This is a genomic window from Massilia rhizosphaerae (assembly GCF_016093545.1).
Taxonomy (GTDB): domain Bacteria; phylum Pseudomonadota; class Gammaproteobacteria; order Burkholderiales; family Burkholderiaceae_D; genus Telluria; species Telluria rhizosphaerae.
In genome coordinates, this window is the sequence record NZ_JADKYX010000016.1 from 57,672 (window position 1) to 171,021 (window position 113,350).

Here is a 113,350-nt window from a genome sequence, read left to right on the forward strand (position 1 = left end):
AGGCCGACGGACGGCCGCACCCCATCCTGATCGACGAGATGCCATTTGACGCCCGCGGCGCCGTCGGCCCAGTCCGCGCTCGCCGTGTGCGCGCCCGTGGCCGGATCGCTCACGTGCGCGATCGTGCGGCCGGCCGTTTCCACCCGCAGCTCCAGCGCGTCGGACAGGCCGATGCGCAGCAACGTTGGGGTCGTGAGCGTGCGCACGTGGGCTTCGGCGTCACGTTGGCGATCCCACTGCAGGCCAGTCTCGAGCTGGACGCGGCCGTTGCCGACGACCTGGCTCGAGTTGGCGACGTTGGGACGGTCGGGGTTGATGATGTCGTCGTCCGCGTGGGCGGCCGGCAGCGCCAGGATGCCCGCCAGCAGGCAGGCAGGCAAGGGTGGACGCGGGAATGGATGGGTACAAATGCATCGTGGACGGGCTTCGAAAAAGCGAGTGCCGATTGTATGCCGGGGTGGCTACCCATCGACGCATGCCCGGCCCTTCCTGTCCGGATTGTAATCGAACCGGATGATGCGGCCCGGCAATGTGGCGCGGTAAATACGGATCGAGCACGATGCTCTCACGAGCGTGCACTATTTTGGTACATTGGCATTGTTGCCGTATAGCATTTCGCGGCTTCGCACGCATTGCCCGACCGCGCGATGCCCCCCCACGAAAGAACGCGACCATGCGTACCAATCTCCCCGTCACGAATCGCGAAGTGCGCCTCGCGGATGGCAAGACCATCGTTTCCACCACCGATCTCAAGGGCCGCATCACCTACGCGAATCCGTATTTCGTCGAGATCAGCGGCTTCACGCTCGACGAACTGGTCGGCGCGCCGCAGAACATCGTGCGCCACCCCGACATGCCATCGGAAGCGTTCGCCGACCTGTGGCGCACGATCCGGGCGGGCGAGCCCTGGACCGCCCTCGTCAAGAACCGCTGCAAGAATGGCGATTTCTATTGGGTCAGGGCGAACGTCACGCCCATGTTCGAACGAGGCGAAGCGGTCGGCTACCTGTCGGTCCGCACCAAGCCGGCGGCGGAGGAAGTCGCCGCCGCCGAGGCGCTGTACGCGCGCCTGCGCGGCGCCGACGGCGGCCTGCGGCTGGCCAGGGGCAAGCCGGCCCGCACGGGCTGGCGCGGCAGGCTGGACGGCTGGATGCGGTTCGGCCTGGGCGCGCGCACGTCCCTCATGTGCGGTGCGCTGCTCGCGGTAGCGGCGCTCCAGGCGGCGGACGCCGGCGGCGGCTGGCGTATGCTGCTCGCGGCGGTGCCCGCCGTGGTGGCCGTCCTGATGTGGCTGACCGTGCGGCACGGCATCCTGGCGCCCCTGCGGCGCGCAACGCGATTGGGCATGCGGTTGGCCGGCGGCGACCTGACGGCGCAACGCGAGGCCGCGGCGGACGACGAAGTGGGCGCCCTGCTCGCGGCATTGACCCAGGTGGGCATCAACCTGCAGAGCGTCATCGGCGATATCCGCGCCAATTTCGAACAGATGCAACTGGCGACGTCCGAAATCGCACGGGGCAATATGGACCTGTCCGGACGCACGGAAAGCCAGGCATCGAGCCTGGAGCAGACCGCGGCGAGCATGGAGGAATTGTCGCGCAGCGTCGCCGACAATTCGCAGGCGCTGACGCGGGCCGGTGCGTTGTCCGGCCATGCGGCGCAGGCGACGGAACGGGGCAGCGCGTCCGTGGACCAGATGCTGGCCTCGATGGATGCCGTCACCGCCTCGTCGCGCCAGGTGCTCGACATCGTCGGCATCATCGAGACGATCGCGTTCCAGACCAATATCCTGGCCCTCAACGCGGCCGTCGAAGCGGCGCGCGCAGGCGAGCAAGGACGCGGCTTCGCGGTCGTCGCGAGCGAGGTGCGTAACCTGGCCGGCCGTTGCAGCGCCTCCGCCAAGGACGTCGCGCAACTCGTGCAGGCCTCGATCGGCAACGTGGATGCCGGCGTCCGGACGAGCCAGGCGGTGGGAGAACAGGTGCGCGAGATCGCGGCCGCCATCGGCGACGTCAAGCAGGTGATGGACGGGATTTCGGTCGCGGCGGGCGAGCAGGCGCACGGCATCGCCCAGGTGAATGCCGCGGTGGCGCACCTGGACGGCCTGACGCAGCAGAACGCGGCCCTGGTCGAGGAAGCCGCGGCGGCGACGGCCAGCGTGGTCGACCAGGCCGGCGCCATCGCCGACGCCCTGGCCATGTTCAAGGTGGCCGGCGCCGCCCGGCCGGGGGCGCGCCATGCGGCCCCGTCCCGCGCGGAGCGGGGCCGGACCGGTGCGCGGAAAGAACTGCTTACTGGTTCTGCAGGAAGGTCTTGAGCTTGTCCGAGCGCGACGGCTGGCGCAGCTTGCTCATCGCCTTCGCTTCGATCTGGCGGATGCGCTCGCGGGTCACGTCGAACTGCTTGCCCACTTCTTCCAGCGTGTGGTCGTTCGACATCTCGACGCCGTAGCGCATGCGCAGGACCTTCGCTTCGCGCGGGGTCAGCGAATCCAGCACTTCCTTGATCACGTTCCGCATCGACGCGTGCAGCGCGGCGTCCAGCGGCGCCAGGGTCGCGTTGTCCTCGATGAAGTCGCCCAGTTGCGAATCGCCGTCCTCGCCCATCGGGGTTTCCATCGAGATCGGCTCCTTCGCGATCTTCATGATCTCGCGGACCTTCGATTCCGGCATCTCCATCTTCGTCGCCAGGGTCGCCATGTCCGGCTCGGTGCCCGTTTCCTGCATGATCTGGCGCGAGATGCGGTTCATCTTGTTGATCGTCTCGATCATGTGCACCGGCACGCGGATCGTGCGCGCCATGTCGGCGATCGAACGCGTGATCGCCTGGCGGATCCACCACGTCGCGTACGTCGAGAATTTATAGCCGCGGCGGTACTCGAACTTGTCGACGGCCTTCAACAGGCCGATGTTGCCTTCCTGGATCAGGTCGAGGAATTGCAGGCCGCGGTTGATGTACTTCTTCGCGATCGAGATCACGAGACGCAGGTTGGCCACCGTCATTTCGCGCTTGGCCGTGCGGGCGCGCTTTTCGCCGGCCGCCATCTGGCGGTTGATCGTGCGCAGGTCCGCCAGCGGCAGCGCCACGCGCGCCTGCAGGTCGATCATGCGCTGCTGCAGTTCCAGGATCGCCGGCGCATTGCGTTTCAACACGGCGCTGTACGGGTAGGCGCAGTCGACTTCGCGCTGCACCCACTCGAGGTCCGTCTCGTTGCCCGGGAAGACCTTGATGAAGTGGGCGCGCGGCATGCCGCAGCGGTTCACGCAGATGTCGAGCACGGCGCGCTCGATGGCGCGCACTTCGTCCATCTGGTGGCGCAACGTGTCGCACAGCTTTTCCACGACCTTCGCGGTGAAGCGGATGCCCAGCAGTTCCGACGAGATCACTTCCTGCGCCGCCGTGTACGCGGGCGAGCCGTAGCCCTGCGTCTTGAACGCGTGGCCCATCTTGTCGAACTGCTTTTCGATGGTGGCGAATTTGTCCAGCGCGCCCTTCTTCAGCGCGGCCAGCTGCTCGGCCGAGTAGCCGGCGGCGGCGCTGCCGCCGGTACCGCCGTCGTCCTCTTCTTCCTCGACGTCGTCCTCGTCGTCTTCGTCGTCCTCGTCGGCGGCGCCGGCGACGGGCGCGGCCGCGCCGCCTTCGTTCGGGTCGATCAGGCCGTCCACGACGTCATCGATCTTGAGTTCGTCCGCGGCGATCTTGTGCGACAGCGCGATGATCTCGGAAATCGTCACCGGGCAGGCGGAGATCGCCTGCACCATGTCCTTCAGGCCGTCCTCGATGCGCTTGGCGATGGCGATCTCGCCCTCGCGCGTCAGCAGCGACACGGCGCCCATCTCGCGCATGTACATGCGGACCGGATCGGTCGTGCGGCCGAAGTCGGAGTCGACGGTCGACAGCGCCGTCGCGGCGGCCGCTTCCACCTCGTCCTCGGAGGTCGGCGTGACGACGGCGTCCGACAGCAGCATCATTTCCGCTTCCGGCGCGCGCTCGTAGACGGCGATGCCCATGTCGTTGAACGTCGCGATGATGCCTTCGATCGCTTCCGGATCGATGATGTTTTCCGGCAGGTGGTCGTTGATCTCCGCATGGGTCAGGTAGCCGCGCTCCTTCCCCATGTTGATCAGGTTCTTCAGCTGCTGGCGGCGCTTTTCCAGTTCCTCGGCCGAGAAACCTTCCGCGGCGCCGAACAGGGCGGCGCCGCCCTTGGCCTTACGCTCGCGCAGTTTCGATGCGGCCTTGAGTTCGGCGCGCTCGACGGCGTTCAGCGCCGCGATCTCGTCGTTCTCCGGCACGAATTCGCTCGGCTTGCGGCCGCGGCGGCCCGGCACCTTCACTTGCGGCAGCAGGTAGCCGGACGTGTCGATCGCGGCCAGCGTAGCGGCATCGGTCGTCGTGCTGACGGTGCCGGTGGGCTGGGCGGGCGCCGTCGCGGTCGACGGCTCGATGCGGCGCGCGGTGCGGGCGCGCACGACGCGCACGGCCGGCGCCGTCTCGGCGGCCGGCGCGGCCGCTGCCGCGGGCGCGGCCGGGGCGGTTTCCTGGGCCGGCGTGGCGGCGTCGGCCTTCAGCGCGGCCAGGCGCGACGCGCGCTTCTTGACGATCACGGGCGGCGCGGCCGGCGCGGCCGGGGTCGCGTCGTCGGCTTCGTCCGTTGCCATGGCGGCGACGGGCGCGACAACCGGTTCGGCGGCGGGCTCCGGCGCGGACTGCACGTCCGCCGCGACGGCTTCCGCCTGCGCGGCGGCGTCGAGTTGTTCCGGCTGCGCCTGGGACGCCTGCCCGGCCTGGACGGCCTTCAGCGACGCGAGGCGCGAACGGGTCTTCACCACCGTCACCTTGGCTGCCGCTTCCGTTTCGAGGAAATAGGAGGTCGCGGTCTTCGGCACTGCCAGCTGGGCCGTGCTTTTTGCCGGCGCTTTCTTCGCTGTCAGTGTCAGGGTCTTGGCGGTGTTTTTCATATAACTTTCTCCAGTCGAGGCGTGGCGCGCGCCTGCGAAGTCAATAACCCACCTGGCCCGCTGTGCGGACCCCGGAGGGACGGATGATGGGGATGGCCTAACCTTAGGGCGGAAGCCTGGAAATCAAGCACCCCTGCCGCTGCGGCCCGTCGGCGGGCGTCCTGGGCAGCCGCGACGGGCTGCGACGCGCGCGCTCAAGGGGTTCAAGCGGAACGGAATGTGGTTGAAATCGCGGTTTAGCATGTCGGAACGAAAAAAAGCCCGTCAGACAACGGGCTTGAATCTATTTTCCAGGGGAGAAATAGAGGAGACATGAACATTATGCCCCAAGGAAATCTTTAGCGATAATTGAAATATCCGATAAGGGATATCACTCAGACGCATATTTCCTTTTTCAACTTCCAGACCCTGGCTGCGTCGGCGCAAACCGTACGCAAGGAAAGGGGCGGATCATACACGATTTCTCGGCCGCGCGCCGCAGCATATGCATGAAATAACGGTCGAACAGTCAATAAAATGGGCCAATACGCGGCCGAGCGGCACACTTGCGGCGCGGCCATGCTATCCTTCCGCTTCCCGTTCTTACCATGAAGTCAATGAATACGATGAGTCCTGTCGCCGAGCTCCCCGAGGCCACCGAAAACGCCACCCACGCCATTCCCGACGGCCAGAGCGCCAACGGCGCGCCGCAGGCGCCGGCCGCGGGCGCCGACGTCGATAGCGCGGCGGCCCCGTCCCCGCGCGCCCTGCTCAAGCAGATGCAGCAGCAGTTCAAGGCCTTCCGCGACTGCCTGCCGCTGGCGATCGGCATCGACAAGCAGGTGCTGGCCCGCATGCCCGGCCTGAACCGCAAGACCATGCGCGCCGCGCTCGGCATCCACACCGGCTCCATGCGCTACCTGCGCGCGATGGAAAAAGCGACCGTGCGCTACGACCTGGACGGCAACCCGGGCGCCGAAGTGACGGACACCCACCGCCAGCACGCCAAGGAACTCCTGCAGGAGCGCTTCAAGAAGGAAGCCGAGCGCAAGAAGGCCGAGCGCGAAGTGGCCGCGCAGGCGGAAGCCGACCGCAAGCGCCAGGAAAAGCTGCAGCAGCTGGCATCCAAGTTCGCGAAGCGCTGAGCGGCCGCGCCGGATGAGCGAGGCCGACGACGCCCTCCCCCCTTACGAAGGCATCCTGCTTGCCGACGTGCGCCTCGTGCGCACGCGCCAGGATGCGGACGGCGCGCTGGCCGCGCTGCTGGCGTCCGACACCGTCGGCTTCGACACCGAATCCAAGCCCACGTTCCAGAAGGGCGAGCAATCGACGGGGCCGCACCTCGTGCAGCTCGCCACCGACCAGCACGCCTATCTGTTCCAGATCGGCGCCAAGCCCGCACCCGCGGAGAGCGCGGCGGCGGCCGATCCCGGCGTCGACGTCCTGCGCGCCGTGCTGGAATCGGCCGCGATCCTGAAAGTTGGCTTCGGCCTCGGCGACGACCTGCGCCGCCTGCGCGCCAAGCTCGGCATCGAGACGCGCAACGTGCTCGACCTGTCCACGGCCTTGCGCCGCGGCGAGCGCAACGCGCTGGGCGCGAAGACGGCCGTCGCGCGCTTCTTCGGCAAGCGCCTGCAAAAATCGCGCAAGATCACGACGACCAACTGGGCCCTGCCGCGCCTGACCGACAAGCAGATCCTGTACGCGGCGGACGATGCCCACGTCGCCCTGCGCATCTACCGCCACTGGCGCGCGAATCCGCCGCCGCCGCTGCCCCCCAAGCCTGTCGCCGGCGGACCGATGCGGGCGGCGCAACCCAAGCCGCGCCAATAAGATGCGCCGGTCCATCGTGCTCGCGTGCATGCTGGCCCTGGCCGGCTGCTCGCGTCATGAAGGCCCCGTCGACCGCGCCATCGTGTTCAAACCGTGCGCCTCGTGCCACCAGATCGGCCCGAGCGCGCGCGGCGGCTTCGCCCCCCAGCTGAACGGCCTGTTCGGCCGGCGCGCGGGCACGACGGCCGATTTCGCGTATTCCGACGCCATGAAGGCGTCCGGCATCGTGTGGGACGAGCGCACCCTGTCCGCCTTCCTGCGCGATCCGGACAAGACGGTGCCCGGCACGAAGATGCGCTTCTGGGGCATCCACGACGACCGCGACCTGGCCGCGCTGCTGGCCTACCTGCGCAGTTTCCAGGGCGCGCACTGAACGCCATGGCCACCGCCATCCTCCGCCCCGCCCTGCTGCTGGCCGCCCTGCTGCACGCGGCGCCGGGACAAGCCCAGCCGGAGCGCGGCGTGCCGGACACGCTCGAGCGCCGCGTCGCCGCCTGCACGTCCTGCCACGGCAGCCCGTCCGCGCCGGCGCCGGCGCCGGCCGCGGGTCCGCGCTACTTCCCGCACATCGCGGGCAAGCCGGCCGGCTACCTCTTCAACCAGTTGCAGAACTTCCGCGCCGGCCGCCGCCAGTATCCGCTCATGACGTACATGGTCGAGCACCTGTCCGACGACTACCTGCGCGAGATCGCGACGTATTTTGCGGCCCAGCACCTGCCCGCGCTCGTGCTGGACCGGACGACCCTGCCGGCGGACCAGCTGGAACGGGGCCGCCAGCTCGTCACGCGCGGCGACGCGGCAGCGAAGGTGCCCGCGTGCATGGCCTGCCACGGCCAGCGCCTGACGGGCGCCCTGCCCGCGATCCCCGGCCTGCTGGGCCTGCCGCGCGACTACGTCAACGCCCAGCTCGGCGCCTGGCGCAACGGCACCCGCCGCGCGCAGGCGCCGGATTGCATGGCCACCATCGCCGGCCGGCTGTCGCTGGCGGACGTGGCCGCCGTCTCGGCCTGGCTCGCGAGCGAACCGCTGCCGGAAGATACCAGTCCCGCGCCGGACGTCGTCCACCCGATGCCGCTCGCCTGCGGCAGCGAGCGGCAGCAGCCATGAAGCGCATCGTCCTCGGGTCCGCCGTTGCCGCCGCCCTGCTCGCGCTCGCCGGCGCCGTCATCGCGTGGCCGCGCGCCGAATTCATCCCGGCGCGCTCGCCGCAAGCGTGGGCGGCGACGCCCGCCAACATCGCACGCGGCGCCTACCTCGCCCGCGCCGGCGACTGCATGGCCTGCCACACGGCGCGCGCAGGCAGCCCGTTCGCGGGCGGACGCGCGCTCGACACGCCGTTCGGCACGGTCTACGCGCCGAACATCACGCCGGACGCGCAGACGGGCATCGGCGCCTGGACGGCCGACGATTTCTGGCACGCGCTGCACAACGGCATCGCGCCCGGCGGCCGCCTGCTGTATCCGGCGTTCCCGTACCCGAACACGACGAAGATCACGCGCGCCGATGCCGACGCGCTGTACGCCTATCTGCGCAGCGTCGCGCCGGTGCGGCAACCGAATCGCCCGCACGCGCTGCGCTTCCCGTACGACAGCCAGATCGTGCTGGCCGGCTGGCGCCTGCTGTATTTCAAACCGGGCGTGTATGCGCCGCAGCCGGCGAAAAGCGCCGACTGGAACCGCGGCGCCTATCTCGTCGAAGGCCTGGGCCATTGCGGCGCGTGCCACAGCCCGCGCAACGGCCTCGGCGCGACGGGCGCGCGGCTGTCCGGCGGCCACATCCCCATCGTCGGCTGGTATGCGCCCGCGCTGGACGCGGACGCCGAGGCGGGCCTGGGCAACTGGGATGCGGCGCACATCGTGCAATTGCTGCGCACGGGCGTGGCGCCGCGCGGCGCCGTGTTCGGGCCGATGGCGGAAGTAGTCGGAAGAAGCCTGCAATACCTGACGGCGGCGGATGCGGGCGCGATGGCGGTCTACCTGAAATCGCTGCCGGCGGCACCGTCCGCGCGCCATGCAGCCGCCGCGCCGGACGACGTCATGCGGGCCGGCCGCGCGCTGTACGAGCACCACTGCGCGGATTGCCACGGCGCCGACGGCCGCGGCACCAGCGTCGCCGGCCATCCCGCGTACCCGCCGCTGGCGGGCAACGGCGCGCTGACGATGGACGACCCCGTCAACGCCATCCGCATCGTGCTGAACGGCGGCTTCCCGCCGGCCACCGCCGGCAATCCGCGTCCGTTCGGAATGCCGCCCTACAGTCCGCAACTGGACGATGCCCAGGTGGCGGCCGTCGTGACGTATGTGAGGAACAGCTGGGGCAACGCGGCGCCGGCGGTAGCGCCACCGGAAGTCAACCGGTGGCGCGCGGTGCCGCTGGATTGATCAACCGCGGCGGCGGCGTGCGATGAGCAGGGCCGGCAATGCCAGGGCGAGCAACGCCAGCGAACCCGGTTCCGGCACGGTGCCGGCGTTCACGGGCGCGGCGTCGCGGACCATCGCGCTGCCGAAGCTGGCCCAGTCGATGCCGCCGTTATAAAAATTCATGTTGTAGGAACCATTGGCCACGGAAAAGCCGACGGCCTGGGCCGGATTCGACGTGTCCGGTACGAAGTTCGGGCGGACGTAGCTGGCGCCGTCTGCAAACACGTTCAGGAATTGCAGGGACAGCGCCGAGTTGACTTCACCGCTGGTGGTCAGGCCGACGGGAACGTCGAACCAGTCGCCCAGCAGCTGGGCCGCTTCCGCGCGGGTCGCGAGGCGCCAGCCGGCCGCGTCGTCGATCAGGTTGAGGCCGTCGAACTGGGTGCAGCCGGCCGGCACGGCGGCGCCCGCATCCTGGACCATGCTGCAGGTCGACCGCGTCATGGTGGCGCTGAAATCCATCCACTCCAGGTGGGCCGACTGGTCGACGACGCTGGTGCCGCGGTCGTCGAACGTGTGGCCGGACACGTTGAGGATGGCCGCCTGGGCCGTCACCGACGCGCACATCAACAGGCCCGACACGAGTTTCGCATATTTATTCATTATCATTCCCCCTGGTTTTGGTTTGGGTGCCGTCGCAGACGGCGGTCCATTACCATATAGCAATGAGTGTGCCAATGCAGAAACATAGATACATATCAATGACTTAGCGTATTTACCGGTGTATGCGCGCGGCGCGGTGTAAAAAAATCCGACACCGCTCCTTGCAGCCGCACACGGGCGAGGCATCGCGACCGGCTCTGTCATACTGGCGTCCCCAACACGAGGAGTCCGACATGCCGCTGTATCGAGTCTGGTATCGCAACAACGAGGAGCCGCTGGAATTCGCCACGCCCGGCCGCAGCAGCGAAGAGGAGATCCTCGAGCGCGTGCTCGCGCACGAACGTATCGAACGGAAAGAACCGTCGGCCGTGCGCGAACTCATCGCCGGGCACGGGCTGGCGCCCGTGCGCTACACGGAAGACGAAAGCGAGATGAATACGATAGCCTAGCGGCGCGGCCGCTCACACCATCTCGGCAAACCCGATCCGGTCCGTCGTCGCGGCGCGGGCATCGTCGACGCCGACCTTGTGCGCGGCCAGCAGGGCTTCCAGCACGCTGTTCATCGTGTGGCAGCCGGGGCCGCGTCCCGCGTTCATGTGCGCGCGGATGGCGCCCAGGTCGCCCTCTTCGATCATCGCGGCCACCGCCGGGCTGATCGTCAGGCATTCCGTGGCCAGGTGGTAGCGGTTGCCCTGCTTGGACGGCAGCAGCGCCTGGCACAGGACGCCGCGCAGCGCGTGCGCGAGGGCCTGGCCCTGCGCTTCCGAATTGCCCAGCAGGCGCAGCATCTTTTGCAGGCCCAGTTCCGTCGAGCGCGCATGCAGGGTCGCCAGCACGAGCGGGCCGGATTCGGCCAGCGCCAGCGCTTCCTGCGCCGTCTGGGCGTCGCGGATCTCGCCGATGACGATCACGTCCGGCCGCTCGCGCAGCGCGTCCAGCGCGCCGAGGTAATAGCTTTCGACGTCGCCGTCCACGCCCACCTCGCGCTGCGTGATGATGCATTTGCGCTGCGGGATCAGGGTCTCGACGGGGTCTTCGATGGTGATGATGTGGCCCGAGCGCTGCTTGTTGATCTCGTCCAGCATCGATGCGATCGTGGTCGACTTGCCCTGGCACGTGTCGCCGATGATCAGCACGAGGCCGCTCGTCAGGGTCGCGAATTCGCACTCGTCCGCGTGCAGGCCGAGGGTGGCCAGCGCCAGCGGTTCCTTCGGGAAGCGGCGGATCACGCAGCCGAGCCGCTTCTTGCCCTGGAAGCTGAAGCAGTTGGCGCGGATGCGCGCCGTGTGCAGGTCGATCGAGCGGTCGAACGCGCGGTCGGTGATGCGCTCGGCCCAGTTCGGCTCGATGACGTCGAAGAATTCTTCCAGCTCTTCCTTCGTGATCGGCGAATCCGTCACGGCCACGAGGCCTTTCGGCTGGCGCAGCATCAACGGACTGTTCTGGTGGATGATGATGTCGGAAAACACCAGCTTCGAATTCAGCAGGTGCAGGATCTGCTCGACCAGGGTCCCGAACACCGGGTGGTCTTCGTTTTCGATATACGACAGGGTGGGAATCTGCGAGGACTGGTGGTGTTCCATCATTCGGCGGCCTGGTGATGTCAAACGGGCTCGGATGAGCGATCCTTTCATTATAAAACCGGCATCCCGCGAAAATTCCAGTTGGAAAGTTATTTTTTCCGACACCAAGCTTCCGGCGTGCCTTGGCCGCCACAGCACGTGGCCGCCCGCACGATTGTTAGCGCATGACATTTTCGTGTTAGCATTTTCCCATACCAATAACAGGAGACTACGATGCGCAACCTTCCGTTCCAACTGGCCCCGCTGGCACTGGCCGCCCTGTGCGTCGCGGCGCCGGCGTCGGCCCAGCAGGCGCCCTGGCTCGACACGCACCTGGCGCCGGCAAAGCGCGCGGCGGACCTCGTCGCGCGCATGACGCTCGAGGAAAAAGCGGCCCAGCTGGGCAATGACGCGCCCGCGATCCCGCGCCTGAACATCCCGAAATACAACTGGTGGAACGAAGGCCTGCACGGCGTCGCGCGGGCCGGCTACGCGACCGTGTTCCCGCAAGCCGTCGGCATGGCGGCCACGTGGGACGAAGCGCTCATGCACGAAGTGGGCGACGTCATCGCGACGGAATTCCGCGCCAAGTACCTGCAGACGCACGCGCCGGACGGCGGCACCGACTGGTATCGCGGCCTCACCGTGTGGTCGCCGAACATCAACATCTTCCGCGATCCGCGCTGGGGCCGCGGCCAGGAAACCTACGGCGAAGACCCGTACCTGACGTCGCGCATCGCCGTCAACTTCATCCGCGGCCTGCAGGGCGACGACCCGGTCGCGTTCAAGACGATCGCCACCGCGAAGCACTTCGCCGTGCACAGCGGGCCGGAATCGAACCGCCACCGCGAAGACATCCACCCGTCGCCGCACGACCTCGAGGACACCTATCTGCCGGCATTCCGCGCCGCCGTCACGGAAGGCAAGGTCGCCTCCGTCATGTGCGCGTACAACGCCGTCAACGGCATCCCGGCATGCGCCAACGACGACCTGCTGGAGCGGCACCTGCGCCGCGACTGGGGTTTCCAGGGCTTCGTCGTGTCGGACTGCGGCGCCGCCGCCAACATCTACCGCGCCGACAGCCTGCATTACACCAAGACGCCCGAGCAGGCCGTGGCCGCCGCGTTCACGGCCGGCATGGACCTGATCTGCGGCGACTACCGCAACAAGATGACGACGGAGGCCGGCCCCATCGCGGCCGCGGTACGCCACGGCAAACTCAAGGAAGCCGTCATCGACCGTGCCCTCGTGCGCCTGTTCGAATACCGCATCCGCCTGGGCCTGCTCGATCCGACCCCGCCGCAGGCGTACGCGGCCATCCGCCCGACCGACAACGACACCCCCGCCCACCGCGCCGTCGCCCTGAAGACGGCCCAGGAAGCCATGGTGCTGCTGAAGAACGACGGCCTGCTGCCGTTGAAAAAGGCGCCGAAGACCATCGCCGTCATCGGCCCGAACGCGGACAGCGAGGATGCGCTGGTCGGCAACTACAACGGCCAGCCGTCGCATCCGGTGACCGTGCTGGCGGGCATCCGCGCCCGCTTCCCGGATGCCAAGGTGCTGTACGCGCCGGGCACGGGCCTCGTCGGCCCCGCCGAACCGCCCGTGCCGGACGCGAGCCTGTGCGCCGACGCCGCCTGCCATACGCTTGGCCTCAAGGCCGAGCATTTCGACGGCGCCGACCTGGCGGGCACGGCGCACGAGGCCCTCGAACCCAACGCCCGCGCCGCCTGGCAGGACGGCGGCCACAACGCGTCCACCCGCTGGACCGGCTTCCTGAAAGCGCCGCACACGGGCGACTACGGCCTGCGCTACCTGAGCAATGCCGGCTACCGCATCTGGATCGACGGCAAGCTCGTCGTCGACGCGTGGGACGTGGCCGACTCGCCGTCGATCGCGGCCGGCAAGGCGACCCTGCAGGCGGGCCGCGCGTATCCGATCCGGATCGAGGCCGTGCAACGCGGCGCGCGCGGCGACCAGAAGCTCGTGTGGAGCACGCCCGCCGACGCCGGCCAGGAAGCCGTCGACCTGGCCCGCGGCGCCGACCTCGTCGTCTATGTCGCGGGCCTGTCCGCCAACCTGGAAGGCGAGGAACTGAAACTGCAGGTGCCGGGCTTCATGGGCGGCGACCGCACGAGCCTCGACCTGCCGGCGCCGCAGGAACGCCTGCTGGAGCGGGTCGTGGCGGCCGGCAAGCCGACGGTGCTCGTGCTGATGAACGGCAGCGCGCTGTCCGTCAACTGGGCGGACAAGCACGTGCCGGCGATCGTCGAGGCCTGGTATCCCGGCGGCGAAGGCGGCAATGCCGTCGCGGGCCTGATCGCGGGCGACTACAGCCCGGCCGGCCGCCTGCCCGTCACGTTCTACCGCGGCGTGGACGAGCTGCCCGCGTTCGGCGACTACAGCATGACCGGGCGCACCTACCGCTATTTCAAGGGCCAGGTGCTGTATCCGTTCGGCCACGGCCTGTCGTACACCACGTTCCGCTACGGCCTGCCCACCCTGTCGGCGCCGTCGATCGCGGCCGGCAGCCAGGTCGACGTCGACGTCGAGGTGGCCAACACGGGCAAGCGCGACGGCGACGAGGTCGTCCAGCTGTACGTGGCCAAGCCGGGCGATACCGCCAACCCGACCTTGGCCGGATTCCGCCGCGTGCACCTGAAGGCCGGCGAGCGCACCCACGTCAAGCTGGCGCTCGACGCGCGCGCGCTGTCGCAGGTGGACGCGGCCGGCGCGCGCAAGGTCGTGCCGGGCGCGTACACGATCTACCTGGGCGGCGGCCAGCCGGGCCATGCGCAGACCGTCAAGGCGGCGCTCGCGGTGACGGGCGCGCCGGCCGGCCTGCCCGAATAAGCGCGGTCCGGCGCCGGCGTGCATGCGGTTCAATCCGCCGCCATGCATTCCGGCCCGGATTTCGTGCGGTCCGTCGCAAACCGGTACCGGCCGCGCCGTCTCCCGCTTACGATGACGTCATCGACACCATCCACGCACACAGGGAGAACCATCATGATCGACAAGACGACCCGCCGCCTCCTCATCGCCGCCTGCGCCCTCGCCTGCGCGGCCGCCGCGCCGCAGGCCACGGCCGGCGACTGGAGCTGGGGCAAGAGCGAGACCGTCCAGGGCAGCGGCCGGATCCAGCACCAGGCGCGCGACGTCGCCCATTTCGACGGCGTCGCGATGTCCCTGCCGGGCAATGTCGAGATCAAGAGCGGCAGCGGCCGCGAAGGCCTCACCATCGACGCGGACGACAACGTGCTGCCGCTGATCGAGACGGTCGTCGAGGACGGCACCCTGAAGATCCGCGCCAAGCGCAACACGAACCTGCGCACGCACAACCTGAAAGTCGTCGTGCAGGCGCGCAGCGTCGACCGCCTCGTGCTGGGCGGCTCGGGAAATATCGATGCCGACGTCGTGCGCGGCGGCCGCGTCAAGTTCGACGTGGGCGGCTCCGGTTCCATCAAGGTGCGCCGCATGGAGGGCGAATCCGTCAACGTCGCCCTCGGCGGCAGCGGCGACCTGAAAGTCGAGGACGGCACGGCGCGCAGCACGTCGGTGTCGATCGGCGGCTCCGGCACCGTCGACATGGCCCACGTAAAGACCGACAACGCCAGCGTCACCGTGGCGGGTTCCGGAAACGTGACGTTATGGGTGCGCGACAGCCTGGGCCTGACAGTGGCCGGCTCCGGCGACGTCAATTACTACGGCGATCCAAAGGTGAGCCGGTCGGTGGTCGGTTCGGGCAATGTGCGCCGCCTGGGCGCGGCGCCGCGCTGAGCAAACGCTCGGTGGGCACGGAGTGCCCACCCTACGGCATCGTAACGGGACGGCGCATCCCCATTGTCCACCCTCACAATATCGTAGGGTGGGCGCCCCGCGCCCACCATTGCGTATCCGCGCCCCGTCACAGATCCCAGCGCACCTCGGCCACCGCGGTGCGCTGCGCATACGGGTGAAACGCCCAGTACTTGCAATCGCCCAGGTTGTCCACGCCCACCGCCGCGCTCCACCGGCGGTCGAAGCGATAGCGCAGCCGCGTATCGATCACGAGATAGTCCGACACCCCCATGTACGCATTGCCGTTCGGGTCGCTGTTGTCCAGCGTGGAATACTGGCGGCCGCTGTAGCGGGCGCCCGCCGTGGCCGTCCACCGGTCGTTCGCCTTCCACGTCGCCAGCATGGTCGCGCGCCAGCGCGGCACGCGCGGCTGCCATTTGCCGACGCTGGCCGGAAAGCCCGCGTTGTCCGTGATGATGGACGCGGCATACGTCAGGCTGGCCGTCAGGCCGAGCCCACTCACCCCGACATCGTCCGCCTGCGCCGACACCTCGGCCCCGTTGGTGCGGATGCGTCCCACGTTCTGCACCGTGTTCACGGTCGTGCCGCCGGCAACGAGCAGCGGCTGTGAATACAATGCGTCGCGCGTCGTTTCGCGGAACAGCGTGGCGCGCAGCACGCCCCGGTCGCCCGAGGTCTCGGCCGACAACTCGCCCGTCCACGACGTCTCCGCCTTCAGGTGCGGATCGCTGTGGACGATGGCGTTATCGACGATGGCGCCCTGGAACAGCTCGGCCGCCGTCGGATCGCGCACGGCGCGGCCCGCCGACGCCTTCAACGTCCAGTCCCGGCTCGCGCGCCACGCCAGCGCGGCCTTCGGCGACCATGCGGTCTCGCTGCGGCCGGGGAACGGCAGCGGCGCCGCCAGCACCGCGTTCGACAACGCGCCGCCATACGCGCGCCACCGCTCGAAGCGGGCGCCGAGCGTCGCACGCCAGGCGTCGGCGATGCGCCAGCCGTCCTGCGCGTACAAGCTTGCCAGCCACGTGTTGCCGTTGAAGACCGAGACCTGGCGGCCGTCGGCCGCATGCAGCCAGTCCGTCCCGGTCCCGAACGCGCGGGTGCGCAGGCGGGCGTGGTCCGACTGCAGCCCGAATTCGACCGTGTGGCCCGCCAGCACGCCGGCATCGGGCCGCCAGACGCCTTTCAGCGCCAGCGTGTTCCAGCCGCTGCCGTGCATGTCCGTGACTTGGCCGGCGCCGTTCGTGTCCGCATCGGGCACGCGCACCGTCGGCGTGCGCACGAGGTCGCGCGTGTAGTCGTACAGGCTGGCGGCGATCTCCCAGTCGAACGTGGCGCGGCCGTGCCGCTTCAGCGACAGCCCTTGCATCGCGTGCGCCTGCGCGGCGCGGCTGGGCGCGAAGTCGGACGGCTTGATGTCGTACGCGCGGCCGCCGATGTTCACGCGCGGCGCCAGGTAGACCGGGTTGCCGGCCGCGTCGCGCAGGTACGATTCGGACGCGCGCGCCGCATCGTTGCGCCACCAGCCGAACGTGTAGCTGGCGCGCAGCACGGGCGTGACGTCCCACGCGAGCTTGAACTTGGCATGGTCCTGCACCGTGTGCGTGCGGTTCGTGGCGCCGAGCAGCCACCAGTCCTTGCCCGACGGATTGCGGCCGGCCACCGCCCCCGTCACCGGGACACCGCCGCCGTCCGGCACGCCGCTGGCCACCAGCTTGTTGGCGAACGCGATCGGCTGCGCGTCGCCGTCGAGGCGGGATACATCGATCCACCACGACCACGCGCCGTTGCGGTCGCCCAGCGACGCGCTGCCTTGCCGGCCGCCGTAGCGGTCGCCGGTCCGGTACAACCGGAAACCCTGCGCATAGCCGGACAGCTTGACGTGGGCTTCGCGCTTCGTCGGTATGCGCGTCTGGAAGTCGACGACGGCGCCGACCGAGTTGCCCGGATACGCGGCCGCGAACGGGCCGTACAGCACGTCGACGCGCTCGATCTCCTCCGGCGCGACGAGGCCCCAGCGCGGCGTGTACGCGGCGCCGTTGCCGAGCAGGTTGGACAAGAGGATGCCGTCCGCGTACACGAGCGAGCGCGCGCTGTTGCCCGTGCCGGACGCGCGGCTCGCGAGCACGGCGTGGTCGTAGTCGCCCGCGTAGCGCTTGCGCACGTTCAGGCTGGGCAGGTATTTCAGCGCATCCTCGCTGTCGACCGCGTTGATCCGTTCCTCGACCCGGGCGCCCGTGATGCCTTCGATCGTCGTGGGGATCTGCACGGGCAGCGAGGTCGGGCGGCCGCCCGTCACGATCACGGTGGCCGCGGGCGTATCGTCCGCGTGGGCGTGCGCAGCCAGGCACGCCATTGCGGCCAGCGCAAGGCGATGATGTTTGAATCGCATGCGCACCTCAGTGATGGTGCGGCGGCATCGCGGCGGGCACGACCTCCAGCACGGGCGCGGGCGTCTTCGATCCGGGGACCGCGTCGACCCAGTCGACGCGGCCCTTCTCGCACTGCTGGCCGACCTTGAACGCGTAGCGGCCCGGTGCGTCCGGCAGCTTGGCCTGGACCGTGAATTCGTCGTAATAGGCGTCGGGCAGCGGCCCGCCGCGCCAGGTGATCTCGCGCACGGCGCGCGTGACCGTCTTGCCGTGCGCTTGCAGCGGCGTCGCGAGCTTGCCCTCGACGAGGTCCAGTGTCCAACCCGGCTTGGGCATGGGCTTCGCCGTCACGCCCTCGGGCAAGGACACGGTGATGGCGGTGGTGGCGCTGCCGTCGCAGCCGTGGCCGACCTTGAACACGAGCGTTTGATAGGCGCCGGCCGGCGCGCTGGCCGGGGCGACGGTGATATGGGCGTGCGCCAGCGGCGCCGCGCACAAGGCGGCGATCCAGATTGCTTTCATGGTGCGCTCCCGTCAGTGCGCGGCGGTATAGGTCAGCGGCTTGACCGGCACCTGCACGGTGACGTTCTCGCGCTTTTTATCGGCCCCGGCGAAGGTCAAGGTCAGCGGCACCTGCTCGCCTTCCTTGAGCTGTTGCTTCAGGTCGAACAGCATGACGTGGTAGCCGCCGGACGACAGGTTGACGGTCTGGCCGGCCGGCAGGTCGATGCCGTCGACTTTCTGCATGCGCATGGTCTGGCCGTCCATGGCCATCTGGTGCACTTCGGCGCGGCCCGCGACGGGCGTCTGGACGTCGACGAGGCGCGTGGCTTTGGCCGAACGCAGCTGCATGAAGGCGCCGGCCGTCTTCTGGGCCGGCACGGTGGCGCGGATCCACGGGTCGCTCACGGTCACTTGGGCGAACGCGGCGGTCGAAACGAGGCTGGCAGCGGCCAGCATGAGGAATTTACGATACATGACTTCACCTGACAAAAAATGATGGAAAAAAAGAAGGTCAGGCAAAGGCGGGAGGACCGCGCGGGACGGCCGCCAGCCAGACGGCCAGCGGACGGGGCGCATGGTGGAACAGGAAAGGTCGGGGCTCCGTGCCGAACGCGAACACCAGGGGCGCGTGCACGGGCGGCGGCAGGCCGTGGCTGCCCGCGTGGGCGACGCAGTAGCCGCAATCGCCCTTCAGGACCCCGCCGCCGTGCTCGTCCTGCATGAGCAGCGCGGCCGCGGCGGCGAACGGTGCGCCGCCGTCGACGCTGCAGACGTCGACCGGGATCGCCGGCCTGCTCGCGGCCAGTGCGTGCGAGACCGCCGGCGCGAGCGCGTTCAGCAGCACGGCAAACAGTGCCAGCCACACGCAACGCAGGCGTCTTGTCGAACGAATGAGCATCCCGCGATTATAGCCCCGTGTGCACGGCATGGCGCACACGGAGCTTGGACAAATCGTCCAGCCGATCAGCGCTCGGCCAGCAGGACTTCGCGCTCGACCTGCACGGTCTGCTGTCCGTCCGTCAGCCACACCTGGCCGTCCTGGATCGTGCATTGCAGCTGCATCGAGCGCTGGACCATCTGCTCGAGCTGGGCGCTCGTTTCCGCCGGAATGTTGATGATGGAGATTTTCTTCGTGCGTTCGAGCTTGCTGGCCAGGCCCTTGAACCAGATGTTGCTGGTGGCGCTGTAGCTGTACACGACCACGTGCTCGGCGCGGCCGGCTGCCTTCATGAGGCGGCGTTCGTCGGGCTGGCCGACCTCGATCCAGAGGTCGATGGCGCCCGTAAGATCCTTGAGCCACAGGGCGGGCTCCTCGACGTCGAACAAATCCTTGCCGTAGGTAAGCTGAGGGTCGGCGTGCAGGGCGAAGGCGAGCAGGCGGATCATCACCCGCTCGTCCGTTTCCGAAGGATGCCGCGCGATCGTGAGCGCGTGCTCCTGGTAATAGTTGCGGTCCATGTCCGCAATGCTCAGGTCTGCCTTGTAAATCGTCGCTTTCAGGGCCATGCTTAAGTTGTTGCCTATGTTTTATGGTTCAGTTGAACACGACAGTCTTGTCGCCGTTCAGCAGGATGCGGTGTTCCACGAACCACCTGACCGCGCGGGCCAGCACGACGCTCTCGACGTCGCGGCCGATGGCCGTCAGCTGCTCCACGCTCATGGCGTGGTCGACGCGCTCGACGTCCTGCTCGATGATCGGGCCCTCGTCCAGGTCGCCCGTGACGAAGTGCGCGGTGGCGCCGATCAGCTTGACGCCGCGCCGGTGCGCCTGCGCATACGGCCGCGCGCCCTTGAAGCTGGGCAGGAACGAATGGTGGATGTTGATCGCCCTGCCCTTCAAGGCCTCGCACAGCCCCGGCGACAGGATCTGCATGTAGCGCGCCAGCACGACCAGGTCGATGCGGTGGGTGTCGAGCAGATCGATGATGCGCGCCTCCTGGGCGAGCTTGGCCGATTCGCTGGCACCGGCCTCGAGCGGCAAGTGGTGGAACGGGATATTGTAACTGGCCGCGAGCTGATAAAAGTCCATGTGGTTCGACACGATGGCCGGAATCTCCACGGGCAGCAGGCCGCTGCGGTAGCGGAACAGCAGGTCGTTCAGGCAATGGCCGATCTTCGACACCATGATCAGCACGCGCGGTTTGCGCTTGGCGTCGTGCAGCGCGCCGTCCGCGCCCAGGTCGGCGCACAGTGACGCATAGCCCGCGCGCAGCAGTTCGTCGGACATCGCGTCGTCTTCCAGCGCGAAGTGCACGCGCATGAAGAACAGCTTCGATTCCGCGTCGCCATACTGGGCCGAGTCGATGATGTTGCAGCCATGTTCGGCCAGGAAACCCGAGACGCGCAACACGATGCCGCGGTGATCCAGGCAGGACAAGGTCAGGATATATTCTGGATACATTGCTAAATACTTCAGAATGGTTGAGGTTGACTGAACCCGGCCATTGTCGCATGGATTGATAAGGAGACCAGCATGACCCAGGCTACCCCCATGAACCGCCAGTTCCGCCTCGCCGCTCGCCCCGTCGGCCTACCCAAGCCCACCGACTGGCAATTGACCGAGGAGCCGCTCGCCCCGCTGCAGGACGGCGAGGTGCGCGTGCGCGTGCTGTACGTGTCGCTCGACCCGGCCATGCGCGGCTGGATGAACGAGGGCAAATCCTATATCCGGCCCGTCGCCATCGGCGAAGTGATGCGCGCGGGCGGCGTGGGCGTCGTCCTGGCGTCGAATTCGCCGCACGTGGCCGTGGGCGACCATCTCGCCGGCACCTTCGGCGTACAGGAATACTGGACCGGGCCCGTCGACGCCAGGGCGGCCGCGGCCATGAAGATCGATCCCACCCTCGCCCCGCTGCCGGCCTGGCTGAACGTCCTGGGCATGCCGGGCATGACGGCGTATTTCGGCCTCACCGACATCGGCCGGCCGCAAGCCGGGGAAACGGTCGTCGTGTCGGCGGCCGCGGGCGCCGTGGGCGCGACGGTGGGCCAGGTGGCGAAGCAGCTGGGATGCCGCGTCGTCGGCATCGCGGGCGGACCGGACAAATGCCGCTACGTCGTCGACGAACTGGGGTTCGACGCGTGCATCGACTACAAGGCGGGCGACGTCGCGGCAGGTCTCAAGGAACATTGCCCGCAAGGCGTGGACGTCTATTTCGACAACGTGGGCGGCGACATCCTCGACGCCGTGCTGGCCCGCATCAACCTCAAGGCGCGCATCGTGATCTGCGGCGCCATCTCGCAGTACAACAACACGACGCCGGTGCGCGGACCGGCAAACTACCTGGCGCTGCTCGTGAACCGGGCACGCATGGAGGGCATGGTGGTCTTCGATTACGCGCCGCGCTATCCGGAAGGCGTGCAACGCCTCGGCGCCTGGCTGCGCGCAGGCGCCATCACGAGCCGCGAACACGTCGTCGACGGCCTCGAGCGTTTCCCCGAGGCCTTGACGATGCTGTTCGAGGGGAAGAACTTCGGCAAGCTGGTGCTCAAGGTGGGCGCCGACATCCATTGAATCCAACGCATGCCGCCGGAACCATTTCACGCCCTGCCTCTCTAATCTCACGAGCGCATCCATGGACGCTCGCTTTGATTGTTCAGGCACAAGGAGATCGATATGGCGACAAGCAAGGATGGCGGCAACAAGGGCGCTGCCGACTCCGGCGGCAGCGAGCAGAAAAGCCAGCCGGCCAAACGCGGTTTCGCTGCGATGGACCAGAACCAGCAGCGTCAAATCGCCAGCAAGGGCGGCCAGGCCGCCCACCAGAAGGGCACGGCGCACGAATTCGATTCGGAGGAAGCGCGCCGGGCGGGCCAGAAAGGCGGGGAAGTGGTCAGCCGCAACCGCGCCCACATGGCCGATATCGGACGCAAAGGCGGGGAAAGCCGGCAATCCGCCAACCGCGCCGCCGCAGCCGCAAAATCCGGCAACCAGGCGGGCAACCAGGCGGGCAACCGCCAGGGCGGCAAGGAGTCATGACGTCCGGGGATCCGGTCCACGCCCTGACGGGTCCCCTTCTCGAAGCGCGCAAGCGCCGACCGCGCCGCCGTGCCGGGCGCGGTCGCCCGCCCCCTCATCAATCGGGGACGTTCCCAATCGCTGACGCCAGGACATGGACGTGCTACAGTGCCGCCCTTATGTCCACCGTCTCCCACCTGAAATACCTGGGCGCCTATCCCGCGCACGTGCTGTCCCAGGTCGAGCGCCTGATCGCCGACGGCCGCCTGGCCGACCACCTGCGCCGGCGCTATCCCGACGCGCACGACATCCGCACCGATAAAGCCTTGTACGGCTATGTGCAGGATTTGAAAGATGAATACTTGCGCAACGCCGAGCCCGTCGCAAAGGTCGCCTACGACAGCAAGATCGGCATCGTCCAGCAGGCGCTCGGGCTGCACACGGCGATTTCGCGCGTGCAGGGCAACCGCCTGAAGGCCAAGCACGAGATCCGCATCGGCACCGTGTTCCGCGATGCGCCGCCCGCCTTCCTGCGCATGATCGCCGTGCACGAACTGGCGCACCTGAAGGAAAAAGACCACGACAAGGCCTTCTATAAACTGTGCTGCTGGATGGAGCCGGACTATCACCAGCTCGAATTCGACGTGCGCCTCTACCTCACCCAGCTGGACCTGGGTGGTGGCCGAATCTGGGGCGTTCCCTCGTTGCCGTAACGCAACAGGATGCTGAACAAACACGGGCCGGGGCCAAAACCAGTCGACTTTCCTGAAAGCACGGATTACAGTCGAGTACCGCGCCCTCCGGCGCCCGTGCCTGCCCACCCCCGCAGGCCGATGTGAATTTACGGCCGTCCTGGTCCCGCCGCGCTACCCGCCGGTCCAGCCGGCCCATCCGTCGACACACATGCCGCAACCACGCCCAGCCTACTTCCTGTTCCTGTCCCTGCTCGGTCTTGCCTTCGGCGGCACCGCCCGCGCGCAGGACGAGTCCGCACGGTCGCCCGACTGGCGCATCTCCGGCTTCGGCACGCTGGGCTTCGCGCGCGCCAGCGAACGCGAGGCGGACTACACGTCGTCCGTCTTCAAGGCCAGCGGCACCGGCCACACGCGCCGCTGGAGCAGCGACGTCGACACCCGCCTCGGCGTCCAGCTCGACGCCACGCTCGCGCGGCGCTGGTCGGCCGTGCTGCAGGTCGTGAGCGAACAGGGCCTGGACAACACCTACCGGCCGCGCGTCGAATGGGCCAACATCAAATACCAGGCGACGCCCGAACTGGCGCTGCGCGCCGGCCGCATCACGCTGCCCGTGTTCCTGATGGCGGACTATCGCAAGGTCGGCTATGCCTATCCGTGGGTGCGGCCGCCCGTCGAGGGCTATGACCTGCTGCCGGTGACCAGCAGCGACGGCGTCGACGCCACCCTGCGCTGGAGCGCGGGCCCCGTGCGCAACGCGTCGCAGGTCTTCTACGGCCACAGCGCCGTGCCCCTGATCGACGGCCTGCACGTATACGGGCGCGGCGGCGTCGGCATCTCGAACACGAGCGACTGGGGCGCGCTCAGCGTGCGCGCCAACGCGATCAGCGCCGAGATCTCGAGCAACATCGGCGCCGACCTGTTCGCGGCCTACGACGCGTTCGGCCCGGCCGGCCAGGCCCTGACCCGGCGTTATGCGCTGGACCACAAGCGCATGATGCTGGCGAATATCGGCGTGAACTACGATCCCGGCACCTGGTTCGTGATGGCCGAGGCGGGACGCACGGTCGGCCACTCCTTCCTGGGCGCGACGCGCTCCGTCTACGTCAGCGCGGGCTGGCGCTGGCAAGCGCTCACGCCGTACGCGACGTGGGCGCGGGTGCGGGCCGAGGGGGCGACGCACGATCCGGGCCTGCCGCCGCAAGCCTTGCCGGGCACGCTGGCGCCAACGGCGGTCATGCTGAACGCCGGGCTGAACGCCCTGCTCGCGACGATCCCGCAGCAGACGTCGGTGGCGGCCGGCCTGCGCTGGGACCTGCGCACGAACATGGCGCTCAAGGTGCAGTACGACCGCGTCACGCCGCACGACGGCTCGCGCGGCACCTTCATCAACACGACGCCGCGCTTCACCTCCGAGCGCACGAGCCACGTGGCCAGTGTCGCCCTCGACTTCGTGTACTAGCATGGCGACGCTCACGTATTCCCGCATCGTGGGGTCCGCCCTGCTGCTGGCCGGCCTCGCCGGCGTATCGGCGCGGGCGGCCGACCTCGTCGTGATCGTCTCGGCGCGCAACCCGGTGACCGCGCTGCGCGCCGAGCAGGTGGCCGCGATCTTCCTCGGCCAGTCGGTACGCTTCCCCGACGGCACCGAGGCGGTGCCGTACGACCTGCGCCTGGGCGCGCCGATCCGCGACGAATTCTACGCGCGCGTGACGAACAAGACGCCCGCCCTGCTCAAGGCGCACTGGTCGAAGCTGGTGTTCACGGGCCGTGGCCAGCCGCCCGCCGAACTGCCGGACAGCGCGGCGGTGCGGCGCAAGGTGGCCAATGATCCGGAAGCGATCGGCTATATCGAACGGGGCGCGCTCGACGGCAGCGTGCACGCCGTCCTCGTGGTGCAATGATGCGGCCGGCGTCCGCGTCATCCGGTGCCCGCAAGCGTCCGCGCTGGCTCGCGCGCGCGCTCGACACGCATATCGCGCTGCCGCTGTTCGCCCTGCTGCCGCTGGTCGCCATCTGGGCCGTTTGCTTCCACTTCATCGAGACCGAACGGCGTGCGTCCGTCGCCGCCGCGCACGATTCCGTGCGCGAGCAGCTCGACACGTACGAGGCGCAGGTCGCGCGCAACCTGAACGCCATCGACCAGACGCTCAAGGTCATCAAGTACGCGGTCGAACAGAACGGCGAGCGCGGCGCGCTCCCGGCACTGCGCGCCCAGGGCCTGCTGCCGCCCGGCCTCGTGTTCGAGGTCTGCATCGCCGACCGCGACGGCCGCATCGTCGACAGCAACCCGGCGATGGCGCCCGCAGACGTGTCGCACGCCCCCTATTTCACCGTGCAGGCGAACGGCGACGGCAACGCGGTATTCGTCAGCCAGACGTCCGGCGACGCGATCCGGCCCGACCCGCACCTGCACTTCACGCGCCGCATCGTCGACGCCGCCGGCCGTTTCGCCGGCGTGGCCATCGTCGAAGCCGATCCCGCCTATTTCACCAGTTCCTACGAACATTCGCGCGCGGGTGAACTCGGCCTGCTGGCGCTCGTCGGCAGCGACGGCGTCGCGCGCGCCGTGCGCATCGGCGACGCCGTGTCTTGGGGCCAGCCGTTCGCGCTCGACGGCCTGAAAGAGGAAGCCGGCGCGCCGCTGGCGCTGGGCGCCGACGGCGTCGAGCGCTACGCCGGCGCGCGCCGCGTGACGGGCTTTCCGCTCACGGTCGCCGTCGGCCTGGCGGCGCGCGAACAGATGGCCCAGTACGAACAGCACTACGGCACCTACCTGGTGGGCGCGACGGCCGCCAGCTCGCTGCTGATCGCCGTCGTGGCGATGATCAGCGCGTGGTCGTGGCAGGTGGCCAAGGCGCGCCGGCGCGAGCGCCAGGCCCAGCAAACCTATGCGGCGGCGTCGGAAGCGAGCCCGGACGCCTTCTTCCTGCTGCGCGCCGTGACCGGCGCGGACGGCGTCATCGCCGACTTCCTGGTCGAGGGCTCCAACAGCCGCGCGGAGCTGTTCACAGGCATCGCCAACGAGGCGCTGCGCGGCCAGCTGCTGGGCGACGTGCTGCCCTACTATCGCGCGAACGGCATGTACGAGCACCTCGTGCAGGTGGTCACCGAACAGCGCGTCGTCGAGGCGGAGTGGCAGGCGACCTCCGGTCCGACCGCGGGCCGCTGGCTGCAGCGCCAGATCGTGCCCGTCGACGGCGGCGCCGTGGCGATGGTGCGCGACATCACGGAGCGCAAGGTGGCCGAGGACCGCATCCGCCACATGGCGCACCACGACGAGTTGACGGGCCTGCCGAACCGCAGCCTGATCCGCGACCGCCTCGAGCAGGCCGTGCGCAACGCCCAACGCAACGGCGGCCACCTGGCCCTCGCCTTCGTCGACCTGGACGGCTTCAAGCTCGTCAACGACGGCCTGGGCCACAACGCGGGCGACGAATTGCTCATGGTCGTGGGACGCCGCATGCAGGCCTGCCTGCGCGGGAGCGACACGCTGGGCCGCCTGGGCGGCGACGAATTCGTGATCCTGCTGCCGGACGCCGGCGAGTGCCCGCTGGCGCTCACGCCCGTGCTGGAAAAAATCCGCCAGGCCGTGACGGAGCCCGTGCAGATCTGCGACCAGTCCGTGCGCATCAGCTGCAGCATGGGCGTCGTCGTCTACCCGCGCGACGGCGCCGACCCGAAGACGCTCATGATGAACGCGGACGCCGCGATGTACCGCGCCAAGGACCTTGGCAGCAACAACTTCCAGTTCTACACGCGCGAGATGAACGCCAGCGTCGAGGAAAAGCTCGTGCTGCTGGAAGGCCTGCGCATGGCGCTGGACGCCACCCTGGCCGAGGATGTCCCCGACGCGCAGGACGCGCCGCCGGCCGCCGGGGCGCCGGCCGCCGGTACGCCGGCCGGCCGTTTCCACCTGCTGTACCAGCCCAAGGTCGACCTGCGCACGGGCCGCATGTTCGGCGTCGAGGCGCTGATCCGCTGGCGCCATCCGGAGCATGGCGTCGTGCCGCCGGTGCGCTTCATCGGGCTCGCGGAGGAATCGGGCCTCATCGTCGGCCTCGGCGAATGGGTCGTGCGCACCGCGTGCCGCCAGGCGCAGTTGTGGCGCGCGGCGGGGCTGGACCCGCTCACGGTGTCCGTCAACGTGTCGGCCCGCCAGTTCGAGGAAAAACGCCTGGTCGAACGCATCGCCGGCGCCCTGGGCGACAGCGGCCTGCCGCCCAGCGCGCTGGACCTGGAGGTGACGGAAAGCCTCCTGATGCGCGACCTGAACCAGGCCGTGGAACGCATGCGCGCGCTGAAGGAGATGGGCGTGACGCTGTCGATCGACGATTTCGGCACCGGCTATTCGAGCCTGTCCGCGTTGAAGTCGTTCCCGATCTCGACGCTCAAGATCGACAAGTCGTTCGTGCGCGACCTGGCCTCCAGCTCCGACGACCAGGCGATCGCGCTGGCCGTGATCTCGCTGGGCCACCGTCTGCATCTGCGCGTGATCGCGGAAGGCGTGGAGACGGCCGAACAGCGCGACTTCCTGCGCGCGCACGACTGCGACGAGATGCAGGGCTATCTGTTCAGCCCACCGGTGCCGGCCGAGCGCATCACGGAACTCCTGCAGGCGCAGCAGCGTCAGCCGCGCGGCGTCGCCCAACTGGCGTCGTAAGCCGTGATCGCCCCCTCCCGGCTTGCGCGCATGCTGTTCGGCGCGGACCGCAAGCTGCATCGCATGCTGCAGTACTGGGCCGGCACGGCCATCATGTACACCACCGTCGTCGGCCTGATGTTCGGCCCGGCGGCGCTCGCGGGACAGGCCCAGGCCCGCGCCATCTGCATCTACGTCGGCGCGGGCGTCGCCGTGTTCTACCCGCTGGTGCGCGTCGGCGCCCGCATCGGGCTCGCGCCGAACCTGCTGGCGGGGCTGCAGGCCGTCTTCAGCATCAGCTGCCACGTCTGGGGCTACTCGATCGCAGGGCCGATGCGCGGCGTGACGCTGATCGGATTGCCGGTGATCGTCGTGTTCTGCATCTTCGCCATGCGCCCGCGCCAGACCCTGATGCTCACCGCCTTCAACCTGGCCGTCATGGGCGGCACCATGGGGTGGCTTGCGGTGCACGATCCGCTGCATTTCCCGCCCGCGGCCGAAGCGGTGAATTTCGGGTTCGTCGCGGTCGGCTCGCTGGCGGTCACGCTGCTGACCGGCGAGATGAGCAAGCTGCGCGCGCGGCTGAAGCGCCAAAAGGACGAACTGCTGGCGGCGCTCGACACGATTCGCCTGCTTGCCACCATCGACGAGCTGACCGCGCTGACCAACCGCCGCCACATGAACGAGCTGCTGGCGCAGGAAGAGCGCCGCCGCGCGGCGTGCGGCAGCGCCGCGTGCATCGCCCTGCTCGACATCGACTTCTTCAAGCGGATCAACGACAGCCTGGGCCATGCCGCGGGCGACGACGTGCTGCGCGACTTCGCCCGGGCGACACGCGCCGAGCTGCGCGACGGCGACACGCTGGCGCGCTGGGGCGGCGAGGAATTCCTGCTGCTCCTGCCGAATACGGCATCCGGCGAAGCCCGCATGGTGCTCGAGCGCATGCGCGCGCGCGTGGCCGCGCTGGCGCCCTGCGACGGCCTGGACCACCGCGTCAGCTTCTCGGCCGGCCTGACCGCCTGGCGCGCCGGCGAGGCCATCGCCGAGGCCGTCAACCGCGCCGACAAGGCCCTGTACACGGCCAAGGCGGAAGGACGCAACCGGTCGATCGAGGCCTAGGCGTGCAGTTCCCTGCGCTGCACGGCCCGCAGCTGCGCGGGGGCCTGGCGGATGCGGGGCGCCGTCGAAGGGGCCTCCGCCAGCTTGAACATGCTGACGAGTTCATCGAGCTTCATCGCCTGGTGCTGCAGGACGTCCGAGGACGCTGCCGCTTCTTCGACCAGGCTGGCGTTCTGTTGCGTGACTTCATCCAATTGCGCCATGGCGATCGTAATTTGCTGCAGGCCCGTGGACTGTTCGTCGTTCGCCACCGTCATCTCGCCCACGATGTCGGCGACGCGCTTGACGCTGGCCACGACCTCCAGCATCGTCTTGCCGGCCTCGTCCACGAGCTGGGTGCCGCTCTCGACCCGCGCAACCGAATCGCCGATCAGGGACTTGATTTCCTTCGCCGCGGCCGCGCTGCGGTGCGCCAGATTGCGCACCTCGCCGGCCACGACCGCGAACCCGCGTCCCTGTTCTCCGGCCCGTGCCGCCTCGACCGCGGCATTCAGCGCGAGGATATTGGTCTGGAACGCGATGCCGTCGATGACGCCGATGATGTCGCCTATCTTCCTGGCCGAGTCGCTGATCGATCCCATGGTCTTGACCACCTCGAACACCACGTCCCCGCCGCGGCTGGCGACACCCGACGCGGAGGACGCCACGCTGCTGACCTGACGGGCATTCGCCGCGTTCTGCTGGACGGTGGCGGTCAGTTCCTCCATCGACGACGCGGTTTCTTCCAGCGTGCCGGCCTGTGCCTCCGTCCGCGCGGACAATTCCAGGTTTCCGGCGGCGATCTCGTGCGACGAGGACGCAATCGCACGCGTCCCCTGCCGCACTTCCGCCACGATGGTTGCCAGACTCAGTTGCATCTTGTGCAGGGCCGACATCATGCTCGAATCGTCGCCCGGACGCAGGTCGACCTGCACGGACAGGTCGCCGGATGCGATCTTGTCGGCAATCGAGGCGGCTTCCGTCGGCTCGCCGCCCACCTGGGCCAGTATGCTGCGGGTCATTGCGACGCCGACCAGCACCAGCACCGCAAAGGCGGCGGCAACAACACCGGACACGATGTACCGCGACTGTTTCGCCTCCCTGCGCGCGGTAACGATGACGTCATTGGCGACGTCCGAATTCAGCGTGATCAATTCGCCGAGTGTTTTCTCGGCAGCCGCGAATAACGGAAGATCCGCCGCCATGCGCTGGTGGTATTCGTCGAACAGCGGCTTGCGTGCGTCATCCGACGCCGCATTCCCGAGCGCGCCGATCAGGGAGCCGAGTTTCTGGTCGTTGTCTTTCCATGCTTTCCATTCGACGAGAAACTGGCCCCACAACTGCTTTTCGCGATCCGTCTGCGGAAGCGGCTCATATATTTTCCAGCCATGCTCGATCCGGCTCCAGATAGTCCGGCGGCTGGTTTCCAATTCGGAAAACTTCGATGACGATTGCGCCCCGGTTTCGTAGGTGAGCGCCGTCAAGTTGGCCGCCTTGATGGCCGTCTGGCCTTCATTGACGATTTCCAGCCCCAGCACCGAAGGCAAGCGAGTTACGCCGATCTCGTCGATGTCGTCGGTCATGTTGAGGATGCTGCGAATGCCGAACAGCCCGACAACCAACAATGCCAACAGCGATGTGCCGATCAGGATCGACATTTTTGTCTGGAGTTTCATGTCATGCCCTCCCCCATTCCAGTTCTCGGCTGGAAGTCAATGTGAACGAAGCCGCGATAAGGGTTGGTCGATGAGCAATGTTATTGTTTTTATCCGAATCGCGGGGCGGGCGCCGAATCCGGAGCCCGCAATTTATCTTCCTCCTTGGAACGAATCGCACGCAAGACGAAATCGACGCGGCAGCCAATTTTCTGCGCGGATCGCGGGACACCGTTGCCCGATGGCAACGCAAGAGAAAAGATGGCAGATCGTGCCGGCGCGCCGGCTTGCGGAACACGCTGACGATGATACGTTTGATACATCGCAACCCTACGCAATTTGCACCCTATACCTTGGGCTCCTGGATCCGCCAACCGCGCCCACTAGCACACGGAAAATTCACCTTGCCCCACCGATATGGTTCGCACATCAGCTAAAGATGTGTCGGCACAAGGGAGGATGAGATGGGAGATATTCTGAAGTTCGCACCCAACACTGGAACGAGTCCCCGCTTCAATGGAAAGGGAAGTGTTATTCGAAATCCGGACATATTACCGATCTTTCTTGGCAGCGCCTGGCCACTCGGTGCTGCCGTAACGTCGAATGACATCATGAAGGCGTTGTACCGCTTAGCAGGCGGCCCATATCTGCAAGGGCTCCAACAATATGGGTATTCGGGTACTGCAACCGTGCGCAACGAAATGATCGACAAGCAGCCGTACACGGTTACCGCTGGAACGCCGGAAAACCAGATCAACGTGATCACCAGTGCGTTGAGATCCTATCTGGAATCGCTGGTCAATGACGACAAGATCGACAACGTCGACGACAACCACGAGCTGATCGTGCTGATCTTTCTCGATCCGAGCACTCAGCAAACCGGCAGGTTCTCGGGGGCCAACACCAAGGAGGAGATATTCGAGTTCTTGGACGACAATATTCGGTTCCAATGGGCGTGGGTGCTGACCGATTCGAACAACCTGGACAGCATCACGCGCACGATGAGCCACGAGCTGGTAGAGTCCATTTCCGATCCGTTCCATAACGGCTGGGAGCAGACGTCGCCCGCGCCAGGGGCAAACGCGGGGCAGATCGGTGACGTGTGCGACGCGTCCGGGGTCGTCAATGGCGTCGCAGTCTCATCCTATTGGTCGGTCGTCGACGACGCGTGTATCGTGCCCACCTCCGGCACGCGGCGGTTCTCCGCAAACTACACTCTGGATAATCCCGAGCCGCACGATGGCCCGAGCCAGCGCGTTTATGTGGATTTCCCCCCGCTATGCGGTGGTGGCCGTTATTACAGTTATGTTGAACGGACATTCCTCAATCGGGTCACGGTCAATTCGATATTCGAGGGCTACGAGCAGCCATCTGTGGAATACAAGATCAACGGGCAGCCGGTATCGTTTTTGGGAGGCACGATAGATGTTGCCGCGACTCGCGACGTACCACAGTTAAAACCGCTGTCCCCGACCACTCCACCCACGACCGAGACTGCCCGCCTGATTACCTCGAAGCTCAGCCCATGGGGTCCCGTCCAGATCGAGGTCGGGCCGGACGAAGGCAACACTTACCTCCACCTCGACCTCACCATCCGCGAGAAATTCGACGACCTCGACAAAGGCGGTGGCTCCACGAAGAAAAGCGCAATCCTGTATATCGACCTGGTGAACCAGAAAATCGTCTGGGAGCCGACGTATTACCTCGCGCTAAAGAACTGCGACATCAATGCCCATCGGACCGACGGCCCGAGCATCGTGTTAGGGCCGCCTCGCCCGGGCGATCCTCCGGGATTACCCGACATCGTTCGAAGGGCCATGGAAGACAACAGCGCCGACCGAGCACATAACCTGATGCATGCCGCGGAGTTGCTCAAAGCTTCCCGGCCGGAAGTCGCGCAAGCGCTGATCGTGCTGGCGCAGGGCGTCAATCAGAACACCATTATTGGCTGAGACGAACTGAAGAAAAGTCTCTGGACTGCCTGGCTAGGCGGCCGGCGCCGCGCCGCGCAGGCGGCGGATCAGCGCGTCCGGATCGGCGTCGCGCATCATCAGTTCGGCGTGCGCGGGACGCACGAAGCCCGCCGCGACGAGGTGGTCGATGAAGGCCGCCAGGCCGTCGTAGAAACCGTTCACGTTGAACAGGCCGATCGGCTTGGCGTGGATGCCCAGCTGGGCCCACGTGACCATCTCGAACAGCTCTTCCAGCGTGCCCATCCCGCCCGGCATGGCGATGAAACCGTCGGCCAGGTCGGACATCATCGCCTTCCGTTCGTGCATGTCCTTCACGACGAACAGCCGCGTGAGGCCGGCGTGGCCGACTTCGCGCTCGACGAGGTGCTTGGGGATCACGCCCGTCGCGTCGCCGCCGAGGCGCAGCACTTCGTCGGCGATCACGCCCATCAGGCCCACCTTGCCGCCGCCGTAGACGAGGCCGATGTTGTGTTCGACGAGGGCGCGCGCCAGGTCGCGCGCGGCGTCGGCATACGCGGGATCGGCGCCCAGCGAGGCACCGCAGTAGACGGCGATGGATTTCATGGGGTCCTTACGGTTGATCCTGGCGCGTTTCCGGCGGCAGCTTGGCGAGGGCGTCGTCGGACAGGCGCTGGAACAGCGCGAGCGTCTCGCCGCGCAGATAGGGGCCGAGCATCGACAGCACCTGGTAGCAGCCGCGCGCCAGCGCGTCGGCGATGGCCTGCTGCTCGCTGTACTTGCGCGGATTGCGCACGTATTCGTACGACAGCCAGTACGTGGCGACGACCACCATGTTCGTGGCCATGCCGCCGATCTGGGCATCGCTCGCCTCGAGCGAGCCTTCGCTGCGCAGCCCGTCGCACAACTGGCGCGCGACCTTGATCTTGTGGGCGAGGATCGCCTTGAAATGCAGTTCCAGCTTGCGGTTGCGCGACAGGAGGTCGTTCAGGTCACGATAGAAGAACCGGTACTTCCAGATCAACTCGAACATGAGGTGCAGGTACAGCCACACGTCTTCCATGTTCGAGCGGCGGCCGGCCGGCACGGTCAGCATGCGCTCGATCTCCGCCTCGAACTGGACGAAGATCGAATTCACGATGTCGTCCTTGTTGCGGAAGTGGTAATACAGGTTCCCCGGCGAGATGTTCATCTCGTCGGCGATCACGGTCGTGGTGATGTTCGGCTCGCCGAATTCGTTGAACAGCCGCAGCGACAGCTCGAGGATGCGTTCGCGGGTTCGGCGCGGGGCTTTCTGTTGCATGGAAACAAATATGGGTGGACTCACCTGCAAGGATATCATCGACCGGACGCCGCGGCCACCGCGGCCGCTCCGTCAGGCCTGCAGTTCGCGCAAGACGCGCAACACCTCGGCCAGCACGCGCGGGTTGCTGCCCAGCGCCACGTGGCCCACGCCGCCGAACGCGACGTTGCGCACGCCCGGCAGTTCGCTCGAATCCTGGGGCGCGACGATATTGTCGTGGTGCGTGTACAGGGAGACGATCCGCACGCGCACGTCCGGCGTTTCACTGGCGGCCAGCGCGCGCAGCCAGGGGCTGTCGCGGCGCATCTGGGCGGCGTTGGCGCCCGGGCCGAAACGCGCCAGGGCCGTGCCGTGGTGCGGCGTGCCGAGCGTGATCAGGCGCGCCACGCGTGCGTGCCCGTAGGCGCGCATCCACGCGCGCGCGGCCAGTCCGCCCATGCTGTGCGCGACGATGGCGATGCGCGCGGCGCCCGTCGCCGCGCATAGCTCGCGCGCGCGCGCCTCGATCAGCGGCGCGTAATCGTCGATGCCGGCGGCGACCGGTTCCAGGTCGATGCTGGCATGGCTGATGCGCGCGCGGTCCAGCAGCGGCTCCAGGTGCGCCCAGTAGCCGCTGTTACAACCGTAGCCGTGCACGAGCAGCACGGGCACGCGCGCGCCGTCCGCATGCACCGTCATGCGCGCGCGGCTGCGCGGCACGTGCCACGACGTCACCAGCATGCTGGCGCAGAACTCCTCGGCCAGCATGCGCAGGCGCGCGGCCGCGCCGATCCGGTACGCGGGCGGCGTCGCGCTGGCGGCCCGCGCCGCCATCACGAAATTGTTCATGTTGATGACGAGGCGGACCAGCGCCACGGCACCGGCGCCGGCCAGAACCGCCGCCCACGCCGGCACGCCGCGGCGCAGCAGCGCCCACGCGACCAGCAGCGCGGCGGCCAGTTGCACGACCAGCACGAGGCGCAGCAGCGTGCGGGCGCTGGCCGGCTTCATGGTTTACGCCTGCGGCCGCGCGGCCGGCCGTCCCGTGAGCGCCTGCGCGAGGTCGCTGGCCAGGCGCGCCGTGATGCCGTAGATCGACAGCTGGGGATTGGCGCCGATCGACGTCGGGAACAGCGAGCCGTCGTGCACGGAGACGTTTACGAGACCCCGGTAGCGGCCGTCCGGCCCCGTCACGCCGGGGTGGTCCGCGCCCGCCATCGCGCAGCCGCCCATCACGTGGGCCGACACGACGCGCGTCAGCTGCGGCGCGAACGGCAGCGCGGCGATGCCCGCCTGCGCGTCACGCCAGCTGGCGTAGCGCGGCGCCCGTTCGTGCGCCACCTGCACGCCGTCGGCGCCGGCCGCGAACTGGATCTCCGCCATCGTCAGCAGCGCGCGGCGGGCGCCGTCCCAGACCGGATCGTTGATCGGGTAATCGAGCACGGGTGCGCCCTCGCCGTTCAAGCCCACCGTGCCGCCCTGCGATTCGGGATGAAAGCCGTCGCGCAGCAGCGCCAGCATGCCCTGCAGATGCGGGAAGCGGCGCATCATCTCCGCGTGCTCGCGGCCGAAGCCCTGCATGGTCGTGGCCAGCAGCACCGGGTGCAGCGGCGGCGCTTCCAGCTTGAAGCCGAGCGGGCCGTCGATGGGCTGCGTGTGCATGAAGTGGTCCGAATAGACGGTCTGCGGCGCGCCCGCGTAACCGTCCACGCGCTGCGGGAACAGCGCGGCCGACACGAGCGTCGGATGCAGGAACGTGCGCTTGCCCAGCTGCCCGCTCGGGTCGGGCGTGTTCGAGCGCAGCAGCAGCGCCGGCGTGTTGATGGCGCCGCCGGCCAGCACGTAGTGGCGGGCGCGCACGCGCAGCACGCGGCCGGTCGCATGCAAGCCGTTGGCGTCGAGCAGCGTGCATTCGAGACCGTCGGCCTTGTCGCCCTTGACCACGAGGCGTTCGGCGCGGGCGCGCGTGACGAGCGTGGCGCCGTGGTCCAGCGCGGACGGGATCGTCGTTACGAGCATCGACTGCTTCGCGTTCGTCGGACAGCCCATGCCGCAATAGCCCAGGTTCCAGCAGCCGTTGACGTTGCGGCGGATGAGGCCCGTCGGGATGCCGAGTTTGGCCGCGCCGCGCCGCAGCACGTCGTTGTTCTCGTTCGGTGCGCCGGGCCAGTCGGACACGTGCAGCCGCGCCTCCATCAGCGCGAACCACGGCGCCAACGTGGCTTCGTCGTAGGTCGCGAGGCCGAAGTGGCGCTGCCAGAACGCGAGCGTCGCGGGCGGCGTGCGGAAGCTCGACGTCCAGTTCACCGTCGTCGAGCCCCCGACCGTGCGGCCTTGCAGGATGTTGATGGCCTTGTCGCGCGTCTTGCGCGCGGCCGATTCCTGGTACAGCGCGGGATAGGCGTCAGCTTCGCGCATGCGGAAATCGCGCGACGATTTCAGGGCGCCCTCTTCGACGACGATGACGGACAGGCCGGACAGCGCGAGGATCTCCGCCGTCACGCCGCCGCCCGCGCCGCTGCCGACGACGACCACGTCGGCGGACAGGTCGCAGTCGGCGGTCTCGCGCGCGCCGTCGATCACTTTCCAGCCGCGCGCCAGGCCGGCCCGGATCGGGTCGGGAATCACGGATTCGTTGCTCACAGCAGCTCCTTCGGCGGTCCCGGATACCCGATCGCGTCCCAGTGCGCGGGCTCGCTGTACCAGGCGCCCAGCACGAGGTCGTGCAGCGCCGCGTAGGCCGTGCGCAGCAAGGCGAGGCGGTGCACCCGCCAGTCCTGCAGGAAGGCCGCGACGTCCGCATCCTGCGCGTCGGCCCAGCCGTGCGCGATGCCCGTCAACAGGCGCCGCGCCGGGGCCAGCGCGAGCAGGCCGAACAGATCCTGCACTTCCTGCTGGGCGGCGAGCGGCAGGCCGAGGATGGTCTGGTCGACGCGCGTGGTGGTCGCGGCGACGGCACGGGCCTTGTCCGCCGGGGCGTCTGGCAATGCGCCGGAGAGAATCGCGGGGACGATGGCATCGAGCGCGGCGCGCGCCTCGCCGTCGAGCACGAAACCGCGCGGCGGCGCCGGATGCGTGACGCGATACCAGCCGCCGCCCGCGGCCAGCAATGCGGCCGACAGCAGGCCGGCCTTGAGGAAGGTTCTGCGGGTTGTCTCCATGCCTACCCTTTTATCAGTATTTCTCAAAGTGTAAGCGAAACACCCCACCCCGCGACCGCCCCAAAATAGAGCACCGCATCTAGCTTAAATTCGGGGTCAGAGCATATTTATTCGACAATTCGGGGTCAGAGCCCTTTTGTGAACAATGTCTCGATGGATAAGCGGCACGTGCCGCTCAGCGGTGCCGGCATGTGCATTCAGGCCACGCGCATCGAGCGTGGATGTCGAAACATGAGGCAAAGAACTTGATCAAAAAAGTGCTCTGACCCCGAATTTGTGCTCTGACCCCGAATTTTTTAGTCGTGGCCGGCGTCGGCGTCGTTGGCCGGGGCGGCTTTCAGCATCTGGCGGGCGATGCCGCGCAGGATGTTGACTTCTTCCGTCTCCAGTTGCGTGCGCGCGAACAGGCGTTTCAGGCGCGGCATCAGCTTTTTCGGGTTGTCGGCGTTCAGGAAGCCGATCGCCACCAGCGCTTCTTCCAGGTGGGCGTACATGCCCTCGATTTGCGCCACGCTCGCGGCCTCGCCGTGGAAGCCGATGCTTTCCTGCGTGCGACTCAGTTGAGGATGATCCCCTTGCGCCGCGACCCGGCACTCGTACGCGAGCACCTGCGCGGCCTGGGACAGGTTCAGCGACGAATAGTCCGGATTGGCCGGGATGTTGATCAGCACATTGCACTGCTCGACGATCTGGTTCGGCAGGCCGAAGCGCTCGTTGCCGAGGATGAGCGCGGGACGCAGGTCCTCCTTCTCCGCCGCATGCGCGGAAAATGCGCGCGGGCTCCACACGGGCGGCGAGAACTCGCGCAGCCGCGCCGACACGGCCGCCGCGAAATTGCAGCCGTCGAGCGCCTCGCCGATCGAGTCGACGACGCGCGCGCCCTGCAGCACGTCGACGGCGCCGCTGGCGAAGGCGACGGCCTCGGGATCGTACAGCGGATCGTTGCAGCGCGGGGCGACGAGCACGAGGTCGGAAAATCCCATCGTCTTCATCGCGCGCGCCACCGAGCCGACGTTGCCGGCGCGGCTCGTTTCCACCAGCACGAAGCGTAGACGTTTGAAAAGAGAAGAGACAGTTTCGGTCGGGTTCATTTAAAATAACGCCATCGCGCGGTGACGAGCGTTGAAATGCGGACAAGAAGTTCGCGATTTTAACGGCTTCGGCACCGCTTTGCTCTTTAATTATTTCTCGCTCAGATCGTTCACGGCGCCCGCGCGCGGTGGGCGTCAGCATTTTTTACGGATAGCTTATGCACCCCATGCTCAACACGGCCATCAAGGCCGCCCGCCGCGCCGCGACCGTCATCAACCGCGCATCCTTCGACCTCGACCGCATCACCGTCAGCGAAAAGAGCCACAACAACTTCGTCACCGACGTCGACCAGGCTTCGGAACAGGCGATCGTCGAAACGCTGCTGAAAGCCTATCCCGACCACGCCATCCTGGGCGAGGAATCCGGCGCCACCGCGAACCTGAACGACGAGAGCGAATTCGTCTGGATCATCGATCCGATCGACGGCACCACCAACTTCCTGCACGGCTACCCCAACTACTGCATCTCGATCGCGCTGCAACAGCGCGGCGTGATCACGCAGGCCGTCATCTATGATCCGGTCCGCAACGACCTGTTCACCGCCACCAAGGGCGCCGGCGCCTACCTGAACGACAAGCGCATCCGCGTGCGCAATCCGGACCGCATCAACAAGGCCCTGATCGGCTCCGGCCACGGCGCGGAACCGCGCGACCTGGCCGAATACCTGCGTATGTACGAAGTTGTCGCCCCGCGCTGCCACGGCCTGCGCTCGAGCGGCTCGGCCGCGCTGGAACTGGCGAATGTGGCGGCCGGCCGCGTCGACGGTTACTTCGAAAAGAACCTCAAGATCTGGGACATCGCCGCCGGTTCGCTGCTCGTGACGGAAGCGGGCGGCATCGTCGGCGAGTTCAGCGGCGAGTCCGAATACCTGAACAAGGGCGACATCATCGCCGCCGGCCCCAAGGTCTTCGCCGGCATGGTCGCCTTGCTGAAACCGTTCGCCTGAGCGGCCACCCGCCGTTTCGCGTAGAATACGCCCCGTGTAAGTCCGGGGAACGCCGCGGGCCTTGCTGGCCGCGCGGCTTTCCCGCCGCAGGCCGCGTTGTCGGCCTGCCAAGATTGCCCCCGGCACCCACGAGGTGCCGCGTCCCCGCTTCCACCGGTCCTGTCAAAAACGACACGGCCGCGCTAAAATTTCCATAGCGAAACATTTTTAATTATAATGTCGCGTGATCGTTGACGTTTCCTGTTCGCGTCTCGGCGGCCCGGCTCCAGTACCGGCCGCCCTGTTGTGTAATCCGATCGGCTGGACTGGCGTTCCACGGCAACACAGGAACGGCGGCCCGATCCCTACCAGATAACTATGTCATTCAATTCTCTCGGTCTGTCCGACGCCATCGTGCGCGCAGTCACTGAAGCGGGCTACACCGCACCGACCCCGATCCAGGCCAAGGCGATTCCGGCCGTGATGCAAGGCGGCGACCTGCTGGCGGGCGCCCAGACGGGCACCGGCAAGACCGCCGGCTTCACGCTGCCCATCCTGCACCGCCTGTCGACCGACAAGGCGGGCTCGCTACTTGCCAATAAATCGTCAAAGCGCGCCATCCGCGCCCTCGTGCTGGCACCCACCCGCGAACTCGCGGCCCAGGTCGAGGAAAACGTACGCACCTATGCCAAGTACACGAACCTGAACTCGGCCGTGATCTTCGGCGGCGTCGGCATCCATCCGCAGATCAAGCTGCTGGCCAATGGCGTGGACATCCTCGTCGCCACGCCGGGCCGCCTGCTCGACCACGTGTCCCAGGGCACGATCAAGCTCGACAAGATCGAGATCCTGATCCTGGACGAAGCCGACCGCATGCTGGACATGGGCTTCATCCACGACATCCGCAAGGTGCTGGCCGTGCTGCCGCCGAAGCGCCAGAACCTGCTGTTCTCGGCCACGTTCTCGGACGAGATCAAGGCCCTGGCCGACCGCCTGCTGGACAACCCCGCGATGATCGAGGTCGCGCCGCGCAACTCGACCGTGGAAGTCATCGCCCAGAAGATCCACCCGGTCGACCGCGACAAGAAACACCCGATGCTGGCCCACCTGATCAAGTCGAACGGCTGGAAACAGGTGCTCGTGTTCACGCGCACCAAGCACGGCGCGAACAAGCTCGTCGAGCAGCTGGGCAAGGACGGCATCGGCGCGATGGCCATCCACGGCAACAAGAGCCAGTCGGCGCGCACCAAGGCGCTGGCCGAGTTCAAGGACGGCAGCCTGACGGCGCTCGTCGCCACCGACATCGCGGCGCGCGGCATCGACATCGACCAGCTGCCGCACGTGGTCAACTACGACTTGCCGAACGTACCGGAAGACTACGTCCACCGCATCGGCCGCACGGGCCGCGCCGGCGCCACGGGCGAAGCCGTGTCGCTCGTCTGCGTGGACGAGCACCAGATGCTGAAGGACATCGAAAAGCTGATCAAGCAGACGCTGCCCCGTCACGTGATTCCGGGCTTCGAGCCGGATCCGACGGCGAAGCCGCAGCCGATCCAGCTGCGCAGCGGCGCGCCGGGCCATCCAGGCCGTGGCCGCCCGGGCGGCAACCGCCCAGCGGGCAATGGCGCGGGCGCGCGCCCGCAAGCTGCTGCGACGCTGGGCCAGCGCAATGGCGGCAACGGCGGCGGTAACGGCGGCGGCGCACGCACCGGCCAGCCCGGCAACCGCAACGGCGGCAATGGCGGCAATGGTGGCGGCCGCGGCCAGGGTCGCGGTCCGCGTCCTGCCGCAGCCCGCTCGGGCGGCGACCGCTGACCCAAATTCGGGGTCAGAGCACTTTTTAAGCGAAATTCGGGGTCAGAGCACAGTCTTGATCAACGTCCGACGCGCAACAATTCGGACGTAATGAAGCTGATTCCCGCCAGTCGGCGCCAGAAACATGCTTCAAAGATCATGTTCGAATAATCGCTCTGACCCCGAATGATTGCGAATTTGGGGTCTGACCCCGAATTGTCGAGCCGGGACGGCGTTCCCGGCTTTTTTGTGGGCGAACGAGATGTTTGCGCACTCAAGTACTTGCGCATCATTAAAAAGAATCCTATACTTGACTAATCAAGTAATAGTCCACTACCTGGAACCGCCATGACCCCGACCGACACCTCCGATACTCCTGATACCCCTGATACCCTCACCACCGAATTCTGCCTGCGCCTCGCGCGCGCCTGGGCGACGCTCGTGCGCCGCCTCGACAGCGCCCTGGGCGGCCACCACGGCGTCAGCTTTGCCGACTACCAGCTGCTGCTGAACCTGCAGCGCGCGCCGGGAGGACGCCTGCGCCGCGTCGACCTGGCCGACAAGCTGGGCCTGACGGCGTCCGGCGTCACGCGTTCGCTGCTGCCGTTGGAAAAGATCGGCCTCGTGACGCGCCAGAGCGACCCGCGCGATGCCCGCGTCGGCTACGCGCTGATCACGCCGACGGGCAGCGAACTCGTGACGAACGCGACGACCGTCGTCGACAACATCAGCCGCGCCATGCTGGGCGGTCCGGCGCGCGCGCAACTGCAGGCGACGTCGGACCTGCTCGCCCACATCGCCGGCATCGGACGCTGACGTTGTCCATGGCGTGCAGGCCAGGCCGCCTCACGCCCGCACACCGACAAGGAGACCCGAACATGAACGGACCACCGACCCGGACCGCGCCCCGCGCCGCCCTGCTGCGCGACCGTAATTTCACCTGGCTGATGAGCGGCGGCGCCATCTCGGCCCTGGGCGACCAGTTCACCCTCATCGCCCTGCCCTGGCTCGTGCTCAAGCTGACGGGCGATCCCGTCCTGCTCGGGATGGCCGTCGCGCTGATGGGCATCCCGCGCGCCATCCTGATCCTGTTCGGCGGCGCGCTCGTCGACCGCCATTCGCCCAAGCGCATCCTGATGCTCACCAAGCACGTCAACACCGTGCTGCTGGCCGTGCTCGCGGCCCTCGTCTACACGGGCCACGCCCACCTGAGCGTCGTGCTCGCGCTGGCGCTGGGGCTGTCGCTCGCATCGGCGTTCGGCATCCCGGCCGGCACATCGATGCTGCCGCATGCCGTCGCGCCGCAGCACCTGCAGGCCGCGAACGGCATGATGATGGCGCTGCGCCAGGTCACGATGCTGGCCGGGCCGCTGCTGGCGGGTCTGTTGTTCGCGCTGGCCGGCGACGGCAGCGGCGGTCCGCGGCACATGCACGGCCTGGCGTTCGCGTTCGCGTTCGACTGCGTCAGCTTTGCCGTGTCGGCGTGGACGCTGGCGCAGGTCGAGTCGCACCCGTTCACGCCGCCGCCGCGGCAACCGGTGCTGCGCGCCGTGGCGGACGGGCTCGCGGCCGTCTGGCGCGACACGCTGATGCGCACCTGCTTCCTCTACTGGGGCCTGTGCGCCTGCGTGATCGGCGGCGTGATGCAGGTCGCGCTGCCGCTGCTCGCCAGCAGCCGGTTGCACGGCGCATCCGCGCTGGGTCTCCTGATGGGCGCGCACGGCGCCGGCGCGTTGCTGGGCATGGCCGCAAGCGGCATCGCCGGGCGCCGCCGCGCGGGCAATCTCGGGATGACCTTGCTGCTGATCGACGGCATCGTCGGCCTGCTGCTCGTGCCGCTGGGGACGATCACCGCCAGCTGGCAGGGCATGCTGATCAACGTCGTCATCGGCGTGCTGGGCGGGTTCGTGCAAATCGCCGTGTTCACGTGGATCCAGCAGCGCGTGCCGCGCGAACTGCTGGGCCGGACGATGAGCCTGTTCATGTTCATCTTCATGGGCCTGGCGCCGCTGGCGGCCGCGCTGGCCGGCTGGATCGCGAGCCGCGTGGCGCTGTCCGCGTTGTTCGGCGGCGCCGGCCTGTGCCTCGCGGGTGCCGCGCTGCTGGCCTGGCTGTTTACGCCGATGCGCGCGCTGCGCGATGTGCCGGCCCGCACGATGGTTTAGCATAGCGGGCTATTCGCCGATTCGACCGCAAAGGATCTCCGCATGCCCCGCTTCGCAGCCAACCTGAGCCTCATGTTCAACGAGGTCGGCTTCCTGGAACGTTTCGGCGCCGCGCGCGCGGCCGGCTTCGACGGCGTCGAATTCCTGTTTCCGTACGCCTTCGACGCGGACCAGATCGCCGGCCGCCTGCAGCGCCACCAGCTGGAACTGGCGCTGCATAATTTTCCGGCGGGCGATTGGGCCGCCGGCGAACGGGGCCTCGCGTGCGACCCGCGCCGCGTCGGCGAATTCCAGGACACCGTCGGGCTGGCGCTGGAATACGCCCTCGACCTGGGCGTGAAGCGGCTGCACTGCCTGGCCGGCAAGCTGCCGCCGAACGTGCCGCACGAGCGCGCGCACGCGGCCTTCGTCGACAACCTGCGCTTCGCCGCCGCCGCGCTGGCCCCGCACGGCATCGACCTGCTGATCGAGCCGATCAACGACCGCGACATCCCCGGCTATTTCCTGACCCGCAGCGCGCAAGCCGCCGCCATCATCGAAGAGGCGGCCGTCCCGAACCTGTTCCTGCAATACGACATCTACCATATGCAGCGCATGGAGGGCGACCTCGCCCACACCCTGCGCGAACGCCTGCCCTTGATCCGCCACATCCAGCTGGCCGACGTGCCGGGCCGGCACGAACCGGGCACCGGCGAGATCAATTTCCCCTTCCTGTTCCGCACATTGGACGCACTCGGCTACGACGGCTGGATCGGCTGCGAATACATCCCGCTGGGCGACACCGTGGCCGGCCTCGGCTGGCTCGACGGGCTTCGCAATTGATCATTGGCAATAACAAAACCCGCCAGGTTTGAAAGAATGGGGGCTTTTCCGGCCGGCCTTTTGCCGTCCAGAAAGGACCCATGGACCTGCGACGCTGCCTCCACGTTTTCGTTCTCGCCGCCAGCCTCATGCTGGGCGGCTGTGCCACTACCGGCCAGGTGAGCCTGGCCGAAGTGCGGCAATTCGCCGACGCCTCGGCCCGCCTGGGCGGCTACGGCGAACTGTCGCGCCGCTACCGCGACACCTACGAGCGCGAACAACCGTATCTGTCGCCCGCCGCCGACCGCATCGCCAAGGAAAACGATGCGCGCCGGCGTGCCGTCTACGACGACTTCGTCAGCATCCAGAAGAGCGTCGTACTGTACATGCAGACGCTCAGCGTACTGGCGGGCGATACGCGCTACGACCTGTCCGACCGCATCGACGACCTCGGCACGGGCCTCAAGGCCAATGCGGAGTCGGGGCTGCAGCGGCGCGAGATCGCCGCCTACACGGGCCTGACGCGCTTGCTGACGCGGGTGATCGCGTCCGGCTACCAGAACCGCAGCGTCGAGACGATGGTGCGCGACGGCGATGCCGACGTGCAAGTCCTGCTGGAAGCGATGATCGCGCTGACGCGGCTGTACGCCAAGACCAACGAGAACGAAAAGAAGACCGTGCTCGGCATCTTCGACGTCGAAATCCCCTTTTCCAACAAGTCGTCGGACCGCATGCTCGTGACCCTGGCCAAGGTCCACTATCTCAACAAGTCGACGGAATACAAGCTGGTCGACAAACGCTACAACCTGGCCCTCCAGGGTTTGACGAAGGTCGCCCTGGGCCACCAGAAACTGCGCGAAAACATCAATAACCTGCACGACGACGAGATACGCAAGTTGCTGGCCGTCTACGCACGCGACCTGACCAACCTGCGCGACGCCCTGTCCGATTGAGCGCACGAGGAGCAATCATGGCAAACGACACGAATTCCCCGCCGAACGGCGACACGACGCCGCCTTCCAGCCCGGCCGAGGCGCTGTCGACGGCGCACCAGGTCGAGGAGCTGGCCGACCAACTGTCGGCATGCGCGGACAGCATCCACGAGCGCATCATGCGCGACATCCGCCGCCACCAGGGCCAGGACGTGCCGGAATCGGAGCAGGCGGCCGCGCGCGCCCTGCTGAGCGCGGAAATGGAGCTGCGCCAGCGCGCCGACCGCCTGTATGCGGAGGCTGCGGCGTGCATCGTGAAATCGTTGGGGCAGCCGCAGCAGCACCTGATGCAGCTGACCGCGGACGCCGCCGACAAGATCCGGCGCATCACGCGCATCGGCGACGGCATCACGCTCGTCGCGCGCCTGCTGGGGCTGGCGGCCGCGGCCAGCACGGGCCAGGTCGTGCCGATCCTCGCCGCCGTCGACGGCCTCAAGGCCCAGCTCGACATCGTCGCCATCGACAACGCCCCCGCCGCTCCGGCCTGAATGCGGCGGTAGGCACCGCCGCCGTTCCGCGCTACACTGGATTGCCGTCGCACGGCATCCAATGACACGCACGAAGGGGGGCTCCATGATCGTCGATCCGCACGTCGAGTCCGGCGCCTTGCCTCGCGCCTCCCCTGCCGTGGATTCGACTTGACCATGGAACCTCTCACGCCCGAGCAGCTTCTGCTCCTCAAGACGACGCTCGAACGCCGCCTCGAGGCCCTGTCCCGCGTCGAGGCCCCGCATCCGGACGCGGGCGACCTGCCCGTGGACGAGGTCGAAACGTCGCCGCTGGACCGCGCCACCGTCCGCCTGCTGAACGACCTGTCGCGCGAAGCGGCCGACCACCACTCGGCCGAGATGCGCCAGCTGCGCCAGGCCCTGGCGCGACTGGAAGACGGGAGTTATGGATTCTGCGAGGAATGCGGCCAGGCGATCGGCGCCTCGCGCCTGCTGGCCCGGCCGGAAGCGCGCCTGTGCATCGATTGCCAGACGCGGGCCGAGCGGCGCCCGTGAAAAGAGCGGACGGCCCGTACGACAGGCCGTCCCGCCCGCACTGCCGGCGCCGCCGCGGAAGACCGGTGCCGGCTCCCCCGAACCAGCCGGACCGGCCAGGCGCCGCGGCGCCGTCGCGCAACATGTGCCGCCCAGCGTGGGCGGCTCAACACATGTGTTGACCGCCGTTGATGGCCAGGTTGGCGCCCGTCATGAAACCGGCGTCTTCCGAAACCAGGTAGGCGACGAGGCCTGCGATCTCGTCCGGTTCGCCCAGGCGGCCTACGGGGATCTGCGGCAGGATCTTGCCGTTCATCACGTCGCTGGGCACGGCCTCGACCATCTTCGTGCGCAGGTAGCCGGGCGAGACGGTGTTCACGGTCACGCCGTGGCGCGCCATTTCCAGCGCCAGCGCCTTCGTGAAGCCGTGCATGCCGGCCTTGGCGGCCGAGTAATTGGTCTGCCCAAAAGCGCCTTGCTGGCCGTTGACGGACGAGATATTGATGATGCGGCCCCAGCGCTGCGCCATCATCGGTTCGATCGCCTGCTTGCTCATGTTGAATACGCTGTCGAGGTCGGCACGCAGGACGGCCTGCCAGTCATCGAGCGCCATCTTGCGCAGGCTGCGGTCGCGCGTGATGCCGGCGTTGTTGACCAGGACGTCGAGCCGGCCCATTTCGGCCAGCAGTTTCTGCATCATCCATTCGCAATCGCCGTAGTCGGTGACGTCGACGCGGTACGTCGTGAAGCGGTATCCTTCGTCCCTCTGGGCGGCCAGCCACGCGTCAGGCGTGCGATTGCCGGGTGAGTAGGTTGCCGCCACGCGGAACCCCTCCGCCTGCAGGCGCCGGCAGATCGCCGTGCCCAGTCCCCCCATCCCTCCAGTCACCAAGGCTACTTTGTTATCGTGCATGGTTTCATCGTCCTGTCATCAACCTGCCGCGCCGGGTGCGCAGCACGAAACACCGAGTCTAGGGCGACGGACAAAGCCGTTCTTGACGAATCGCAAACGGGTAAATATCCGGGCGGGACGCAGTCGTCAGTGGATGATGTCGGGGATGGATGCGGGATCGAAGTCGGCCCAGTCGCCATCCACGATATTGCCCTTGGCCCGTTCGATATGGTGGGCGCCCAGGTCGCGCAGCAGGTCGACGGCGCGCTGTTCCAGGCCGGGGTCGTCGAAGGCGACGGCGACGAGCATGCCGGCCGGGCGGTTTTCCAGCGGCGCGCGGCCGCCCTGTTCGCGCTCGCCCGCGTCCTTCATCTTGGAAAAGCTGAACAGCGAGCCCACGTGGGCGCCGACCAGGCCGCCGACGACGGGGCCCAGCGGTCCGGTGACGGGTGCCGTCATGGCGCCCGCGACGATGCCCACGGCCGCGCCGGCGCCGGCACCCTCGGCCACGCCCGTCGGCGATTCCTTCGCGCCGGGCGAGTGGATATTGTCGCCGCCGATCGGCGTCAGGTCATGCTGGCCGGGCTGGCTGAGGTAGAAGCCGCTGATGCGTTCGCTCGAAAATCCGGCGTCGACCAGGGCGCGGCGCGCCCGCTCGACGTCATCCTGAAGCTGGAAGTGCCCTGCAATGATCGTGGACATGGATGACCTCCTGCGTCGAAAGTACTGCCATCATGCATCCCGCTGGGCTCGCTCTCTGTACGCGAGCGCACGCAGGGGAGCCGCTAGCGCCACTGTCCATAGACCACGCCGTCGTGCTCCGGTTCCGGTTCCGGCTCGGGAAACCAGGCGCGCGGATCCACGCGGTAATACGCCTCGAACTCCGCATAGAGGTCCGGATGGCGCGCCGCCAGCGCGTGCGGCTGCTCGTAGAAGCTTTCCGTGGCCACCGCGAAGAACTCGGCCGGGTTCGTCGCGCCGTAAGGGTCGAGCACGTCGCGCTGGCCCCAGTACGCATCGCGCCGCAGCAGCGCGAAATCGCGCGCCAGCGTCTCCGACCAGCTGCGGTAGCGTTCCGGACTGCCGAGGAAAGGCGCGCCGTTGTTGCTGCCGGATTCGCTGTCGAGCTGGTGGGCGAATTCGTGCAGCACGACGTTGTGCGTGCCTTCGGCCGCGAGGCCCGCGCGGCGCACGTGTTCCCACGACAGCACGACGCGGCCGTCGCCCCACGATTCGCCCAGCAGGTCCTGGCGCGTTTCCGTGACGACGCCGGCCGCATCCTGTTCGCGGCGCGGCACGAGGAAGGCGCCGGGATAGACGAGCACGGCATGCAGGCCCGGGTACACGCGGCTGGGCCGGTTCAGCAGGAGCAGGCAGGCCTGGGCGGCGATCGTCACGCGCATCTCTTCCGTCACCTCGAGTCCCGCGCAGCCGACGAAGGTCTTCTCGTGCAGGAACTGCTTGACGAGGCGCTGCAACTGCGCGCGCAGGTCTTGCGGCATGCCGCGGTATTGCGCGACGTTGCGTTCGATGATGCGCAGCTGGGACGCGGTCAACGGTCGCGCCAGCACGCGGCGCAGGCGCCAGCGCGGGACGAACCAGGCGAGCAGCACGGCGAGCGCCAGCGCGGCGCAGACGAATACGGCTTCCATCGCAGACTCCGGACGGCTGTGTTATTGCGGCGCAGGTGCGGCGGCCGGCGGCGGCGCGAAATAGGCCGCGACCGCGTCCGCGTCACCGATCAGTTTGCCGCCGATGAAGACCTGCGGCCACGTGGCGGCGCCGGAAACGGCGCGCAGCACGCTGGTCGTGATCTTCGCATCCTGCGGGATGTCCGTAAACACGATCCCATTCGCCTTGAGCACGGCCTTGGCGCGCGCGCAGAACGGGCAGCCCGGCTTGGAAAACATCACGACGGGTTCGGGCGGCGCCGCGTCCGGATTGATGTAGCGCAGCATGGTGTCGGCGTCCGACACTTCGAACGGATCGCCCCCCTTGTCCGGCTCGATGAAGATCTTGGCGACGACGCCATCCTTGACGAGCATCGAATAGCGCCACGAGCGCTTGCCGAAGCCGAGGTCGCGCTTGTCGACGAGCAAGCCCATGCCCTCCGCGAAGTCGCCGTTCCCGTCCGGGATCATCGTGATGTTGCCCGCCTCCTGGCCGGCCTGCCACAACTGCATGACGAAGGCGTCGTTGACGGCGATGCAGACGATGTCGTCGACGCCGTTGTCGCGGAAGACGGGCGCCAGCTCGTTGTAGCGCGGCAGGTGTGCCGAGGAACAGGTGGGCGTGAACGCGCCCGGCAAGGCGAATACGACGACGGTCTTGCCTTTGAACAGCTCATCGGTCGTCACGTCGCGCCACTGGTCGTTCGGGCGCGCCTTGAACGTGACCTTGGGCACCGGTTTTCCTTCCAGGGCGTCGGCACTCGGCAGCATGGATTCTCCTCGTTGGGTCAGCGGCCGGGGTGCCGCACCCGGCATATGAGCGCGCTTGCCGCCTTTTCAATTGACGACCTGAAAAAAACAGCGCCACCCGGCCGGTCGGCGGGGTGGCGCTTCGACGGTGACCGCCTCGGGCGGCCACGTCGGTTGACAACGGTGCGCCAGCGCGCTCAGACGCGCTCTTTGGCGACCTGGCTCGGCGGCGGGCCGAACAGTGCGGCGACGAGGGGATCGCGGGTCACCGGGCTGCGGTTGACGCGGATCGCGTAATGGGTGTCGTCGGCCAGGATGTGGAAGTGGCGGCCGGTGCCGGCCATGCTCTGCTCGCGCAGGCCCGGACGCTCCTTGCGCGGGGCGGCGCCTTCGCGCTTGGGCTGGCAGATGGCGCCCAGGAAGGCCTTGACGCGCTCCGGGTCCGGCGAAATGCGGTAGACGGCCTTGCCCAGGTAGGTGGCGGTGCCCTCGATGTAACGAGCCAGTTCGATCACGCCGGCTTCGCGCAGGTCGCGGATGTATTTGCGCGCGCCCGACGGCGAGAACTTGAGGAACCATGCGATTTCATCGGCCAGCATCTCGTGGGTTTGCAGCTCGCCGATCAGCTTTTGCATGTTCTCGATACGGCGCTGCGTGGCCGACGTCGACCGCACCCGCTCGATCGGCGCGAGCGAAATCGGTGCGCGCTCGGTCGGTTGCGGTGGGACGCGTTCGATCAGTGCAGAGTTGCTGGAAGTGTGCACCGCGTTGAGTTCGCCTTGTACCGCATTGTGGTGAGTCGCTGCATGCATATTGGTCTACTCCGTGAAAAGGACTGTGTTCTCGTATGGCCCGGACCGCCGTGTGTCGTGTATGACCACCTGACAACACGCCGGTTCCGCTTAACTGGATACAAGATTGCCTGCCTCATCACGGCTGGTCTGTGCGCCATCCAACATTTCTAAAAATTTCTGGAAGTTATTCATCCTCAAAAGCAAGAGAAACCTGCATCGGTATTGATGAGAGACAAATCCGAAGGACTCAACGGGAACCGGCCGCACAGCGTGAAATCGAAGCGGTATCGATCCTGACCAGGGTACTTCCGACATGACGGACTTGTAATGAAACGGCATAGCCGCGCACGAAGGGCGAAGTTGAACGCAGTAGGCGGCGACTACCGCGCAGTTCGTAACATTCTGAAACAACCCGCAATCATGGCATAAATGACTACGTTGTAAGATCGCCACAACAACCGGCCGTTCGGTGCGCTAACGCACTGACCCCAAAAACGGCCGACTTGTAAGCTTGACATCAACATCACTGTAGGACATGCGATGTCAAGGGCACCGCGACAAACCGTCGCAGGTTTGCCGACGTGCCCTCGAGTACTTTTACAACTTATGGGAGTCACCTGTGAATAATACGAAGAAGATCGCTCTGGCCGCCGCCATCCTGTGCTCCGCCGGAACGGCCCTGGCCCAGGACACCACCGAGGTCATCAATCCGTCGTGGTATATCGCCCCGACCGTGGTCGGCATCAAGCCCGATCACGATTTCCTGACCTCGAAGAAGGACTGGGGCGGCGGCTTACGGTTCGGCAAGGCCGTGCATCCGTTGTGGGATATCCAGTTCGGCGCCACCCAGGCCCGTGTCGACGACAATGGCTACAACTACCGCCAGACCCTCGTCGGCGTCGACGCCCTGTTGATGCTGTCGCGTAAGACCTTCCGTCCGTACCTGCTGGTCGGCGTCGGCGGCGAACGCGACCATGAGAGCAATCCGATCCGTAACGCGTCCGGCTGGTCGCCGTACTACCAGGCCGGCATCGGCTTCCAGGTCAGCATGAACGAACAGTGGTCGCTGCAGGCCGACCTGCGCGACGTGCGCGCCCACCTGCGCGACGACGACAAGTTCGGCTTCTCGCGCGCCAACACCAAGTACGCGACCGTCAGCCTGAACTACGCCTTCAACCCGCCGCCGCGCCCGGCCCCGCCGCCGGCACCGGCGCCGGCGCCCGCACCGGTCGTCGAGACCCCGCCGCCGGCTCCGCCCGCTCCGCCGCCGCCGCCGCCGGCCCGCTTCGAGAAGGTGACCCTGTCGGCCAGCGAACTGTTCGGCTTCGACAAGGCCACCCTCTCGATGCCGCAACCCAAGCTGGACGACATCGCCGCCGCGCTGCAGGCCGATCCGTCGATCACGGACGTGGACATCACCGGCTACACCGACCGCCTGGGCTCGAAGAAGTACAACCAGAAGCTGTCGGAACGCCGCGCCAACGCCGTGCGCGACTACCTGATCAGCAAGGGCGTCGACGGCAACCGCCTGAAAGCCTACGGCAAGGGCGAACAGAACCCGGTCGTCACCGACTGCCACCAGAAGAAGCGCAAGGAGCTGATCGAGTGCCTGGCGCCGAACCGCCGCGTGGAAGTGGAGCCGATCACGATCGAGCGTCGCGTGCAGTAATGGGACGATGCGGGGTTCGCGCCCCGCTGCTCCGGGCGTAGGCCCTCGAACGCGCCTTGACGGGCGCGTTCGTCCTTCTGGAGGTGACACGATGGCAGTACCCAACTGGATTCCGTTCTCCCGCCAGGTCGTCCATGTGATGCGCTGCGCCGTGACCGAATGGCTGAGCCACCGGGCGTCGAGCAAGGGCGCCGCCCTCGCCTTCTACACGCTGTTTTCGCTGGCGCCCATCCTCGTGCTCGTGATCGCGATCGCCGGCTTTTTCTACGGCACCGACGCCGCCCAGGGCCAGTTGCTGGACGAGCTGCGCGGGCTCGTCGGCAAACAGGGCGCGGCGACCATCCAGGCGATCCTGGCCGGCGCCCGCAACAGGGAAAGCGGCAAGCTGGCGACGATGATCGCCACGGGCCTGCTGCTCGTCGGCGCGACGAGCGCGTTCGCCGAACTCAAGGACAGCCTCGACGAAATCTGGGACGTCCCGCCACCGGCGGACGCCACCTGGTGGGATACCGTGCGTACCCGCCTGCTGTCGTTCGGGCTGATCCTCACGCTGGGCCTGCTGCTGATGTTCACGCTCGTCGTGTCGGCCGCGCTGTCCGTGCTGGAAAACTACCTCGGAGGCATGTGGCATTCGGCCACGATCGTCCTCGGCTGGGTGGCGTGGGCCGTCAGCTTCCTCGTCATCGCCGTGATGTTCGGCGCGATCTACAAATTGCTGCCTCGCGTGAAACTGTCGTGGCATGACGTGACCATCGGCGCGCTCGGCACGGCCATCATGTTCACCTTGGGCAAATACCTGATCGGCCTGTACATCGGCAACAGCGGCACGGCGAGCAGCTTCGGCGCGGCCGGCTCGCTGATTGCGCTGCTGCTGTGGGTGTATTACTCGGCGATGATCTTTTTCCTGGGCGCGGAATTCGCCCGCCAGTACGCGCTGCAGATGGGCAGCCTGAAGGACCAGGACGTCCCCGGCGCACCGAAGCCGTCGGCACGGCCGTCGCCCGTGCACTGAACGGCCGTCATTCGCCGAGCAATTCGGCGATGACTTCCATCCCCTCCACGCGCTCGGCCACGACCTTGATCACGACGACGACGGGCACGCCGAGCAGCAAGCCCCACATGCCCCACAGCCAGCCCCAGAACAGCAGGCTGACGAACACGGCGGCCGGATTCATCTTTGCGATCTTGCCCGTCATCCAGGTCGTGACGACCATGCCGACGAGGGTCGCGATCGCCAGCGACGCGCCCGCCACGAGGATCACCATGCGCAGCGATTCGAATTGCAGGAAGGCGACGAGGCCCGTGGCCGACGTGATGAGGAGCGGCCCGAAGTAAGGCATGATGTGCGCGACGCCCGCGAAGATGGCCCACGCGCCGGCGTTTTCCAGGCCGATGGCGCGCAGCGCCGCCCACATCAGCAGGGCCAGCAGCACGTTCGTGACGAGCAGCATGAACATATAGTTCTGGATGGACGTGTTGATGTCCTCGAGGATGTGCACCGTCACCTTTTTTTGCGTCAGCGACGGCCCCGTCAGCTTGACGAGCTTGCGCTTGAACGTGTCGCCCGCCAGCAGCAGGAAGAACACGAGAAACACGACCATCGTGGCCTGCGAGATGAAGCTGGCGAGCCCGACGGACCCGGCCAGCAGCCAGTCCACGACGCGGAAATTGCTGCCGCCGGGCGTCTGCGCGGCCGGCGTCGCGATGCGGCGTGGCGGCGGCGCCCGCTTCGTGCTGCCCGGATTGGCGGCGGCCTGCTCGAGCTCGGCCGCGGCGGCCTGCACCTGCTGGATCGTCGACGGCCCGTCGGAACCGTCCGTGAGGATCCGCGTGACCTTGTGGGTCAGCTTCGGCAGCTCGTCGACGATGTTCAGGAATTCGCCCTGCACCCGCTGCGCCGTCAACGCCATGCCGACGAGGATCAGGGCGGTGACGGCCGTGGCGCCGATGGCGCGCCTGATGTGCCAGCGTTCCAGCCAGCGCACGACGGGACTCAGGGTGTAGGCGATGAAGATGCCGAGCAGGAGCGGCACGAAGAAATTCTTGGCCCACTGCAGGCCGAAGATGAAAGCGACCGTCGCGATCACGCCCAGCGTGACGCCGCGCGCGTTGACGTGAACGGGAAGACGCAGATCGCCGTGGATGGCGCCGAGCTCGTCGCCCGTCGGCGCGCCGGTGGGATTCACGAGGCCGGCATCACGGGCCTCGTCCCCTTCCGCGGCCGCGGCGGCAACCGGAACGATGGGATCAGGTGCCTCGGATGTCGCGGGGCCGGATTGGGCGAGCTGCATGATACCTGCCTGGAAAACAGCCGGTCCCGGGCATCCGCCGGACGGCCTGCCGGCCGGCGGATGCCGCATGGCGCGGCGATCGAACAACCGTCGGGGCGGCCTTCACGCAGGCCGTCCCGATGGCCTTATTTTACGCGGATGTCGTTCTTGACCGACGCCACACCCTTCACGCCACGGGCCACGTCGGCGGCCTTCTCCGCGTCCTGCGGCTGGGCCACGAAGCCCGACAGCTGCACGTCGCCCTTGTAGGTCTCGACATTGATCTCGGTCGCCTTGAGGGTCGGCTCATTGAAGATCGCGGCCTTGACCTTCGCGGTGATGGCGGCGTCGTCGATGTATTCGCCCGTGCTTTCCTTGGTCGGGGTCGACGAGCAGCCGACGACGGTGAAGGCGACGGTGGCGGTGAAGATGGCGGTGGCGATGCGTTTGGTGACGTTCATGGTGAACTCCTCGTGAGTGGTGGTACTGGTTGTGCTCTTGCCGAGCGAAGTGCGGATGGCCCGCTTATTGGTCGAACTGCTTGCCGGACTATTTGCCGAACTCGGTCTTCGCGGCCGAGACGCATTGGTCCTTGGCGTTGCCGGCGAACGCGTCGCATTTCTCCAGCGCGACGCGGTACGCGGCGGCCGCCTTGTCCTCGCGCGCCTCGTTGCGCGCTTCGATGGTTTTCCGGTCGGCCTTCGCGTCCGCCTGCGCGGCGACGAGACGGGCCTTGGCCTGTTCCCGGCACACGTCCTTGTCGTTGCCCGTCAGCCCGTCGCAGCGCGCCTTGTCGAGGTCATAGTTGGCGTCGGCGATGCGCATGCGCGCCCGCGTGTAGGCCTTCAATGTGTCTTCGTACTTCGCCCGCGCTTCCTCCTCGGTACGCACGCGCGCCGCCTTCGCTTCGAGGACGCAGACGTCTTTCGGATTGCCCGTGATGGCGTCGCAGCGGGCGCGCGCCGTCTTGTACTGGGCCGCCGCCGCATCGCGCGCCTGCTGGTAAGCCAGCTTGGCTTCCGGCGTCGCCGCGCGGACATGTCCTGCGGCCCACAACAGGGCCGCGCCCAACAACAGGATGACGTGTGGTGTTCGCATCTCTTCTTCTCCTTGTCGCTACGCTTTTGACGCCTAGATGACGTTTTACTCTGCCGTAACGGCGATTTCTGTTCGCTGACGAACACAGGAAAAAAGATGATGAAGGCGCACGCACGCCCGGCCGCGTGGCGGGGAGGTGGGTGCGTCATCGCACAGACCCGTTACACATGACTGCGTAATCTGGCCCTACATTTTTGCCAGGAGAATAAGTCATGAAAGCTACTCGTACCCTTGCCGCGCTCGTCGCGGCCAGTGCGCTCCTCGGTGGCTGCGCCAGCCAGTCGTCCCAGCCTTCCTACGCCAACAACGGCTACAGCAACGGCTACAGCAACGGCTACGACAATACGGCATCGACGGGCTACGGCACGATCGAATCGATCCAGGTGACCAACGGCGAAGGCCGCACGAGCGGCGCCGGCGCGATCGTCGGCGGCCTCGTCGGCGCACTGGCGGGCAACCAGGTCGGCAGCGGTGGCGGCCGTACCGCGGCCACCGTCGCCGGCGGCGTGGCGGGCGCGGCCATCGGCAACCGCGTGGAAGCGAACCGCAATGGGGAAGCCCAGCAAATGTATTCAGTCAATGTCCGCCTCGACAATGGCGAATACCGCACCATCGTCCAGGACAATGTGTACGACCTGCGGGTGGGCAACCGCGTGCGCATCGTCGACGGTCGCGTGTACCGCTACTGAGCAGCGCGCGCCCGAAAAAAAGCCGGCCCGCGCCGGCTTTTTTTCTTGCTCCTAATGCGGTGCGCCTCACAAAAAAAGACGGCGTCCAATCGAAGATTGCGACGCCGCTCAAGCCCCACCATATTCCTGGAAGCTCGAAAAACCTGCTGCGCGTTGCATTTGCGGTCTGCGATGCTCGCTGTACTCCTCGTACAGCTGCGCTTCTCAACCGCAACTGCGGCCGCTCGCTTACGGTTTTTCGAGGTTCCCTCGTGCGTGCGCCAAGGCATCCGAAAATGCTCCAGTGCATCGATCGGCAGCGATTCACACGCGCGCCGACGCCTTGTCCCTAGTATGCCACTTGCTGCGCGCGTTTGCGCTGCAAATACCAACCGAGCGCGCCCAGGATGACGGCAATGCCCAGTGCCGGTTTGCCGAGCCGGCGCTTGCGGATGAACCCCAGCACGGTCAAGGCATACGGCGCGATCACGGAGATGCTCGTGCCGGTCGGCTTGAGCAGCGCGTCGGCCCGGGTGCGCAGCGCCCAGGTCGCGTGGTCGATGACGGAATGCAGCATCACTTCGGGACGCGCCCCGTGCCGGATCTGGGCGCGCGCGTGGGCGACGCCCGCGCGGTAGAACTCGCCGTCGCGCAGCAGCGCCCGCTTGCGTTCTTCGATCGTCTTGTCCATGGTCGAGATCCTTTCTGCTCACATGAGCATGTCGCGGTCGTTACGCAATTCCTTCATGGTTTCCGGGAACGCCAGCTTGCCCTGCTTGAGCATCGCGAGTCCCTTCATCACGAGGATCAGGGTGATCACGGCGAACACGACGAACATGACCAGCAGGATCTTCCATCCCATTTCTTCCCAGGCCAGGGCCACGATCGTGGCGGTGCCATAGGCCAGCGCGAACCACGTGGCCAGCACGGCCATCGCGAAGATGGCCACGAGTTCGATCACGTGGTTGCGCACTTCCGACAGCTCGAGCGCGGCGAGTTCCAAGCGCGACACCACGAGGCCGAACAGGTTTTTTGCCAGGCCCGTGATCCCACCCAAGAGGCCGGGGCTATGCACGACGGTTTCGTTGTTATCCATGGCTGCCCCCGACCGTGATTATTTGCGGCCCAGAATGACACCCAGCAGCAGGCCGACACCGGCCGCCATGGCCACGGTGCGCCACGGGTTGTCCTTCACATAGACATCGGCCGAATGCGCCAGTTCCTTGCCCTTGACCATGGCTTGATCCTGGTACTTGCCGGCCCTGCCCAGCGCCTGGTCGAGCAGTTCCATGCCCCGTTCGCGCAGTTCGTCGGCCTTGTTGCCCGTGAGGGAAGCGGCCGCGCTCAGCAGCGACTGTGCATCCCGGACGAGTGCCTTCATGTCGCCGGACGTGTCTTTCGCGGCGCCGTTGACGGACGATGCGCTGCCGTTGGCGCGGCTGATGGTATCTAGCATGATGTGCTCCTTGTTATCGGTGGGTCGGTAAAAGTTCAGGCCAGCAGGTCGCGCATGTCGTCGGCGTGCTCTTCCTCGACGGCCAGGATTTCGGTCAGCATGATCTTCGTCGTCGGATCGCTGTCGCCGATGGCCTGGATCATCTGGCGGTACGATTCGATCGCCACGCGCTCGGCGATCAGGTCGGCGCGGATCATGGCCTGCACGTCGTCCGAGTCGTCGTACTCCGCGTGACTGCGCTGGGTCAGCGTGGCCGGGTTGAAGTTCGGCGAGCCGTTCAGCTGCACGATGCGTTCGGCGATGCGGTCGGCGTGGTCCTGCTCCTGCTGCGCGTGCTCGAGGAATTCGGCCTTGATGTGGCCCGTGTTCGGCCCGCAGACCGTGTAGTAGTGGCGCTTGTAGCGCAGCACGCACAGCAGCTCCGTCGCGAGCGCCGCGTTGAGCATGGCGACGACGGCCTCGCGGTCGGCCGCGTAGCCGTCCGTCACGGCGCCGTCCTCGAGATTGGCGGCGGCGCGGCGGATCTCCGCGATGTCGAAGCCGTGCGCCAGGTTGGATGCGTTCTGTTCCATGAATCAGTCCTCGTTTCAGTGGGGTTCAAGCTTCAGCGCTGCGCCGCCCGCGGCGGGATCGTCGCGCCCGCGTTCGACAGCACGATCTCCACGCGGCGGTTCAGCTGGCGGTTGGCGGCCGTGTCGTTCGGTGCGACCGGGAAGGCTTCGCCATAGCCGCGCATGCCGACGCGCGCGCGCGGCACGCCGAGGCTGACCAGGGCCTGGGCCACGGACGCGGCGCGCCGCTCGGACAGGTCCCGGTTGTGGGCCGCGGAGCCCGTGCTGTCGGTAAATCCTTCGACCATCACCGTGCGGTCGGGGTTCTGCAACATGATCTCGGCCAGCTTGCGCACGTTCGCCATGCCGTTCGCGTTCAGTTCCGCGCGGTCGGTGGCGAACAGCACGTCGCCGATCGTCACGACCATGCCGCGGTCCGTCTTCTGCGCGTGCAGGTCGGCGAGCAGCGCTTCCAGGTGCGCCGCGCGGTCGGCCTGCTGGGCGGCCTGCTGCTGTGCCGCGGCGGCCTGGGCCTGCGCATCCTGCGCCTGGGCCTGCGCGTCGGCGGCTTGCGCCTGGGCGGCTTCGGCGTCGCGCTTGGCGCGGTCGGCCTCGGCCGTGCGGGCCTCCAGCTGCACGCGGTCGCGCTCGCGGCCCGCCTTGGCGATCTCGGCTTCGGCCGCCTTCGATTTCGCCATTTCCTGCGCGGTGGCGATGCGCTGCTTGGCGACGTAGGCGAGGCGGTCGATCGTGTCGAGGCTCTCGCGCTGGGCGGCGGCCTGGTTGGCGCGGTCGAGCGCGTCGCCGGCCTGCTTGAATTCGTTCGGCGCGTACGTCGCGACCTGCGGATTGTTGTTGGCCGCGACGAAATCGGCCCGCGCCTCATCCAGCGTGGGCGTCGTGGTCGGAACGGTGCTGCACGCGGCCAGCGCGAGGGCGCCGGCGAATACGATAGCTTTCAGGAAATTCGATGTCATGATCCTTCCTTTCTGCGGTCTGGCGCCTCCTTGTGGGTGGCGCGGTTCTTATCGTCGGATGAGGCGGCGATGCTGCCCTTTAATGCTGGTCGGAATTGGCGCGGTCCACTTCCTGGCGCAGCACGCGCAAGTCTTCGTTGAGCGCGTCGGCCGCGGCCGAGGCCTTGGCCGAATTGGCCTTGCTCTGCGCCAGCTTGGCGTCGGCCTGGGCCTGGATCGCGAGCTCGCGCGCCGTCTTGTAATCCTTCGCGGCCAGTGCCTGGTTGGCGCGCATCATCTTGTCGCGCGCGGCGTTGATCTCGGCCGGCGCCAGCTCGGGCGCACCGGCCGACACGGCGTTCTCGACGGCATTGTGCGAAACCGCGACGGCAGCCGTGGCCGGAGTCTTCTCCGGGCTGGCGCACGCGGCCAGCGAAAGTACTGCGGCGGCTGCGCCGACCCGCATCAGCAGGTTCATCGATTTCGTATCCATCTTGGGACTCCTGTTTTTGAATAGTGTTGGTAACGTTATAACCCTCCAGCCCGCCGAGATCGGTTCGCTGGCGCACATAGACGCCGCCCCGGGCCCTCTACGGCCGGGTCACGGTGCGGCACCGCACATTGACGTGCAGACCTTTACGATAACCTGCATTCAACCTAGGAGGAAGGCCATGACTGCCCAACAGCCCACGCACGGCGCGCACCTGCCGCGCCCGATGAAAATCACGCTCGGCATCGTCGGCGTGCTGGTCGCGATCCCCGTCATCGCCATCGTCATCCTGCTCACGTTCGACTGGAACCGCATCAAGCCCTGGCTCGACGACAAGGTCAGCGACGCCATCGAGCGCCCGTTCGCCATCCGCGGCAACCTCGCGGTGCATTGGGAACAGCCGTCGAAAAGCATACCGAAAGGCCAGCGCACGTGGCGCGACTACATCCCGTGGCCGCACCTGTACGCGGACGACGTCCACGTCGGCAACCCGGCCGGACTGCCCCAGCGCGACATGGCGAGCGTGCGCCGGTTCTCGTTCTCGCTCGATCCGTTCGGCCTGCTGACCCACACCATCCACGTGCCCGTGCTGCGCTTCGACGGCCCGCAGGCCGAACTGCTGCGCACGGACGCCACGCACTACAACTGGGTCTACAAGCCCGAGGAAAAGAAATCGAAGTGGACGCTCGACCTCGAGCGCGTCGTGCTGAACAAGGGCACGATCCGCGTCATCGACGCCGTCACCAAGGCCGACGTCACGGCCGACATCGACACGATCGCGAACGACCCGACCTATGGCATCGCCTGGACCTTGCGCGGCGAGTACAACGGCGCGCCCGTGGGCGGCGGCGGCAAGGCGGGCGCCGTGCTGTCGCTGCGCAACCAGGACGAGCCCTTCCCCGTCCAGGCCGACGTGCATTCGGCCAATACGCGCATCGCCGTCGAAGGAACGGTCACGCGTCCGGCCCACCTGGCCGGCATCGACCTCAAGCTCACCCTGGCGGCGCCGTCGATGGCGCGGCTGTACCCGTTCACGGGCGTGCTGCTGCCGGAAACGCCCGCGTTCTCGACCGACGGCCACCTGACGGGCCAGCTGGGCAAGGGAAACAGCCGCTGGGTCTACGACAAATTCAAGGGCAAGGTCGGCGAGTCCGACATCGCGGGGCACCTCGAATTCACGACGGGCAAGCCGCGCAACAAGCTGACCGGCAACGTCGTCTCGCACCAGCTGCGCTTTGCCGACCTCGGTCCGCTGATCGGCGCCGACTCCAACGCCAGCAAGCGGGCGCGCGGCGTCGCGGCGGTGCAGCCGGAAGGCAAGGCGCTCCCCGTCGAGAAATTCCATACGGAGCGCTGGAAGGTGCTGGACGCCGACGTGCGCTTCACGGCCGACCGCATCGTCAAGGACAAGGACCTGCCGATCAGCAAGCTGCAAAGCCACCTCGTGATGAACGACGGCGTGCTCACGCTGCAGCCTCTCGATTTCGCCATGGCCGGCGGCAACGTCAACTCGAACATCAAGCTCGACGGCAGCAACGCGAACGAGCCGATCAAGGCCACGGCCGACGTGAAGGCCCACGAGATCCATATCAAGGAATTGTTCCCGCAGATCGAAAAGATGCAGGCGACGGTCGGCTCGATCTACGGCGAGGCGAAGCTGACCGCGACGGGCGATTCCGTCGGCGCCATGCTGGCCAACTCGAACGGCGAAGTAAAAGGCCTCATCAGCCAGGGCGTCGTCAGCAAGCTGCTGCTGGAAGAAGCGGGGCTGAACGTCGGCAACGTCATCATCACGAAGCTGTTCGGCGACAAGCAAGTCCAGCTGAACTGCCTCGCCGCCGACCTCGGCGTGAAGGACGGCGTGGCGCAGACCCGCACCTTCGTGCTCGACACGGACGACGCGATCGTCGACATCAACGGCTGGGTCAATATGTCGACCGAGCGGCTGGACCTGCGCATCAAGCCGGAAACGAAGGGGCTGCGCATCTTTACGTTGCGCACGCCGTTCTACGTGCGCGGCACGTTCAAGCATCCGGACCTGTCGCTCGACAAGAAAGTGCTGGCGCTGAAAGGCGGCGCGGCGGCCGCGCTGGCCGTGATCGCGGCACCGGCCGCGGCCCTGCTGCCGCTGATCAACACCGGCCCCGGCAAGGACAGCCCGTGCAACGCCCTGCTGGCCCAGGCGGGCGCGAAACCGGTGGCGCCGCCGCCGGGCAAAAGCGCAAAGCGCTGAGGCCGGCACAGTGTTATTTGTCGTACAGAGCGCTATGCGATCGACATGTAATCTGAAGTCATGGTAAGGCCGGTGGCGTTCCCGGACGAGATCGACGCCGACACAGCGTGAGGGGCGTGAGACCGGTCTGACATGAGCGGCGCCTCGAGTAAGCAACCCACCTAAGGAGATCATCATGAAAACCATCAAGCAGATCATCGTGACCGCATCGCTGGCAACCGTGGCCCTGGGCCTCTCCGGCTGCGCCGGCATGTCGACGCAAGACCGTAACACCGCCATCGGCGCCGGCGCCGGCGCCGTGCTCGGCGGCGCGCTGACGGGCGGCAGCGCGGCCGGCACGGTCGGCGGCGCTGCCGTGGGCGGCGTGATCGGCAACCAGGTCAAGTCGACGCACTGAGCGCGCTTGGCTCGCATCAACGACGCCCCGCATGCCGGGGCGTTTTTTCGGCGTCCGCGACCTGCGCGTCAGACGAGCTCCGGCGCCCCCACGCCCGCCCCGGCCTCGCGCACGATCTCGTAGCAGGTGCACGCCGCGGCGGCCAGGCCTTCCGGATCGAGTATCTCGATATTGCCCCGGCTGTAGTTGATGAGCCCCTGCTGCTGCAACGCGCTGGCGGCCTTGGTGACGCCCACGCGGCGCACGCCCAGCGCGTGGGCGAGGAATTCGTGGGTCAGGTGGAATTTTTCGGATTGCAGGCGGTCGCGCGTGATGAGCAGCGAGCGCGCCAGCCGCGCTTCCAGCACGTGGTAGCGGCTGCACACGGCGATCTGGATGGCCTGGGCCAGCAGCGAATCGGTATAGCGGTACAGCACGCGCTGCAGCGCCGGATTGCGGGCGAATTCGGCGCGCAGGCGGTCGGCCTCGATGCGGCTCGCGCTGCCGGCACGCTGGACGACGGCACGCACCTGGGTCGTGTCATGGCCGAGGGCCACGGTGGCGCCGAGCATGCCTTCGCGCCCGATCAGGCCGACTTCGAGCGTCATGCGGCCTTCGGCCACGGCCATGAGGGAGATCAGGCAATCGTGCGGAAAATAGATGTGGCGGAGGGTGTCGCCGGGTTCGCACAGGACCGCGCCGACGTCCACCCTGACCTGGTCGAGCGCCGGCAGCATCCGGGCCAGTTCCTGCGGCGGCAGCGCGGCCAGCAGCAGGTTGGCGTTGTGCTCGGCGACCAGGGGTGGAGCGGCTGAATTCATCGGACCCTCGCGGTTGGACTTCATCGGTTCACACGGTGGCTGAGGTTCGAAAACGAAACAGCGGTATTTACACCGTCCGGAAACATTTGCAAACAACTTTCGGTCAGCCTAACGGCCACGCCAGGGCAAGTATGTACGGTGACGCACGGAACGTGGTGTTGTTGCCAGGGACAATGGAAACGTACCGGACTCAGGGGCTTGCGGCCCCGCAGCGTCCCCACAGACACCGGAAAGGATAGCCATGGACACCCATCCCAACCCGCCCGCACGGGCCAGGCAACACCCCCTCCTGATCGTCGCCGCCATCGCGGTGATCCTGTTCTGCGCCATCGGCACGGCGGCCATCATGGGCTGGCTGCCGTCGTCGACCGGCGGCAACCGCGGCCACTTGAGCGACGCCGACCGCGCCGCCCTGTCGGCCGGCCTGCAACAGCCGGGCCAGCCGGGCTACGCGGCAGCGCCCGCGCCGCTCGCGAGCCAGCCGCAGCCGGCGCCGGGCGTTGCCCAGCCGTATACGGCGCCGGGCGCCGCGTACGGCGCCAGCGGCAGCCAGGGCTCCACCGCGTCCGGCTACGCCCCTGCCCCGCAGTACGCGCCGGCCGAACCGGTGCCGGCGCACAGGTCGCATCAATCGACCCGGGTCGCGTCGAACGACACGCACAGCAACTGGTGCGGCAATTGCGGCAACATCGAATCGATCCGCCAGATCAAGACGCGCGCCCAGGGCAGCGGCGTGGGCGCGGCCGGCGGCGCCATCCTCGGCGGCCTGCTCGGCAACCAGCTGGGCGGCGGCCACGGGCGGCAACTGGCCACCGTCGCGGGCGCGGTGGGCGGCGCCGTCGTCGGCAACCAGGTCGAGGGCAATATGAAGGCCGACGTCAGCTACGAGATCCGCGTCCGCCTGGACGACGGCAGCCTGCGCACCTTCCACCAGCACAGCGTGCCGCCGTGGCGCACGGGCGACCGCGTGCGCATCGTCAAGGGCGCGCTGCATTCCGCCTGAATCGCAATGCGTTTGTAACGAGACCGGGGCCGCAGCCCCGGTTTTGTTTTGCGCCGCCGCGTGCTATGTTGAATACGGGCGCGGCCGCGCTTCGTTCCCATGCGCAAAGCATGAATGTCATGCTGCGCGCATCGCGCCGCACCTTGTACGATCGCTCACTAAGTTTTCTTTTTCGCAATGTGCGCCAGCGCACGGAGCAGTTTGCCTGCGCACATAAGAATCGGCTTCATACGGCAGAGAACACTCAAGCGAAAGGACGCAAGATGAACAGCCTGGCATGGATCGGCATCATTCTTTGGGGACTTCTGCTGACGGGCTTCGGCCTGGCCAGCGCGGGCGCGGCGCCGCAGGGGGCGGACATGGCGGCCCAGGACGTGTTTTTCCTGATCACGGGCGGGCTGTTGACGTGCCTGATCGGCTTTCTGGGCCTGGTCGGCTTCATGGGGTGGATCCCGGGCCTGCACAAGGAACAAAAAGGCGCGACGTAATGCGCCGTAGAGATGCGCGCTAATGTACGGCATCGTACGGAGTGCAGGGCTTGTTGGTTCGATACTGGAAACGCGGCGCCCCGATTGCCGTCAACCATGAGGACACTATCATGCTCTACACAATTGCCGTCATACTCATCATTCTGTGGCTGCTCGGTCTGGTAACCTCCTACACCGTCGGCGGGTTCATCCATATCCTGCTCGTCGTCGCCGTGATCATGATCCTGGTCCGCCTGATCAGTGGCCGAGGCATATAGCATCATCACCGAGGCACGCACCGGCGTGCCGATCCGCAGTCTTCCGCGGACCTGACCGATCCGTTTCGCGGTCGTGCCCACTGCCACGGGTGCGACTACGAAACGGATATTTTTTGAAGGAGTCCACCATGAAAACAACCCTGATCCGTTCGACCCTGTGCGCCACCGCCTTCGCCGTGGCCGCCACCGGCTGCGCCGACATGAACCAGACCCAGCGCGGCACCGCCACCGGCGCCGGCATCGGCGCGGGCCTGGGCGCAATCCTCGGCGCGTCGACGGGCGGCGGCGGTTCCGGCCGGGCCACGCGCGGCGCGATCCTGGGCGCGGCGGCGGGCGCCGTCGCCGGCAACGTCTGGTCGCGCCACATGGAACAGCAGCGCCAGGCGATGGAACAGGCCACGCGCGGCACGGGCGTCCAGGTGTCGCAGACGGCCGACAACCGCCTCAAGCTCGAGATCCCGAGCGACGTCTCGTTCGACACCAACCGCTCCGACATCAAGCCGAATTTCCGCCCCATCCTCGACCGCTTCGCCCAGACGCTGAACGAGAATCCGGCCACCAACGTGACGATCATCGGCCACACGGACAACACCGGCGGCGACGCGATCAACCAGCCGCTGTCGCTGGACCGCGCCGCCCACACGCGCGACTACCTGGCGGCGCGCGGCGTGAATCCGGCCCGCATCACGGTCGAAGGCCGCGCCGCGCGCGAGCCGATCGCCTCCAACGACGACCCGGCGGGCCGCGCGCGCAACCGCCGCGTCGAGATCTTCGTCAGCGAACCGGCCCGCCAGGGCTGAGTAGCCGGGCGCGCGGGCGCGCGCCGGCGTGGGCGACGCACGGTGTATCCTCGGACAAGGCCAACCACAGGAGATGCCATGTCCAGCGACACCGTGCGCATCGTCCGCGAGGAAATCCTCTCGGACCACTTTCTGCCCCTGAAAAACGTCACCTATGCGCAGCGCCGCCATGACGGCGACCTGCAGGTTCAATCGCACGAGGTCTACGACAACGCGGACGGCGCCGCCGTGCTGCTGTACAACCGCGCGCACCGCTCCGTCGTGCTGACCCGCCAGTTCCGCGTCGGCGCCCGGCTCGCGGGCCACGACGGCTTCCTGCTCGAAGCGGCGGCCGGCATGCTGGACGGCACCGATCCGGCCACGCGCGCGCTGGCCGAGGCGCGCGAGGAAACCGGCTACGACGTCGACCGCGTGCAGAGCGCGCTGCAACTGTACGTCAGCCCGGCCTCGACGACGGAACGCGTCCATTTGTTCGTCGCGGAGTATGATCATGAACGGCGCTGCGGCGACGGCGGCGGCAAGCGCGAGGAAGGCGAAGACATCGAGGTCGTGGAACTGGATTTCGACGACGCCCTCGCCATGATCGAAACGGGCGACATCGTCGACGCCAAGACCGTGCTGCTGCTGATGCACCTGGAGCGCAAGGTGCTGGGGCGGCACGGCGAGGCATCGTGATTCGCCTTCGCTTTCGCCTTTGCCGGTCCGCCGCGACCCTGCTTGAAAAGGAAACCATCACGATGAACAAGACCGTTGCCCGCCTCGTCCTGCTCGCCTGCGCCTGCGCGGCGCTCCCGGCCGGCGCCCAGACCATGAAACCCGGCCTGTGGTCGCTGTCGAACAGCATGACGTCCAGCGATCCGCAAGTCGCGCTAGCGATGTCCGCCATGCAGCAGCAGATGGCGAACATGTCGCCCGAGCAGCGCCAGCAGATGCAGAAGATCATGCAGCAGAACGGCATGCAGCTCGACATCGGCGCGGGCGGCGCGCTGCAGACCAAGTTGTGCATGACGCGCGCCATGGCCGAGCGCAAGGAATTCCCGGTCCAGCAAGGCGATTGCAAGCAGACGTTCACCCAGCAATCGCCCACCCGCGGCCACATCGCCTTCACCTGCACGAAGCCGAAAGTGAGCGGCGAAGGCGAGGTGACGGCGGACAGCGACACGAGCTACCGCGCCCACATGAAGCTCCGGAGCGACGAACAGGGTCGCAACCAGGTCGTGGACATGAACGTGACCGGCAAGTGGCTGTCGGCCGACTGCGGCAACATCCGCCCCATCCCCACCCCGCCCGCCAAATAAGCGCACGACGCAGCGACATGCCAAGCCGCCCCCGTCTTTTGCAAATTCGGGGTCAGAGCATAAGTTCGGGGTCAGAGCACATTTCGGATCAATGTCCCGTCGGGAAGTCTAGCGACGCCGCTAGCCTAGGCCGCCGGCGATGGCGCCAAATAATCGACGCGCGCGGCCGAAAACGCGGCCCGCTGGCGGGCAACTCTTACTCTGCGAACCTTGCGCGCAAAATTGCTCTGACCCCGAATTTCGCGAAAAATGTGCTCTGACCCCGAATTGCGGTCAGGTCGTTTCGGTGTAGGCGAGATACAGGTCGCGGGCCTGGCGCGCCACCGGGCCGGCGGGCAGTTCGCGCGATTCGTAGCGGGTGCACGGCGTGACCTTGCCGTAGTTGCCGGTACTGAAGATTTCGCGGGCCGTGTCCAGCTCTTCCGGCTTGACCGTGCGCTCGCCGACCTTCACGCCTGCCCCGGCCAGCAGCGCGATCACGCGGGCGCGGGTGATGCCGGCCAGGAAGGTGCCGTTCAGTGCCGGCGTGACGACCTCGCCGTCGGCCGTCACGAGGAACAGGTTCGACGTCGCGAACTCGGCCACATTGCCGGCCGCGTCCAGCAGGACGGCGTTGTCGAAGCCGTGCGCCTTCGCGTCGCGCAGCGCGCGGGCCGTGTTGGCGTACAGGGCCGAGGCCTTGGCGTCCGTCGGCGCCATCGTCGGTTCCGGCCGGCGCAGCGGCGACAGGCAGGCCGAGAAGCCGGAAAACGGCGGCAGCGGCGCGTCGAACAGCGTCAGCGCGAAGGCTGCCGCTTCCGGCGTGGGGATGAGGAAACCTTCGGACGCGAACACGAGCGGACGGACGTACAGCTCGGCATCCGCGGGAAAGCGCGCGACGCCTTCGCGCACGAGCGCTTCCATCTCGTCCACGCTCAACGGACACGTGAGACCCACCTTCTCGGCCGACGCGATCACGCGCTCCAGGTGCGGGCGCAGGTCCGGCAAATGGCCGCGCAGCGCACGGGCACCGTCGAATACGGACGAGCCCAGCCACACGCTGTGGTCCATCGCGCCGAACAGCGGCGTATTTCCTTCAGCCCATTGCCCGTTGAAGTAAGTCAGGTACATAGTCTCCCCCACTGATGACGTCGAGCATCAAGTGTAACGCAGCCACGTCCGCTCGGTTCGTCAGCGTACAGTGGCGCGGGGTGTCCACGCGTACACTGACGTTGCCATGCTCTCGATACTCGAACGCCTCGATCCTGACAGCGACCGCATCGACCTCATCGTCGACCTGGTCGACCGCCTGCGTCCGCGCCGCGCGCGCGATCACGGCGATGCGATCGCCCAGGTGCGCGCGCTGACGCAGCTCCTGCAGGGTCATCCCGACCGGGCCGCGGCGCTGCGCCGCTACGTGACCAGGCTGCTGGAGACGCGCCGCCACACGAGCCTGTACTCGGACGTCGGCATCCTGTCGAACGACGGCTTTTTCACGGAGCTGAAGAAACGCATCGCCTACCGCTTCCTGCCGCCCGCGCTCGACGAGCGGTACCTGTCGGATACCCTCGACAAGGTCCTGTGCCGCGACGACGATTACCAGTGGATCCGCGCGGTGCCGAACGCCGACTGGCTCGCGTTGTTCGACGTCGTCGCCAACGCGGCACCGCCCGATGACGACACGGACGAATCCTCCCGCGCGCGCAAGGTCGTGCTGGCCGGCCTGCTCGACGCGGTCCGGACCCTGTCCTGCCGCGTCTGCGCGCTGGGCCTGGAACCGCGCCTGATCCACGCGCACATGGAGATCGAGGAAGTCGACTCGCCCTTCCTCATGCAGAACATCGAGGCGAACAAATACCTCGACGACTACGGCCGCCTGACGGCCGGCGAGATCGACACGATGGAAGACGCGCGCCACCTGCTCGTCATGCTCGACCAGTGCGAAGAGGTCGTCCTGAAAGTCCGCAACAAGGCGCTCGCGTCGGGCACGAGCGTCGCGCTGACCTATCTGCTCGTCGCGCTGACGCAAAGCATCGACCGCCTGCGCAAGCTCCTGTTCCTCGTCGACACGAGCGGAGAGCTGCCGGCCGCGCCCACCGTGGACGTGGCAGCGCTCGCGAACGAGGCGACACCACCGGCCGCCCCGCCGACGAGCCTGCGGCGCGCGGCCGCCGTCGACCTCGCGCAGGAACTGGCCGAGGCGCACAACACGAAGTACGAGGTGCGCGGCCTGGTGCGCGACAACATCGACCTGCTGGCCCGCAACGTGACGGAAAACGCGAGCCGCACGGGCGAGCACTACATCGCCGAACGGCGCGCCGACCTGCGCGGCATGTTCGCATCGTCGGCCGGGGCCGGCGTCGTCATCGGCTTCATGGCGCTGGTCAAGATCGTGATCTCGTACCTGAATCGCGCCCCGCTGATCGAAGCGCTGTTCTACAGCATCAATTACGCGGCCGGCTTCATGCTCGTGCACGTGCTGCACTTCACGATCGCCACCAAGCAGCCCGCGATGACGGCCGCCCGCATCGCCGCCGCCCTGCACGAGACGGCGCAGCGCGGCGGCGGACGGGGAAGCGGCCGGCGCCAGGTCGACGTCGACAGCATGGCGGCCCTCGTGAACAAGGTGTTCCGCACGCAGATCGTCGCCGTGCTGGGCAATCTCGTCACGGTGCTCCCCGCCGCCTGGGGCCTCGCCGTCGCGTGGCACGCGATCTTCGGCAAGCACCTCGTGAATCCGGCGAAGGCCGGACACCTGATCGCGGACAGCCATCCCTGGCACTCGCTCGCCCTGCTGCACGCGGCCATCGCCGGTGTGTGGCTGTTCGTGTCCGGCCTCGTGTCCGGTTACTACGACAACAAGGCGTTGTACACGCGGATGGCCCGGCGGGTCGAGCAATTGCGCTGGCTGCGCCGCCTGCTGGGCGTGGAACGGCGCGCCCGCTTCGCGCGCTATGTCGAGGACAACCTGGGCGGGCTGATGGGCAACTTCGTGTTCGGCGTCCTGATGGGCACGACGGCCACCGCCGGCTTCCTCCTCGGCCTGCCGCTCGACGTGCGCCACGTGACCTTTTCGGCCGCCCACTTCGCCATCGGCTACGTGGGACTCGGCCAGCGGCTCGACGCGCAGACGATCGCCGTCACCTTCCTCGGCATCGCCCTGATCGGCATGGTCAATTTGCTGGTGAGCTTCGGCTTCGCGCTGTGGGTGGCGCTCCGGGCGCGCAAGGTGCGCTTCCACCACGGCCTGCGCCTGCTGCACGCGCTGGGCCGGCGGCTGCGCGCGGCGCCGCTCGATTTCTTCATCGGGCCGCGCGACCTCGACCAGGCAGCACCGGTCAACCCGCGAGGATGCCCATGAAGTCGCCGCTCGCCCTCCTACGGCGCCTTCCGCCGTTCGCCTGGATGCTGGCGCTGTTCTTCTGCTGCGGCGTCGTCGCGTGCAAATCGCTGCCGGACGTCGATCCGCAGATGCCCGCGAAGGCCACGCCCACCATCGAGACGACGAAGGGCACGCTGCCGCCGAAGAAGGCGTCCGCCCTCGTCGCGCGGCGCTGGGCCAATGCGAGCAGCAACCTCAAGGCGCTGGCGACGTTGGAGGAACAGGCGACGGGCGTCCCGCTCATCGCCGGCAACAAGGTCAAGCTGCTGTTCGACGGCCCGGCGACGATGCGCGAGATGATGGCCGCCGCGCGCGTCGCCACCAGTTCCATCAACCTGGAAACCTATATCTTCGATTCGGACAAGGTGGGCAACGAGTTCGCCGACCTGCTGATCGACAAGCAGCGCCAGGGCGTGGCCGTGAACGTGATGGTCGACGCCGTGGGCGCCATCGGCACGCCGGCCGCCTTCTTCGATCGCATGCGCCAGGCCGGCATCCGCGTGCTGATCTTCAATCCGGTGAACCCGGCCAAGGCGCACGGCAATTGGGAACTGAACAACCGCAACCACCGCAAGCTGATGGTCGTCGACGGCAAGGTGGCCTTCACGGGCGGCATCAACATCAGCAGCACGTATGCGAACAGTTCGCTGTTCCGCTCGCGCCACAAGCCGGACCAGGTCGACGGCGACAAGGTCGGCTGGCGCGACACCCACGTCAAGATCGAAGGCCCGGCCGTTGCGCCGCTGCAGTGGTCGTTCATCAACCTGTGGGTCCGGCAGGAAGGCGGCGAGCTGCCGCCGGCCGAGTATTTCCCGACGCTCACGCCCGTCGGCGACAAGATCATCCGCGTGCTCGCGTCCGACCCGGACCGCGCGTCCGACATCTACAAGGCGCTCGTCGTCGCGATCAACGAGGCGAAGAGGTCGATCCACATCACGTGCGCCTACTTCGTGCCGGACCAGCAGATCGTCGACTCCTTGACCTCGGCCGCCAGGCGCGGCGTGGACGTGAAACTCGTGCTGCCGGGCGTGTCGGACCACAGCCTGATCCGCTACGCCGGCCAGGCCTTCTACGACCAGTTGCTGGCCGGCGGCGTGCGCATCTTCGAACTGCAGATCGCCGTGCTGCACGCCAAGACGGCGGTGATCGACGGCGGCTGGTCGACGATCGGCTCCGCCAACATCGACCGGCGCAGCTTCATCCACAACTACGAGCTGAACGTGGTCGTGATGGACCCGGCGTTCGGCGCCTCGATGGAGAGCGCGTTCAACGAAGATTTGCGCGACTCGAAAGAAGTGACGTTGGAACGGTGGCAGCACCGGCCATGGTCGGACCGGATCAAGGAGTGGGTGGCGCGGCTGGGCGAGTACTGGATCTGAGCGCGCGACGACGCGGCGCGGTCAGAGCCCCGCCGCCAGCATCCCATCCGCCGCCTCGGTCCAGATGTTCCCGCTGCGCATGAATTTCTCCGTGGCGAGCAGCTGGAACCGGTCGTGCACGCTGTCCCAGCCGTAACGGTCGACTTCGATGCGGATCGGCTCGATGCGCAGCACGTTGAACGAATTGACCTCGCCCCGCCCGCGGGTGGACGTCGCCGTGCCGGCCTGCACGACCAGCGCCGCGTATTCGCTGATCTTGTAGCGCGCCTGCGTATTGCCCGCGTGGCTCATGTGCAGGTGGCCCGCCATCAGCAGGTCGACGCCCAGTTCCGCGAACACGTCCATCGCCATGTGCGCGCGGTCGACGAGTTCGTCCTCTTCCGCGCCCTTGGGCAAGTCGAACGGATGGTGCGTGACGACGACGCGCGTGACGCCGGGGGCCAGGCCGGACAGGGTCGCGCGGATCTTCTCGACCTGCTCGCGGTTCACACGGCCATCCTTGAACGTGAGCGAGCGCGCCGTGTTCACCCCGAGCACGGCGATCTCGTCGTCGATGTAGACGGGGTCGAGATCGTCCGTGATGTAGCGCTTGTAGCGGTCGAGCGGCAGCACGAACCGGCGGAACACGTTGTACAGCGAGATGTCGTGGTTGCCCGGCACGATGATCTGCGGGCCGGGCAAGGTGTCGAGCCAGGTCTTCGCCTCTTCGAACTGCTCGCTCTTGGCGCGCTGGGTCAGGTCGCCCGAGACGACGACGACGTCGGGCGCGAGCTGGTGGACCAGGTCGCGCAGCGGGTCGAGCAGCAGCGGATCGACGCGGCCGAAATGCAGGTCGGACAGGTGGACGAGTGTACGCATGGCTTTCCCTTTCCCTCAGCTGTGATTGGCACCATTCTGCCCCGGCGGCACGAGCACCGTCAGTGCGCCAGGCCGCATCCGGTAGCGCAGCGGCGGACGCATCGTCGTCACCTCGCCGTCCGTCGCCACCAGCAGGCGCCGGCGATGCGTGTCGATGTCGAATCCGGGCGCCGTCAGCACGTCGAAGTCGCGCTCCTCGCCGAGGCGGCCGAACAAGGCGTCGACGGCGAAGCGCAGCAGGCCCAGGCGCGTCGGACTCTGGGCCACGTACAGGCTCAGCACGCCCTCGTCGAGGCGCGCCCGTTCGCCGATGGACAGGCCCTGCATCGTGTAGGCATTATTGCCGATGAAGACGAACGGCGTACGGCGCGCGAGACGCGCGCCGTTCACGTCCAGGCGCATCGACAGGAACGGATAGCGGCGTAGCGCGGCCAGCGCCGCCCAGGCCGCCGCGAGCCACTTGCCGCGGCCGAGGCGGCGCTGCTGCTTTTCGCGGTCGCGCACGATGTCCGGATACAGGCCGAGACTCGAATTGTTCAGGAAGATGCGGCCGTTGACCTCGCCCACGTCGACCCGCACCGGCCGGCCCGTCGCCAGGTTGCGCACGGCCGCGGCGACGTCGAGCGGGACGCCGAGGTCCTTGGCGAAGTGATTCAGCGTCCCGAGCGGCAGCACGCCGAACGGCACGCCGCTGTCGACCAGCACCGACGCCACGGCATTGATCGTGCCGTCGCCGCCGCCGGCCGCCACGAGGCGCGCGCCCTGCTCCAGCGCGCGGCGCGCCGCGGCGATCATCTGCGCGCCGCCGTCTGCCCGCACCAGTTCCGCGTCGAGGCCTGCGTCGGTTAGTTGCGTTCTCAAGGCATCGCACGCGGCCTCGTCGTGCCCCGTACCGGCCCCCGCGTTGACGATCACGGTCACGGGTTTCATCGCAAGTCCTCTGCGGCGTCCGCGCGCCGGGCGCGCTCGCTCCACGACGTTTCTCCGCGCGCCAGCCGGCGCCGGTGCAGGGTGGAAACGGCCGTGATGCAGATCGCCAGCCACGCCGCCCCTTCCGCCGCCGCGGCCAGCACGTCGGACAGGTAATGCACGCCCAGATACATGCGCGACAGCGCCACCAGCATCACCATCGCGACGGTCCCCAGCACGATGGTCACGCGCGCGCGCCACGCGCGGACGCGGCGCACGAGGTAGCACGCGAGCAGCCCGTAGAACACGGTGGCCGCGGCCGTGTGCCCGCTGGGAAAACTATAGGTGAGCAAGTTCATCAGCGGATCGTCGAAGCTGGGACGGGCGCGCCGGAACACGTGCTTCAGCGCGACGTTCAGCAGCATGCCGCCCGGCACGGCGGTGAGGCAGACGATCAACCAGTAATGCGCGCGCCGGCGCAGGAACCACAGCGCCAGCAGCGCGCTCATGACGGACGAGCCCGCGATGCCGTTCCAGTGCGTGACGAACAGCATGGCGCGCGTGAACCCGGGCGTGGCGCGGGCGTGGAACCAGTGGGCCAGGCGGACGTCGACGAGCGTGATCGTGTCGCCCGTCACGACGTCCTCGGCGATCGCGCCGAAGAGCCACGCCGCCAGCAGGATCAGCGCGACGCCGGCGGTGAGGTGCAGCCCCATCTCCCCTTCGGGCGACAGGCGGGCGGCGAGGAAGCGGCGCAGGCGCGCGGAAGCGGTAGTCAACATGCCGCTCCAGATGGGGCGTATTGGCGAAAAAACCACACAAATATGCAATGACTGTTTTTTTGTACAGTAACTGTGGATTTGTACAGTAGTTGTGCTATTCTGTACTCACTCGAGCAAGACAAACACTTCACGACAACGCAACCTAGCAACCTAAACGATAAAGGGATCGTCATGACTACTCTGAACAGCTCCTTCGGCCTCGAATACGCACCGACGCCATTTCTGCTGCGCTTTGGTCGCCGCGAGGTTCTTGTGACGCGCGACTTCCGCAAGCGCTTCTACCCGGTCAATCCGATCATCGAGTGCGACACCGGCGTCGAGCCGGGCCATGTGGAGGTGCTGCTGCTGCGCCGCTGGCTGCTGATCCTGTCCAAGGCGCACTGAACGCGCAAGCATCCCCGTTTCACCCTCTGTCTTCCGCCTTCGATGTGAGCGATGCTATCAGCGAACGCGGCCTTATCGCGCACGGCTGGCGGCGGCGCTGACCGCCGCCAGCCGTGACTGTCGGCCCGTCTCATACGCACCAAATGGCGGGTGCCGCGCCATCCGCCCCGTCTTGCAAAAAATGACTTGAATTCTCCCGTGCGAGCACGATTGTCATGTTCAGCAATCATATGCGCTACGCAGTCGCTGAACCCGCCGTCCGGATCCGCATGCCGCGCACCGCGGCGGCCTTCTCCACCACGATGAAGGAGTCATTATGGCAGTGCAATTACGCAAGATTAATGAGCAGGTGATGGTCATCACCGGCGCCACGAGCGGCATCGGCCTCACGACGGCGCGCATGGCCGCCGAGCAATGTGCCAAGCTGGTCCTCGCGGCACGCAGCGCCGACGCGCTCGACCAGCTGGCGAGCGAGCTGCGCCGCACCGGCACGCAGGTCGCGACGGTCGTCGCCGACGTCGGCAACCCGGCCGACGTGGAACGCATCGGCCACGCGGCAATGGAGCGCTTCGGCCGCATCGACACCTGGGTCAACAACGCCGGCATCTCGATCTTCGGCCGCAACGAAGAGGTGTCCCTCGACGACATGCAGCGCCTGTTCGACACCAATTACTGGGGCGTCGTGCATGGCTCGCTGGAAGCCGTCAAGCACATGAAAGCGCGCGGCGGCGGCGCCATCATCAACCTGGGCAGCGAATTGTCCGACCATTCGATGCCCCTGCAAGGCATCTACGCCGCGTCGAAGCACGCCGTGAAGGCGTTCACGGATTCGCTGCGCGTCGAGCTGGACAAGGAGAAGGCGCCGATCGCCGTCACGCTCGTCAAGCCGGCCGCCGTCGACACGATGTACGTCGCGCACGCGAAGAATTACCTGGACAAGGAGCCGACCCTGCCGCCGCCGGTCTACGCGCCGGACCTCGTCGCGAAGGCGATCCTGTACGCGGCCCAGCACCGCAAGCGCGACGTGTTCGTCGGCGGCACGGCCAAGGCGCTGTCGGCCGGCAGCTTCGCGATGCCGGCCGTGCTCGACCGCTATATGCGCGCGACCATGTTCAAGCAGCAGCAAACAGCCATCCCGACCGCACCGAACCGCCGCGACGCCCTGCACGCCCCGAACCCGCAGCAAGAACTGCGCGAACGCCAGGGCATCTCCGAGCACGTGATCGAGACGTGTCCGTACACGGCGCTGTCGCTGCGCAAGGGCAAGGTGATGGGCGCGTTGCTGGGTGCCGGCGCGCTGTTCGCCGCCTGGAAGCTGGCGGGCCGCCCGGCCGCGCGCACGTGGTCCGCGCACCGCCTGCGCCACGCACTGTGAACCCCTGTCACGGATAGCCAAGGAGGCATCATGTCCATCAAGCTGAAAAAACTGAATGAACAAGTGATGGTGATCACGGGCGCGACGAGCGGCATCGGCCTCGCCACGGCCCGCATGGCGGCCGACGGCGGCGCCCACCTGGTGCTGGCGGCGCGCGACGGCGACGCCCTCGACACGCTCGCGCTCGAGCTGCGCCAGCGCGGCGCGGACGTCGCGACCGTCGCGGCGGACGTCGGCAACCCGGCCGACGTGGCGCACATCGGCCAGGTCGCGATGGAACGCTTCGGCCGCGTCGACACCTGGGTCAACAACGCGGGCATCAGCGTGTACGGCAAGAACGAGGCCGTCGCGCTGGAAGACATGCGCAAGGTCATGCAGACGAATTTCTGGGGCGTCGTGCACGGCTCGCTGGAAGCCGTCAAGCTGATGAAGGGACGCGGCGGCGGCGCCATCGTCAACCTCGGCAGCGAAGTGTCGGACCGCTCGGTGCCGCTGCAGGGCACGTATTCCGCGTCCAAGCACGCGATCAAGGCGTTCACGGAATCGCTGCGCATGGAACTGCACAAGGAAGACGCGGGCATCTCGCTCACGGTGGTCAAGCCGTCCGCGATCGCGACGCCGTTTCCGAACCACGCCAAGAGCTATATGGAGCACGAGCCCGACCTGCCCGCGCCGAACTACGCGCCGGAACTGGTGGCGCAGGCCATCGTGCACGCGGCCCAGGTGCCGGAGCGCGACCTGTACGTGGGCAGCCACGCGAAGCTGACGTCGATGGCGGGTTACCTGATGCCGCGCGCGGTCGACCGCTTCATGACGCGCACCATGTTCGGCCGGCAGCAATCGGACCAGCCGAACTCGAGCGTCCGCCGCGACGCCCTGCACACGCCGGATGCCGCCTACGAACTACGCCAGCGCAACGACAGCGACCACCGCGTCGTCGAGCGGAGTCCGTACACGGCGTTCGAGATGCGCTCGGTGCCGGCCAAGACCATGCTGCTGGGCGGCGCGCTGCTGGCGGCGTGGGCGTTGACGCGCAGGCCGTGGGAGCGGCGCGTGTGGCACGCGTGACGATGATCGCGCCACCCGCGTCGCCGTGATGCGTGCGTTTGGCGGGCACGGGGTGCCCGCCCTACGGCAGACATCTCAGGATGAAGGGGCCGGCAAAGAATTATTTGCCCGGCGCCCGCCCTCGCGGCGGCTCGCTGCCGAGGAAATCGACATCCTCGTCCGTCAGCGGCAGGTTCGGAATCGTTTCGATATGGTCCGTATCGATGTCGTTGCCGTCCTTGGCGACGAGGTCGCGGCCCGCGGCCGCGCGCTCGCCCGTGCCGCCGAAATCGCTGTCGCCTTCGAGGTCCGGGTCGCCCACGTCGGCGCCGGCGCTGTCGTGGGCGTAGCTGGCTTCGTTGTCGGACGTCGTGCCCGTGTCCAGGTCGATCTTCTGGTCCTCGTCCAGGTTGGCGGCGAAGCCGGGACCGCCGACGACGTCGCTGCCGGTGTCCGAAATATCGCTCGGACCGAGCGAACCCACGCCGTGGCCCTTGCCCAGGTTACGGTCGGGTGCTTCCGGAAAGTTATCCGGATCAAGTGTACTCGTGCCAGTCATGTTGCCTCCGAAATAATGCAAAAATCATGAGGACAGGCTACATGCTTTTGGCGCGCGACGGCGCAGCGCTAGAACGCGTGGCGCATGCCGACGTTCACGGCCGAGCTGCCGCTCGGGCGCGCGGCGCCGCCGATCAGGATGCCGGTGCTGTTCGTGTTGACGGTGCGCGAGAACGCGGCGTAAAAGTCGGTGTTGCGCGAGACGACGTAGCTGGCGCCGACCGCGAACTGGTTGGCGTCGCGGTTGGCCAGGTCGCGGTCGTTCTTGTGGATGAACGACGCGAGGAAGGTCGTCGAGTGCGTCACCGGGACGGCGACGCCGACCAGGGTGTCGCGGCTGTCCGTCGATGACGTGCTGGCCACGCCGGCGCCGTACGGATTGTCGGGGTTGTACAGCGGGGAGCTGCCCCAGCCGCGGTTGGCGGAATACGCGGCGTAGGCCGTGCCCCACCGCGTGCGGAAATTGGCCGCGATCAAAGAATTCTTGGCTTCCATATTGTTGCCCGCCAGGTCGTACAAATGGACCTGGGCCACGTGCCGGTTCTGGTGGGCGGCGCGCAGGGAGAACGCCCCGTAATCGACGCCGATCGTCATGCCCCAGGCGCGATCCGCCATCGGGTCGCCGCCGAGCGTGTCGATGGTCCAGGACGCGCCCGTGCTCAGGTGCTTGAACCGGCTGTTGTAGTAGCGCACGCTGCTCGCGACGGGCATGCCGCTTTGCGTGACGAGATTGCTGGCCTTGCCGGCCGTGCCGGCGTGGAACGGGTCGGCGACGTTGGGGCGCGCCAGGTATTCGAAGTTGTACTGGTGACCGAGCGTGAAACCGCCGGTGCCCGGGTAGACGCCGATGTCGTCGAGGCGTCCGTACGTGCGATGCGGCGCCGGGTGCCAGACCGCGCCGTTGCCGCGGCTCGGCTGCCCCGTGAAGACGGCGATGTCATGTCCGCCCGGCGTTTCGCCGGCGTAATCCATCCCCGAACGCTTGGTGGAAGCGTCCGCGCTTCCTGAATCCTGTGCGCATGCGAGCGACGCACACCCGCCCAACACCACGCACGCAACGAAACCCTTGTTCATGGCGTGTCCTCTTTACGCCTAAACCCTACCGCTCCGGGACAATCGTGTCTGTCCCATATCTCACAAATCTACTCTCATCTTATCCCGACGTCTTGTCAGCGTATTCTGACGTATGTATATCACGAAAAGAAGACGGTTCCGTTTTTTTGCGGCTGGTCATCGCAACATTTCCGAATTAGAATCGCATTGGCAGGAAATGTAACTAAACTACTGGATAACGAAAACCATGAGACCGCTGCGCTTTACCCTGACTACAATTTCCCTGGCGCTATGCGCGGCGCTGCCCGCCGCGGCCGCGACCGCCGATTCGGCAAGTGTTGCTCCAATGCATCACGTGTATTGGTCGCGCAACGCCAATATCTACGAAGTCAACATCCGGCAATACACGCCGGAGGGCACGATCAGGGCATTCGCGCAGCATCTGCCGCGCCTCAAGAAGATGGGCGTCGACATCCTGTGGCTGATGCCGATCCAGCCGATCGGCGAAAAGAACCGCAAGGGCACGCTGGGCAGCTATTACGCCGTGCGCGACTACACGGCGGTGAACCCGGAGTTCGGCACGCTCGCCGACCTGAAGGCCCTCGTCAAGCAGGCGCACGGCCTCGGCATGCACGTGATCATCGACTGGGTCGCGAACCACACGGCGTTCGACAATCCGTGGACGACGGAGCACAGCGACTGGTATCTCAAGAACGCCAAGGGCGAGATCTATCCCGTGACCTACACGGATGGCGCCGAGCCCGAGTACTGGACGGACGTGACGGGCCTCGACTACAGCAAGCCCGGCCTGTGGAAAGGCATGACGGACGCGATGCTGTACTGGGTGCGCGAGGCCGATATCGACGGCTTCCGCTGCGACGTCGCCGGCAAGGTGCCGACGCCGTTCTGGAACCAGGCCCGCGCCGCGCTCGACCGCGTGAAACCCGTGTTCATGCTGGCCGAGGCCGACAAGCCCGAGCTGCACGAGCACGCCTTCGACATGACCTATGGCTGGGACACCAAGGACTTGTTCAAGGCGATCGCGAAAGGCAAGGCGGACGCGCGCGCGCTCGCCGACTTCGTCGAACACCCGCCGAAAGCCTTCCCGCCGGGCGCCTACCGCATGCGCTTCACGAGCAACCACGACGAGAATTCCTGGGCCGGCAGCGACGTCGAACTGTACGGCCCCGCGTTCAAGGCGATGGCCGTGCTGGCCGCCACCTTGCCCGGCATGCCGCTGATTTATGGCGGCCAGGAATCGGGCCTCGACAAGCGCATCCAGTTCTTCGAGAAGGACCCGATCCAGTGGAAGGACTACGCCTACGCGCCCTTCTACACGCAACTGCTTGCGCTCAAGCACGCGAATCCGGCGCTATGGAACGGCCAGTACGGCGCCCCCGTGCAAGTCCTACAAACGGGCAACGACAAGGTGTTCGCATTCCGCCGCGCACTGCGGGGCGACACCGTGCAGGTGACGGTCAACGTGTCGAACGAAGCGCAGCGCTTTACCCTGCCCGGCGGCAAGGCGCAGACGCTGGCCGCATGGGATTACCGGATCGACGCGCACGGCAAATGACGGCCGGCGGTGCGCGGCGCGTTGCGGTCACCGCCGCAGCGCCGTGAACCCGGCCGGCTCCCATTCTCGCAGCGCCAGCAGCAGGCCGCTGCCGCGTCGCTTGGGCAGCGGCGACGCCAGGCTTTCCTCGTGCAACTCGGCGAAGCGGGCGCGCAGCCGGCGCAGCTCGACCTGCATGGCCGCGAGCGCGCTTTCCGTCAGCATGCCGTGCGTGAAGGCGAGCGTCTCGTCGGCGCGGTCGAAGCGGCCGTCGAGGAAATCGGCCAGGCCCTGCGTGCGGAAATACTGGCGGATGGGGCCGCCTTGCAGCCAGTCGAAATCGCGCGCCACGTTCAGGCGGATGCGGTTGCCCGGCATCAGCGCGATCAGGTGCAGGCGATCGAGGTGCAGCAGCTTTTGCAGGCACTCGGCCTCGGTGAGGCGGTAGACGGCGAGGATGTCCGCCATCGTCCAGTGATTCAGCGCGCAGGCGGCGACGAGCAGCAGCTTGGTGTCGGACACGAGTTCCTTTTCCTGCGCCGCGCTCAAGGTGTGCAAGCGCGTGCCGGACAGCGCCGCTTCCTGCGCGAGCTCGGCCAGGGTGAAGCCGAGCATATTGCCGATCTCGATGAGGCGATCGACGCCGAGCGTGTCCGACGTCAGCAGGCGCTTGACGCTCGCCTCCGACAGGCCCAGCGTGGCGGCCACGTCGCGATACGTTTTTCCTTGCAGCTTGAGCTGACGCTTGATCGTCGTGAGTAATTGCGTGACTTCAGACATGGTCGCGGATTCCGATACGACCTTCGATCGTAGCATGTGCTGCCCGCGAGGTCCCGCCTGCGCGGGGGACCTCATCGCATCCTCTTTCCTTCACCCCTGCCTGGCGCGCTTGCGCAGGCGGCCGATCAGGGCCAGGCCGGCGCCGATGAGCGCCAGGCTGCCCGGTTCCGGCACCGAGGCTGGAGAATTCGGCGGGAGAAAGACGGTCAGGCCGGAATTCGGATTTTCCAGGTAGGCCAGCAGGTGGGGCTCGATCGTTCCCACCGTCACGGTGCCGGACAGGATCTGGTGCGTCACCGGCGGATTCGACGAAAACGTCTCCAAATAGGTCTCGAACGAATTGGGAGCCAGCGCGAACGTACCGGGCGCAGGACCCGCCATGAAGGACAGACCGATCATGCTGTCGTTGACGCCATTATTGCTGGACGTGGCAATAAACCCCGTCGGCTGACCCGGCACATAATTCGATACGCCAATGATCGTTGAATCGAAGTTGGGGATGAAGCGGTTCGACAAGGTCGCCAAATTGAACCAGACGATGCCCCCCGAATGCGAGTCCTGCACGAACGAGCCCGAAAAGGCATTGAACGGATCGTCCGCATAAGTCACGTTCGAAATATCGTATTGCACCCAAGCCGCGGAGGCGGACAGTGAAAATACGCAGGCGGCAGCCAGCACGAACAGTTTTTTGAACACGGGTGACTCCTTGTTATGATGGGACTGACTTTTAAGCAATATTTGTACCCATCTAAAAATTAACTAGAAATCAATACGATAGATCGCCCAACGATGACAGTCTGCGCAACACTGTAATATTTCCCGACATAAATCTTGCATACCGCATACGTTCGAGTCGGGTGATGAGACGTCCCGCCGCATGACACGGCGGGACGATGCGGCTTACTGGCAGCCGGCGATCTTGAACGACGCGATGCGCGTGCTCCAGTTGAAGGTGCCGTTGGCCGGCAGGTACTCGCTGGTGAACCAGAACGTGCAATCGTCGACCGGGTCGAGCGCCATCGTCGAATAATCGCCCCAGCGGCTCAGGTTCTGCAGCTGCGAGCCATTGCCCTGCAGGATGGTGGTTTCGTTCGACAGCGTATTCAGCGCATCGGTCGACAGGCGGGTCGCGTAGCGGATGCCCGGATGCAGCGTCGAGCTCGACGTGCTGTAGCCGAGCGCCATATTGCCCATCTTGTCCATCGCGATGCTGCCCATCCAGCGGAACGTCGAGTCCGGCGCATACGTCGATTGCTGGTACACGGTCGGCGTGGCGGCCGTCAGGTTGCGCAGCTCATACCAGCGCACGGCGGCATAGGTGCTCTTGCGCCGGGTGCCCACGGCGACCGAGTGATTGACCACGAGCGATTCGTAGCTGCCGAAATTGCGATAAGCCAGGCGATACATCAAACGGTCGGCCAGCGAGTCGAGCTGCTGCGACGTGCCGGCCTGCGGGATGCACGTGCCGCCGCCGCATGCCGCGTTGAAGGCCGTGACCGGCACCGCGACCGGCGTGCTCAGCGTGGAATTGGCCGGGTTCGTCCAGTCCACGTGCATCTTCCAGAAGTTCAGCGATGACGAGCCCTTGTTCAACATATAGTTCGGCGAACCGGCGGGCGGCAAGGTGGCGCCGTCCAGGTCGGCCGGCAGCACGCCGCCGTAGCTGGTCGACAACTGGAAGCATTGTTGCGTCGCCGCGGCGCCGCTCAGCATGCTGTTGCGGTCGTAGGCGCACAGGCGGGCGCCCGCGAAGCTATTGCCGTTGAACATGTTGAACGTGACGTAATACGCGTCGGGCCAGACGCCGGCCTTGGGATAGTCCGGGAAATTGGTGTACTGGAAGGCGTAGCGATACCAGCCGCCCGTCGCATCCGACGTCTGCGACACGGCGACGCACTGGTAGTACGGACCGCCGCTCGGCACCGCGAACTGCATCATGACCCAGCGGTTGGCGATGCGGTCGTACTTCACGATCGGATCGCCGTCGTTCTGCGTCTCGCATGGGCCGCCGAAGCCCGACCACAGCGTGTTGCCCGCCACCGGACCGTAGACGGCCGCGCCGGTGCTCTTGTCGAACACCGCGAACGAGGAATTCACCCACTGCACGTATTGCGTCGCACCGACCGCGCCGGTGGTGTCCGGCGGCGCGGCATTCACCGTAAACTGGCCCTGCGGGCCCGTGAAGCCGTTGCCCACGCCATCGAACCCCATGCCGGGAATGGTCGACGCGGCGCCCGACACGTGCGCGCCCTGCGTTGCCGCGTCCTGCACGAAGCCCGGCGCGTCGATGTGGGGGATTTGCTTCCACTCCCTTTCGTGTTTGCTGCCGTCGTAGTCGTCCGGCTTGGGCATCACGCCCCGCAGACTCGGCAAATGGTCATGGGTGATGGCCGGGGTGACTTCGGCGCCGTTCGTGGCGGCGGCGTTGCCGTTCGCCGCGTGGGCGGCAAGGGGCAACAGGGATGCGGCGCACGCCGCAAGGAGCAGGACACGGTCAGTCGCAAAACGCATGAATTCCTCCAATGGATGTGGGAGTCGGACCGTTAGCGAGAGCGCGCAAATGTCTTGCGGGATATCTAACGGTCTCAGCCAGAATGGCTCACGGCAGTATATGTATAAAAATGTAATTTGAACACGACAATTTTTTACAAACACATGATCTGCGGTTACGTTTTGTGATAGCTCAATTGTGCTTGGGAACTCCGCCAGACGTTGAGGCGGCACAAGATGGCGCTCGACGTGCGGTGGCCAGTCGGGACGTTTGCGAAGGGAATGGATTGATGCGGCACAACAAGTGCCGGACCGCCCCCGGCGGCGCGAAGACGTGGGCTTCGGACCCGGAGGGCGGTCGCCGGCGATCCTCAGGCAACGAGGGTCGCGTTTGCCGGCTTTGCCGCCGGGATGACGATCGCCGAGTGGGCGGCAACCATGCCGACGTGCCGGGGCACCTCGATGGAAACGGTGGACTTCGCCGCTTCGGCCTTGAGCCGATAATTCTGGTACGCGGGGATCGCAATGGCGGCAAGAACGCCGACAACGAAGGCCACTGGGAAAAACAGGACGAGCACCCGGATCGCGATGTGCACGGGCTCGCTCATCACGCCGCTATTGTATTTCCTGGCCCAGCTTTCCTGGCTCATGAAGGCGTATATGAACGTCTCGACGAGGGCGATCAGGCCCGGAATCCCCGTCCAGCAAAACAGGATGTAGAAAATCCCCGTGATCGGGCTGCGCAGGTAGAACCGGTGAATGCCGATGCCGCCGACGAATGCCGCCAGCACTGCCGCCACGCTCTGGCTCTTGATATTCCCCACGGCGGCCGCCTGTTGGCATCCACAATGCGGGCATGAAACGGCCGTTTCATGAATCTCCTTACCGCAGCCCCTGCAAAACACCATTGCCATGCGTCCTCCAACAAGTCGATTTCAAACAGACAATTAATGTTGCAGAGTACCGCATGTATTTCATTTTGACAACAGACGAAACGGTGCGAATATCGACGCCGGCATATCGGGCAATCCTGATTGCGCCTCAGGAAACGCTGATTTTCCGGCCCATGTTCCCCGGCTGATCGGCCGGCGGCCAAATACCGCAATTGGAATTTGTTGCACACAGAAAACATTCTTGATAAACTTTATATTTACAATATCGGGCCATGTTTCTCGTGAATTACCAAGCATTATGAAACGACACGCCCCCACGACATTGGGCGGGAGATGGGTTTGCTGGTGGCTCTTGTATTGGATCCTGTCTGCCGCCCCGGCCTGCGGCCAGCAATTACCCCTGCGTTACTACGGCCAGGCCGAGGGGCTGAAAAATCTTTCGGTGAACGCGCTGGCCCAGGATCGTTTCGGGTATCTGTGGGCCGGCACCGAGAATGGTCTATTCCGATTCGATGGCGATCGATTCCGCCAGGTCGAGATTGACGCTGCCGCCGACGGGGCGGCACAGGTCAACGCCCTGCTCTCCGACAAAGACGGCCGCATCTGGGCGGGGACGGATTCCGGCTTGTATGTGCGGGAAAACGGCCGTTTCACGGAAGTGCGCCTGGATCCACGCCATGCGCTGTCGACGATCAATACCGACAAGAACCTCTCGTTCCTGCCCGACGGCACCTTATTGGTCATCAGCAACGACAAGCTCTACGATGTCCGGGCCCGGCATGGCGGCTGGACGGCGTCGGCGCACTTCAGCGACGACCGGATCCGGGCCACGCCCGATCTGGCATTCGCGCACAGCGTGCTGGCGACGCGCGACGGCACCATCTGGCTGGCCACGCGCAAGAGCAACCGCAACGTGCTGTTTCGCATCCGCCGGGACGAGGTGGAGAAGTTCGGCGCGCGGGCCGGCCTGCCGAACGATTACTGGTCCGGACTGATCGAAGGTCCGCGCGGGGAGCTGTGGGTACGCAGCATTAACAAGCTGACGTATCTGGCACCCGGCGCAAGCCGCTTCGTCGACCGCACGGGCAACCTGGCCGTGTCGCGCCAACTGCCGAGCTACACGCCGCTGGCCCTCGATCGCGAAGGACGATTGCTGGGAAGCGGCGTCGAGGGCCTGTTTCGCGGCACCGGCGCACCCTGGACCGTGTTCGGCCCCGCGGAAGGCCTGGATACGGATGGCGGCATCAACGCGCTGCTGGTGGACCGCGACGGCGATCTCTGGATAGGGTTCGCCGGCCGCGGCCTGGCCCACTGGCGCGGCTACCGCCTGCTCAGCAACTGGACGCGGCAACAAGGCCTGCCCAGCAGCGACATCTGGTCCATGCTGCGCAGCGGCGACGGCAGCATGCTGATCGGTACGGGCGGAGGCATCGCCCGCTTCGATCCGTCGCGCAGGCGTTTCCAGCCGATCGCCGTCGACAGCAAGGAATTGAACGGACAGTGGAGTGCGCTCGCCGAGGATGCGGACGGCAATCTCTGGGCCGGCACGTTCTCGGCCTACCTGATGCGGCGCGACCGGAAGACGGGCGTGACCGCCACGGTGACACGCTTGTCCACGATCCTGCGCATCGTCTTCGACAAGCTGGGACGGATGTGGGTGGCGACGACCGATGGCCTGTACCTGCTGGCCGATCCGCTGCACCAACGCGTCCCCGAACGTTACAGGAAGATGGAAGACATCATCGGTACGGCGCACGCCAGCTTTACCGGCGTGTGCCGTACCGCGGACGGCCGGTTGTGGTTCCTGTCCGATGCGGGCCTGGCCGTCCTCGACGGCGACAAATGGACTGCCGTCGCCATGCACGCGACGGGCAAGCGCAAGCCCGATGAAATGACCTGCGAGCCGGACGAGCTTTGGCTGACGGACCGCGATGGCAGCACCATCTGGCGCACGGGGGCCTTGTCCGGCCAGGCGTCCGGTCTCGCGCTGAAGCCGGTGCCGGACGTGCCGCCGGGCCTGCACGGGCGCACGCTCCAATCCATCCTGGTCGACAGCCGCGGCTGGCTGTGGCTCGGGACGGATGCCGGCGTCTGGGCCTGGAACGGCAAGCGTTGGCGCTTCCTGGAACAGGAAAGCGGGCTCGTCTGGAATGACCTGAACCAGTTCGCCATCTACGAAGACAGCCGCGACGCCTCCATCTGGCTGGGTACGTCAAACGGGGTGTCCCACATCGAACACCCCGCGAACCTGTTCGACCGGAATCGTCTGCCCGTGCGCCTGGAAAGCGTCGGTATCGGCGCGAAGAGTCTGCCGCCGGTGCCGGGCATGACTCTGCCCTGGACCGGCAGCGCGCTGAATTTCACGCTGGCCTCGCCATCGTTCACCGACAGGGCCGCACTGCATTATCGCTACCGCCTGCAGGGCCTGGAAGACGATTGGACGGTGACCGACAACCCCGCCCTGCGCTACTCGGCGCTGCCGCCGGGCGACTACGTGCTGCAGGCATTCGCGGAAAACAGCGCGCTGCAAATCGATTCTGACCTGCTGACATTGCCTTTCCGGGTGACGCCGCCCTGGTGGCGCAGCGCCTGGTTCTACGCGCTGAGCGCCGTGCTCGCCGTTGCGGCGGCCCGGGCCGCGTTTCGCTGGCGCTTGCGCGTCGTCCTGCGCCGGCAGCGCGAACTGGACCAGCTGGTGCGCACCCGCACGGCCGAGCTGGAGGCGTCGCGGGAGGAGCATCGCCTGCGCGCGATGAAAGACGGCTTGACCCAGGCGTGGAACCGGGGCGCGATGGCGGAGCGCATCACCCAGCAACTCGCGCACATCGACAAGTCCGGCGAGACATTCATCGTCATCCTGCTCGACCTGGACCACTTCAAGCGCATCAACGACACGTACGGCCACCTGGCCGGCGACGTCGTACTGAAGGAGGTCGTGCGGCGCCTGCAAGCCGGCCTGCGGCCCGACGATGCCGTCGGACGTTACGGCGGCGAGGAATTCATCGTGCTGTTGCCGAACCTGGATGCCGAACGCGGCCAGCCGCGTATCGACGCCCTGCACCGGAGCATCGCCGCGGCGCCCGTCCAGGTCCCGGATGGGCCCGCGATTCCCGTGACGAGCAGCTTCGGGGTCGCCGTCGCGCGGCCTGGGCGGCAGCAGACGCCGGAGTCGCTGCTGCACGATGCGGACGTTGCGCTTTATCGGGCCAAGACCAACGGGCGCAACCGGGTCGAGTATGCGCGGGACGAAGGTCCGCCCGAACCGTCGTCGTAAGCGCAGGAAGGCTTGCGTCCGCCGCCGCCGGAACCGTCCTGCTAGTATGGCGCCATGCGCGACCTGCGGGAGAACGAGACCCGGCGACAGATGCTGAATCATTTCGGACGGCTGCTTTCACTCTACGTTGTGCTGGCCCTGCTCCTCGCGGGCGCGCTCGCCCCGCGCGCGGCACGGGCCCAGGAAGGGTATGCGACGGTCCGGGTCGACGGGCAGGCATTGTTCCGCCTGGGCGCGCTGGACAACGAAGACGCCAAGACGCGGGCAAGACGCGCCGAGGAAAGTCTCACGAATGCGCTGGACAGCCTGCCCGCGCCGCTGCTCGTGCGCCGGGTTCCGGCAGCGTCGCCCCCGGGCAGCGAGGAGATCACCGTGGCGGGCCGCCGGGTCGTCCTCGTCACGCCGACGGACGCGGAAGGCCACGGCATGACCGTTGCCGCACTGTCGGAACAATGGTCATCCGTCATCGAACGGGCGCTGGCGCAGGCGGCGGAGCGGCGACGGTCGACCTGGGACAGGTTCGTCAACGCCATTCAATCGAGCGTCCAGACCGCGTTTGCGAGCATCCTGGAATCGGCGATCGTGGTGGTGCCGCGCGCGATCGCGGCGGCGCTCGTGATCGCCGTCTTCTGGCTGATCGCCTCTGTCGTGCGGTGGCTCATGCGCCTGATCTTTCGCCGCATCGTGTCCGACCTCACCGTCGAAAACCTGATCAAGCAGATCGCTTACTACGCCGTGTGGGCGCTCGGCATGCTGGTGGCGGCGACCGCCTTCGGACTCGATCCGGAAGCGCTTGCGACCGGCCTCGGATTGACCAGCCTGGCGCTCGGTTTCGCGCTCAAGGACATCCTGTCGAACTTCGTCAGCGGCTTGCTGATCCTGACGTTGCGCCCGTTCCGGCTCGGCGACCAGATCGTCATCGGTCCGACGGAAGGCAGCGTCGAGCGGATCGAGCTGCGCGCGACCATGATCCGCACCTACGACGGCCGCATGATCTCGGTGCCGAATTCCGAAACCTTCACCTCCCGCGTCACCAACAACACGGCATCGCCGATACGGCGCGGCACGGTCGCCGTCCATCTGGGCTATTCAGTCACGCTCCCGCTCGCCTTCGAGACGATCCACCAAGCAACGCAACAGGCCGAAGGCGTCCTCGACGAACCGCCGAGTTCGGTGCGCCTGCGGTCGCTGGAGCCGGACCATCTCGTGCTGGAAGCCCGGTTCTGGACCGACTCCCTGCGCTCCGACTACGTGCTGACGGCATCACGGGTACGGGTCGCCATCCTCGACGGCTTGCGCGGCGCCGGCGTTCCCCTGCCCGACTCGGTCGTCCAAGTGGATCTGCTGCCGCGGCACGATCCCGATGGCGCGCACGGGCCGCCGGACTCGCCGTCCTGAGATCTTCCATTCAGCAACGCTGCGCCTCGGCCGGCGCGGGCCGTCTATGATTGCCGACACGACCACGCCGCCGCCGTCGTGTTCATGTCGACAGCCAAGCAGGAGGTGCCGTTGGACGGCAAGGCCATTGCCCTCAGCTCGTTGATACGAGCCAGCATGTACGCATCTGTCGCGATGCTGGCGCTGCTGGTCGTCAGCGCCACCGAGGTCTTGCTTGCCGTCTTCGGCGGCATCCTGCTGGCCGTCCTGTTTCACAGCATCGCAAGCTGGTTGCACCGCAAGACCGGCCTGGGCGAGCGGTATGCGCTGGCGCTGACGATCCTGTTCCTGGTGACGGCCGTCGGGCTCGGCATCTGGGCCATGGCCCCCGTCGTCAGCGCGCAAGCGACCCAGCTCGCGGACAGGCTCCCCGGCGCCATCGAGCAATTGAAGCAGCGGCTGATGGGCTTCGACGGCGTCGCGAGCCTCGTGGAAAACGCCGACCGGCTGCGCGCCCTGCTGCCCGGCGCGACGAAGCAGTCGCAGTACGTCGCCAATTTTTTCTCGTCCAGTCTGGGCGCGCTCGGCAACGTGGCGTTCGTGTTGTTCGTCGGCCTGTTCCTGGCCATCGACCCGGGCTTGTACATCCGCGGCACCCTGCTGCTCGTACCCGCGCGGCGCCGCGACCGCACCCATGAGGTCCTGACCCGCACCGGCGCCGCCCTGCACGGCTGGCTGGTCGCCAAGCTGATCGCGATGGCCGTCATCGGCATCCTGACCACCGTCGGTTTGTACCTGCTGGATATCGACCTTGCCATCATCCTCGGCATCATTGCCGCCCTGCTGTCGTTCGTGCCCAATTTCGGCCCGATCGCCTCGGTGGTTCCCGCCGTGCTGCTGGCCCTGGTCGCGGGTCCGGATAAGGTCTTCTACGTGCTGCTGCTGTATGCGGCCATCCAGGCGGTCGAGAGTTATGGCCTGACGCCGTTTCTGCAGAAACGCATTCTGAACATGCCGCCGGCTTTGCTGTTGACCATGCAGGTGCTGCTTGGCGTGCTCGCCGGTATTCTTGGCGTGATCTTTGCGACGCCGCTGACGGCGGCGGCGATGGTTATGGTCAGGATGTGGTATGTGGAGGATATGCTTGGGAATCGCGGGGAGGATGGGGCTGGGGCGGAAGGGTCGGGGTGAGGCGGCTGGTTATTGTCGTTCGCACCGTGCAGTGCGCGGCCGTGGCGCGGTGCTGTTCACTGCGTGGACGGCAAATGGGCGGTTCGGAGAGGATTGAGCGCAAGCGTCCCGCTCGATCATTTCGCAGTCGCCGCTCGTGTGATGGCGAAGACCTTCGCTGGCCGGACATACCTGAGTCCTTGAGCATCTGCCGGATCTTCGGTGTGATTCGGGCTTGCGGGTGGATGCGTGGACTCATGCTGCAAGCTGCTCCTGGTGGGATCGAATGCCGGGGCTGCTGAACCCAGCAATCAAGTCGTCCAGCATAGCCTTTCCACGAAACAAAGGCCAGCTACGACGCGGAACATAATCGCACGAAACTAAACAGCTATATGATCTTGATTTGCCGCCGCCGATCTGTTGACCGTAACCAAGTTACATCAAATACAGCACTGCGAAGATGCCTTCATTTGCTTGGAGGACATATGGGAGCAGTGATCTATCGCGGCGATGTCGAAGCCTTGGAAGGCCATCAGCCCTTTGGCGATGGGGGATGTGTTGCGCTGGTGCAGCGCCTAACCAATGTCGGGCATACGAGCACCTGGCGGCCGGGCCCGCGCGTGGTCGACCTGCACTACCTGAACCCGGGTACTGTAATTGCGAACTTCGAATTCGACGACAAAGGCGTCGGACGGTTCCCAAACAAACATGGCTTCCACGCTGCGCTTTTCATCAGGTTCGGCAGCCGCGGCGTAACGAGCGGCCGGGCTACGTCGATTGAGGTCATGGATCAATGGGTCGGACACGGCGTACACGCGAGGCCCATCAGAGCCTACGGCCTTCACCCATACAAGCCGGGCGCTGGACATCGCGATAGCGACAACGCCGACCAATTCTACGTGGTGTTGAAATGAAGCGTGCATTGTTGCTATGGGCGGCCCTCGCGCCAAGTGCACACGCGCAGGTGGTCCAGTGCCCGAAATTCTACCCTTGGCAGGACACCCCATTGACCGAAGTTCCGTATCAGCACAGGGGACAGGGATTCGTCGCCAAATCAGTCCTGCGTGGCGCCGTCATGTATGCGGGTGAGATCAATGGCAAGGCGGCGCTGGTCGGCGAGCCGCGTAAGGTGAAGGGCGGCCAGAACGTGTACCACGGCTTCGAGCCCGGCGAAAGCAAATGGCTCGTCTGCTCCTACGGCGACGGTTCCATCACGTGGTGGGAACAGATGGATTCAAAGGCGACGAGCTGCATTGTGAGGATGCGAGAAGGCGGGCGTGATCCGATGGATGTGCGAGCAACGTGCAAGTGACATTGCTCGTCACCGGCAGGATCACCGTATGCCCGTCGCCGATGCGTACGACAAGCTCAGTGCCGGCGGACCTGATGACGTGAAATTGGCCATGACACTGCCCGCCTTTTGGCTTGATGAGAGCCCCGAACGGGCTGCATCCCGCCATTGCCGCCTCGGAACCGACAGCGTATTGCTCCCAAGTGTTCGGATCGTGAGCGCCAGCGTCAACACGGCGAGCGCCGCCAGCGCGGCAGCACGCGTACCTTCGTTGATTCGAACACACGATGGACACGCGCGCGGCACGGATCGTGGTTTCCTACCAGTCGCGCTTTGCAGTGCGCGCCCTCGGCGTGCGGCGCCGTCCGCTACATGGACAGCAAACGGGCGATTCGGAGAGGTTTGAGCGCCGCTCAATCCGGCTTAAGCGCAGCCCTTCGAATCTCACATAGAGGGCGCGCAGGCGCCCTCCGTGTCAGATTTGAACTGATGAACGGGCTCCCCCGTCGGTTGTTTTCAAGTTCACTAACAAACTCAATAAAATCAGCTGGTTACGACAAACCAGTATCCGCAGGCCGACAGTTTCACGCCAGGGCCACCTTGGTGTAGGTTATTATGTGGATATAGTTGCCGAAACGATCTGGCCCGCCTCGTACGAGAATGATATATTGCCATGAAAATATTTCATGCAGAAAATCATGGGCGAACGAAACAAGCATGGTCTGGGACGGACTATCCCAGCAGAGGTAAAGCGCATTGTAAGAAAGCGATGTGGCTTTGGATGCGTAAGGTGCGGATTGGCACTTTATGACTACGAACACTTTGATCCTGATTTTAAAGATGCACTAACGCACGACGAAAATGGCATAACATTGCTGTGCATGCAATGCAATCAAAAGCGTAATCGTGGCGTCTTATCTGTAGAGACGGTTCGTGAAGCAAACAAACATCCAAAGTGCTTGTCAGATGGCTTTGCGAGCGAAACATTCGACTTTGGCACAAAATCGATGACCGTCATTGTCGCCAGCCACGAATTCATTGACTGCTGTACGCTTATAGCGATTAACGATTTTCCAGTTTTATCGATTCGGCCGCCCGAAAACATCGGAGAGCCATACCGACTTTCTGGCCGATTCGCTGACGAAACCGGAGAGATAACTTTAGCGATTAAAGACAACGTCTGGGCCGCAGGGGCTGACAACTGGGATGTTGAATGTGTTGGCCCGAGAATAATTATTAAAAATGGTCCGCGAAGAGTTGCTTTGAAAATAAAATCGGAGCCGCCACACCGAATTATTATTGAGCAACTAAATATGCAATTTGATGGGATCGCACTGAGAGCCGAAAACGAAAAATTTGAGATATCTTTCGACGGAAAAAACTGGACAAGTTTCGTAGGGGGCGGCGTCGCAGGATGTAATGTCGGGATTGACCTCCGGAATAGATAACGACCGGATTGTGATTCCTGTTGTCGAGGATTCGTGCCCCATCAGCCACGCCAAGAAAACATTTTGATTCAAACACTTAGCGGACAGCAAATGGGCGATGCGGAAAGGGCTGCGCTTGCAAGCCCAGCCCTTCGAATCTCACACGGGAAGCGCGCAGACGCTTCCCTCGCTCCCGCCAGGAAATAAAAAAGCCTCCCATCGGTACGGCAGGGGCCACTGCCTTCGGCTGTTCGCGCTTTGCAGTGCGCGCCCTCGGCGCGCAGCGCTGTCCGCTGCGCGGACAGCAAATGGGCGATTCGGGAGGGATGGCCCTGCAGGGCCATGCCCTTCGAATCTCACACGCGAGGCGCGCAGGCGCCTCGCTCGCTTCCGCCAGGAAATAAAAAAGCCGCCCATCGGGCGGCATTTTTATTTCCTGGCGGAAGCGGTGAGATTCGAACTCACGAACGGGTTCCCCCGTCGGCAGTTTTCAAGACTGCTGCCTTCAACCACTCGGCCACGCTTCCTGAGGAACCGGCATTATACATAAATCATTGCCCCACGGGCAGCAACCGGGCGGGGACAAACGGGGCGGGACTACTTGACCGACCACACCACCGATCCGAACGCCTGCGCACCCGCTTCCGCCCTCGCCATCAGCAGCCAGTTCTCCCGCAGGCTCTTCTCGAATTCGTACGCCGGAAACGGCTTCCCGTACAGATAGCCCTGCACCTCGTCGCACCCGGCCTGGCGCAGGAATTCCAGCTGTTCCAGCGTCTCCACGCCTTCCGCGATCACGCGATGCCCCAGCTTGCGGCCCATGCCGATGATCGTGCTCGCGATGGCGCAATCGCTCGGGTCCTGCGGGATGCCGGTCGTGAACGAGCGGTCGATCTTGAGGGTGTCGATCGGGAAGCGCTTCAGGTACGACAGGCTCGAATAGCCCGTGCCGAAATCGTCCAGCGACAGCGCCACGCCCAGCGCGCTGATGCGGTCCATGATGGCGATCACGTGCTCGATGTCGTGCATCAGCGTGCTTTCCGTGATCTCCAGTTCGAGCCAGTGCGCGTCCAGGCGGTAGCGGCGCAGGGTCTCGGCCACGCGGCCCGGCAGCGACGGCGTGAACTCGCGCGCGGACACGTTCACGGCCAGGCGGAACGGCGGCAAGCCGGCCCGTTGCCAGATCGCGGCCTGGGCGCAGGCCTGTTCCAGCACCCACTCGCCCACCTGCACGATCAGGCCCGTGCTTTCGGCCAGCGGGATGAATTCGATCGGCGGGACCATGCCCCGCACCGGATGCTTCCAGCGCACGAGGGCTTCGGCGCCCACCAGGCGGGTCGAACCGATCTCGAATTTCGGCTGGTAGTGCAGAATCAGTTCGCCGTTGCCCAGCGCGTGGCGCAGGCCGGATTCGATCAGCATGCGCTGCTGCATGCCCTCGTTCATGTCGAGGCGGTAGAAGGCGACGCTGCGGTCCGGGTTTTCCGCGTGCTCCTTGGCGCGCTCCATCGCGATGTCGGCCATGCGCAGCAGCGTTTCCGCGTCCTGGCCGTCCTGCGGGTAGACGGCGATGCCGATGCTGGCGCCCACGCGCAGATCGTGGCCCTGCACGAGGAACGGCGCTTCCAGCGCGGCCTGCAACTTTTGCGCGACCGTCGTCGCCTCGAAGTGCTGGCGGATGTCGAACAGGCCCACGGCGAATTCGTCGCCGGACAGATGCGCCACGACGTCTTCGTCGCGCAGCGCGTTGCGCAGGCGTTCGGCCACCTGGCGCAGCAGGTCGTCGCCGACCCGGCGGCCCAAGGTGCCGTTGATCAGCTTGAAGCGGTTCAGGTCCAGGTACAGCACACAGGCCGTCGACTCGTTGCGCTGGGCGACCATCAAGGCCTGGTCGACGAGGCGGCCGAACAGCGTGCGGTTCGGCAGGCCGGTCAGCTCCTGGTAGTAGGCCAGGTGATGCAGGCGTTCCTCGGCGCGCTTGCGTTCGGTGATGTCGGTCAGGTAGGCGATCAGGCCGACCGGGCGGTCTTCCAGGTCGCACAGCGGCGACAGCGACAGGCTGGCCCAGAAGACCTCGCCCGACTTCTTTCGGCGCCGCACTTCCATCATGCGGCCGCCCTGCTCCGCGAAGTCGTCCTGGAAATCGTGCTCTTCGTCGGCGTACAGGAACAGGATGTTGCGGCCGACGGCTTCCAGCGCCGTGTAGCCGAACAGCTGCTCGGCGCCCTTGTTCCAGCTGGTGATGTAGCCCATGCGGTCCATCGTCAGCACGGATTCGTGGATCTGGTCGAGGATCTGCGACTGGTGCGCCAGCTGCGCTTCGACCTGGGCGAAGGCGTGCGTGGTGCGCTGGGCCAGCGAGTGCACCTGCATCAGCGAGCCGGTGAGGCCGGCGAGGCCTTCCAGCGTCCGCCAGTCGTCGACGCTGTAAGCGCGGCCGGCGACTTCGTAGCGGCCGAAGCACCGGCCGTCGGCGCGCACTTCCTGCAACAGCGCGCCCTCCACCATGTGCGGGTGCAGGACGCCCTCGGGGACGAACGCGCAATGCGGACTGGCCAGCAACGCGCCGGCGATGCGTCCCAGTTCGGCATACAGGGCATCGCCCCGGAGTTTCAACACAGCGTCGCAGACGGCAGCGCTGCCGCCCACGAAATCCATCGGCGCAGCGGCTGGCGTCTTAGACATTGCGAGCTACCTGTATGGCCCAGTGATAGGCATGCAACTGGCTCTGCCACCAGTCGGCCCCGTCGACGCCCGCCTCCTCCAGCGTCTCCGGGGCCGGCCGGCCCGCTTCGGCCAGCCGCAATCGTTGTCCGAGCTGCCCCGCGCGCGACAGCAGCGCCGCTTCCACGTGTTCGGGCAGGTTCAAATCCTGTACGACCTCCTTCATCGGCATCTGGAACAGGCGGTCCAGCAGCGAGAACACGCCCGTCATGAACGCGAGATCCTGCTCGTCGCGATCGCCGCCGTCGCGCTTGCACAGGGCCTCCAGCGCCGCGCCGCGCAACGCCGCCGCGGGCAGCATCAGGTTCGGCGGGCTGTCCGGATGCGGACGCGCGTACAGCAGCAATTGCAGCCAGCGCTGCAGCTGGCGGCGGCCCAGGCGGCTGATCGCCTGGGCGAAGCTGGTGATCTGGGTGCCGACGGAAAACGCGGCCGAGTTCACCAGTTTCAGGAGATGGTAGGACAGGGCCGGGTCCTGCTTGAGCTGGGCTTCCAGCTCGCGCGAATCGGCGTCGCGCGCGAGCAGCGCGAGCATCGTCAGCATGCGGCGGCGCGACGTGCCGTCGTCGCCTTCCGGCACGCTGGCGCCCAGTCCGTAATCGCCGCTGAACCAGGCAAAGCCGGCGGTCTCGCAGGCGCGGTAGCGCGCCATGTCGTCGACGTGATAGGCCAGGTGCGGGCCGAACAGCGCGGGCAGCGCGCCGGCGCGCGGCAGGTCCAGGCCGGCGTCGCGCGCCACCGTGCGCAGCGCGACGGGCGCGGCCACGCCTTCCGGCGGCGGACCGTCGATCAGCACGCGGTAGCCGGCCATCTGCAGCTCCGCCAGGCGGCGCGCCGTGCCGTCCGCCGCCAGCGCGTCGGCGCGCACGGCCAGCAGCACGCGGTTGGGCGGCAGCACGTCGAGGACGGGGGGCGTGAGGGCGATCGTATCGTCCAGCAGGACGATGCAGTCGAGCGGCGCGATGGCGGCCAGCAGGTCCGGCGTGCCGAACAGCTCGAGCAGGCCGGCTTCGTCGAGTCCGGCACCCGGCGTGCCAAGCAAAAGAGCGACCCACTCGTTCTGCGCGTTGGCAACGGAGCGTATGTCAACCACCGGGAACGGGGCGCTGGCCATTAGCGTTTATGCATTGATAGTAACCAGCTAATAGTAGAGCAGCCATTTTCGGAAAGCAACTGTTTCTGTTTCCTTAGGGATACGATATTGCAGATTTATTTACACCCCGGATGCGCCAAACCGGCCGTGCTGCACGGCGAACTTGATCAGCTCGGCCTGCCCCTCGATCCCCAGCTTGCGCTTGATGTTCAGGCGGTGGGTTTCGACGGTGCGCACGGACAGGTCGAGCGCCCGCGCGATCTGCTTGTTCGATTCGCCGTTGGCGATGTGGCGCAGCACTTCCTGTTCGCGCGACGTGAGCTGGTTGTCCTGCGCGGCCGGCCGCACGAGCTGGCGCGCCAGCGCGGCGCTGTAGTAGATGCCGCCGGCCATGACGGTGTCGATGGCGAGCACGATGTCCTTGCCCGGCGCATCCTTGAGCACGTAGCCGCGCGCGCCGGCCTGCATCGCCTGCGTGACGTATTCGAGCTTGTCGTGCATGGAGAGGATCAGCACGGCAATGTCAGGATGGCTCGCGTGCAGGCGCGCCGTCGCTTCGATGCCGCTGCCGTCGCGCATGGTGATGTCCATCAGGACGAGGTCGATGCGCGCGCGCCCCGCGAGGGCCAGCGCCTCGGCGCCGGAATCCGCCTCGGCCACCACGCGGAAATGCGGCACGGCCTCCAGGCGCGCGCGCAGGCCGTCGCGCACGAGCGGGTGGTCGTCGACGAGCATGATGTGGATGATGTCGGTCGTCATGCGTTCTCCAGGTCGACGTTCGCGCACACGGTGGTGCCGGCCGCCGACGATGCGATGTCGAGGTGGCCGCCGATGGCGTCCAGCCTCTCCATCATGTTGCGCAGGCCGATGCCCCGCTGCGGGTGCGTGGCCACGCCCTCGGCGTCGAAGCCGGCGCCGTCGTCGGCGATGGTGAGCAGCACGCGGCCGCGGTCCGTGTGCAGCGCCAGGTCGATGTGGCGCGCGCCCGCGTGGCGCTCGATGTTCGTCAGCGCTTCCTGGGCAATGCGGAACAGCACCGTGCCGACGGTCTGCGGCAGGTGCTCGGCGTCGCCCGTCACCGCAAATGTCACGGGCGTGCCGCTGTGCTGCGAGAATTCCTCGGCCAGGTGGTCGAGCGCGGCCGCGAGGCCGAGGTCGTCCAGCAAGGCGGGACGCAGGTCGTGCGAGATGCGGCGCACCTCGCCCAGCACCTTGTTGAGCTCTTCCGCCGTGTGCTCGAAGCTGGCGCGCGCCTGCCGTTGCTGGTCGGGCGTACCGCCCAGGCGGATGATGCCCGCCTCGATCTGCAGCTTGATCGACACGAGCCATTGGCTGATGCCGTCGTGCAGGTCGCGCGACAGGCGCGCCCGCTCCTGTTCCTGCGAATCGACGACGCGCTGCGCGAGGGCTTTCAATTTGGTGTCCGCCACGCGCGATTCGCTGATGTTCAAGGCGAGGCCGGCGCCGCCGATGACGAGCGTGGCGAAGATGGCGAGGCCGGCGATCCACCACATCGTCGTCTCGATGTTGCGCGACTGCTGGGCGTCGACCTGGTCGAGCGCGGCCTGCACGTCGTCGAGGTACAGGCCGCTGCCCAGGATCCAGCCCCATTGCGGGATCGCGACGACGTAGCCGAGCTTGGGGCCGGACTTGTTGGTCGACGGCTTGACCCAGTTGTAGCGCACGAGTCCCCCGCCCTGCCTGGCGACGGCCACGATGTTCTGGATGGTCGGCGTGCCGAACTGGTCGCGCAGGTTCCACAGGTCGCGTCCGACCAGCTCGGGCTGGCGCGGGTGCATCAGGTTACGCCCGTGCATGTCGTAGACGAAGAAATAGCCGTCGTCGCCGAAGCTGAGCGATTGCAGCACGCGCTTGGCCTCCGCCAGCGTGGCCGGGTCGCTGCGGCCGGATGCCGTCAGGTGGGCGATCGAGTGCGAGGCCAGGTCCACGTAGTGCTTGAGCTCCGCCTGCTTGCTGGCCAGGTAGGCCTGCTGGATGGTCGCGTGCTGTTCGTGCGCCAGCGCGATCGCCTGCTGGCGGACGAACAGGGCGATCGCGCACAGGGCGACGATCAGGGGGGCGATCGCGAGAAAGATGACCTTCTGCCGTAATTGCATGCCGTGCGTGTCGAGCGAATTAGTCGTAACATGAAATTGTACGACCGATCAGACGGCGCCGGTTGCCGAAATTGCCGTACGTAGGACTACGTAGAGCGCTGCGTAATCATGCGCTTGTCCGCCACGGACCCGTGCAAGATACTGAGGGCACGCTGCAACTCGTACAAGCCGGCATCGACCGGTCGGGCAGCGCATCCAACGGAGGAGTCAATATGAAACGTCTTACAAGCCAGCTCGGCTGGGCTGCGCTGTCGCTCGCGGGCGCCGTCTCGCTCGCCTACGTCGCCCTCAAGCGCGGCGAATCCATCAATGCGGTCTGGGTCGTCGTCGCGGCCGTCTGTGTCTATCTCATCGCCTACCGCTTCTACAGCCGGTACATCGCCGACAAGGTGATGGGTCTGGACGCGCGCCGCCAGACCCCGGCGTACAAGTATAACGACGGCCTCGACTACGTGCCGACCAACCGCTACGTGCTGTTCGGCCACCACTTCGCCGCGATCGCCGGCGCCGGCCCGCTGGTCGGCCCCGTGCTCGCCGCGCAGATGGGCTATCTGCCGGGCATGCTGTGGATCCTGGCCGGCGTCGTGTTCGCCGGCGCCGTGCAGGATTTCATGGTGTTGTTCATCTCAGTGCGCCGCGACGGCCGCTCGCTCGGCGACCTGATCAAATCCGAGATGGGCGAGATCCCCGGCCTCATCGCCCTGCTCGGCACCTTCATGATCATGGTGATCATCCTGGCCGTGCTGGCGCTGATCGTCGTGAAGGCACTGACCGCCTCGCCGTGGGGCGCGTTCACCGTGATGGCGACGATCCCCATCGCGCTGTTCATGGGCATCTACTCGCGCTACATCCGCGTGGGCCGGATCGGCGAGGTGTCGCTGATCGGCTTCGTGCTCCTCATCGGCGCCATCGTCGGCGGCCAGTACGTGCACGATTCGGCCACCTGGGCCGCGGCATTCAACTTCACCGGCAAGCAGCTGACGTGGATGCTGATCGGCTACGGCTTCGTGGCCTCCGTGATCCCCGTGTGGCTGCTGCTGGCGCCGCGCGACTACCTGTCGACGTTCCTCAAGATCGGCACCATCGTCGGACTCGCGCTGGGCATCGTGTTCGTCGCGCCGATGATGCAGATGCCGTCCATCACCCGCTTCATCGACGGCACCGGCCCGGCCTGGTCCGGTACGCTGTTCCCGTTCCTGTTCATCACCATCGCATGCGGCGCCGTGTCCGGCTTCCACGCGCTGATCTCGTCGGGCACCACGCCGAAGATGATCGAGAACGAATCGCACGCCCGCTTCATCGGCTACGGCGGCATGCTGATGGAATCGTTCGTCGCCATCATGGCCCTCGTCGCCGCGTCGACCATCGACCCGGGCGTCTACTTCGCGATGAACAGCCCGGCCGCCGTGCTCGGCACCACCGCGCAAACGGCCGCCGCCGCCGTCTCCAACTGGGGCTTCGTGATCACGCCGGACCAGCTCGTCCAGATCGCCAAGGACGTGGGCGAGAATTCCATCATCTCGCGCGCCGGCGGCGCCCCGACGCTGGCCGTCGGCATGGCCCACATCCTGTCGAACGTCGTCGGCGGCAAGGCGATGATGGCGTTCTGGTATCACTTCGCGATCCTGTTCGAGGCGCTGTTCATCCTCACCGCCGTCGATGCCGGCACCCGCGCCGGGCGCTTCATGCTGCAGGACCTGCTGGGCGCCTTCGCCCCGTCGCTGAAACGCACGGACTCGCTGCCCGCGAACCTGATCGCCACGGGCCTGTGCGTGGCCGCCTGGGGTTACTTCCTGTACCAGGGTGTCGTCGATCCGCTGGGCGGCATCAATACCTTGTGGCCGCTGTTCGGCATCGCCAACCAGATGTTGGCGGGTATCGCGCTCACCCTGGCCACCGTCGTGCTGTTCAAGATGAAGCGCGGCCAGTATGCATGGGTGTCGATCGTGCCGACCATCTGGCTCCTGATCTGCACGCTGTCGGCCGGCTGGCTCAAGATCTTCGATTCGAACGTCAAGGTCGGCTTCGTGGCGCACGCCCATAAATTCCAGGCAGCGCTCGACCAGGACCAAGTGCTGGCGCCGGCCAAGTCGCTCGACCAGATGAGCCGCGTCGTCTTCAACGACTACGTCGACGCCACCTTGTGCGGCTTCTTCATGGTCGTCGTCGTGGCCGTGGTGCTGTACGGCATCCGCACCGTGATGGCCGCCCGCAAGGACGCCCGTCCCAGCGCCCAGGAAACGCCGTACGTGCCGGCGCCCGCCGCACCGATGGCCGAGGTGCAGTGATGTTCGGCGCGCTGGCACAGGCGGGCCGCTACCTCGGGCAGAGCATGCGCCTGATGGTCGGCCTGCCGGAATACGACACCTATGTGGCTCACATGGAAAAGACCCATCCGGATCAGCCCATCATGAGCTACGAGGAGTTCTTCCGCGAGCGCCAGCAGGCCCGCTACGGCAACGGCAAGCGCGGCGGCTGTTGCTGAGTAGGGTGGACGGGTTTCCCGTCCACCCTACCAAACCTATTTCCCGCCCCTTCCTTCCCCGCCGCTTTGCGCCAGCACAAACGGCGCGTCATAGCCCTCACCTATAGTCAATTCCTGCAAGAATTTGCTTTCTTGCATGGTGGGCCTGCCTGACAGGCTCGTTCGCAGCGCCGACCGCCGGACCCGTCGACCCATGCTGACTCTCGAGCGCTCCAGCCTCAACCGAAAACTGACGTCGATGTGCCTGCAGGCCGCCGCGAGCGCGCTGCTGGTCGTCTACGTCGTCTTCGCCGTCGCGACCGTGGCCGGCCAGCGCCGCGCCGAGCGGCAGGACCTGGACGCCCTCGCCGCCGTGCTCGCGCAGGGCAGCCTCGACGCCGTGCAATTCAACGACCGGCGCCTGGCCACGCAGTTGCTGGCGGCGCTGGAAGCCCGTCCCCACGTCAGCGCCGCCGTGCTGTACGACCGCAAGGGCCGGCCGTTCGCCGCCTGGCATGCGCCCGGCCCCGGCGCCGCCAAACCGGACGAAGCGCTGGACGGCGTCGAACCGGAGGACCTCGCCGCGGCCGCCTACGCCGGCAGCCGGCCGTGGCTGCCGCTGTTGCGCGTGTACCGCGCACTCGGCGCAGCGAAGGACGCCGACGGGCACGCCTTGCCCCCGGTCGGCGCCGTGATGATCGAGAGCGACCTCGTGCCCATGTGGCTGGACGTCGCCCGCGCGCTGGGCGTGATGGCCGCCGCGCTGGCCGCCGCGATGCTGACGGCATTCGTGCTGGCGCGCCGGCTGCGGCGCAGCATCGGCGAGCCGATCGGCAAGCTGATCAACGCGGCCCAGAAAGTCTCGGCCAGCCAGAACTACACGCTGCGCATCGCCCACAACCGCAGCGACGAACTGGGCGTGCTGATCGACAGCTTCAACAACATGCTGGCCCAGGTCGAAGGCCGCGGCGCCGCGCTCACGCACCACCGCGACGAACTGGAACGCCAGGTCAGCGTGCGCACCGAGCAGCTGGAAAAGGCGAAGAACGCGGCCGAGGCGGCGAGCCGCGCGAAGAGCGCCTTCCTCGCCACGATGAGCCACGAGATCCGCACCCCGATGAACGGCGTGCTGGGCATGACGGAGATGCTGCTCGGGACCGACCTCACCGAGACCCAGCGCAACTACACGCGCCTCGTCAAGCAATCGGGCGAGCATCTCCTGGTGATCATCAACGACATCCTCGACTTTTCCAAGATCGAGGCCGGCAAGCTCACCGTCGAGTACATCAATTTCAACCTGTGGGACCTGCTGGACGACATCCACACGGTCTACACGCCGCAGGCCGAGGCGAAGAACATCCAGCTCCACTTCGACATCGCCAACGACATCCCGGTGGCGATCTGCGGCGACCCGAACCGCCTGCGCCAGATCATGGCCAACCTGCTCGGCAACGCGGTCAAGTTCACGGACCAGGGCCGCATCCTCGCCAAGGTACGCATCGCGAGCGAGGACAACCAGGCCGTGATGCTGCGCTTCGAAGTGCACGACACGGGCATCGGCATCTCGCGCGAGGCGCGCAGCCGCATCTTCGAGGCGTTCTCGCAGGCCGACGATTCGACGACGCGCAAGTACGGCGGCACGGGGCTCGGCCTGGCGATCTCCAAGCAGCTCGTCGAACTGATGGGCGGCTCCATCGGCGTCGAGAACGCGCTGACGCAAGGGTCCGTGTTCTGGTTCACGGTCGCCTTCGACAAGCGCCGCGTCGACCCGGATGCGCCGGGCGACCACCAGCACACGATCGACGGCCTGCGCGTGCTCATCGTCGACGAAGGCGAGACGAGCCGCGTCGGCCTGGAACGCCACCTGGCGACATGGCGCATCGAATGCGATTCGGCGGACAGCGCGGACGAAGCCCTGGAGCGCCTGGACGAGGCGGCGCGCGCCGGCCGGCCGTACGACGCCGCGATCCTCGACATGGAGCTGGCGCAAACGAGCGGCCTGCTGCTGGCCGCGCAGATCAAGGCCAGCCCCGCCACGCGCGCCATGCGGCTCGTGCTGCTCAGTCCCGAACGGCTGGCGGCCGATCCGGTGCAGCGGCGCGAGGCCGGCGTCGCCTACCAGTTGATCAAGCCGGCGCGCGCGGCCGACCTGTTCGCCTGCCTGGCGACGCCGCCGCGCGGCCAGGTGGCGCCGGCGCCGCGCTTCCTGCCGCCGCGTCCCCTGCAGCTGGACGCCAGCCGCCCGCGCACGCGGCGCGTGCTGCTGGCCGAGGACAATCCCGTCAACGTCGAAGTGGCCAAGGCGATGCTGGAAAGCCTGGACCTGCAGGTCGATTGCGCGCGCAACGGCGAAGACGCGCTGCAGGCCTTGCGCGCGAATACCTACGACGCCGTGCTGATGGATTGCCAGATGCCCGTGATGGACGGCTTCGCGGCGACGGCCGCGATCCGGCGCGAGGAACGCGAGGCGGGCCGCGGCCGCGTCCTGCCCATCATCGCCATCACCGCCAACGCGCTGCAGGGCGACCGCGAAGCCTGCCTCGCGGCCGGCATGGACGATTACCTGTCGAAGCCGTTCAGCCAGCAGGAACTGGCGGCCGTGATCGGGCGCTGGATGGCGCTGCCGCTCGCGGCCACCGTGCACCACGACGACGAGCCGCCGCGGCTGCCGCGCGAATCCGTCGAAGTGATCCAGCGCGACGTGATCAACCGCGTGGCGCTGGACAAGATCCGCGCCCTGTCGCGCGAGCGCGGCGACGCCCTCGTGCAGAAGGTGATCGCGGCCTACGTCGACGACACGCCGCAGCAACTGCGCACGTTGCGCGCCGCTATCGACGATCTCGACACGGGCAACGTGCGGCGCATCGCGCACACGCTCAAATCGGCCAGCGCCAACGTCGGCGCCGAAGCGCTCGCCGCCCTGTGCAAGGAGATGGAGCACCTGGGCCGCGCCGACACCACCGAAGGCGCGGACGCGATCCTGACCGACATGGAGCAGGCGTTCCAGGCCGTCCGGCATTCGCTCACCGCCATCCTCGAAAAGGAAACCTGACATGCCAGCCCATTCCACCCGCCAGGGCGTCCGGTCGCCCGCCGTCGTGCTGGTCGCCGACGACGATCCGGTGATGCGCCTGCTGATGCTCGAGATGCTGGACAGCGTCGGCCTGGACGGCATCGAAGCCGAGGACGGCGCACAGGCCGTGGCCCTCGCGCACGCGCGCACGCCCGACCTGATCCTGCTCGACGTCGAGATGCCGAAGATGGACGGCTTCGCCGCCTGCCGCGCGATCCGCGACCTGCCGAACGGCGCGACGGTCCCCATCGTGATGGTCACCGGCGGCGACGACCTGGAAGCCGTCACGAACGCCTACGAGGCCGGCGCCACCGACTTCGTGTCGAAGCCGATCAACTGGCCCATCCTCGGCCACCGCGTGCTGTACGTGCTGCGCGCGTCCGACGCCATCGTCCGCCTGCGCATCGCCGACGCCCAGAACCGCGCCGTGCTGGCCGCCATCCCCGACACGTTCTTCCGCATGTCGCGCGACGGCTTCTATCTCGATTACGAGCCGGGCCGCGACGGGCCGGGCCGCGGCGTGCGCGACGCCGGCGTGGACGAGCAGATCGTCGGCCGCCACGTGACCGACGTCCTGCCGCGCGACATCGCCGAGCGCCTGCTCGAACAGGTCGGGATGGCCCTGCACGTGCAGCAGGTGCGCTCGGTCGAATACGAATTGCTCCGCTTCGGCGAAGCCCAGCATTTCGAGGCGCGTCTCGTCGCCACCGGCCCGAACGAAGTACTGGGCCTCGTGCGCGACATCAGCGAACGCAAGCGCGCGGAAGAACAGATCCGGCACCTCGCCTATTGCGACAGCCTGACCGGCATCCCGAACCGCCAGGCCTTCCTCGAGATGCTGGAGCGCGAGCTGCAGCGCTCCAAGATCGGCAACACCAAGTTCGCCGTGCTGTTCATGGACCTGGACGCCTTCAAGCGCATCAACGACACCCTCGGCCACGACGTGGGCGACCAGTTGTTGCGGCAAGTGTCGGACCGCCTGCGCGAGACGATCCGCCCGAACGACCTGCTGTCGCGCGGCGACCTCCTGCCGCGCGCGGACGCGGCCGGGAGCGCCGGCACGAACCTGGCGCGCCTGGGCGGCGACGAATTTACCATCCTGATTCCCGACCTGGAACGGGTCGAACACGCCCTCAACGTGGCGCACCGCGTGAAGGATGCCATGCGCCGCCCCTTCCTCATCGAGGGCAACGAGATCTTCGTGACGGCCAGCATCGGCATCTCGCTGTTCCCCGAGGACGGCGACGACTGCACGTCGCTGCTCAAGTACGCCGACACCGCGATGTACCACGCGAAGAACTGCGGCAAGAACAACGCCAAGCTGTACTCGTCGTCGCTGACGATGCAGATCATGAGCCACGTGAAGCTGGAAGTGGGCTTGCGCCGCGCCCTGCAGAACGACGAGCTGTACCTGCTGTATCAACCGCAGCTCGACGTGCGCTCGTCCGAGATCGTCGGCGTGGAAGCCCTCGTGCGCTGGCGCCATGCGGAGCGCGGCGTCGTCTCGCCCAACGAGTTCATCCCGCTGGCCGAGGAGACGGGCCTGATCGTGCCGATCGGCGAATGGGTGCTGCGCACGGCATGCAACCAGGCGCGCCACTGGCAAAAGCTGACGCACCGGCCGGTGCGCATGGCGGTGAACCTGTCGGCCAAGCAGTTCAAGGACGAGAACCTGTCGCAGATCGTGCTGTCCGCCCTGCACGACACGGGCCTCGACCCGCGCCTGCTCGAGCTGGAACTGACGGAAGGCACGCTGATGGACGACGCCAAGGCGACCCTGGCGACGCTGGAACAGTTGCGCGGCATCGGCGTGTACCTGTCGATCGACGATTTCGGCACCGGGTATTCGTCGATGAACTACCTGAAGCGCTTCGACGTGCGCGCCCTGAAGATCGACCGCAGCTTCATCAGCGGCCTGCCGCAGGATTCCGAAAACGCCGCGATCACGCGCGCCATCATCGCGATGGCGCACGGACTGAAGATGGTCGTGGTGGCGGAAGGCGTCGAGACGGGCGAGCAGCTGGTGCTGCTCGAAGAATACGGCTGCGATCTCGTGCAGGGCTTCTACCTCGGCCGGCCGGCGCCGGCGGACGCGGTCACCGGCATGCTGCAGCAGTTGTGGGTGCCGGTCACCGCGCGCTGAACGTCAGCGGACGAACATCAGCGGCTGAACGTGAGCGTATGCACGGGCGGTCCCGGCAACAGCGGCGTCGGCTTCGCGTGCACCCAGTCCTCGTGCCCCTTGAGGAAGTACGGCGACAGCGGGTGTCCGCTCTGCCCGCCCGGCATGTCGAACAATCCCTCTTCCTCGCGCCCCGGCACGACCGTCAGGCGTTCCGACTGCCCGAACTTCGGGCCGGCCACGCGCGGCATGTTGGCGTCGCCCGGCAACTGGTCGGGCGGGACGCTGAGCCAGCGGCGCAGCGCCGGCACGGCGATCGTGAACGGATGCGCGATCGCCGCCGTGTTGCGCCGGCCCCAGGTCGCCTGCGCGAGCGGCGTGCCGTCCTCCGTGAGGTCGGCGATGGCGCGGTCGACGGCGGCCAGTTCCAGGTCCTGCCAGCTGGCGTAGCCGGACGGCAGCCACGCGGCCGGGCGCTCGTCCAGCAGGCGCGCGACGACCTCCGGCCAGCGCGACGTCGCGACGACGATGCTGGCCTTCGGGTCGAGCTTCGCCAGTTCCGCGTCCAGGCCGCCGAACAACAAGTCGTGCAGCGACCACATGAACCCGCGCGCCAGGCGGTAGCCGACGGACGTCGTGCTCGCGCGGCCGTCCCAGCTGCGTTCCAGCAGGCGGCGGAATTCCGCGCGCTGCGGGTGCCGGTCGAGCGCACGGGCGTCCAGCGCGGCCAGCGCGCGGTCGCGCCAGGACGCGATGAACGGCGCGCGGTCGTCGAGCGACGCCTGGAACGCGTCCGCCACGGTCGCCTTCGTCCCCAACCGGCGCACGTCCCCGCTCAACTGATTCACGCGCGCCCCGAGATCGAAGCCGCCGTCGCCGATCGCCTGCGCCCCGTCGCCGGCCAGCTGGCGGCTGTTCGCGGTGACGAGCTGGCCGCCGGCCGGATTCACGACGCGCGGATGCTGGTCGGCCGCGAGCAACCCGTCCCACGTCGGCACGGCGCCGTCGAACGCGAGGGGGAACGACACCGCCCGCCCCCCTTGCGTACGATCGCCCTGCATCCGATTCGGCAGCGCGCCGCCGATGGTCCAGGCGATGCCGCCGCGGTCGTCGCCGAGGACGATGTTCTGCGCCGGGATGCCGTCGGATGCCGCCGCGGCCAGCGCCTCGGCGAGATTCGTCGACGACTCCAGCTTCAGGTGGTTCAGGTTCAGCGCGTCGGGCGAATGGGCGACCCAATGCACCGCATACATCGTCCCCTCGACCGTGCGGATGGGGCCGAGGCTCGTCTCGCGCACCGTCATCGACTGCGCCGGCGCGCCTTTCACGAGCAGCACCTCGTCGTGCGCCACGGGGGTCTCCCAGCCGGAAGGCAGGCGCACCTGGCCCGGGTGCGCCGCGTCGGTGCCGAGGCGGACGAGGTCCAGCGTGTCCGCATAACTGTTCGTGAAGGCCCACGCGACATGGCCGTTGCTGCCGACGATGACGGCCGGCGGCGTCCCCGGCAGGCTCACGCCGACGACGCGGCGCGGCTGCCCGTGCGCGTCGGGAAAGCGCAGCGCCAGGCGATACCACGTGTTCGGCAGTTGCAGGCCCAGGTGCATGTCGTCCGAAACGATGGCGCCGCCGCTCGCGGTGCGCGTCCCGGCGATGGCGTAGTTGTTACTGCCGACGGCGTCCGTGAACGCGATGCCCGCCACCTGGCGCGCGGGCACGGCCTCCTTGCGGCCCCACCAGGCCGGCGCCGTGGACGGGATCGGGGCGGGCGCCAGCGCGACGGCGGGCGCGTCCAGCGGCGTATCCCACCGGCTCGCTTCCGGCAGCAGGAACGCCAGCTGGGCGGGGTCCAGGTGCGCCGCCAGCCAGCCCCGCGCCAACTCGCGCGGCTCCTGGTTGCCCTGCAAATCGAAGTACATGGCCCACACCGCGAGCAGCGAATCGGCGGGCGTCCACGGCCGCGGCGCCGTGCCGCTCAGCAGGTACTCGAACGGCCGCGCAAGGAGCGCGTTCACGCCGTCGTTGACGCCGGCGGCATAGCGGTCCAGCAGCGCGCGCTCGGCCGGCGTCATGCGCTGCAGGACCTGGTCGGCGCGGGCGCGGAAGCGGTGCAGCCGGTGCGCGCGGTCGAGCGGCAATGCCTTGGGTCCGAACAGCTCGGCCAGTTCGCCGGCCGCGCTGCGGCGCAGCAGGTCCATCTGGAAGAAACGCTCCTGGCCGTGCACGAACCCGGTCGCGTAGGCGACGTCGAGCCGGCTGGAACCGCTGATCGACGGCACGCCGTTCGCGTCGCGCTCCACCGTCACGGGCGCCGACAGCAGCGGAGAGTGGCGTGCGCCGTCGAGTTCGGGCAGGCTGGCGCGCAAGGTCATCCAGCCGCCGCCGGCGACGAGTACCGACAGCACGACGATCCCGACCGCGATCCGCCGCCCCCACTTCCACCATCCACGTTGTCCCATGCCGCCCTTCCCTCAGCAAAATATGCATCTTGCCAGAAATTCCACGTCCGGGCGAGTGCGGACATTTCATCTCAAAGGTAGTTCCCTCCACGCGATTGAGCGAGCTTGATGGTCGGAGGCTCCAGTCTTCTAAGCTGGCGACAGACGCGCAGGACGCGCGGGTCGGATGCGGGAGGCGCCATGGTTCAGGTGCGCACTTGTTTGTTCTGCTGGCTGCGGCGCGCAGGCATGTCCGGCGTGCTTGCGTTGGCCGCGTGCACGACGCCGCAGGAGCGCGCGGCACAGGCGCAGGCCGACGTCGAGCGGATGATGGCGATCTACGGGCCGGCCTGCGTCCGGCTGGGCTATGCCGCCCAGTCGGACGCCTGGCGCAGCTGCGTGCTCAATCTGAGTACGAAGTACGATCTGCAGCACTATGGACCGCCTCCGGGCTACTACGGCTGGGGTCCGGGTTACTGGCGGGGCGGCTGGTGGGATCCATACTGGTGAGACGGGTGGCCACCCGGCTTGCGAACTCCGCTTTCGTCACCGCCTCGCGCCGCTCCAGCAAGCGTTCCAGCACCTGCTGGATGTGCCGGACGAGCTCCGGATAGCGCGCATCGGGCGGATGCAGGCTGAAGCGCACGAGCGGCGAGCGCTTCAGCATGGCCGCGGTGGCATCGGCCACGCGCCGCGACAGGATACGCCCGCTGGAGTTGCGCGCCGCATACACGAGCGACGGCGACAGGATGGCGTGCGTGCCGCGGCGGGTGTTTTCGACGAATGGCCGCTGCGGGTCGGTTCGCTTGCTCACGTCGCGCTGTTTGTCGCGCTGTTTGTCGCACTCCCCCTCGCGGTCGGACGTGCCGCGCCGGCTGCGTCCCTCCTGCGCTTCGTCGGAGGCGGTCGGTCCCGGGTCGGTCGGCCCCGTCCAGTCGCGTGAATCGAACTGGCGGTTCCGGCCGGCTTGCCCCGACTGGTTTCCCTGGCTGCTCTGCAACATCCCGCCGCCATACTGGAGGCTCGCGCCGTCGCCGCCGCGATAGCCTTGTGCGTGATGGTGCCGAAAGGCCTTGCCGCGTTCCCGCGCCGGCAGGCAATGGAAATGGCTGAACGTCGTCGTGTACGCGAACGGCGCATCGCGCAAGGCCCGCCATGCGCCCTCGCCCAGCAGCCAGGCGGGCGGCACGAAACCGGTCGGCGTCCAGCCGCGCGCCGCGAACCAGTCGACGCCGAGTTCCAGGCGGCGCCGCGCTTCCGCCTCCGTCAGCGCGGCGAACTCGCCCTCGCGGCGCGTGTAGACGTTGCGCAGGAAGCGGGCGCGCACCCCCCCGCCGCCCGCTTCCGTGTCGAGGTGACTGTAGCCGTGCAGCGCCAGCTCGTCGCCGCGCTCCAGCGCCACGTTCAGGCACGCTTCCATGGCGAGCGATTGCTCGGGACGGAAGTGATAATGGGGCACGACGAGCCAGGTCAGCGGGATGTCCGCCACGGCCCGCACGGCCTCCACGAGACGCAGGCAATCGGACCACGTGGCGGGCGCCACGTCGTGGATCGAGACGCACAGCATCTGCTCGTCGGGAGCCCATTCAATCTGCGACACGGATGCCCTCCCGTTCATGGATCGCCTCATCGATGTCGCCCCGTCCCACATAGGGATAACCGCCCACCAGGGCCTCGTAGCGGCCGACCACCTGCGGCAGGATTTCGTTCCAGTCGTAGCGCTCGACGGCCTTGCGCCGCGCGGCGTGGCCCATGCGCGCCAGGTCGCGCTGGTAGATGGCTTCGATCGCGCCGGCCAGGCTGGCGACGTCGTTCGGCTCGGCCAGGATGCCCGTTTCCGTGTCGACCAGCTCGGCCACGCCGCCTCTGTTCGTGGCGACGACGGGCAGGCCGCACGCCATCGCCTCGAGCACGATGAGGCCGAACGTTTCGCAATCGCCCGGGTGCACGAGCACGTCGCAACTGGCCAGCAGGCAGGCGAGCTGGCGCTGGTCGCGCCGGTACGGGACGTGCGTCACGCGGTCGCAGAACGGCAGCACGCCGCCGCCGCCCACGAGGATCAGGTGGTAAGGATCGCCCAGCTTGCGCACCGCTTCGATGAGCACGTGCAGCTTTTTTTCCGGCGTGAAGCGGCCGGCATAGACGAGCAGGCGCGCGTCCGGCGCAAGGCCCAGGTGGTCGCGCAGCGTGTCGTCGCGGCGCTGCGGACGGAACACGCTGCTGTCGATGCCGAGCGGCTGGTGGACGGCCCCGTGCACGCCGATCGCGTCCAGCTGCTGCACCATGATGCGGCTGGGTGCCAGCACGAGGTCGAACTGGCGGTACAGGTTGGCGAGATAGCGGCAGGTGCCGCGCGCGATCCAGCGCCCGAGGCGGGGCTGCACGAGGCGCGGCAGGTCGGAGTGATAGAAGGCGACGGCGGGAATGTCGTAGCGCTTGCGCATGCGCAGCGCGGCCCAGGCGCAGTGTCCGGCGTCGCCGGCCTCGACGACGTCCGGACCGACGGATTCCAGCAGCCGCGCCGGGCCCTCGACGGACAGCGGCATGCGAAAGCCGTGGAAGCCGGGCACGCCGGCCGATGGTATCTTGACGAGTGCGGGCACGGCGTGGTCGCACGTCTCCACATTGGAACTCATGATGGTGTGCCTGACGCGGCTGCGCCGTGCCAGCCAGTGCGCCTTGGCATTCAGATAGGTGCTGACGCCGCCTCCTTCGGCCGCGTAAAACATCGTGATGTCGACGAGGTGCATGCTTGGGGTCCGGTCAAAGTATCCCCACGATAGCAGCGGAGCCGGTGCGCCGGGTTTGCGCACTGTCAAGCGGACGCCTCCTGCTGCCGGGAACCGGTGCCTGTCACGCATGAGATGGCAGGTCGTCCGGCCGCTGCATCGCGGCCGCGCGCACGTACCGGGCGCTCAGTGCGCGACGATGGTCGGGCTCCCGTCGGGGAGGCCCATTATGCACTGCGCCTGTCGAGCATGGCGCGCGCGATGGTGCCGGCGTCCACATACTCGAGCTCGCCCCCGACGGGGACGCCGCGCGCAAGGCGGCTGACCTTGAGTCCGCGCGCCTTCAGCATTTCGCTGATGTAATGGGCGGTCGCTTCGCCCTCGTTGGTGAAATTGGTGGCCAGCACGACTTCCTTGACCTGGCCGTCGGCGGCCCGTCCCACCAGCTTTTCCAGGTGCAGGTCCTTGGGGCCGATGCCGTCCAGCGGCGACAGCCGGCCCATCAGCACGAAGTACAGCCCCTTGAAGGTCAGGGTCTGCTCGATCATCATCTGGTCGGCCGGCGTCTCGACGACGCACAGCAGCGACCGGTCGCGCTGCTCGTCGGCGCACAGGTCGCAGACCTCGGTTTCCGAGAAGGTGTTGCACATGGCGCAGTGATGCACCGCGTCGACGGCCTGGTACAGCGCGCGCGACAGCATCGCGGCGCCTTCGCGGTCGTGCTGCAGCAGGTGGAAGGCCATGCGCTGCGCCGACTTCGGCCCGACGCCCGGCAGGCGGCGCAAGGCCTCGGTGAGGAAGTCGAGCGATTTGGACATGGGGCTCCTGCCGGACTTACTGCCCGCGCCAGGCGGCCAGCGCCTCGGCGGTCATGGTCGGGATGAACTCGGTGACGGTATAGGTCGCGAGGCCGGCCTGCCCGAACGGATCGCCCTCCAGCGCCGCGTCGAGCTCCGCGCGGCTGGCGGCGTGGGCGATCAGGATGCCGCCGTCGCGCGGCTCCTTGCGCCCCGACATCAGCATCAGCCCGCGCGCATACTGCGCCTCCAGCCAGGCACGGTGCGCCGGCAAGTAGGCATCGATGCGCTCGAGCGGCGCGATATAGTGAAGCGTAACGATGAACATCAGATGAGCATCAGAACGGCATCTTGAAGCCCGGGGGCAGCGGCAGGCCGGCGGTCAGGCCGCTCATCTTTTCCTGCGCGGTCGTCTCGGCCTTGCGCACGGCGTCGTTGAACGCGGCGGCGACCAGGTCTTCCAGCATGTCGCGGTCGTCGCCCAGCAGCGACGGGTCGATCGACACGCGCTTGACGTCGTTCTTGCAGGTCATGATGACCTTCACCAGGCCCGCGCCGGACTGGCCTTCGACCTCGATCTGAGCCAGCTGCTCCTGCGCCTTCTTCATGTTGTCCTGCATGGCCTGCGCCTGCTTCATCAGGCCTGCGAGCTGGTTTTTCATCATGATGCGTTCTCCAAAAAAGTCGGATGGATAAATCGTTTATATCGTTTATATGCGGGCGGACGGATCAGGCCGCGGTCGGGCGCACGGAGCCGGGCACGACGAATGCGTCGAACGTGCGCGCCATCTCCTGCACGAACGGATCGGCGTCGACGACCGCCTCGGCCTCGCGTTGCAGCCGCTCGCGCCTTGCCTTGGCCTCGGCGCTGGCCGTGTACCACGTGGGCGCGATCTCGGTCTCGACGTTCACGCGCACGGCCGGGAAACGCTCCTGCAGGGCCGCGCACAGCTTCTCGCTGTTGCCGCTGGCGCGCAGCGTATCGACCGGCACGCGCAGGCGGAACGTCGCGGCGGCGCCGTCCGCGGCGCACTCGACCAGTTCGGTCTGGAAGGCCAGCTGCTGGGCCACGCCGCGCAGCGGCAGCGACGCCGCCAGCGCGGGCCAGTCGCCGTCCCAATCGATGGCCGGCACGGGCGTGATGACGTAAGCATACGGCGGCGCGGACGGGGCGGCCACGCGCGCGGGCGCCGCCGGCGCGGCCACGGCGGGCGTCTCCAGCGCGACGGCCGTGTCGTCGGAAAATTCGGTGACCCAGGCGGGCGGCTCGTCGTCGGCCACGGCCTGGTCGCTACCCTGCGCCTGGGCCTGGGCTTGGGCTTGGGCCGACATGTGCTGCATGGCCGGCTGCGGCTGGGCCGCGGCGGCGCTGGTGTTCTGCGGCGCAGCGTCCCATGGCGCCGTGGCCGCGGCACGCGCGGCGCTCGATGCCGAGCCGGCAACTGCGCCGGCACCGGGCGCCGATGGCGGGGGCGCAGCGGGCGCGGGCGCGGCAGGTGCCGCGGCGGCCGGCTCGGCGGCCGGGGCCGGGCGCCGGGGCGCGCCGCCCATGCGGGAGCCGGCGCGCGCCGCTTCCAGCGCGGCATCGAGGGCCGCGCGGGCGGACGTCATCGCGCGGCCGGCACCGCCTTGCGCGGCCGGCGATGCGGCCGGCGCGGGTGCGGGAGCGGCCGCGGGTCCGGCTGGCGGAGCAGCGGCGGCCGGGCCGGACGGGCGCGCGGCGGCGGCCGGCTGGGCAGCGGCGGCCGGACGCGCCGGTGCCGCCTGCGGCAGCGTCCGCGCCAACGCGGCCGGCGCGGGCGCCGCCGCCTGCTCGGCACCGCCCTGCCCCGGGCGGAACGCCAGCATGCGCAGCAAGGTCATGGTAAAGCCTGCGTACTCGTCCGGCGCGAGGCCGATCTCGTTGCGGCCGATGACGGCGATCTGGTAATACAGCTGCACTTCCTGCGGATCGAATTGCGTCGCCAGGCGCTGGATGTCGGCCAGTTCCGGCAGGTCGTCCGGGAGCGCCGTCGGCACCGTCTGGGCCAGCGCGATCCGGTGCAGCAACGTGCCCAGGTCCTGCAGGGCGCCGTTGTACGACAGGCTGCGGC

105 protein-coding genes and 1 tRNA gene (2 of these 106 only partly in view) are annotated in these 113,350 nt (G+C 67.1%); 52 read left to right on the forward strand and 54 right to left on the reverse strand.

What is annotated here, in order from left to right:
- Nucleotides 1–380, reverse strand: the start of a protein-coding gene (locus ISF28_RS21215) for a transporter (RefSeq protein WP_198119172.1). 400 nt of this gene lie to the left of the window's left edge; 380 of the gene's 780 nt are visible here — the first part of the coding sequence; the start codon lies at nt 378–380; its stop codon lies off the left edge, out of view.
- A gap of 293 nt (nt 381–673) precedes the next feature.
- On the opposite strand from ISF28_RS21215, the gene ISF28_RS21220 reads away from it, so the two are divergent.
- A complete protein-coding gene (locus tag ISF28_RS21220) occupies nt 674–2,317 on the forward strand; it encodes a methyl-accepting chemotaxis protein (RefSeq protein ID WP_198119173.1) in 1,644 nt (547 codons plus the stop codon).
- On the opposite strand, the gene rpoD is transcribed toward ISF28_RS21220, so the two are convergent.
- Entirely contained in the window at nt 2,292–4,961 is a 2,670-nt protein-coding gene (gene rpoD / locus ISF28_RS21225) for an RNA polymerase sigma factor RpoD (protein ID WP_198119174.1), read from the reverse strand. The genes ISF28_RS21220 and rpoD overlap by 26 nt on opposite strands.
- A gap of 596 nt (nt 4,962–5,557) precedes the next feature.
- Here rpoD and ISF28_RS21230 point away from each other — a divergent pair.
- From ISF28_RS21230 to ISF28_RS21250, 5 genes are read left to right on the forward strand one after another with little or no spacing between them, the layout of a single operon-like run.
- Nucleotides 5,558–6,085: a ProQ/FINO family protein gene (locus ISF28_RS21230; RefSeq protein ID WP_370663479.1), complete on the forward strand. Its 528-nt coding sequence runs from the start codon at nt 5,558–5,560 to the stop codon at nt 6,083–6,085.
- Between the two features lie 13 nt (nt 6,086–6,098).
- On the forward strand, nt 6,099–6,773 hold the full coding sequence (locus ISF28_RS21235) for a 3'-5' exonuclease (protein ID WP_198119176.1): 675 nt from the start codon (nt 6,099–6,101) through the stop codon (nt 6,771–6,773).
- 1 nt (nt 6,774) lies between these two features.
- Nucleotides 6,775–7,146, forward strand: coding sequence for a c-type cytochrome (locus tag ISF28_RS21240; protein ID WP_198119177.1), 372 nt, complete (start codon nt 6,775–6,777; stop codon nt 7,144–7,146).
- Nucleotides 7,147–7,151: 5 nt separating this feature from the next.
- The gene (locus ISF28_RS21245) at nt 7,152–7,880 is read left to right on the forward strand and encodes a c-type cytochrome (RefSeq protein ID WP_198119178.1); all 729 of its coding nucleotides are present in this window, start codon (nt 7,152–7,154) and stop codon (nt 7,878–7,880) included.
- Nucleotides 7,877–9,154, forward strand: a complete 1,278-nt coding sequence (locus ISF28_RS21250; RefSeq protein ID WP_198119179.1) for a cytochrome c — start codon at nt 7,877–7,879, stop codon at nt 9,152–9,154. The genes ISF28_RS21245 and ISF28_RS21250 overlap by 4 nt, the downstream gene beginning before the upstream one ends.
- Here ISF28_RS21250 and ISF28_RS21255 read toward each other — a convergent pair whose 3' ends face one another.
- Nucleotides 9,155–9,796, reverse strand: coding sequence for a PEP-CTERM sorting domain-containing protein (locus tag ISF28_RS21255; protein WP_198119180.1), 642 nt, complete (start codon nt 9,794–9,796; stop codon nt 9,155–9,157).
- 233 nt (nt 9,797–10,029) lie between these two features.
- On the opposite strand from ISF28_RS21255, the gene ISF28_RS21260 reads away from it, so the two are divergent.
- On the forward strand, nt 10,030–10,245 hold the full coding sequence (locus ISF28_RS21260; protein WP_198119181.1) for a hypothetical protein: 216 nt from the start codon (nt 10,030–10,032) through the stop codon (nt 10,243–10,245).
- Between the two features lie 12 nt (nt 10,246–10,257).
- On the opposite strand, the gene ISF28_RS21265 is transcribed toward ISF28_RS21260, so the two are convergent.
- Nucleotides 10,258–11,379 (reverse strand): type IV pilus twitching motility protein PilT, encoded by a 1,122-nt coding sequence (locus ISF28_RS21265; protein WP_198119273.1) that lies wholly within the window; start codon nt 11,377–11,379, stop codon nt 10,258–10,260.
- A gap of 213 nt (nt 11,380–11,592) precedes the next feature.
- On the opposite strand from ISF28_RS21265, the gene ISF28_RS21270 reads away from it, so the two are divergent.
- Entirely contained in the window at nt 11,593–14,211 is a 2,619-nt protein-coding gene (locus ISF28_RS21270) for a glycoside hydrolase family 3 protein (RefSeq protein WP_198119182.1), read from the forward strand.
- 153 nt (nt 14,212–14,364) lie between these two features.
- Nucleotides 14,365–15,135, forward strand: a complete 771-nt coding sequence (locus ISF28_RS21275; RefSeq protein ID WP_198119183.1) for a head GIN domain-containing protein — start codon at nt 14,365–14,367, stop codon at nt 15,133–15,135.
- A gap of 127 nt (nt 15,136–15,262) precedes the next feature.
- On the opposite strand, the gene ISF28_RS21280 is transcribed toward ISF28_RS21275, so the two are convergent.
- The 6 genes from ISF28_RS21280 to purU form a co-directional block, all read right to left on the reverse strand.
- Nucleotides 15,263–17,548 (reverse strand): TonB-dependent receptor, encoded by a 2,286-nt coding sequence (locus tag ISF28_RS21280; RefSeq protein ID WP_198119184.1) that lies wholly within the window; start codon nt 17,546–17,548, stop codon nt 15,263–15,265.
- A gap of 7 nt (nt 17,549–17,555) precedes the next feature.
- The gene (locus ISF28_RS21285; RefSeq protein WP_198119185.1) at nt 17,556–18,050 is read right to left on the reverse strand and encodes a YcnI family copper-binding membrane protein; all 495 of its coding nucleotides are present in this window, start codon (nt 18,048–18,050) and stop codon (nt 17,556–17,558) included.
- 12 nt (nt 18,051–18,062) lie between these two features.
- The gene (locus tag ISF28_RS21290; RefSeq protein ID WP_198119186.1) at nt 18,063–18,506 is read right to left on the reverse strand and encodes a copper chaperone PCu(A)C; all 444 of its coding nucleotides are present in this window, start codon (nt 18,504–18,506) and stop codon (nt 18,063–18,065) included.
- A gap of 37 nt (nt 18,507–18,543) precedes the next feature.
- A complete protein-coding gene (locus tag ISF28_RS21295) occupies nt 18,544–18,897 on the reverse strand; it encodes a DUF2946 domain-containing protein (protein ID WP_198119187.1) in 354 nt (117 codons plus the stop codon).
- Nucleotides 18,898–18,995: 98 nt separating this feature from the next.
- A complete protein-coding gene (locus tag ISF28_RS21300; protein WP_198119188.1) occupies nt 18,996–19,538 on the reverse strand; it encodes a YaeQ family protein in 543 nt (180 codons plus the stop codon).
- A 28-nt stretch (nt 19,539–19,566) separates the two neighbouring features.
- On the reverse strand, nt 19,567–20,433 hold the full coding sequence (gene purU, locus ISF28_RS21305) for a formyltetrahydrofolate deformylase (RefSeq protein WP_198119189.1): 867 nt from the start codon (nt 20,431–20,433) through the stop codon (nt 19,567–19,569).
- 72 nt (nt 20,434–20,505) lie between these two features.
- Here purU and ISF28_RS21310 point away from each other — a divergent pair, with 72 nt between their 5' ends.
- The 7 genes from ISF28_RS21310 (at nt 20,506) to ISF28_RS21340 (ending at nt 28,440) form a co-directional block, all read left to right on the forward strand.
- The gene (locus ISF28_RS21310) at nt 20,506–21,543 is read left to right on the forward strand and encodes an NADP-dependent oxidoreductase (protein ID WP_198119190.1); all 1,038 of its coding nucleotides are present in this window, start codon (nt 20,506–20,508) and stop codon (nt 21,541–21,543) included.
- Nucleotides 21,544–21,645: 102 nt separating this feature from the next.
- The gene (locus ISF28_RS21315; protein WP_198119191.1) at nt 21,646–22,008 is read left to right on the forward strand and encodes a KGG domain-containing protein; all 363 of its coding nucleotides are present in this window, start codon (nt 21,646–21,648) and stop codon (nt 22,006–22,008) included.
- Nucleotides 22,009–22,166: 158 nt separating this feature from the next.
- Nucleotides 22,167–22,700, forward strand: a complete 534-nt coding sequence (locus ISF28_RS21320; RefSeq protein ID WP_198119192.1) for a M48 family metallopeptidase — start codon at nt 22,167–22,169, stop codon at nt 22,698–22,700.
- Between the two features lie 190 nt (nt 22,701–22,890).
- Nucleotides 22,891–24,141, forward strand: coding sequence for a hypothetical protein (locus ISF28_RS21325; RefSeq protein ID WP_198119193.1), 1,251 nt, complete (start codon nt 22,891–22,893; stop codon nt 24,139–24,141).
- A gap of 1 nt (nt 24,142) precedes the next feature.
- The gene (locus tag ISF28_RS21330) at nt 24,143–24,583 is read left to right on the forward strand and encodes a type 2 periplasmic-binding domain-containing protein (RefSeq protein WP_198119194.1); all 441 of its coding nucleotides are present in this window, start codon (nt 24,143–24,145) and stop codon (nt 24,581–24,583) included.
- Nucleotides 24,580–27,342, forward strand: a complete 2,763-nt coding sequence (locus tag ISF28_RS21335; protein ID WP_198119195.1) for a bifunctional diguanylate cyclase/phosphodiesterase — start codon at nt 24,580–24,582, stop codon at nt 27,340–27,342. Before ISF28_RS21330 ends, ISF28_RS21335 begins: the two co-directional genes overlap by 4 nt.
- A 3-nt stretch (nt 27,343–27,345) precedes the next feature.
- Nucleotides 27,346–28,440, forward strand: a complete 1,095-nt coding sequence (locus ISF28_RS21340; protein WP_370663480.1) for a GGDEF domain-containing protein — start codon at nt 27,346–27,348, stop codon at nt 28,438–28,440.
- Here the strand turns inward: ISF28_RS21340 and ISF28_RS31070 are convergent.
- Nucleotides 28,437–30,095 (reverse strand): methyl-accepting chemotaxis protein, encoded by a 1,659-nt coding sequence (locus ISF28_RS31070; protein WP_198119196.1) that lies wholly within the window; start codon nt 30,093–30,095, stop codon nt 28,437–28,439. The two genes, ISF28_RS21340 and ISF28_RS31070, sit on opposite strands and share 4 nt — an antisense overlap.
- 443 nt (nt 30,096–30,538) lie before the next feature.
- Here ISF28_RS31070 and ISF28_RS21350 point away from each other — a divergent pair, with 443 nt between their 5' ends.
- Nucleotides 30,539–32,026 (forward strand): hypothetical protein, encoded by a 1,488-nt coding sequence (locus tag ISF28_RS21350; protein ID WP_198119197.1) that lies wholly within the window; start codon nt 30,539–30,541, stop codon nt 32,024–32,026.
- Between the two features lie 33 nt (nt 32,027–32,059).
- Here ISF28_RS21350 and ISF28_RS21355 read toward each other — a convergent pair whose 3' ends face one another.
- From ISF28_RS21355 to ISF28_RS21380, 6 genes are all read right to left on the reverse strand, one after another.
- Nucleotides 32,060–32,611 carry an LOG family protein gene (locus tag ISF28_RS21355; RefSeq protein WP_198119198.1) on the reverse strand — a complete coding sequence of 184 codons (552 nt, stop codon included), beginning with the start codon at nt 32,609–32,611 and terminating at the stop codon, nt 32,060–32,062.
- A 7-nt stretch (nt 32,612–32,618) separates the two neighbouring features.
- Nucleotides 32,619–33,308 carry a TetR/AcrR family transcriptional regulator gene (locus tag ISF28_RS21360; RefSeq protein ID WP_198119199.1) on the reverse strand — a complete coding sequence of 230 codons (690 nt, stop codon included), beginning with the start codon at nt 33,306–33,308 and terminating at the stop codon, nt 32,619–32,621.
- Between the two features lie 72 nt (nt 33,309–33,380).
- A complete protein-coding gene (locus ISF28_RS21365) occupies nt 33,381–34,298 on the reverse strand; it encodes a lipase family alpha/beta hydrolase (protein WP_198119200.1) in 918 nt (305 codons plus the stop codon).
- Between the two features lie 3 nt (nt 34,299–34,301).
- Nucleotides 34,302–35,930, reverse strand: coding sequence for a GMC family oxidoreductase (locus tag ISF28_RS21370; protein WP_198119201.1), 1,629 nt, complete (start codon nt 35,928–35,930; stop codon nt 34,302–34,304).
- A complete protein-coding gene (locus ISF28_RS21375; RefSeq protein WP_198119202.1) occupies nt 35,927–36,448 on the reverse strand; it encodes a twin-arginine translocation signal domain-containing protein in 522 nt (173 codons plus the stop codon). The genes ISF28_RS21370 and ISF28_RS21375 overlap by 4 nt, the downstream gene beginning before the upstream one ends.
- A 296-nt stretch (nt 36,449–36,744) precedes the next feature.
- Entirely contained in the window at nt 36,745–37,539 is a 795-nt protein-coding gene (locus tag ISF28_RS21380; protein ID WP_198119203.1) for an RNA methyltransferase, read from the reverse strand.
- Nucleotides 37,540–37,706: 167 nt separating this feature from the next.
- On the opposite strand from ISF28_RS21380, the gene ISF28_RS21385 reads away from it, so the two are divergent.
- From ISF28_RS21385 to ISF28_RS21420, 8 genes are all read left to right on the forward strand, one after another.
- Nucleotides 37,707–38,486, forward strand: a complete 780-nt coding sequence (locus ISF28_RS21385) for an inositol monophosphatase family protein (protein ID WP_198119275.1) — start codon at nt 37,707–37,709, stop codon at nt 38,484–38,486.
- Nucleotides 38,487–38,843: 357 nt separating this feature from the next.
- On the forward strand, nt 38,844–40,280 hold the full coding sequence (locus ISF28_RS21390) for a DEAD/DEAH box helicase (protein WP_198119204.1): 1,437 nt from the start codon (nt 38,844–38,846) through the stop codon (nt 40,278–40,280).
- A gap of 327 nt (nt 40,281–40,607) precedes the next feature.
- Complete coding sequence (locus ISF28_RS21395) at nt 40,608–41,075, forward strand: MarR family winged helix-turn-helix transcriptional regulator (RefSeq protein ID WP_198119205.1); 468 nt, start codon at nt 40,608–40,610, stop codon at nt 41,073–41,075.
- 62 nt (nt 41,076–41,137) lie between these two features.
- Nucleotides 41,138–42,424, forward strand: a complete 1,287-nt coding sequence (locus ISF28_RS21400) for an MFS transporter (RefSeq protein WP_198119206.1) — start codon at nt 41,138–41,140, stop codon at nt 42,422–42,424.
- A 42-nt stretch (nt 42,425–42,466) separates the two neighbouring features.
- Nucleotides 42,467–43,246, forward strand: coding sequence for a 2-oxo-tetronate isomerase (gene otnI / locus ISF28_RS21405; RefSeq protein ID WP_198119207.1), 780 nt, complete (start codon nt 42,467–42,469; stop codon nt 43,244–43,246).
- Nucleotides 43,247–43,326: 80 nt separating this feature from the next.
- Nucleotides 43,327–44,178, forward strand: a complete 852-nt coding sequence (locus tag ISF28_RS21410; RefSeq protein ID WP_198119208.1) for a hypothetical protein — start codon at nt 43,327–43,329, stop codon at nt 44,176–44,178.
- 17 nt (nt 44,179–44,195) lie between these two features.
- Nucleotides 44,196–44,705 carry a hypothetical protein gene (locus ISF28_RS21415; protein WP_229519261.1) on the forward strand — a complete coding sequence of 170 codons (510 nt, stop codon included), beginning with the start codon at nt 44,196–44,198 and terminating at the stop codon, nt 44,703–44,705.
- A gap of 156 nt (nt 44,706–44,861) precedes the next feature.
- Nucleotides 44,862–45,221 (forward strand): TraR/DksA family transcriptional regulator, encoded by a 360-nt coding sequence (locus ISF28_RS21420; protein ID WP_198119209.1) that lies wholly within the window; start codon nt 44,862–44,864, stop codon nt 45,219–45,221.
- 145 nt (nt 45,222–45,366) lie between these two features.
- Here the strand turns inward: ISF28_RS21420 and phbB are convergent, their stop codons facing one another.
- The 5 genes from phbB to ISF28_RS21445 form a co-directional block, all read right to left on the reverse strand.
- Nucleotides 45,367–46,113, reverse strand: a complete 747-nt coding sequence (gene phbB, locus ISF28_RS21425) for an acetoacetyl-CoA reductase (RefSeq protein ID WP_198119210.1) — start codon at nt 46,111–46,113, stop codon at nt 45,367–45,369.
- Between the two features lie 126 nt (nt 46,114–46,239).
- Nucleotides 46,240–46,794 (reverse strand): hypothetical protein, encoded by a 555-nt coding sequence (locus ISF28_RS21430; protein ID WP_198119211.1) that lies wholly within the window; start codon nt 46,792–46,794, stop codon nt 46,240–46,242.
- 83 nt (nt 46,795–46,877) lie between these two features.
- Complete coding sequence (locus tag ISF28_RS21435) at nt 46,878–47,744, reverse strand: M90 family metallopeptidase (RefSeq protein WP_198119212.1); 867 nt, start codon at nt 47,742–47,744, stop codon at nt 46,878–46,880.
- A 21-nt stretch (nt 47,745–47,765) separates the two neighbouring features.
- Nucleotides 47,766–48,533: a glutathione peroxidase gene (locus ISF28_RS21440; protein ID WP_198119213.1), complete on the reverse strand. Its 768-nt coding sequence runs from the start codon at nt 48,531–48,533 to the stop codon at nt 47,766–47,768.
- A gap of 176 nt (nt 48,534–48,709) precedes the next feature.
- Nucleotides 48,710–49,324: a winged helix-turn-helix domain-containing protein gene (locus ISF28_RS21445; RefSeq protein WP_198119214.1), complete on the reverse strand. Its 615-nt coding sequence runs from the start codon at nt 49,322–49,324 to the stop codon at nt 48,710–48,712.
- A gap of 601 nt (nt 49,325–49,925) precedes the next feature.
- Here ISF28_RS21445 and ISF28_RS21450 point away from each other — a divergent pair.
- Nucleotides 49,926–50,975: an OmpA family protein gene (locus tag ISF28_RS21450; RefSeq protein ID WP_198119215.1), complete on the forward strand. Its 1,050-nt coding sequence runs from the start codon at nt 49,926–49,928 to the stop codon at nt 50,973–50,975.
- A 91-nt stretch (nt 50,976–51,066) separates the two neighbouring features.
- Entirely contained in the window at nt 51,067–51,987 is a 921-nt protein-coding gene (locus tag ISF28_RS21455; protein ID WP_198119216.1) for a YihY/virulence factor BrkB family protein, read from the forward strand.
- A 7-nt stretch (nt 51,988–51,994) separates the two neighbouring features.
- Here the strand turns inward: ISF28_RS21455 and ISF28_RS21460 are convergent, their stop codons facing one another.
- The 3 genes from ISF28_RS21460 to ISF28_RS21470 form a co-directional block, all read right to left on the reverse strand.
- Nucleotides 51,995–53,266 (reverse strand): AI-2E family transporter, encoded by a 1,272-nt coding sequence (locus tag ISF28_RS21460; RefSeq protein ID WP_198119217.1) that lies wholly within the window; start codon nt 53,264–53,266, stop codon nt 51,995–51,997.
- A gap of 125 nt (nt 53,267–53,391) precedes the next feature.
- Nucleotides 53,392–53,706: a BON domain-containing protein gene (locus ISF28_RS21465; protein ID WP_198119218.1), complete on the reverse strand. Its 315-nt coding sequence runs from the start codon at nt 53,704–53,706 to the stop codon at nt 53,392–53,394.
- Nucleotides 53,707–53,794: 88 nt separating this feature from the next.
- Nucleotides 53,795–54,343: a hypothetical protein gene (locus ISF28_RS21470; protein ID WP_198119219.1), complete on the reverse strand. Its 549-nt coding sequence runs from the start codon at nt 54,341–54,343 to the stop codon at nt 53,795–53,797.
- A 212-nt stretch (nt 54,344–54,555) separates the two neighbouring features.
- Here ISF28_RS21470 and ISF28_RS21475 point away from each other — a divergent pair, with 212 nt between their 5' ends.
- Nucleotides 54,556–55,032 carry an outer membrane lipoprotein gene (locus ISF28_RS21475; RefSeq protein ID WP_198119220.1) on the forward strand — a complete coding sequence of 159 codons (477 nt, stop codon included), beginning with the start codon at nt 54,556–54,558 and terminating at the stop codon, nt 55,030–55,032.
- 328 nt (nt 55,033–55,360) lie between these two features.
- Here ISF28_RS21475 and ISF28_RS21480 read toward each other — a convergent pair whose 3' ends face one another.
- The 6 genes from ISF28_RS21480 to ISF28_RS21505 form a co-directional block, all read right to left on the reverse strand.
- Complete coding sequence (locus tag ISF28_RS21480) at nt 55,361–55,702, reverse strand: hypothetical protein (protein WP_198119221.1); 342 nt, start codon at nt 55,700–55,702, stop codon at nt 55,361–55,363.
- An 18-nt stretch (nt 55,703–55,720) separates the two neighbouring features.
- The gene (locus tag ISF28_RS21485; RefSeq protein WP_198119222.1) at nt 55,721–56,107 is read right to left on the reverse strand and encodes a phage holin family protein; all 387 of its coding nucleotides are present in this window, start codon (nt 56,105–56,107) and stop codon (nt 55,721–55,723) included.
- An 18-nt stretch (nt 56,108–56,125) separates the two neighbouring features.
- Nucleotides 56,126–56,392 (reverse strand): ElaB/YgaM/YqjD family protein, encoded by a 267-nt coding sequence (locus ISF28_RS21490; protein WP_229519274.1) that lies wholly within the window; start codon nt 56,390–56,392, stop codon nt 56,126–56,128.
- Nucleotides 56,393–56,502: 110 nt separating this feature from the next.
- A complete protein-coding gene (locus ISF28_RS21495; protein WP_198119224.1) occupies nt 56,503–57,039 on the reverse strand; it encodes a ferritin-like domain-containing protein in 537 nt (178 codons plus the stop codon).
- Between the two features lie 32 nt (nt 57,040–57,071).
- A complete protein-coding gene (locus tag ISF28_RS21500) occupies nt 57,072–57,995 on the reverse strand; it encodes an OmpA family protein (protein WP_198119225.1) in 924 nt (307 codons plus the stop codon).
- A 79-nt stretch (nt 57,996–58,074) separates the two neighbouring features.
- A complete protein-coding gene (locus ISF28_RS21505) occupies nt 58,075–58,467 on the reverse strand; it encodes a DUF4398 domain-containing protein (protein ID WP_229519262.1) in 393 nt (130 codons plus the stop codon).
- A gap of 178 nt (nt 58,468–58,645) precedes the next feature.
- On the opposite strand from ISF28_RS21505, the gene ISF28_RS21510 reads away from it, so the two are divergent.
- Nucleotides 58,646–60,697, forward strand: coding sequence for an AsmA family protein (locus ISF28_RS21510; protein ID WP_198119226.1), 2,052 nt, complete (start codon nt 58,646–58,648; stop codon nt 60,695–60,697).
- A 175-nt stretch (nt 60,698–60,872) separates the two neighbouring features.
- Nucleotides 60,873–61,094: a YMGG-like glycine zipper-containing protein gene (locus tag ISF28_RS21515; protein WP_198119227.1), complete on the forward strand. Its 222-nt coding sequence runs from the start codon at nt 60,873–60,875 to the stop codon at nt 61,092–61,094.
- 68 nt (nt 61,095–61,162) lie between these two features.
- On the opposite strand, the gene ISF28_RS21520 is transcribed toward ISF28_RS21515, so the two are convergent.
- The gene (locus ISF28_RS21520) at nt 61,163–61,894 is read right to left on the reverse strand and encodes a Crp/Fnr family transcriptional regulator (RefSeq protein WP_198119228.1); all 732 of its coding nucleotides are present in this window, start codon (nt 61,892–61,894) and stop codon (nt 61,163–61,165) included.
- 241 nt (nt 61,895–62,135) lie between these two features.
- Between ISF28_RS21520 and ISF28_RS21525 the strand changes: the two genes are divergently transcribed.
- From ISF28_RS21525 to ISF28_RS21550, 6 genes are all read left to right on the forward strand, one after another.
- On the forward strand, nt 62,136–62,897 hold the full coding sequence (locus ISF28_RS21525; RefSeq protein WP_198119229.1) for a glycine zipper 2TM domain-containing protein: 762 nt from the start codon (nt 62,136–62,138) through the stop codon (nt 62,895–62,897).
- Between the two features lie 110 nt (nt 62,898–63,007).
- On the forward strand, nt 63,008–63,385 hold the full coding sequence (locus tag ISF28_RS30630; RefSeq protein ID WP_229519263.1) for a hypothetical protein: 378 nt from the start codon (nt 63,008–63,010) through the stop codon (nt 63,383–63,385).
- Between the two features lie 110 nt (nt 63,386–63,495).
- The gene (locus ISF28_RS21535) at nt 63,496–63,642 is read left to right on the forward strand and encodes a lmo0937 family membrane protein (RefSeq protein ID WP_105378160.1); all 147 of its coding nucleotides are present in this window, start codon (nt 63,496–63,498) and stop codon (nt 63,640–63,642) included.
- A gap of 128 nt (nt 63,643–63,770) precedes the next feature.
- Nucleotides 63,771–64,442 (forward strand): YiaD family glycine zipper/OmpA-like lipoprotein, encoded by a 672-nt coding sequence (locus ISF28_RS21540; RefSeq protein ID WP_198119230.1) that lies wholly within the window; start codon nt 63,771–63,773, stop codon nt 64,440–64,442.
- 78 nt (nt 64,443–64,520) lie between these two features.
- Nucleotides 64,521–65,117, forward strand: a complete 597-nt coding sequence (locus ISF28_RS21545; protein WP_198119231.1) for an NUDIX domain-containing protein — start codon at nt 64,521–64,523, stop codon at nt 65,115–65,117.
- A gap of 62 nt (nt 65,118–65,179) precedes the next feature.
- On the forward strand, nt 65,180–65,740 hold the full coding sequence (locus ISF28_RS21550) for a DUF3617 domain-containing protein (protein WP_198119232.1): 561 nt from the start codon (nt 65,180–65,182) through the stop codon (nt 65,738–65,740).
- Between the two features lie 273 nt (nt 65,741–66,013).
- Here ISF28_RS21550 and ISF28_RS21555 read toward each other — a convergent pair whose 3' ends face one another.
- Entirely contained in the window at nt 66,014–66,850 is an 837-nt protein-coding gene (locus ISF28_RS21555; protein ID WP_198119233.1) for a branched-chain amino acid aminotransferase, read from the reverse strand.
- 106 nt (nt 66,851–66,956) lie between these two features.
- Between ISF28_RS21555 and ISF28_RS21560 the strand changes: the two genes are divergently transcribed.
- Nucleotides 66,957–69,080 (forward strand): site-specific recombinase, encoded by a 2,124-nt coding sequence (locus ISF28_RS21560; protein WP_198119234.1) that lies wholly within the window; start codon nt 66,957–66,959, stop codon nt 69,078–69,080.
- Entirely contained in the window at nt 69,077–70,480 is a 1,404-nt protein-coding gene (gene cls / locus ISF28_RS21565; RefSeq protein ID WP_229519264.1) for a cardiolipin synthase, read from the forward strand. The genes ISF28_RS21560 and cls overlap by 4 nt, the downstream gene beginning before the upstream one ends.
- 21 nt (nt 70,481–70,501) lie before the next feature.
- Here the strand turns inward: cls and ISF28_RS21570 are convergent, their stop codons facing one another.
- The 3 genes from ISF28_RS21570 to ISF28_RS21580 are packed head-to-tail and all read right to left on the reverse strand — an operon-like array spanning nt 70,502 to nt 73,029.
- Nucleotides 70,502–71,338: a metallophosphoesterase family protein gene (locus ISF28_RS21570; protein WP_198119235.1), complete on the reverse strand. Its 837-nt coding sequence runs from the start codon at nt 71,336–71,338 to the stop codon at nt 70,502–70,504.
- A 15-nt stretch (nt 71,339–71,353) separates the two neighbouring features.
- Complete coding sequence (locus ISF28_RS21575) at nt 71,354–72,268, reverse strand: diacylglycerol/lipid kinase family protein (RefSeq protein WP_198119236.1); 915 nt, start codon at nt 72,266–72,268, stop codon at nt 71,354–71,356.
- The gene (locus ISF28_RS21580) at nt 72,265–73,029 is read right to left on the reverse strand and encodes a phosphatase PAP2 family protein (RefSeq protein WP_198119237.1); all 765 of its coding nucleotides are present in this window, start codon (nt 73,027–73,029) and stop codon (nt 72,265–72,267) included. Before ISF28_RS21580 ends, ISF28_RS21575 begins: the two co-directional genes overlap by 4 nt.
- A gap of 171 nt (nt 73,030–73,200) precedes the next feature.
- Here ISF28_RS21580 and ISF28_RS21585 point away from each other — a divergent pair, with 171 nt between their 5' ends.
- The 3 genes from ISF28_RS21585 to ISF28_RS21595 all read left to right on the forward strand — a co-directional run bounded on the left by ISF28_RS21585 (nt 73,201) and on the right by ISF28_RS21595 (nt 75,856).
- Nucleotides 73,201–73,413, forward strand: a complete 213-nt coding sequence (locus tag ISF28_RS21585; protein WP_166863217.1) for a hypothetical protein — start codon at nt 73,201–73,203, stop codon at nt 73,411–73,413.
- Nucleotides 73,414–73,729: 316 nt separating this feature from the next.
- Nucleotides 73,730–74,788 carry an SDR family oxidoreductase gene (locus tag ISF28_RS21590; protein WP_198119238.1) on the forward strand — a complete coding sequence of 353 codons (1,059 nt, stop codon included), beginning with the start codon at nt 73,730–73,732 and terminating at the stop codon, nt 74,786–74,788.
- A gap of 30 nt (nt 74,789–74,818) precedes the next feature.
- Nucleotides 74,819–75,856: an SDR family oxidoreductase gene (locus ISF28_RS21595; RefSeq protein ID WP_198119239.1), complete on the forward strand. Its 1,038-nt coding sequence runs from the start codon at nt 74,819–74,821 to the stop codon at nt 75,854–75,856.
- 100 nt (nt 75,857–75,956) lie between these two features.
- On the opposite strand, the gene ISF28_RS21600 is transcribed toward ISF28_RS21595, so the two are convergent.
- Nucleotides 75,957–76,394, reverse strand: a complete 438-nt coding sequence (locus ISF28_RS21600) for a hypothetical protein (RefSeq protein WP_198119240.1) — start codon at nt 76,392–76,394, stop codon at nt 75,957–75,959.
- A 68-nt stretch (nt 76,395–76,462) separates the two neighbouring features.
- The gene (locus ISF28_RS21605; protein ID WP_198119241.1) at nt 76,463–77,365 is read right to left on the reverse strand and encodes a porin; all 903 of its coding nucleotides are present in this window, start codon (nt 77,363–77,365) and stop codon (nt 76,463–76,465) included.
- A gap of 328 nt (nt 77,366–77,693) precedes the next feature.
- On the opposite strand from ISF28_RS21605, the gene ISF28_RS21610 reads away from it, so the two are divergent.
- Complete coding sequence (locus tag ISF28_RS21610) at nt 77,694–79,022, forward strand: alpha-amylase family glycosyl hydrolase (RefSeq protein WP_198119242.1); 1,329 nt, start codon at nt 77,694–77,696, stop codon at nt 79,020–79,022.
- A gap of 27 nt (nt 79,023–79,049) precedes the next feature.
- On the opposite strand, the gene ISF28_RS21615 is transcribed toward ISF28_RS21610, so the two are convergent.
- The 4 genes from ISF28_RS21615 to ISF28_RS21630 all read right to left on the reverse strand — a co-directional run bounded on the left by ISF28_RS21615 (nt 79,050) and on the right by ISF28_RS21630 (nt 83,185).
- Nucleotides 79,050–79,781, reverse strand: a complete 732-nt coding sequence (locus tag ISF28_RS21615) for a transcriptional regulator (protein ID WP_198119243.1) — start codon at nt 79,779–79,781, stop codon at nt 79,050–79,052.
- Nucleotides 79,782–79,871: 90 nt separating this feature from the next.
- Entirely contained in the window at nt 79,872–80,477 is a 606-nt protein-coding gene (locus ISF28_RS21620; RefSeq protein ID WP_198119244.1) for a PEP-CTERM sorting domain-containing protein, read from the reverse strand.
- Between the two features lie 204 nt (nt 80,478–80,681).
- Nucleotides 80,682–82,292, reverse strand: coding sequence for a hypothetical protein (locus ISF28_RS21625; protein WP_198119245.1), 1,611 nt, complete (start codon nt 82,290–82,292; stop codon nt 80,682–80,684).
- Nucleotides 82,293–82,642: 350 nt separating this feature from the next.
- Entirely contained in the window at nt 82,643–83,185 is a 543-nt protein-coding gene (locus ISF28_RS21630; RefSeq protein ID WP_198119246.1) for a TM2 domain-containing protein, read from the reverse strand.
- 331 nt (nt 83,186–83,516) lie between these two features.
- Here ISF28_RS21630 and ISF28_RS21635 point away from each other — a divergent pair, with 331 nt between their 5' ends.
- The 6 genes from ISF28_RS21635 (at nt 83,517) to ISF28_RS21660 (ending at nt 91,724) form a co-directional block, all read left to right on the forward strand.
- Nucleotides 83,517–86,438 carry a ligand-binding sensor domain-containing diguanylate cyclase gene (locus tag ISF28_RS21635; protein WP_198119247.1) on the forward strand — a complete coding sequence of 974 codons (2,922 nt, stop codon included), beginning with the start codon at nt 83,517–83,519 and terminating at the stop codon, nt 86,436–86,438.
- Nucleotides 86,439–86,528: 90 nt separating this feature from the next.
- Complete coding sequence (locus ISF28_RS21640; RefSeq protein WP_198119248.1) at nt 86,529–87,836, forward strand: mechanosensitive ion channel family protein; 1,308 nt, start codon at nt 86,529–86,531, stop codon at nt 87,834–87,836.
- An 84-nt stretch (nt 87,837–87,920) separates the two neighbouring features.
- The gene (locus tag ISF28_RS21645; RefSeq protein ID WP_198119249.1) at nt 87,921–89,006 is read left to right on the forward strand and encodes an AI-2E family transporter; all 1,086 of its coding nucleotides are present in this window, start codon (nt 87,921–87,923) and stop codon (nt 89,004–89,006) included.
- Nucleotides 89,007–89,470: 464 nt separating this feature from the next.
- On the forward strand, nt 89,471–89,899 hold the full coding sequence (locus ISF28_RS21650; protein WP_198119250.1) for a BPSL0067 family protein: 429 nt from the start codon (nt 89,471–89,473) through the stop codon (nt 89,897–89,899).
- Nucleotides 89,896–90,297 (forward strand): STY0301 family protein, encoded by a 402-nt coding sequence (locus ISF28_RS21655; protein WP_198119251.1) that lies wholly within the window; start codon nt 89,896–89,898, stop codon nt 90,295–90,297. Before ISF28_RS21650 ends, ISF28_RS21655 begins: the two co-directional genes overlap by 4 nt.
- 665 nt (nt 90,298–90,962) lie before the next feature.
- Nucleotides 90,963–91,724 carry a hypothetical protein gene (locus ISF28_RS21660; protein ID WP_198119252.1) on the forward strand — a complete coding sequence of 254 codons (762 nt, stop codon included), beginning with the start codon at nt 90,963–90,965 and terminating at the stop codon, nt 91,722–91,724.
- A 416-nt stretch (nt 91,725–92,140) separates the two neighbouring features.
- On the opposite strand, the gene ISF28_RS21665 is transcribed toward ISF28_RS21660, so the two are convergent.
- From ISF28_RS21665 to ISF28_RS21685, 5 genes are all read right to left on the reverse strand, one after another.
- Nucleotides 92,141–92,230, reverse strand: a tRNA-Ser gene (locus ISF28_RS21665).
- 70 nt (nt 92,231–92,300) lie between these two features.
- On the reverse strand, nt 92,301–94,388 hold the full coding sequence (locus ISF28_RS21670) for a putative bifunctional diguanylate cyclase/phosphodiesterase (RefSeq protein ID WP_198119253.1): 2,088 nt from the start codon (nt 94,386–94,388) through the stop codon (nt 92,301–92,303).
- Complete coding sequence (locus tag ISF28_RS21675) at nt 94,381–95,469, reverse strand: EAL and HDOD domain-containing protein (protein WP_229519265.1); 1,089 nt, start codon at nt 95,467–95,469, stop codon at nt 94,381–94,383. The genes ISF28_RS21670 and ISF28_RS21675 overlap by 8 nt, the downstream gene beginning before the upstream one ends.
- 171 nt (nt 95,470–95,640) lie before the next feature.
- Nucleotides 95,641–96,279, reverse strand: coding sequence for a response regulator (locus ISF28_RS21680; RefSeq protein WP_198119255.1), 639 nt, complete (start codon nt 96,277–96,279; stop codon nt 95,641–95,643).
- Nucleotides 96,276–97,637: a cache domain-containing protein gene (locus tag ISF28_RS21685; RefSeq protein ID WP_198119256.1), complete on the reverse strand. Its 1,362-nt coding sequence runs from the start codon at nt 97,635–97,637 to the stop codon at nt 96,276–96,278. Before ISF28_RS21685 ends, ISF28_RS21680 begins: the two co-directional genes overlap by 4 nt.
- 212 nt (nt 97,638–97,849) lie before the next feature.
- Between ISF28_RS21685 and ISF28_RS21690 the strand changes: the two genes are divergently transcribed.
- The 4 genes from ISF28_RS21690 to ISF28_RS21705 all read left to right on the forward strand — a co-directional run bounded on the left by ISF28_RS21690 (nt 97,850) and on the right by ISF28_RS21705 (nt 105,317).
- Complete coding sequence (locus ISF28_RS21690) at nt 97,850–99,925, forward strand: carbon starvation CstA family protein (RefSeq protein ID WP_198119257.1); 2,076 nt, start codon at nt 97,850–97,852, stop codon at nt 99,923–99,925.
- Complete coding sequence (locus tag ISF28_RS21695) at nt 99,925–100,122, forward strand: YbdD/YjiX family protein (protein ID WP_198119258.1); 198 nt, start codon at nt 99,925–99,927, stop codon at nt 100,120–100,122. The genes ISF28_RS21690 and ISF28_RS21695 overlap by 1 nt, the downstream gene beginning before the upstream one ends.
- A 193-nt stretch (nt 100,123–100,315) precedes the next feature.
- Complete coding sequence (locus ISF28_RS21700; RefSeq protein ID WP_198119259.1) at nt 100,316–103,153, forward strand: hybrid sensor histidine kinase/response regulator; 2,838 nt, start codon at nt 100,316–100,318, stop codon at nt 103,151–103,153.
- 1 nt (nt 103,154) lies between these two features.
- Entirely contained in the window at nt 103,155–105,317 is a 2,163-nt protein-coding gene (locus ISF28_RS21705; RefSeq protein WP_198119260.1) for a putative bifunctional diguanylate cyclase/phosphodiesterase, read from the forward strand.
- A gap of 17 nt (nt 105,318–105,334) precedes the next feature.
- On the opposite strand, the gene ISF28_RS21710 is transcribed toward ISF28_RS21705, so the two are convergent.
- From ISF28_RS21710 to ISF28_RS21740, 7 genes are all read right to left on the reverse strand, one after another.
- Nucleotides 105,335–107,752, reverse strand: coding sequence for a penicillin acylase family protein (locus ISF28_RS21710; RefSeq protein ID WP_198119261.1), 2,418 nt, complete (start codon nt 107,750–107,752; stop codon nt 105,335–105,337).
- Nucleotides 107,753–108,134: 382 nt separating this feature from the next.
- The gene (locus ISF28_RS30635) at nt 108,135–109,349 is read right to left on the reverse strand and encodes a DUF2334 domain-containing protein (RefSeq protein WP_229519266.1); all 1,215 of its coding nucleotides are present in this window, start codon (nt 109,347–109,349) and stop codon (nt 108,135–108,137) included.
- Entirely contained in the window at nt 109,318–110,481 is a 1,164-nt protein-coding gene (locus ISF28_RS21720) for a glycosyltransferase (protein WP_198119262.1), read from the reverse strand. Before ISF28_RS21720 ends, ISF28_RS30635 begins: the two co-directional genes overlap by 32 nt.
- 206 nt (nt 110,482–110,687) lie before the next feature.
- A complete protein-coding gene (gene recR / locus ISF28_RS21725) occupies nt 110,688–111,278 on the reverse strand; it encodes a recombination mediator RecR (RefSeq protein ID WP_198119263.1) in 591 nt (196 codons plus the stop codon).
- A gap of 16 nt (nt 111,279–111,294) precedes the next feature.
- Nucleotides 111,295–111,585: a YciI family protein gene (locus tag ISF28_RS21730; protein WP_198119264.1), complete on the reverse strand. Its 291-nt coding sequence runs from the start codon at nt 111,583–111,585 to the stop codon at nt 111,295–111,297.
- A gap of 10 nt (nt 111,586–111,595) precedes the next feature.
- Nucleotides 111,596–111,922 carry a YbaB/EbfC family nucleoid-associated protein gene (locus ISF28_RS21735; protein WP_198119265.1) on the reverse strand — a complete coding sequence of 109 codons (327 nt, stop codon included), beginning with the start codon at nt 111,920–111,922 and terminating at the stop codon, nt 111,596–111,598.
- Nucleotides 111,923–111,986: 64 nt separating this feature from the next.
- Nucleotides 111,987–113,350 carry the 3' portion of a DNA polymerase III subunit gamma/tau gene (locus tag ISF28_RS21740; RefSeq protein WP_198119266.1) on the reverse strand. 832 nt of this gene lie beyond the right edge of the window, so only the last 1,364 of its 2,196 coding nucleotides appear in the window; its start codon lies beyond the right edge, outside the window; it ends in the stop codon at nt 111,987–111,989.

Bases quoted from the DNA above. Each gene is read 5' to 3' on its own strand.
- ISF28_RS21220 (WP_198119173.1), top strand. From the start codon at position 674: ATGCGTACCAATCTCCCCGTCACGAATCGCGAAGTGCGCCTCGCGGAT.
- rpoD (WP_198119174.1), bottom strand. From the start codon at position 4,961: ATGAAAAACACCGCCAAGACCCTGACACTGACAGCGAAGAAAGCGCCG.
- ISF28_RS21230 (WP_370663479.1), top strand. From the start codon at position 5,558: ATGAATACGATGAGTCCTGTCGCCGAGCTCCCCGAGGCCACCGAAAAC.
- ISF28_RS21235 (WP_198119176.1), top strand. From the start codon at position 6,099: ATGAGCGAGGCCGACGACGCCCTCCCCCCTTACGAAGGCATCCTGCTT.
- ISF28_RS21240 (WP_198119177.1), top strand. From the start codon at position 6,775: ATGCGCCGGTCCATCGTGCTCGCGTGCATGCTGGCCCTGGCCGGCTGC.
- ISF28_RS21245 (WP_198119178.1), top strand. From the start codon at position 7,152: ATGGCCACCGCCATCCTCCGCCCCGCCCTGCTGCTGGCCGCCCTGCTG.
- ISF28_RS21250 (WP_198119179.1), top strand. From the start codon at position 7,877: ATGAAGCGCATCGTCCTCGGGTCCGCCGTTGCCGCCGCCCTGCTCGCG.
- ISF28_RS21255 (WP_198119180.1), bottom strand. From the start codon at position 9,796: ATGAATAAATATGCGAAACTCGTGTCGGGCCTGTTGATGTGCGCGTCG.
- ISF28_RS21260 (WP_198119181.1), top strand. From the start codon at position 10,030: ATGCCGCTGTATCGAGTCTGGTATCGCAACAACGAGGAGCCGCTGGAA.
- ISF28_RS21265 (WP_198119273.1), bottom strand. From the start codon at position 11,379: ATGGAACACCACCAGTCCTCGCAGATTCCCACCCTGTCGTATATCGAA.
- ISF28_RS21270 (WP_198119182.1), top strand. From the start codon at position 11,593: ATGCGCAACCTTCCGTTCCAACTGGCCCCGCTGGCACTGGCCGCCCTG.
- ISF28_RS21275 (WP_198119183.1), top strand. From the start codon at position 14,365: ATGATCGACAAGACGACCCGCCGCCTCCTCATCGCCGCCTGCGCCCTC.
- ISF28_RS21280 (WP_198119184.1), bottom strand. From the start codon at position 17,548: ATGCGATTCAAACATCATCGCCTTGCGCTGGCCGCAATGGCGTGCCTG.
- ISF28_RS21285 (WP_198119185.1), bottom strand. From the start codon at position 18,050: ATGAAAGCAATCTGGATCGCCGCCTTGTGCGCGGCGCCGCTGGCGCAC.
- ISF28_RS21290 (WP_198119186.1), bottom strand. From the start codon at position 18,506: ATGTATCGTAAATTCCTCATGCTGGCCGCTGCCAGCCTCGTTTCGACC.
- ISF28_RS21300 (WP_198119188.1), bottom strand. From the start codon at position 19,538: ATGGCCCTGAAAGCGACGATTTACAAGGCAGACCTGAGCATTGCGGAC.
- purU (WP_198119189.1), bottom strand. From the start codon at position 20,433: ATGTATCCAGAATATATCCTGACCTTGTCCTGCCTGGATCACCGCGGC.
- ISF28_RS21310 (WP_198119190.1), top strand. From the start codon at position 20,506: ATGACCCAGGCTACCCCCATGAACCGCCAGTTCCGCCTCGCCGCTCGC.
- ISF28_RS21315 (WP_198119191.1), top strand. From the start codon at position 21,646: ATGGCGACAAGCAAGGATGGCGGCAACAAGGGCGCTGCCGACTCCGGC.
- ISF28_RS21320 (WP_198119192.1), top strand. From the start codon at position 22,167: ATGTCCACCGTCTCCCACCTGAAATACCTGGGCGCCTATCCCGCGCAC.
- ISF28_RS21325 (WP_198119193.1), top strand. From the start codon at position 22,891: ATGCCGCAACCACGCCCAGCCTACTTCCTGTTCCTGTCCCTGCTCGGT.
- ISF28_RS21330 (WP_198119194.1), top strand. From the start codon at position 24,143: ATGGCGACGCTCACGTATTCCCGCATCGTGGGGTCCGCCCTGCTGCTG.
- ISF28_RS21335 (WP_198119195.1), top strand. From the start codon at position 24,580: ATGATGCGGCCGGCGTCCGCGTCATCCGGTGCCCGCAAGCGTCCGCGC.
- ISF28_RS31070 (WP_198119196.1), bottom strand. From the start codon at position 30,095: ATGAAACTCCAGACAAAAATGTCGATCCTGATCGGCACATCGCTGTTG.
- ISF28_RS21350 (WP_198119197.1), top strand. From the start codon at position 30,539: ATGGGAGATATTCTGAAGTTCGCACCCAACACTGGAACGAGTCCCCGC.
- ISF28_RS21355 (WP_198119198.1), bottom strand. From the start codon at position 32,611: ATGAAATCCATCGCCGTCTACTGCGGTGCCTCGCTGGGCGCCGATCCC.
- ISF28_RS21360 (WP_198119199.1), bottom strand. From the start codon at position 33,308: ATGCAACAGAAAGCCCCGCGCCGAACCCGCGAACGCATCCTCGAGCTG.
- ISF28_RS21365 (WP_198119200.1), bottom strand. From the start codon at position 34,298: ATGAAGCCGGCCAGCGCCCGCACGCTGCTGCGCCTCGTGCTGGTCGTG.
- ISF28_RS21375 (WP_198119202.1), bottom strand. From the start codon at position 36,448: ATGGAGACAACCCGCAGAACCTTCCTCAAGGCCGGCCTGCTGTCGGCC.
- ISF28_RS21380 (WP_198119203.1), bottom strand. From the start codon at position 37,539: ATGAACCCGACCGAAACTGTCTCTTCTCTTTTCAAACGTCTACGCTTC.
- ISF28_RS21385 (WP_198119275.1), top strand. From the start codon at position 37,707: ATGCTCAACACGGCCATCAAGGCCGCCCGCCGCGCCGCGACCGTCATC.
- ISF28_RS21390 (WP_198119204.1), top strand. From the start codon at position 38,844: ATGTCATTCAATTCTCTCGGTCTGTCCGACGCCATCGTGCGCGCAGTC.
- ISF28_RS21395 (WP_198119205.1), top strand. From the start codon at position 40,608: ATGACCCCGACCGACACCTCCGATACTCCTGATACCCCTGATACCCTC.
- ISF28_RS21400 (WP_198119206.1), top strand. From the start codon at position 41,138: ATGAACGGACCACCGACCCGGACCGCGCCCCGCGCCGCCCTGCTGCGC.
- otnI (WP_198119207.1), top strand. From the start codon at position 42,467: ATGCCCCGCTTCGCAGCCAACCTGAGCCTCATGTTCAACGAGGTCGGC.
- ISF28_RS21410 (WP_198119208.1), top strand. From the start codon at position 43,327: ATGGACCTGCGACGCTGCCTCCACGTTTTCGTTCTCGCCGCCAGCCTC.
- ISF28_RS21415 (WP_229519261.1), top strand. From the start codon at position 44,196: ATGGCAAACGACACGAATTCCCCGCCGAACGGCGACACGACGCCGCCT.
- ISF28_RS21420 (WP_198119209.1), top strand. From the start codon at position 44,862: ATGGAACCTCTCACGCCCGAGCAGCTTCTGCTCCTCAAGACGACGCTC.
- phbB (WP_198119210.1), bottom strand. From the start codon at position 46,113: ATGCACGATAACAAAGTAGCCTTGGTGACTGGAGGGATGGGGGGACTG.
- ISF28_RS21430 (WP_198119211.1), bottom strand. From the start codon at position 46,794: ATGTCCACGATCATTGCAGGGCACTTCCAGCTTCAGGATGACGTCGAG.
- ISF28_RS21435 (WP_198119212.1), bottom strand. From the start codon at position 47,744: ATGGAAGCCGTATTCGTCTGCGCCGCGCTGGCGCTCGCCGTGCTGCTC.
- ISF28_RS21440 (WP_198119213.1), bottom strand. From the start codon at position 48,533: ATGCTGCCGAGTGCCGACGCCCTGGAAGGAAAACCGGTGCCCAAGGTC.
- ISF28_RS21445 (WP_198119214.1), bottom strand. From the start codon at position 49,324: ATGCATGCAGCGACTCACCACAATGCGGTACAAGGCGAACTCAACGCG.
- ISF28_RS21455 (WP_198119216.1), top strand. From the start codon at position 51,067: ATGGCAGTACCCAACTGGATTCCGTTCTCCCGCCAGGTCGTCCATGTG.
- ISF28_RS21460 (WP_198119217.1), bottom strand. From the start codon at position 53,266: ATGCAGCTCGCCCAATCCGGCCCCGCGACATCCGAGGCACCTGATCCC.
- ISF28_RS21465 (WP_198119218.1), bottom strand. From the start codon at position 53,706: ATGAACGTCACCAAACGCATCGCCACCGCCATCTTCACCGCCACCGTC.
- ISF28_RS21470 (WP_198119219.1), bottom strand. From the start codon at position 54,343: ATGCGAACACCACACGTCATCCTGTTGTTGGGCGCGGCCCTGTTGTGG.
- ISF28_RS21475 (WP_198119220.1), top strand. From the start codon at position 54,556: ATGAAAGCTACTCGTACCCTTGCCGCGCTCGTCGCGGCCAGTGCGCTC.
- ISF28_RS21480 (WP_198119221.1), bottom strand. From the start codon at position 55,702: ATGGACAAGACGATCGAAGAACGCAAGCGGGCGCTGCTGCGCGACGGC.
- ISF28_RS21485 (WP_198119222.1), bottom strand. From the start codon at position 56,107: ATGGATAACAACGAAACCGTCGTGCATAGCCCCGGCCTCTTGGGTGGG.
- ISF28_RS21490 (WP_229519274.1), bottom strand. From the start codon at position 56,392: ATGAAGGCACTCGTCCGGGATGCACAGTCGCTGCTGAGCGCGGCCGCT.
- ISF28_RS21495 (WP_198119224.1), bottom strand. From the start codon at position 57,039: ATGGAACAGAACGCATCCAACCTGGCGCACGGCTTCGACATCGCGGAG.
- ISF28_RS21500 (WP_198119225.1), bottom strand. From the start codon at position 57,995: ATGACATCGAATTTCCTGAAAGCTATCGTATTCGCCGGCGCCCTCGCG.
- ISF28_RS21505 (WP_229519262.1), bottom strand. From the start codon at position 58,467: ATGGATACGAAATCGATGAACCTGCTGATGCGGGTCGGCGCAGCCGCC.
- ISF28_RS21510 (WP_198119226.1), top strand. From the start codon at position 58,646: ATGACTGCCCAACAGCCCACGCACGGCGCGCACCTGCCGCGCCCGATG.
- ISF28_RS21515 (WP_198119227.1), top strand. From the start codon at position 60,873: ATGAAAACCATCAAGCAGATCATCGTGACCGCATCGCTGGCAACCGTG.
- ISF28_RS21520 (WP_198119228.1), bottom strand. From the start codon at position 61,894: ATGAATTCAGCCGCTCCACCCCTGGTCGCCGAGCACAACGCCAACCTG.
- ISF28_RS21525 (WP_198119229.1), top strand. From the start codon at position 62,136: ATGGACACCCATCCCAACCCGCCCGCACGGGCCAGGCAACACCCCCTC.
- ISF28_RS30630 (WP_229519263.1), top strand. From the start codon at position 63,008: ATGAATGTCATGCTGCGCGCATCGCGCCGCACCTTGTACGATCGCTCA.
- ISF28_RS21535 (WP_105378160.1), top strand. From the start codon at position 63,496: ATGCTCTACACAATTGCCGTCATACTCATCATTCTGTGGCTGCTCGGT.
- ISF28_RS21540 (WP_198119230.1), top strand. From the start codon at position 63,771: ATGAAAACAACCCTGATCCGTTCGACCCTGTGCGCCACCGCCTTCGCC.
- ISF28_RS21545 (WP_198119231.1), top strand. From the start codon at position 64,521: ATGTCCAGCGACACCGTGCGCATCGTCCGCGAGGAAATCCTCTCGGAC.
- ISF28_RS21550 (WP_198119232.1), top strand. From the start codon at position 65,180: ATGAACAAGACCGTTGCCCGCCTCGTCCTGCTCGCCTGCGCCTGCGCG.
- ISF28_RS21555 (WP_198119233.1), bottom strand. From the start codon at position 66,850: ATGTACCTGACTTACTTCAACGGGCAATGGGCTGAAGGAAATACGCCG.
- ISF28_RS21560 (WP_198119234.1), top strand. From the start codon at position 66,957: ATGCTCTCGATACTCGAACGCCTCGATCCTGACAGCGACCGCATCGAC.
- cls (WP_229519264.1), top strand. From the start codon at position 69,077: ATGAAGTCGCCGCTCGCCCTCCTACGGCGCCTTCCGCCGTTCGCCTGG.
- ISF28_RS21570 (WP_198119235.1), bottom strand. From the start codon at position 71,338: ATGCGTACACTCGTCCACCTGTCCGACCTGCATTTCGGCCGCGTCGAT.
- ISF28_RS21575 (WP_198119236.1), bottom strand. From the start codon at position 72,268: ATGAAACCCGTGACCGTGATCGTCAACGCGGGGGCCGGTACGGGGCAC.
- ISF28_RS21580 (WP_198119237.1), bottom strand. From the start codon at position 73,029: ATGTTGACTACCGCTTCCGCGCGCCTGCGCCGCTTCCTCGCCGCCCGC.
- ISF28_RS21585 (WP_166863217.1), top strand. From the start codon at position 73,201: ATGACTACTCTGAACAGCTCCTTCGGCCTCGAATACGCACCGACGCCA.
- ISF28_RS21590 (WP_198119238.1), top strand. From the start codon at position 73,730: ATGGCAGTGCAATTACGCAAGATTAATGAGCAGGTGATGGTCATCACC.
- ISF28_RS21595 (WP_198119239.1), top strand. From the start codon at position 74,819: ATGTCCATCAAGCTGAAAAAACTGAATGAACAAGTGATGGTGATCACG.
- ISF28_RS21600 (WP_198119240.1), bottom strand. From the start codon at position 76,394: ATGACTGGCACGAGTACACTTGATCCGGATAACTTTCCGGAAGCACCC.
- ISF28_RS21605 (WP_198119241.1), bottom strand. From the start codon at position 77,365: ATGGATTACGCCGGCGAAACGCCGGGCGGACATGACATCGCCGTCTTC.
- ISF28_RS21610 (WP_198119242.1), top strand. From the start codon at position 77,694: ATGAGACCGCTGCGCTTTACCCTGACTACAATTTCCCTGGCGCTATGC.
- ISF28_RS21615 (WP_198119243.1), bottom strand. From the start codon at position 79,781: ATGTCTGAAGTCACGCAATTACTCACGACGATCAAGCGTCAGCTCAAG.
- ISF28_RS21625 (WP_198119245.1), bottom strand. From the start codon at position 82,292: ATGCGTTTTGCGACTGACCGTGTCCTGCTCCTTGCGGCGTGCGCCGCA.
- ISF28_RS21630 (WP_198119246.1), bottom strand. From the start codon at position 83,185: ATGGCAATGGTGTTTTGCAGGGGCTGCGGTAAGGAGATTCATGAAACG.
- ISF28_RS21640 (WP_198119248.1), top strand. From the start codon at position 86,529: ATGCTGAATCATTTCGGACGGCTGCTTTCACTCTACGTTGTGCTGGCC.
- ISF28_RS21645 (WP_198119249.1), top strand. From the start codon at position 87,921: ATGTCGACAGCCAAGCAGGAGGTGCCGTTGGACGGCAAGGCCATTGCC.
- ISF28_RS21650 (WP_198119250.1), top strand. From the start codon at position 89,471: ATGGGAGCAGTGATCTATCGCGGCGATGTCGAAGCCTTGGAAGGCCAT.
- ISF28_RS21655 (WP_198119251.1), top strand. From the start codon at position 89,896: ATGAAGCGTGCATTGTTGCTATGGGCGGCCCTCGCGCCAAGTGCACAC.
- ISF28_RS21660 (WP_198119252.1), top strand. From the start codon at position 90,963: ATGCAGAAAATCATGGGCGAACGAAACAAGCATGGTCTGGGACGGACT.
- ISF28_RS21670 (WP_198119253.1), bottom strand. From the start codon at position 94,388: ATGTCTAAGACGCCAGCCGCTGCGCCGATGGATTTCGTGGGCGGCAGC.
- ISF28_RS21680 (WP_198119255.1), bottom strand. From the start codon at position 96,279: ATGACGACCGACATCATCCACATCATGCTCGTCGACGACCACCCGCTC.
- ISF28_RS21685 (WP_198119256.1), bottom strand. From the start codon at position 97,637: ATGCAATTACGGCAGAAGGTCATCTTTCTCGCGATCGCCCCCCTGATC.
- ISF28_RS21690 (WP_198119257.1), top strand. From the start codon at position 97,850: ATGAAACGTCTTACAAGCCAGCTCGGCTGGGCTGCGCTGTCGCTCGCG.
- ISF28_RS21695 (WP_198119258.1), top strand. From the start codon at position 99,925: ATGTTCGGCGCGCTGGCACAGGCGGGCCGCTACCTCGGGCAGAGCATG.
- ISF28_RS21700 (WP_198119259.1), top strand. From the start codon at position 100,316: ATGCTGACTCTCGAGCGCTCCAGCCTCAACCGAAAACTGACGTCGATG.
- ISF28_RS21705 (WP_198119260.1), top strand. From the start codon at position 103,155: ATGCCAGCCCATTCCACCCGCCAGGGCGTCCGGTCGCCCGCCGTCGTG.
- ISF28_RS21710 (WP_198119261.1), bottom strand. From the start codon at position 107,752: ATGGGACAACGTGGATGGTGGAAGTGGGGGCGGCGGATCGCGGTCGGG.
- ISF28_RS30635 (WP_229519266.1), bottom strand. From the start codon at position 109,349: ATGAACGGGAGGGCATCCGTGTCGCAGATTGAATGGGCTCCCGACGAG.
- ISF28_RS21720 (WP_198119262.1), bottom strand. From the start codon at position 110,481: ATGCACCTCGTCGACATCACGATGTTTTACGCGGCCGAAGGAGGCGGC.
- recR (WP_198119263.1), bottom strand. From the start codon at position 111,278: ATGTCCAAATCGCTCGACTTCCTCACCGAGGCCTTGCGCCGCCTGCCG.
- ISF28_RS21730 (WP_198119264.1), bottom strand. From the start codon at position 111,585: ATGTTCATCGTTACGCTTCACTATATCGCGCCGCTCGAGCGCATCGAT.
- ISF28_RS21735 (WP_198119265.1), bottom strand. From the start codon at position 111,922: ATGATGAAAAACCAGCTCGCAGGCCTGATGAAGCAGGCGCAGGCCATG.